Below are 91,351 nucleotides of genomic sequence, written 5' to 3' on the forward strand. Positions count from 1 at the left end.
CTGCTTTTGGATTGCGCTGATCTGCCGGGTTTTGCTCCCCGCCATCGCAACGAGCTGCTTGTATCTGAAATCCATAGCCAAGACGCCGAACCCGGCTTCGTTCAGTTTGGAAGGAAAACCGGCGAAATGGTTTTTATCGCAGCGGGTATCCGGCAGTAGAATAACGACCGGAGCATCAGGAGCAGGCGCCGGATAATAGACGGCAGCGAGTTCCTTCCGGTCATCGGTAAGCAGGGTTACGGATTTTTGGGACGTTTGCCCGGCAGCACATCCCAAACCCACCAGAAGCAGCGGCAGAAACACATACCAGGCATTTGCGGAGGCTTTTCTCATACTCATCTCCTCTACCACCTACGGTTTTCGGAAGGAGCAGTTCATACGGGTCCGCAGGAGAGACCCCATACCATAAAGGCCTTCATGCGGTTACTGGACCCCGATATTGGTTTCGTGGAAACCGGACCATTCCTCCGAGATGTCGAGGTCCTGTCCGGGCGCCACGGCCAGGCTGAGATACCGGTCGTTCTCCCGCAGCATCAGACGGCGCTCGACCAGATCGTCGAGGCTGTCGCGCAGGGAGGCGTCTCCGCCATATGATTCACCCGCCTGCTCCTGAATCTCCTTTGCCAGGGATTCGAATTCCCGTTCCGAGTCACAAGCCAGGTAAGCCAGGGCCGTGTCTCCCTCCAATCCGACCTCCGCCTTCATTCCACACGGCCGGGTATCGTGCATCACGATCTTGTTGTCCGGCCGCGTGTAATAGATCAGCGAGGGAGGCTCCGGTTGCTTCCAGGAATCCTTCCACTCGGCCACCACGTCCTTCAACGGATCTACATACGAGGGAATGTTCTCTTTGCCGTCGAAATCGCAATCGAAAAACGAGGCCAATTCGTCCAGGTCTTTTTGTTCGAAGGGATAGAGGGATCGGTATCCGGCATGCGCATGGACATTGGTCAGTCCCCAATCCTCTCTCTGCTCGAACAGGGGGCTGAAGCGGACCAGCAGCACCGGGCTCACGGCCATGGGCGGGGCGAGATGCACCAGCAGAGGGACCAGATCGACCATGCGGCGATAGGCTTCGGGGTTTTCTCCGGGAAACCCGTACAGGAGATTCCAAGTGGGATACATGCCGTATTGCCTGGTCCATTTGAGGAACTGGACGTTTTGCAGAAGCGAGCTTCCTTTTCGCATGTAATCGAGCATTTCCGAGTCCAGGCTTTCGATGCCCGGCTGGAACAGCTTCACTCCGACGTAACTCAAGGCTTGAACCTGATCGTTGCTCAGGTTGGCCCTGGCTTCGAGAAACAGCTCTTCCAGCCGGCCCCATTCCGCCAACGCCGGGAACAGATTCTTGAAAAAAGCCATGTTCAGAACCGAGTCGGTCAGTATGACCTTGTCCACGTTGTACTGTTCCACCAGGGCCTTGATCTCGGTTTCAGCCCGCCGGGCGGTCTTGGAACGATAATTCGGTTTCCTGCAGTTCAATCCGCAGAATATGCATTGCGATTTCTTGCCCCACCAGCATCCCCTTGAAAACTCGAGGGAAATGGGGGCAGAGGCAAGGAAGTCCGGGGCCCATTTCTTCAGCGCTCCGAAATAGTCGTCAAAATTGGGGTACGGCAGAAGATCCAGGTCCGGAGCCTCGCCCGATCCTTGATCCACGATGCGCCCGTTATGCCGAAAAAGGATACCCGGAATGCCCTCGGGAGGTTTTCCGGAAAACCATTGGGTGACGGCCCTGGGAAAGGCCAGATCGGCCTCGCCGTTCACCACCCAGTCGACGAACGGAAACAGGCGAAGCAGGCTCAGGCCCATTTCTTCTCTGCAATTGGCGCCGCCGAACGCGACGATCTTATCGGGCCACCGCTCTTTGATGCCCTTTGCCAGGGCCAGCGAGGCCACGTGCTGACTGTACACCGAGCTGAAGCCGATGATGTCGTATTCGTCCCAGTCGAGACCATCCAGGCACTTATCCACGAAACGGACCGCCAGGGAGCGCAAGGAGTTCAAAGCGCCCTGCGCATTGTTGACGTCGAATCCCCCCGGCAGCAAGGGAGCCGTAAGGTTCTCGATCCTCCCCCTGTCCGACTCCGCCCACTCCTTCCCGAACAGCTTTTCTCCAAATATCCATTCACCGACCATGATCAGATCGGCAATACCCTCATAAATCTCATGATGGCCCATATAGGTCTGGAAAGCGATATTCAGATAGGCGACATCACAGCCGACCCCTTCCTTTTCCAGAAGAGATTTCAGCAGGCTCAGCGCGCCGGAAGGGTAGCGCACACTGGCGAAGGGCATACTGATCAAGCGTACCTGTTTCATGTCGTCCTTTTTCGGTGTGGAGTATAGGGAATCCGCCGGCGGCGGATTCCCGAGGAACCTTTGGATGGACAGGAAAGGAAATCAGAACTTCCGGCCGACTTTGTCTCTGGATACGACGGCGTCGAAATCCTTGCGGGGACGGGCTTTGGGTTGTTCGTCCGGGATTCCGAGTGTAAGCAGCGCCAGCACATACATACGATCGGGGATCCCCAACAAAGCCTTCACCTCGTCGTAGAGTTCTTTCTGAGTGCCGGTGGCTTCATTGCTGAGCGCACCCACGATGCACATGCCCAAGCCCTGGTTCACGGCTTCGATGCCCATGAAGGCGTAGGCGATCCCCAGCTGTTCGAACGTGCGGGCCAGGATCATGGCGGGCCCATGTTCGGCCACACAGAAAACGGGGTCTTTCAGAATTACGTTGTCGACGATCTCCGCGGAGATTTTCATGACACCCGCTTCCACCAGGCCCATAAGGGCTTCACGGTTCTTGGGTTTGTCCCATGCGGTAAGATCGCCGCAGACGGCAATTACCACCGGAGCGCGCGCAACCTGCTTTTGCCCGGACGCCAGCTTTGCCAGCTTCTCTTTTGCGGCCGCTTCCTCGACCACGATGAAATGCCACGGCTGGACGTTTTCCCAGGAAGGCGCGCGCCTCCCCGCTTCCAACACACTCCGCAGAGCGGCTTCCGGGATCGGCTCGCTCTTGAATTTGCGTATGCTCCGCCACGCTTGAATCGCTGCCGTTGTTTCCATGAAGATGATCCTCCGTTCTTTCAAGGATGAAGGTTGTCGGAAAAAAGCGTTTCAACTCGCTGCATTTCGGGAAGCCGGCTGAAAAAGGTCCCTCCAAACCCCTCCCGAAATTTAAGAACGGTACGGGAGGAAAACGTTTTCAAACGCTTTTCCCCCGTGATGACAAAAAAACATCCGCGACCTTTGGCGCGATCGCGGGATGGGTTTCGGACTCACGCAGAAGCCGTCTCAGGGCCAAACACCGGCGCGGGATTCGCGCTTCCCGGCTTCTTTGTCCCTGTTGTCACTTCTCAGTTGCGGCTCCTTAGATGCGTTACCGCTTTTTCCAGGCCGTCCAGCGTCAACTCGAACATGGAAAAGATCCTGCGAATGGCGATAATGGTCTGGACGTAGTCCCACTCCTGCCTGCGAGTCGGGTTGAGCCATACGGAATGGGGGAACTGCTTGGCCAGAAACTTCAGCCGTTCTACGCTCGGACTGATAGATCGTTCCTCGAGATGTATGGACCCGTCCGTGGCCATGAGTTCGTACGGCGCCATGCTGGCGTCGCCCACGATGACCAGCCGGCACTCTCGGTCCATGTTTCCGAATTCCTCGAGCCGCTTCGGTTTGCGCATGCGGGGCGCATCTTCCCAGACAGCATCGTAAATCGTATTATGAAAGTAATAGGTCTTCAGATCTTTGAAACGGGACCTCGAGTAGCTGAACAGGGTCTGCACCACTTCCACGTAAGGGTCCATGGACCAGCCGCCGTTGTCGATCATCAGCAGCACCTTGAGCCGGTCCCGCAGGCTGCGTTCAAACTCGATCTCGATCTCCCCGGCGTTTTTCATGGTAGTCCGGATGGTCTCATCGATATTCACCCGGTCCTTGGGTCCAAAAGGGATCATGTTCCGCAGCCGTTTGAGGGCCTCCCCCATCTGGGATTGGGTCAGCGGTCCTTCCTGCGAATAGTCGCGGTAGCGTCTGTCCATGGCCACTTTGATCGCGGACTTGTTGCGGGAAACACCCCCCACGCGCATACCCTCCGGATGATTCCCCGAATGGCCGACCGGGGAATATCCTCGAGTGCCGATCCATTTGTAGCCGCCGTGGTGAGCGCCCTTCTGGCTCTTCAGCATTTCGAGGAAATACTCGATCAGTTCCTGGGCCGTAAGCTTCTGCCCCATCCATCGGCTGTTGCTGTTGGAGGCTCCATGGTCTTTGAGCCGTTCCAGGGCGTACTTGAGACGTTCCTGGGGTGACATTTCACGGAGCGTTTCCCTGTCGACGCCCAGCAGGTCGGCCAGATCGTCCGGGTTCGTCAGCCACTCCTCGAGAAGCGCCTTCACGGCCTCTTCCAGCTCGATGGCTGAAAGGTCGGGAAGCTCGACTCCTTTGAAATGATGAGCGAACACCCGATCGTAGGTGTCGAAATAGCGCTCGCTTTTTACCAGGATGGCGCGCGCGCCGATGTAGAAATCGTCCAGACTGCTCACGAGCCCGGTGGACAGTGCGTTATGCAGTCTCAAAAATGCGGTGGGGGTCACGGGAACCCCGGAATCCCGCAATAAATAAAAGAATTGAACGAACATGATCACCACTCCGGGAATCCGACGCGCCGGTGGATCCCCCGTGTTTGGACCCTTATGCAAAATGCCTGACAGGCTGTTGAAAAACGCGATCCGCGGTCACGCCAAGGCGTGACGCTTCATCCCTCGTCACTGCGACGTACTCTATGTACGCCTCATTCTTCGGGATTTGCGCGCCTTGCATCTCATCGTTTTTCAACGGCCTGTAACAACCCGGCCTTTTCAACGGGCTTCTAAGCCGTTTATAAGATAGCAGCTTTTTCTCTTGAAAGATAGCCCGGCTTTGTCCCGTGTCAACGCCGCCCGTGCAACGGATCGCGAGAGGCCTCCATGTCATTCCGCCTTCTTCCGGGCGCCGCCTCTTCCCGCTTCCGCGTCTTCATACGCTTCCGGAAGTTCGCGCAGAGGCGGTCCGGAATAGGTCATGTGCTCGCCGATCAGATCCGGGGGCATGGGCGCTTTGATGCGTTCCTTGCGCATCTGCGTTTCGAAGCCGTGCGCCATCAGTCCCAGACCGCGCGAGAGGCATACGAACCCCATGGCGGCTTCGGCGGGGACGCCGCATTCACACAGCACCACGGCTCCTCCGCCATCCACGTTTATGGGTATCCGCTCTTTGGAAAATACCCCTGGAAGTACTTCCTCGAAGATTCGGGCCCACCGCATGAATCGACCGGAAACCACGCCTTCGGCCCGCGCTTCCTCGACCATTTCAAACAGCTTGACGACCCGCGGATCCTTGTCGTGCACGGGATGGCCGTACCCAGGAACGTAGCGCTTGTCCGTAAGATAGGTTTCACAGGTGTCGCGGATAACGCTCTCCGGCGTGCGGCTGGTTTCGAGAATAATGCGCTCCGTTCGATAGAAGAGATTCGCAGCCTCTTCTATGGGACCACCGTGAATGCGCCCGAGCAGGTTCATCCCTGACGCCATGACACAATTCAGAGGAATGCCGCAGGTCGCAGCCATGATCGAAGTGGCCACGGCGGGCGAGTTGGCCCCGTGGTCGCACACAGCCACGAGCAAGGCGTCCAACAAACCGCTGATCTTGCGATCCTTCGGAAGATCTCCCGCGACCATGAGATAGGCCATTTCGCCAAAAGAGACGCGCCCCATCAACTCCTCGAGGGGATACCCCCGAATCATCAACTGATTGGGCCGCACCTGAATAATCGATGAATCCCACCAGCCTTTTCCGTCCCCGGCTTTGTCTTTCATATCAGTCTCCACCTCCGCCATCCGATTTTGCAGCCTTTCTGTTCAAAAAGGCCCGGGTCCGGTCCTTCATAGCGTGTCCCCCCAGGGACTCCAGCATGGGCCACGCCGGATCGTGAACGTTCTCGAGAAAGGGATCCCGGTCACACTCAGCGAGCACTCTTTTCGATAGAAACATGGCCGAAGGATCGTTGCTTGCCAGGATATCCACCAGGGACCGGCAGCCCGCCTCGAATTCCGCCTCGGGAAACACCCGCTCGACCAGGCCCAGATCGCGCGCCTCGCGAGCTCCGAGCCGCTCCGCGGTAAATACGAGAAACCGGGTCCGCGACAGGCCGACCGTCCGAACCAGTCGAGCGAGGTAAAGATAGCTTTCGGTCACCCCCAGCCGGGAAGAAGGAATCCCCAGGAAAGAGCTTTCCGAAGCGATGCGAAAATCAACGCTCAACGCCAGTTCCAGGCCCGTTCCCAACGCAAACCCCTCGACCGCCGCCATGGTGGGACACGGCAGACCTTCCAGTTTGGTATACACGCGCTCCCTTAAATCATGGAACTCCCGCATGCCCGACTCGTCGAACGCGTGGAGTTCGCTGATGTCCGCACCGGCGCAAAAACAGCGGCCTTCCCCCCTCAACACAACGGCCCGCGGCGGTCGATCCATGGGTATGTCATCGAGCACGGTTTCAAATTCATTCAGCGTCCGGGTGTTCAAGGCGTTTTTCTTCTCGACCCGGTTCAGCGAAATGGTAAGTACTTCTTTCTCGAACAGCGTCTTAACGAACTCCATAGGGTACTCCCGACTAAAAGTGCGGCATACCGGACGACGTGTTATCGTCTTCTCTCCCGGCGGCATTTTTATCCCAATTATGTTAGAATCATGTCAAAAAGCTACAAACCGGCGTCGTTTGTCAACCGGATTTGTTGGATTTCGTTCCTCGAGCCAGCTTTGTCCGCATTCGCTTGACCGTTCCACCAACGCTGTGGTTTCCTATACATAATTTCGATTAGGCCGGGCGCACCGTATTGGAAAAACCGATACCAGCGCTCCTCTTGTCCACGGCACAACGACGCAGCATCATGGAGGAACACTCATGGGAGAAATCGTTCACACGACCCGGAGCCACATTGTGCGTGAATCGGGTCCCACTCGCAAAGCGGTGATCGAAGGATTCGACGGAGTCATTCACTATGGCGTTCACGGGGGAATCAAGAAGTTCTACAAGGTGGAGCCCAAAGAGGAGTACCCCGCCACCCTCGACCACATGGTAAGCGCCATCGCGGCCTGAATGATGGGCACACTGGCCGCGGTGCTGGCCGGAAAAAAGATCAAGACCTTCGAAGAACTCTACTCGGCTGATGTGGAAGGAGACATCGAGAACGTCAATGGTGTCTTGAAAATCACCCAAATCCGAGTCAAATACAACTTGAAAGTACCCAAAGGCAAAACCGCGGACGCGCGCGACGCACTATCCTCCTATATTGAAGGCTGTCCCGGAGCCCAGAGCGTTATCGGCTGTATTGACATCAGCGACGAGGCGGACATCGTGGAACTCGACGAATAGGTTCCGCAAGAAAGACCCGCTTCGACTCGATTTCGCAAACCGTCAACGATCGGTTATTGTTCGTCATTCCTACGAAAGAGAACTTACCGTCTTAGTCATCCCGGCCCAGCCCCGTAACAATGGGGCGAGAGCCGTTCCTCCCATATTCTATTTGCCGTTTAACGAAAAATCCTCGCCGCTCCGGCTGATCGCTATTGTTTTTCTTGTTGCTGCTGGCTCTTGGCAATAGCCTTGAGTTTTTCAGCGCCCTCCGGCGCCTCCGTACTCCGGACTCTCTGCATGAAGGGAGTATCCTGCGTATAGCGCAGGCAACCGTTCTTGATATCCGGCCGGAACCAGAAAAATATCTTATATACCTGCTCCTCCGTTATGCCGGGAAAGAGCTGGGCCAGTTCGTATTTACCGTGAACGTCTTGAGACTGGGTCAGACAGTAGCAGGCCTCATGAAACAGGTCTTTCAGATGGGTGCAGCCCTGTTTGTTCCAGTCTCCGTTTAGCTCCTTTACGAGCCCTGAACCTACTTTTTTTCCGATCAGAGCATCGAGACAGTTCTGGGCGTCCCGGCAAACCGGGTCCGGAACTCCGGCCATTTCGCACTGGATTTCCACGATTTTAAGGGACGGGTGTTTGACCATCATCGTCAGACGCAGATGGTGAACATGATCCTGCATTTCCACCGTAACCCGAAACTGCCGTTTTTCCGGCACGAAAGAAACTTGTGCGTCCTTTTTTCGGTTATACAACAACCGCTCTCCATTTCCTGAAGACTCCGCATTCGTCATACGTATCTACCTTTTCCTGTAGTTGTTGGTTCAGCCGTCAGCCGCATCGTGGATCCATGTCGGCCCCAGGTACTTGAAATTCGCCGTCGGCAAGATCCGTTTCCTGTCGATCAGTTTAGTAAGCTCGCGGCTCGGCGAGGCGAAACCGGGTTCAATCCGTCCGAGTTTAGATAAAGCCTGGCCCGGAGAGTGTCAATAAAAAACGTACGTACATGGCTCTCCATATCCAACGGAACCCGTTTACGCATCGACTTGGATTGCGTATGACCCGGAGTTCGCTTCCCAGCCTCATCCCTCCTTGACTTTAGGCTCTGTTTCACATACTAAATGGGATCGGAATCCAAGCATTGGCGCACGGCTGTTTTTTTCGAAATCGGCCGGACATATAGCCGCGTCCACTCCTGCTTTTTCTTCATTCGCATAACATAAAGAGAGGGAGACCAATATGCAGAAAGCCGAGATGAGATCTCTGTGTGAAAAGTACGCCTCACAGGGTGCGACGATTGTTCCGGAACACGTATCCAAAAAGATCATCAAAGAGTACGGGGTCAGCGTGCCTGAAGGATCCTTGGCGAAAACCGCCGGCGAGGCCGTCCAATTCGCAAAACAAGTGGGATTTCCCGTTGTCGTAAAAGCGGTTTCCCCCGAGATCCTCCACAAAACGGAACTGAGCGGCGTGGCGCTGAATCTGGCCTCCCCCGAAGAAGTGAAGAACGCTTGCGACCGTATTGAGAGCAATTTGTCCAAGCGGGCGGAAACCTTGGAAGGCTTTCTGGTCGAAGAAATGATTCAGGGCGATATGGAACTGATTATCGGACTCCAAAACGACCCCTATTTCGGCCCTGTTCTCATGTTAGGCACCGGAGGCGTCTATATTCACCTGCTGAACGATGTGACGTTCCGGGTACTCCCCGCAACACGGGAAGATATCCAGGCCATGATCGAGGAGATCAAGGGCAAAATCCTGATGCGCGGGTTCCGGGGAAAGCCTCCTCTCGCCGAAGGCGCCCTGATCGAGGCCATGCTGAAAATCGGACAATTCGGCGTGGACGCCGCAGGCCTGTATGACACCGTGGACTTCAATCCCGTGTTGCTCAACGAGTTGGAAGCCGTGGCCCTGGATGCGAAAATCGTCCTTTCCAAGGTTCCAAAAGCAACCACGATCAGCGATGAACGCCCCAATGTCACCAACATGGACAAATTCTTCGCGCCGAAGAACGTGGCTCTCATCGGAGCGTCCACTACGCCGGGCAAAATCGGAAACGCGGTGGCGGACAGTTTGATCAATCACGAATTCAAGGGAAACGTCTTTCCGATTACAAAAGGCGGAAAGGAAGTGTTCGGACTCAAGAGCTACGAGAACCTCCAGGAGATACCCGAAAAGATCGATCTGGCCGTGGTCGTCGTGGGGTTGGCCCTGGTGCCCGGTATTCTGGATCAATGCAAGGACCTCGGCATTCCGGCCGTACTCATTGTATCCGGCGGCGGGAAGGAATTGGGAGCCGAAGCGGCGGCGCTCGAAAGAGAAATCCATCTGAAAGCGCGGGAATACGGCATCCGGGTCATCGGTCCCAACTGCATCGGTTGCTTCAACGCGGAAAACCGGTTTGACGCTTTTTTCCAGGTTCACGAACGCATGGTGAGGCCCAAGGTCGGAAATATTTCCTTTATCACTCAAAGCGGCACCTATGGGGCCAGTTTCCTCGAAGAATGCGCTCTCATGGGCGCCAGCAAAATGATTTCTTACGGCAACCGCGTGGACGTGGACGAGGCGGACATGATCCTCTATCTGGCCGAGGATCAGAACACGAAAGTCATCGGTTCCTATGTGGAAGGACTGGGGGACGGCCGCAAATTCCTCGAGGCGGCAAAACAAGTGATCTCCAGGCATCGGAAGCCCATCGTGCTGTATAAGTCCGGTCGAACTTCGCGGTCGGCCGTGGCCGCCCAATCCCATACCGGCGCTTATGGGGGCGCCTACGGAGTTTATTTGGGTGCGTTCAAACAAGCGGGCATTCTGCCCGTGGACTCGTACGAGGAACTGGTGGGAGTAACCAAGGCGCTTTCCATGCAGCCGGCGGCAAAAGGGCCTTGAATATCCATGATCAGTAACGGAGCGGGTCCCATGGTCAACGCCATAGACCTGTTCGATCGTTACGGTCTAGAGATTGCCAGACCGAACCCATCGTCCGTCCAGGAAATGGAAGCGCACTATCCGGCCTTCTATATCTGCAAGAATCCGGTGGACGTAACAGGCTCGGCAACGTCCGACGACTACGCGTTCGCCATGGAATGCCTGCTCAAAGACGACAATGTACATGTCATCATGAACTGGTTCGTGTTTCAGGACACACCCCTCGATGAAGGGATTGTGGAAGCATTGGACAGAATCAACCGGAAATCGGATAAACCGATCCTGTGCGGTGCCACGGGAGGACCCTACACCAAGAAAATGAACCGGGCCATCGAAGAAATCGGAGTGCCTGTATACGAATCCTCCCATGGTTGGATCGCAGCGGCCAATGCGCTGGTCAAATGGGGCGCTATCCTGAAGCGCGCGAGATAACCGGCATAGCGCTTCCGGACGCCGTTAGCAAGTGGTCCAACCCGCCGTCCGGTACGCATGTAACCATCGGGGCCGGGGACGCCTCATCAAGAATGCCCCCGGACCCCGTGCAGGGTCTCCCGTCCAAAGGTCTCCGGCCCCGGCCCGCCGGGCGGCGCGTGTAGGCCGTGCTAAAGGAAGTCTGAAAAGAGCATTCGCGTTGAATCAACAACTTTTAGAAAGAGAACTGGGCACCAATGACGCAGCACTCGAAACACCTACAGTCTAATGTCCAACTGAAAAACACTCCAAAAAGACATACCGTGGGACTCGAAAAGGCCATCCCGCCCTCGGAAACGGTCCGGAACCTGGAAAGCCTGCTTGAAAGTCTCGATCTCAAACTGGTCCAGGAGGTGATCCGCATCGATTCCGGCCGTCTGGACATCCCCGTATACGTGTGCCAGGTGGGAAAGGACTGCAACACGCCCACCCCAAAGACCATGGGTAAGGGTCCTACCCCCGAACAGAGCCGCGCCAGCGCTTTGATGGAAATGGTCGAGCGTTTCAGCCACGCGAATTTTCCCCGGCCCGAAAACTACCGGAAAGGCACACTAGGAGAAGCTGAGGGTGATCTCATTCCTTTCGACCATCTGTTTAAAGTGCCCAATCGGGACGCTACGGCGCCGGATGAATGCAAAGAGGAATTCTCGTCTCTTCCTTTCGCCTGGGTTCCGGCGTACAGCCTGGTCCGGCATAAAGACATCATGCTCCCTTACGAGTGGTTTGCCGATATTCAGGGGACCAATGGGCTGAGCGCCGGCAATACCATGGAAGAAACCATCCTCCAGGGGCTGTGCGAAGTGGTGGAACGGCACGTGAGCGCAGTGGTGAACATTGAGGCGAATCCTGTTCCCACCATCGATCTAAAGACGGTCCGAAACCCGGTGGCGCGCGATTTGATCGGAAAATTCGTGCGGAACCATATACAGCTCGTATGTAAGGACTTCAGTTTGGACACCGGCATTCCCACCGTAGCAGGTATTGCGTTCGACCCAACTACCTTCCCCAACAGCGAAATCGTCTATTGCGCGGGTACGGCCACCCATCCCGAACAAGCCCTGATTCGTGTACTGACCGAGATCCAGCAGATGGCGGTGGACTATTTTAAGCAGGACTACTACGCCGGTGGAATTCTTCCGAAGTTCCGGCATTGGAACGAATCCACTTACCTGTTCGATGATAGTGAAGCCGTTCCCATTCAGTCGCTCCCGGATGTGTCTTCAGGAGATTTGCTCGAGGAACTCGAGCGTTGCACCTCGGCCCTGCAGCGCATCGGATTCGAACCCCTGGTGGTCAACATTACCCATCCGGTTCTCAAAATTCCCGCCGTGTTCGTCATGATGGCGGGGTCGCAGCTGTACGAGAACTCCTTTCACGAGTTGGGCGTCACGTATTACCTTGGAAGGCGACTGGAGTTCCTGGGAAGACTGGAAGAAGCCATGGAGCATTTTCGTTTGAGCATGGCGCAGAATTCCAAGACGAAGCTCCACTGCATGTTGGAGATCGCCAACTGCCTCAAATTCCAAAAACGATGGGCTGAGGCCCTTCAGGCTTACAAGGAGGCGTACTGCCTGGGTCCGGATCGGGCCATGCAGATGCAGATGCTGCGAGCCCTGCAGGTCTGTTCCGACAAGCTCAAAGAATCCGGGGACATGCCCGGAGCTCTGCAAATGGGAAGATCGGCTTAGGGTCGAGAAGCATCGGGGGCCGGAAAACCCGGCGCGCCCGACGTCATGGGGTCGTTTCAGCAGGTAGAGAGAAACCGGTGATGTCCGGTCCGTCCCTGCCACGTTTTAGGAATGAAGATCGTTTCCGCCAATAACCCACACCAGGGGAGTATCCCACTTTGCGTCATCCAATGATTGCGGACCGCGACCGAAGTATGTTGCTTGTCGTGGACGTACAGGAGGCCATGCTGAAAGCCATATCCGTATGGGAAGAAACCGTACGCAGGGTGAGTCAGCTCGTGCGCGCGGCAACGGTCCTCAACATCCCGGTTCTGGTCACCGAACACTACAAAAAGGGACTCGGCGCAACGATTTCACAGCTTGACCCCATGTTGAAGCAAGCTTCCTTTTTTCAGAAGGAACACTTCAGCGCGTGCCTGGAAGGGGACTTTCCACAAACGGTACGCTCGTTCGATCGCTCACAGATTATCCTCACCGGGATGGAAAGCCATGTATGCGTTTTCCAGACCGGAATGGATCTGATCCAATCCGGGTATCAGGTTCACCTGGTCCGGAATGCGGTGGCATCCAGATTCAAAGAAGACTGGATCACCGCAGTGGATCTGTTTCGCGACGCCGGAGCGGTCATCACTTCCACGGAAATGGTCATCTTCCAGTGGGTTCGAAGGTCGAACACGGACCAATTCCGAGCCGTTCTGCCCATCGTGAAATAGGGCTGCCTGGTTGAGGCGCTGGACTTTTTTGATAATCACTCCGGGGGAAATCCTATGAAATCCGTCTCGGGCCGGTTTCCCGGATACCCTGTGATCGGAACATCATCCATGCCGGCCCGGCTTTCTCGCGGGCAATGCGCCTGTGGGGCATAAACAAAAGGAAAGTAATACTTCATGAGTTCGGCGTGGAGTTCGAGATTCTACAAAAACTGTTTACTCCTGAAGAAGCGGAAATCGCCTGCGCCTTGAGTCTCAAACCCGAACCCGCAGAGGCTGTGGCTGAACGGCTCGGCAAAGACGCCGAATGGATGCGGGAAAAGCTGATGGACATGTCCAAAAAGGGGCTCATTTTCCGATCCGAGAAAGACGGACAGACCGTCTTCTCCGGCGCAGCCTTTGTCGTGGGCATCTACGAATACCACGTAAAACGCATGGACCGGGAGTTTGCCGAAAAAAAGGCCAAGTACCTCAAAGAGGCCTTTTATAACGAACTGCACAGGGGGGAAGGCAAAAGCTCTTTCCTGCGGGTGGTGCCCGTGAGCAAAAGCGTGGACAGCGACCTCGGCGTGTATCAATACGAGGAAGTGCGATCCATGATAAGCCAACAGAAGCTGATTTCCGTGACGGATTGCATCTGTCGAGTCAAAGCCGGACTGTTGGGCAATCCCTGTAAACGGCCGATGGAGACCTGTTTTGCCTTCGGGGCCGGGGCCAAGTTCTATATCGAGAACGGCTGGGGACGCGAGGTTTCCGTTGACGAGGCGCTGTCGATCCTGGATATGTGCGACCGCGAGGGCCTGGTGCTGAGTCCTTCCAATTCCCAACGCCCCGTGGCCGTTTGCGCCTGCTGTTCGTGCTGTTGCGACTTTCTCCATAGCCTGAAGCGCTTCGATCGACCGGCGCTGGTGGCAAACGCGACGTTCTGCGCGGAGGTGGACTCCGATGCATGCGAAGGATGCGAGACGTGCGTGGACCGGTGTCAAATGGAAGCCATACAAATGGACGATGACCTGGCCGTCGTCAACAGTGACCGATGCATCGGGTGCGGGTTGTGTGTGAGTACTTGTCCCACGGGGGCTCTCAGTCTGTCTCGGCGAGAAACGGCCGGAACGCCTCCCGAACATATCGGGCACTTTTTCAAACAACTGGGGTCGGAGCGGGGCAAAATGTAGCCCGCGAAGAATCCGCTTAAAGCAGCACGGGAATTGTAATGAGAACCGACGGTGTCCGCCAGGAGCGCTTTGTCCTCACCAGTGACGGCGTAGGGCTCCAAGTCTTCGTGGCCTCACCCGAAAGCGAACACAAGCCGTGCGCCTCGGTTCAGATTCACCACGCGGGCGGTGGATATGAACCCGTTTATGAGCACATGGCCGTTCAAATGGCCCGGAGAGGTATGGTCGGCATAACCATGATCCATCGGGGATATCCTGGATCGGGCGGGCGCCAGGAGTACGGAAAAGGTGAAATCACCGATATCGGGAATCTAGCCGACGAGATGCTCGGCAGGCCCGACATCGATCCGGCCGGGATGGGCATCATGGGATATTCGAGGGGGGCGCACAACGCCATCCTGGCCATGGAGCGGTTCGACTATTTTCGGGCGGGCGCGCTCTGGAGCACGCCGACGGACATGGTGGACCACGTGAACGTGAACCCGTGGATTTCGGACATGTTCGGAGGCTTCCCGGACCAGGCGCCCGACGAGTATCGCATCCGTTCTTCCATCCTGTTTGTCGACCGGATACGCTGTCCGCTGCTCCTGATTCACGGGGAAGCGGACGACGTGGTGCCTGTGCGGCACACGTTACGTCTGGCCGAGGCCCTGGAACAACTCAACAAGCCTTTTGAATTGAGACTAGTCCCAAACGAAGGTCACATCTGGTCGTTGGAGGGCTTTGCCAACAATTGGCGCCTCACCCTCGAGTTTTTCGAACGAAACCTGCAATCGTAATCCTCCCTCTACTGCCCCGCAGTCGAAGGCGCTGAAGCAGTCATCGCACAGCGGAAACCCACTTCCTCGAAGGCCTCCCAGGGCTGGCGGGGAATAGGGCCCGGAACCACGGATGCCTCTTTCGAATCCTTTCCCTGACCTGCCAGGATCACATATTCACTCGCATCGCCCCCGCTTTCCGATGCAGAGGGACGTTTCCGGATGCCCCACTCGCCGACGTTTCGATTCAACCCACGAATTCCCAAGGCATTCGCAGGGTAAAGCATCGCCGGGGACGGAAACGCCGGATCTTCCGGAGATCGGACGGCGGACGGCTGCGCCTGAGGATGCATCTGCTCCATCATGCTCGTTGTCCCGCTCTTCGTCCCGGGCTCCTGAATCGCCTTCGCATCTTCCCGGTGTTCCGGTTTCCCCAGCCTCACGGCATGAAGCCATTCCAAATCCGTGGGCAGCCTTCTGCCGCAAAAAGCCGCGTAGGCGGAAGCTCCGTACGCTGTGACCCTCACCACGGGACAGGACGCATGACCCGCTTCCGTGACACGAAATCTTCCGTCTCTGAATGCGATGGGATCGTAACCGCCAACAACCTCTCCCAGGAGCAGCCATATGTTTCCGTCTCCTCGAACCACACCCTGCTCCACTTCGATTTTCGAGAGCATTTCGTTCAGGAACTCGACGTACTGGTGGTTCGTCACCAGCGTTTCGGACATGTAGAAAGGCGGCAGATCGACCGACTTCCCCGTTTGGGGACCGAAGTCCTGAGGGGCGGCCACCGTCCCGCCGGGAACGAGATAGAGTTCAGCTCCATCCTTTCCGCGTAACGTGGCTGACAGAACATCATCCGGTGGAGAAGCGGTTCGCGGACTTTTTTCAACTTCCCTGGGCGATTTCTCCTCATCAACGGTGGTCGGCGCCTTCGAAGTCACGACCGTCTGTTCCGTTTTGGGTCTTTCTTCCACTTCCGAGGGCCGCTTCTCTTCGTCAACGGTTGCCGGCGCCTTTGGAATCACGCTCGACCGTTCCGTATCTTTAGCACGGAATAACTGGGGGTTTCCTAAGAGGTGCCAAACGGTCATGGCGGAAACGGCCAACAGCGTGATGAAAATACCGATCCAGATCCATTTCTGATGGAGACCGGCCGCGACCGTAACGTTAGGACCGCCCGCCTGCCGATCGCGGCTTGCTTCCCACCCCGTCAAAGCCTCTTTGAGGGCGGCTTGCAAAGCGCCCATCGACTCGAATCTGTCCTCTTTCTTTTCAGCGGTGGCCGTCCGTATGATTTGATTCAACTCTTTGAAAAGAGGCTTTTCCGGGTGCTCCAGCTCCACGGTTCTGAAGGGAATGGTCGTGGGAGGCATTTTGCCGGCGATCGCCTCGTAGAGTATTTTGCCGAGCGCGTAGATGTCCGTTCTTGCATCCGTTCGTTTGAGGTCTACGAATTGTTCTGGAGACATATACGCCGCCGTTCCTTTGACGTCGATCGATCCGGTGATAGGCTCCAAACAGTGCGAGGCCGCTAGACCGAAATCCACTATCTTGGGATTGGTTCCATCCATCAGAACGTTTTCCGGTTTCAAATCCCGATGAACCATTCCTGAAGCGTGGATGGCTGCAACGCCCTCGAGCAGGGGAAAGAAGTATTCCTTTATCCAAGATGACATGAGCTCTTCGTCAGGTTCAAAGCCCTCTTCCGACATTGTGAACCGGAGTGTCGCGCCGGGAATGTACTCCATTGCGATATACTCCAAGGGAACTTCGTCTCCGCCCATCCGCACCTTTGTTGAACCGTAGTCAATAATCTGAATGACGTTCGGATGTCGGATGGAAGCCGTGGCCTTTACCTCCCGCCGAAACCTGGAAAGGGCGTTCTCGAGTTCCTCTTCATCCCCGTCGAGCGTCTCGAGCCAGTCTCGCGACACGATCTTGATCGCCACGTCCCGCTTCAAATTCAACTGGTGGGCCCGATATACCTCTCCCATTCCTCCTTTTCCGAGGGATTCGAGGATCACCCACTTGTTGTCCAGCACTGTCCCTGCTTCAAGCATGTTGTCAGACCTGTTCCTGCACTAGTCCGCCCGTGATCGTTGACTGTTTCCAGTTCAATCGGACCCTCGGGTCCCTACCCCCATTCAACGTCAGAACTGCGCTCCCGCGACGGTTATGTTATCATAACCGCCCGCGTCCAGTGCGGCGTTCACGAGTTCTCGAAACCTGTCCTCCAGGCTCTTGCCGGAATCCAGAATCGAACGGATCGTGTCTTCGGATACGTAATCGTGCAATCCATCCGTTGTCAGCACGAGCAGGTCACCCTCAGATATGTTGAATGCACCCGAGTCCTTATCCAGGCTGCCGCATCCGACACAATCCAGCAGGCCGCTTCTCATGGGGTGAACCCGGGCGTCTTCCCTTGAAATCTTGCCTTCCGCCAGAAGAAAACCGGGTATGGTATGATCTCCGGTTACGGCGGCAAGCCGGCGTCCCCGGAACAGGTAAAGCCGGCTGTCGCCCAAATGCGCCCAATAGGCGACTCCCGCTTTGACCAGGGCGATCGTCAACGTGGTCCCCATGCCCTCAAGCGCTGTGTTTTCCTCCGCCCTCCGCCGTATTCTGTAATCGGCTTCTCGGATCAGCGACTCAAGCTGTTCTTCTACGGGTTCGAGAGCGGGATCGAATTCGGCTATAACGTCGATAGCGATTTGTGCGGCCACCTCGCCGCCCGCCTGTCCACCCATGCCGTCGGCGACAGCCATGAGCAAGGAACCGTCATTCAGCTTCCGGCAAAGGTACCGATCCTCGTTCGAATCCCTTTTGAAGCCTCGATGACTGACGCCATGGATCATCATAGAACCCTTCCTGTAGTCTTCCAAAGCCGGCCGGAGGCCGAGGAGTATGGTCCGGCCGAGTCCCCTCTTTCCGGATCAGGGATAGATCGGGTCCCGAACTCGAATCGGGCCGTCACGTTTTGGATACAATGGCCATGTTACGAGTAAATCGGTTCAATAGCAACGCGTTGATCGTCGTTCAACATCGCCGAATACAAACGCCGCTGCCTTGGCGGTTCGGCCGAACCGGGATACGGATTCGAAGAGGGACGAACGGGAACCTTATAGAGCGGGCGCCACTCCATCGAGCCACCATTACGGATAGGAGCCGGGGAGCCGGCTGGGGACGGATCATCACGATTCCCAGGCGAAGAAACTGGAGCAGTTCGTAAGCACAGGCGGATCGGGAGACGTCGCTCATGTCGATCCGCCGAGGTACGACTCCCTCCGGGGATGAACAAGTTGAAACCGAACGGCGGGGTGATATAGGCTGTTTCCGAGTTGATAGTGAACGGCGCGCCGAACCGGAGGGGATGGAACCTGAGCTGGGAGCCACGGTATGGTATTGCCGGCATCCGCGAAGCGATCCCCGGGGATCCGGTCTCAAGTATCGAGCTTGATCCGCCGCTTCAGAATCTTGCCGGTGTGGGTCTTGGGCAACTCCTCCATCAGCCGGACGATCCTAGGATACTTGTAGGGAGCCACCCGCTCCCTTACAAAGCTTCGAATGTCGTTTTCGTCGGCGGCTACTCCGGGCCGAACCACAACGAAGGCGGCCACTTCTTCTCCCAGGTCCTCGCTGGGCACGCCCACCACAGCCGCCTCGAGTACAGCAGGATGTTTGTACAGGACTTCCTCGATCTCCCGGGGATAGACGTTGTATCCGCCCCGGATGATGAGTTCTTTTTTTCGATCTACAATATAGATGTACCCGTCCTCGTCCTGTCGCGCCATGTCCCCGGTGTGCAGCCAGCCGCCCTTGAGGGCCGCGGCCGTGGCCTCGGGTTGGTTCAGGTAACCCTTCATGACTCCGGGTCCCCGGACGATCAGTTCGCCCACCTCGCCTCGAGGGACATCTGTAAGGGTTCTCCACGCAGACCGGCGAGCATTCAGTCAGTCCGTAGCCCTCGTAGATGGCGGTGTTAAACAGTCCTTCAAAGCGTTTGAGCACTTCCACCGGCATGGAAGCCCCGCCGGATATGCAAAACCGCAATGAAGAGCGCCGGGGCGGCTTTTGCGCGGCCATTTCGGCCAACCGGTTGAAAATGGTGGGTACGGCGATGAGGAAACTGCTGTCCAGGTCCTCGATGGCTTTGAAGGTCTGTCCCGGGTCGAAGTGTTCCCAAAGATGCAGGGTGAGGCCCAGATAGACCGAAGCGTTGAGGCTGGAAGTCTGGCCGTAGATATGAAACAACGGCAAAACCCCGAGGCAAAGGTCGCGAGGCTCCGTATAGCGCATGTCGCTGATCGTGCGTGCATTGCCGGCGAGGTTGAGGTGGGTCAGCATGGCTCCTTTGGGCAACCCGGTGGTGCCGGATGTGTAGATGATCGCCCAGATATCTCCGTCGGCCGCCGGAAAGACCGGATAGGGCCCATTCTCATGAAACAGCCCTGAGAGGGGCATGAAGGCCCGCGGCGCGTGGCCGGCGGCGATACGGAGTTCGATCTGCGGCATGCCTTCGAGCACCGGCCCGGCATAGCCGAGATGGTCTGCGTGGCCGATGAACGCTCGCGCCCCCGAGTCGCTGAATATATGCCGCAACTCGTCCGTTCGGTACAGGAAGTTCACGGGCGCCACGACGGCTCCCACCTTGGCCAGCGCATAGTAGGCCGTGACCCACTCGATGGAGTTGGGCAGCATCAGAATGCACACCTGACCCGGCTCGAGCCCGTTCATCTTGAGGCCCCAGGCCAATGCATCGCTCCGCCGGTCCAAGTCTATATACGTGACGGTGTTTCCATCGAAAAACACGGCTGGGTGATGGGGAACGCGTTTGGCGCTATCGGCGAGCAGCGTGGCGATGTTCAAAATCACCTCCGGAAACCAACGTGTCCAAAGAACCTTTTCAAAGAGTCCTCCAGCCGGCGGGAGGCGTCCTCGGGTCCCCCGTGAAATGGGAGTGGTTTCCAGGCCACTCCCCGTGACCGAACTTTCGGCCCCACAGAGAGCGTGCAGCCCCGGGTCATCCCGTAGGCCGACATCGGCCTTCGGGATGACCCAATTCGGAAGTCTTGGGAGGGTATGGGGAACCCTCCTTCAGAAAGGCTCCCCATGCATCTCTAACCCTCGTTTCTTACGATCAGGGCCACGCCCTGGCCGCCGCCCAGACACATGGTGGCCAAACCCAATTCACAGCCCCTGCGCCGCATCTCGTACATCAGCTTGGTGAGAATAACTCCTCCCGTGCCGCTGATAGGGTGACCCAGCGCTATGGCGCCGCCGTTCACATTGACCCTGTCCGCATCCAGACCCAATTCGCGAATGCAGGCCAGGGATTGGCTGGAAAATGCCTCGTTGAGTTCCACCAGGTCGATATCGGCGATGGTCAGCCCGGTCCTCTTCAGCACCTCACGGGTAGCATCCACGGGTCCGATGCCCATCATGGAAGGTTCCACTCCCACGGATGCATAGCCGACGATAGAGGCAAGGGGCTGGAGCTGCAGATCCCGGGCCTTGTCCCGCGAAGCCAACACCATGGCTGCCGCTCCGTCGTTCATGCCACTGGAATTACCCGCTGTGACCGTACCGCCTTCCCGAAATACGGGCTTGAGTTTGCTCAGGCCCTGCAACGTGGTTTCCGGTCGAGGATGCTCGTCTACGGTGAAATAAGCGGGTTCACCTTTTTTCGCGGGTATGGGTACGGGCACGATCTGCTGTTCGAACAGCCCCAGATCGAGGGCGCTCTTGGCCCTTTGCTGGCTGAGCAATGCGAAGGCATCCTGGTCTTCCCGGCTGACCTTGTATTTCTCGGCCACGTTTTCAGCCGTTTCGCCCATGGTGTTACCGCTGATAGGGTCAAAGAGCACCAGCTGATCCATGAGTTGCGCGTGGCCCAGGCGAGCCCCCCACCGCCCTGTAGGCAGCAGGTACGCTGCATTGGTCATGTGTTCGAGACCACCCGCGACGATCACGTCGGCATCGCCCGCTTTTATGGACTGAGCAGCCAGAAACACGGTTTTTAGGGAACCGCCGCAGGCCTTGGCTACCGTATACTCGGGCACTCGAATGGGAATGCCCGCGTCCACGGCAATAGGCCGGGCCATATTGGGAGGGAGTACACCCGTTCGATACTGTTGCGCGAAGATGACTTCTTCGACCTGGTCGGGCCTAATGGCGGCCCGTTTCAAAGCCTCTTTTATGACCAGAGTCCCCAATTCCCGATCGGTGACCGCCTTCAGGGCGCCCCCGAATCTACCAACAGGGGTACGGCATGCTCCAACAATCACTGCCTCTTTCACGATTTCACTCCTTATAGCTCGGCCGGGCCGAGACGGTTGCCGTCTTTGTCGTAGCGGTACCAGCCGACCCCTGTCTTTCGGCCGAGTTGTCCGGCTTTCACTTTTCGTCTTAGCAACAGGGGTGGATACCAGCGCTCCTCGCCGGTCTCGCGATACATTGCCATGAGCGCGCCATAGGTGACGTCCAGTCCCACCATGTCGCCGGTCTCGAAGATGCCCATCCGGCGGCCGGAGGCCAGCCGGAGTCCCTTGTCTATGTCCTCCACCGTAGCCACCCCGGCTTCCACCAGACGCATGGCCTCGATGGTGGATGGGAAGTTGATCCGATTGATAACAAAACCGGCCACGTCGCGGTTGACCATAATGGGATCTTTTCCGATTTGAACAGCAAGTTCTCTGGCCGCCGAAAGGGTTTCGTCGCTGGTAAACATGCCCCGAATCACTTCCACGGCCTTCATCATGGGAACGGGACTGAAAAAGTGCAGGCCCAGGAACCGTTGGGGACGATCAACCGACGCCGCCAGCTCAGTGATGGGGATCGCGCTGGTGTTGGTGGCGATCAGTGCGTCTGGACGAACGACCCCTTTCAGCTTTTCGAGAACGTCCCGTTTTATATCGATGTTTTCGAAAACCGCCTCCAGAACCAGATCCGCCTCAGCGGCGGGAACATAGCCCGTTGTGGTGGAAACGCGATTCATGACCTGGTCCAGGGTTCCCTCTACCGCGCCCTTCTCAATGAACTTGCCGGCGGACCAGGAAATGGTTTGCAGGGCCTTGTCCAGCTGCCCTTGAGCGACATCGCACAGGATCACCCGGAGGCCGGCCTGGGCGCACACCTGTGCGATGCCCGAGCCCATAAGGCCGCTGCCCACAATGAACACCGTCTGAATCTTCATCACTCACCTCACTCTTTTAGACATTCCCTGGCAATGACCAGGCGCTGAATTTCACCGGCGCCCTCGTAAATGCGAGTCAATCTGAGCTCGCGATAGAATCGTTCGACCGGGAAACCCCGGATATAATGCGGGTCCTGGCGGAAGTCTCCCTTGTCGCGTCAAACGTTCAGGCCGCGCCGGAAATCAGACTACCGCCAGCGTGCGCTCCGATCGGGTGAGAATCTCGACCCCCTGTTCCTGTACGACCACGGTATCTTCGATGAATACGGCGCCGAAGTCCGGAATGATGAATTTGCATTCCACGGCAAGCGTCATTTGAGTTTGTACGGGGAGGGTGGTGTCGGAGTCGATTACCGGGGGTTCATCTACCTCGAGGCCCACACCGTGACCCACATATTTCCCCTGAGAGTCCCCGTAGCCTTGGAAGTACGCCTCGAAGCCGGACGCTTTCACTTTTTCCATCGCATGTTCGAAGACCTCATTCACCGGAACACCGGGACGTATCCGTTTGAGGGTGCTATCCTGCACCTCGAGAAGGGAGCGATAGGTATCCTCTTGTCTTTTATTCGGTTGGCCCAGAACATACGTGCGGGCGTTGTCGACGTGGTAGCCCCGATAATTCAAAGGGCAGTCCGCCACCACCAGATCGCCTTCGTGAATCTCCCGGGTCGACGGCCCCCACGGAAGCGCGGCTCCCAAGCCGGTTCCGGTCACCGTGTGCGCATGGCCGGATATGCGATAGAGGTTTTCCCCGCTGACAATGGTGCCGGCGGCTGGAAGCCAGTCGTCCCAGCGGCGTATGAACAGTATTTGCTCGGCCTCGTTTCGAGTTTCCACTTCCAAAATCTTGCTGAACAGATCCACCTCGCGGATTCCGGGACGAAGATGCTCTTTGATAGTGCGGTGGAGCAGATCGAACCGAAGACTCGCCTTCCGCATCCGTTCGATTTCCTCGGGGTCTTTGATCATACGTTGCTCGAGAAACAAAGGGGAGGCGTTCACCAGCGTATACGGCTCCAGCAACGAGTTCATCCGGTCGATCAAGGCGTAGGGAACCACGTCCATTTCCACACCCACGACCCCTCCGTCTATTCCCATTTGCTTCAGTTTTTTCAGTACGCTTTTCCCTCCTCCCCCTTTCTCGTAGTCCGCGATCCAGGTCTCTTCGCAAACAAATGACCATCCTCTCCGGACCAATAGGACGGGATCCCCTTTTTGTGGGACGATCAGATTGCACGGCTGGGCCGTTCCACTGTAATAGTACAGATCCCGAGGTTGCATGATGACGACCGCGTCAATAGTATTTCGCGCGAGGTTTTTCTGAAGTTCTTGTATCCGATGTTGTTTCAAAGGAACCTCCTTCCATCTGCAGCGGTTTGGATACGTTCCTCAGATGTACAGTCCTGGCTTTCGTTCGTCAATAGGTCTGCGCTTTCCCATCCGGAAGGCATGTTATTTTCAACCGACTCCCGGCCGTTTCGTCTGTATCCTTCCGGAGCGCATCGGAGACCCAACCGCCTGTTTCTTACCATGGCGCCATTGTATGAAAAAGCAGATTCTGTTATCCTTGCTTTAATGGCCGGGGATGAACATTCCTTACAGGGGAAGGTTTCCATGGAAAATGTCTACGCCCAAGTCGCCCGAATGATCCTTGAATCGGATAAGGTAGTCGTGTTCACGGGAGCAGGGGTAAGTACGGAATCGGGCATCTCTGACTTCCGTAGCCCGGACGGAATCTGGTCCAGATACGATCCCGAGGATTTCACCATCCAACGGTTTGTTTCAGACAGAGAAGCGAGGAAGCGGAACTGGCAACTCAGGAAGGAATTGATCTCCGCCAACTACCAGCCCAATCCGGCGCATCACGCGATTGCGGAACTCGAAAAAATGGGGAAGTTGTCCTGCGTGATTACACAAAACATAGACGGACTACACCATGTAGCCGGCAATTCCGAAGACCGTATTGTCGAGCTTCACGGAACGATCAAATACGCCAAATGTCTGAAATGCGATGACCGCCTCCCTCTCACGGACGTACTCGAGAGAATCGATGCCGGGGAAGAGGATCCTCACTGCAAAAAATGCGGCGGGCTGTTGAAAGCGGCCACGGTTTCCTTTGGTGAGGCCATGCCTCTGCGGGAAATGGAGCGCGCCGATCGATGCAGTCGCGAATGCGACCTGTTAATTGTGATTGGTTCCTCGCTGGTGGTATTCCCGGCGGCAAGTATGCCTCTCATCGCCAAAAGCGCCGGCGCCAAACTGGTCATCATCAACTACACTCCCACGGAGATGGATTCCCAGGCGGACGTCGTCATCCACGAAAAAGCGGGCGTTGTGATGCAAGCCGTACTGCAGGAAGTTAAGAGGCAACGATCCTAACGTATCGCGGATTTGTATCCTATCGCACCACGGCGTCGGATCGCCGTTTCTCCGGCCCCCCGCCCAACGACGAGGCAAACCTTGTTTGATCTCCGCTTGCTCAGTCTGCCGGCGCGTTCCGGGGACAACCTTCACCTGAATTCGTCTAAACATATTTCCCCCCTTCAGCTTGACAAAAGCCCCGCTGAATTGATATTCAATCTTAGGCGCTGATCAAGTATTCAACGCCGCCGTCATCCATTCTTTTGCTCGGTTTCGGCCGTCTGAGACCGGTTTCTGAGAATCGCTCGGGAATTTCCCGGACTCATGCGCAAACCCACGCCGGTGCTCATTGGGGAAAGAAATATAGCCTTGACATGGGCCTTTTCCCACTGCTAGAAAATGAAGTTCTTTTCAACGATTGCTGGAGAGGCTGTTGCCGGATCTTTACTACATCACGACTTAAAGTCAGGAAGGACGCGTCATGATAGAAAAGTTCGAGCGGGCGAATCAGCCCATGACACTCAAAAACCCCGTGGTGCAAGAGCTGAAAGAGGCCGGGAAACGCATCATCGGCTTTACTTGCACCAACTTTCCGGAAGAAATCGTCTATGCGGCGGGGATGATACCGGTCCGCGCCATCGGTGCTCCGGGCCTGACCGGCGAATCAGGGCCGCTTCAGCCGGCATCCCAATGTTTCATCGCCCGAGCCAATATGGAAATGGCCCTCGGAGAAGGTTTCTCCAACCTGGACGGATTTGTCATCACCAACACGTGTGATATGGTCCAGAACTTTTTCAGCGCACTCGAATATTACAAACCCTTTCCGTTCTATCATTTCATTTCCAGACCGAACATTGCTCACTCCGGACCGGCGCTGAAGTTCTTTCGCTATGAGCTGGATGAATTCAGAAAAGTCGTCGAAGCGTATGCCGGCAAATCCATTTCCGACGCAGACCTCTCACGAGCCATTTCCGTCTACAATGAAAATCGTCGTCTCTTGAAAGAATTATACGACTTGAGGGGCAAAGGGCAGAAACCCCTCCTGTCCGGTTCCGATTTTACCAAAGTGATCATCGCCTCTTTCTATATGGATAAAGAGACGCACAACAAGCTGCTCAAGGACTACATCCAGGAGCTGAAGGCAGGGTCCGGCGTCGACGGCGTCCAAGTGCGCGTGCATCTCTCGGGGTCGACCTATCCGGACACGGAGATGTTCGACATCATTGAGGAGTTGGGCGGCATGGTGGTCTCGGATGATCTCTGCATCGGAACTCGTTATTTTGTCAATCCCGTAAACGAGAAGATAAATCCGATGGACGCTCTGGCCGACCGATATCTGAATAAGCTGGCCTGTCCATGTATGCATCAGGACGGCAAACTCGACGAGCGATACAACTTTATCACTGCACAGATTAAACAGAACCGCGGGCAAGGCGTGATTTTCGGCCTCCAGCGCTTTTGCGACACACACCTGGTGGATTATCAGGCGCTACGATATCGCCTGGAAGCAGACAACATCCCCTTTCTGTACCATGAAGTCGAATCCACCGTGGGAGCGGGGCAGCTAAGGACCAAACTCGAAACTTTTTTTGAAATTGTCAAGGGAGCTTAAGCATGAGTAATCCTGAATCCAGCAAAACCACCTCCAAATCGATAAAATCGCTGAAAGTCTCCAACGAGGTGTTTACCAACGTTCTGCAGTACTACAAACGAGGACACGAAGCCAAAGCCACCGGAAGTGCGAAAATTGTGTATCACACGGGCTGGGACCCCGTAGAAATCGATTACGCCATGGGCGTCATTCCCATGTTTCCGGAGAACTTCTCCGCGGCATGCGGAGCGACTCAGCTATCCATACCTCTGATCGAAATGGCGGAAAGTCTGAATGCGCCCGAGGACCTGTGCTCCTATTTCAAGAATCACTATGGATTCATGAAAGGCGACTTTCCCGAAGAAGTGACCAAACCGCTGGCCCGTATACGCATCCCTGATCCGGACATGGTTGTGTCGGCCAAGAACCTTTGCCGACTTCACCCACTGTGGATGAAGGTGGCCGCCGAGCATTACGATGTTCCTTATTTCTCCATCGATGCTCCGGTCATGCCTCCGAGGTATGACAAGAACCCCATTGCCTATAAGGAACAATGGGGGGCTCATGTTAAACACCAGCTCGATCCGGAAGCCATACAATATGGCGTGGCTCAGTTGAAGGAATACATCGCGTTCCTGGAAAAGTACACGGGACAAAAAATGGATTACGACCGACTGAAGGAGTGCGTGGGCCATTCAGCGCGGATGGGAGAATATTACAACGAAATCTTCAACCTGCGGAAAGCCGTTCCTTGTCCCGCGGGAGGCGAGGACCTCAATACACTGGTGTTTTTTGCCGTTACCATGGCGGGAACCATCAGGGTAAAGGCGTGCTCGAGAATGAACGCTTCCGCATTATTTTTGACGGCATTCCCCCCTGGTTCAATATGGGCCTCTTCAACTATCTTCACAAGTTCGGCGCCTTGTCCGTGGAGGAGCTTTATCCTCGGATATGGTGCGGACAACTGGACCCCGACAAGCCTCTGGAATCCATAGCCATTAAGTACCTCCTAAGCATGGGGCACACGGCGACTTTTTCGCAGTTTCTCGAATACAACCGGGACCGGGTGCGAGATTACAAAGCGGACGGCGCCATCCTGTGGAATCTGACAACGTGTCGGTTGATGGCGGTCATTCTGAATCCGCGGGATAAGACCACCTTCGAAAAAGAACTTGGTATTCCGGCCCTCATGTTGGACGCAGACCAGGTGGATCCCCGGCGTTTCGCTCACGCGCAAATCATCAGCCGCATCGACGCTTTCATGGAAATGCTCGAACAGAGGAAGTACGGATGACCGTCCCTCGCGGAATAGGTACACGTAAGAACGGCCGCCTTTCAGCGGCCGTTCTTACGTGTACCGGAGGTTGCGAGGACAAGCAGTGAGACTTCACGGTGTTGACTAGCAAGACCCTCTCTTCACCCATCGGACGCCTGCTCCGGAGAATCGGGCGACTCCCCTGGACCCGAGAGAGAAGCGAGGAAAAGACGAACCTTCACTCAGTCCGGGACACGTCCAACAAACACTCGTCGGACGGCCCGGTCGTGACGTTTAACCTTCTTGCTCCCAACCTTCGGATTGCGCGGCTACTCCTCCTCTTGTGCGTAAGCTTTACCTCCCGAAACCTCACCGAGCGTTTCCAAGTTCAATATCTTGAACGACACTTTCATCCTGACACGATAGACAACCCGGTTGTTATCCTCCAGTTTCAGATCCATCCTGGTCACTTCCGCCACCCTCAAATCCTGCAGCGTCTTTGCAGCAGTCTGAATCGCCTCTTTAGCCGCATCTTCCCACGAAGCGTAACTCGAACCAACCAATTCAATCACCTTGTACGTCGCCATGGCTGATCTCCTTCCGGCAAAAGGTTATCGTTTCACTTCCTGAGAACTACAAGAGACCCGTTCCAGGGTTTCGAGAAAAGGAAAACACTTCGCGTTTTCCGGCCACATACAACCGTCTGGAGAAGAGTCACCACCGCGAAGAATCAAGCCCGGGTCTCGGTATCAGTTATGAATCGCTGCCGTTGCCACCTCAATTGGCGTCAAGAAACCGTCCAATCCAATGGTCCAATGGTCTCGCGAGTCCTGCGCCGGAAATGTGACACCCTGCTTGTTCCGTACTGCTGTTTCGTATCTGGATGGTCCAATTTGCGCAGAATGAAAGGGAGCGGCGATCGATTGATTCACAAAGGAGAAGGAGATGAGAACAGGAACGTACGAACTTCACAGGTACCCGATGCCGAGTCTGCATCACGGCGATGATGCTTCTAGCTTCCGAGTCGACTACTCTTATAATTACACAAGATGACCCTTTTAGGCAAGTACAGTTTGAAAGGAGTGCTTGAGGCGAGTAAGCTTTTGAACCCGTTCGAATGGGAATCCGCAGCCTGCCGGGTAACCCTGCATCCATGCAAAATAGTAGGGTCAGGAAGAAATATCGGACGATGTCCGTCAGTACGTTTCAGCCATTCGGAAAAGGGAATCATCATACGTTCGGATCCTGAGTGCAGGATCTCGATGAAAACACTACCGGCTTCTCAAGAGGAGGCGTCCGTCATGACAAAGAAAAGGGGGAGGGCTTGAAGCATCTTGTTAAATTCCGGGGGTCCGATTTGCTCCCTTCTTCGATATTTCAGCATCACTCCAATGTAGCGCCAGGTTTTTCCTTGTCCTGCCGACCGGATATCTGGGTTTACGACTGATTCCGGAGCGTGAAGCGGGGTAATGGGCTTTTCAAACGCGATTTTTTGTATTATAATGCTAAACATTGTATTCATACGGCCGATATATATTTCAGGCCTTCTTGACGCAACGAAGCATCCGGACTAAATTTTGGGTATACAAGAATGCATTTATGAGTGCGGCGTGTGCGTTCCGCGCTCGGGCGGTCGTTTCCGCGGGAGCGGGAATCGAGTAATTCACAGAGGAGTAGTTTCAGTGATCAGCAAATACGCCATCGTTGCCGTTTTGATCTTTCTAGCCTTATTGGTCGGTTATCCCATGTCGGCTGCCGCAAACCCCACCCTCGAGCTGTACGGTACGTTCCACTCCATGGGCGTCATCGTCCAACTGGACGTGGGAAGCGACCCGAACCGGAGTGCGGTAGCGTCCCTGCAATACCGCCCTTCCGGCGGCAGCTACAAGCAAGGCTTTCCTTTGTCCAGAGTGGCGGACGCCCGCTTTGTGGGAAGTATTTTCCGGCTGGACTCAGGTGTCGGGTACGATGTGCGCGTCACCCTCACCGACCCCGAAGGCGGCATACTGAACGGCGTTGTGCTGAATTCCTCCTCCGTCACCCGGGCCGAAATATCCCTGCCCGCTCCCACCCGATCGCTCTATGCGGCTCCGGACGGTACGGGAGTGGATTGCACATCGGCTTCTCCGTGCGATTTAGCTCAGGCCGTTTCGCAAGCGGGCCCGGGGGAAGAAGTGGTCCTTCGCGGGGGGGTGTACTACACCGGAAGCATTTGGTTTCCGCGGTCGGGCACTGCTCAGGCTCCCATCGTAGTGCGTAATTATCAGGGGGAAAGCCCTGTAATCGACGGGTCGGACCCACAAGTCTTCCAATGGACCCCTTTCGGCGGCGGAATATATAAAACCACGGTTAACGCGGTCAGTCCGAATACCGTGTCTGCAAATGGAATTCGTCTCTATCCCTACGAGTCCCTCGCCGATCTCCAGAATTTGATTTGGGGAATTCCCGGGTTGTACGCCAACGGCGCCGAGCTCTATGTACGTCTGGATAACGACGCGGATCCGAACAACGCCGATATGTCCGTCTCCCGATACGCGCTGGGCTTTGATGTGGAGAGGGATTACATTACGGTACAAGGCTTGACCTTTCGCTATTTCGGCGCCCTCGGAGTTCGAGGTACAGCCGTGTCCATCTACAATGCTAGCTATGTACTCGTAGAAAACTGTATATTCTTCATGAATCACGTTTCCCTGGCCATGAGGAACAACTGCGGGAACAACGTCATCCAGTACAACGAATTCTATGACACCGTGGCCGGCTGGCCCTGGGATTCGACCAAAGCCGGCGAAGCGGCGCGGATCGGTCTTCTTGCCTTTTCGAGTCCCCTGAACGGCCGCGGCAATGTTGTGCGGTACAACCTCTTTCACGACGCAGTTGACGGCCTTTCGGTGAGTCCGGCGGAATCCACCAGCATCAGCAACGAAACCGACATTTATGAAAACCTCATTTACTCGATGGTGGACGATGGAATAGAATCCGATGGGCAGGCGAGCAACATTCGTGTCTGGGAAAACGAAATCCACGATGTGCTTACGGGCATCTCACTGGCCCCGGCCAAAACAGGCCCGGCGTACGCCATCCGGAACCTGATTTACCGCACGGGCAGGGGAAACAATCCCGACTGGAACGGGAGTTCGTTCAAGTTCGGCACATACGATCATTCCGGGCATATCTACTTGTTTCACAACACCAGTGACACGGATCCGCTCCTTCAGCAAAAGTACGGCTTCCACATAGCCACTCCGGGAACCTGGGATCTCGTTTTCGCCCGTAACAACTCGTGGTCCGCCAGCAGCTATGCGCTTCGAAACACCAATCAAGATCAACCCATAGACCTGGATTACAACCACTATCGGACCTATTTTGGGGGCTATTTGGCGACCTGGGGGACAAACAGCTACTCTTCTCTGTCCGCTCTTTCAACAGCCACCGGCCACGAGGCCCACGGCGTCGAGGGGGATCCCCGTTTTGTCGGCTCGGCCAACGGCGACTACAGTCTGAAACCCGACAGCCCTCTGATCGATAAAGGTCTCCTGATTCCCGGCATAAACGACTCTTTTCTCAATCGAGGACCGGACATGGGCGCGTTTGAATTTTCCGGAAACCCGACCGACCCTGGAACGGATGATAATAGAATCAAAGCAATAGCGACACTGCTCATCGGTCTTCTGTTAAACGAATAAATAGGTGAAACCATGCAAGCATATGATCATCGATTCTGACTGGTCGGGCAAGTGATCAAGAACATAATTTCCGGCAAAACGTCGTTCCTGGTATCAAGCTCGAATTTTTCTCTCAGAAATTTAAATATTACGATTCCTTCTCGGTCGTATATCAAACGAAACCAAGTCGGTTTTTTTTGAAATTTTCCAACATCAAAGACCGGGGACACTGCGTTCTTATACCTTTTGAAGTATTGTTCTTCAGTATATGCATTGAAGGAGTTGTTGATAAAAACATACTCACAGTCGGCGTTTCGCAAGAGCGAAGCCGTCCCCCGGATACCCAACTCGGAACCCAGAGCCTCCATGCTCCGACTACCCTTGATCTGATTCCTGGGAAACTTCTCGTTTCTCCACACTTCGAGCACCGGATTCGCCAGTAAAACAGGAAACATCTCCGCAGTAATAGGATCGGTGACAAATGTGGCCTCGGGGCGGATCTGATTCTTGATGAATTCCATTGCACGGAGAAGCGCCGGATGGTTATAACGGAACGGGCCCGTCGGCAGGCCGGTGACTCGCTGCAGGAAAGGTTGAGCCTTGTATCCCCAATCGTACGGCATCAGAAGCAATATCCGATACAGAAACACAGGCAGCCCGGTCAGCAAGACAAGAGTCAGGATCCCCATGGCCTTCATCTTCGCTTTGGCGTCCTTGGGATTCGCTTGCCATCTCTCCATGAAGAACGTCACGGTCACTGCCACAACGGCTATATAGGGCAGGGTAAAAATCAAGCGCTCGACGCCGTCGGAAGTGAACACGGGCAACATAACGGATACCAAGATCGGATTGAACAACACGGCTAAGGGAAAAACGGTGTTGGAGATGAGAAATATAGCTGCACTTCCGCTCAACCGGCGCCTGTTCATGGCAATCATCGGCAGGAAGGCGACGGATAACAAACCCCAGAGACCTGAAAAGAGCACGGGGCCGGAGAAGGGATTGACTACATAGCCCCGTCCTAGGGCATCCACAAGTCCACGGAAACGGCTCTGCGTGTTGTAAAACCCCATATGATCCAAAATTGGAAGCCTCACCCATAACACATCAATTCCATACGCCATTAATGTTCCTATGAACAATATGATTACCGTAAGTATCGCGCCATACCTTAACCCTTTTGTTGATTTCTTGCTGAATATTATTACACATCCAATAAATGACAAGGCACTTAAGGCTGTCATCAGGGAAAAAGCTCCGTGGAATAATACTGTGATGGATGACATTGTAACTGGAATGATCAACCTTCTTCTGCTACCGTTATTGAAGAAGTCGAGCACCAATGCTATCGAGATAAAGTAGAGGCTCCACGCCATGAACCAGGAATAGTTCGAGTGTATAAAATTGAACCAAAACCCTCCAAAATGACATAGAAACAACAACATCCCTATCATTACGAACGTTCTATTGTCCCAGATACGTTTCAGAAAAAAATAAAAAGAACAGGCAAACACATATCCTAAGATGCTTGCCAGTATCTTATAGCTAACCACTGGAACAGTGCCTGTAACATCCAACAAGAACGGTTGTATCACCATTCGGTAGAGGCGAGTTCTTCCCAAAAGCGTTATGAAATCAGTATCCAGGTCGACGCCGAATGCCTCGCTTTGTTGCCACTCGACGATTTGAGGAAGATATACCAGGCTGTCGGAAGTAAGGAGTAAAGCGTTTTCATTGAACAATAGAATGACGCAAAGCAGCACGACGCAAGATAAAGGGCCTGATGGGATCTCGTCCATCTGGAACCAGCGACGAAGCGATCTCCGAGTCTTGCCTGGAGAAACAGTGAGGAGCAGCACCACAAGGATGATGGCTGATAGGAGGTAAGCGCTGGAAAAATAATGCACCGGAAACCGAACCAGGCCCCGAACAAAGAAAAAAAGGGCGTTAAACGTGATCCCGCAACCAAACGCCGTAGCCGTCTTCTCCAGCAGGTCGCCCTTGCCCTGAAATACCCAGGCGCTGAAGCAAATACCCGGCAATAGAATGAAAAACAGGAAAGCAGTCAGTACTCGCACGTAATCCAGCGAAAAGCGGTACAACCCCGCACTCAACAGAAACAAGCCCAGCGTAACCGCCCAAATTCGGATAGAATGGTGAAACCCAATAATCTGCGAGCATCTAATGTTCATATGAGATCAAAGAAAGCGGAAAGGGGTAAGCGCGCCGATGGGCTTTCGTCTTAACAGATTGGCGCCGAACACCGGTAAACGGAACTCCGCAAACACGGCCTGCAGATCATCAAGACATGTTGGAATGCGTACCGCATTCAACTTCACGTCATAACCTTAAAAAATGACGGTATACCAAGCGCTTGGAAACGTAACACCCACTCAGAGCCGATAGACGGACGCCGGCGTCATTCATATCCAACGCCCGCTTTCAGATAGGATCATCCCGTGTCGCCGGCGTCCCTTCTCCTCCCGGCGAGTAGCTCGGAACCAACTTCTTTAGCAGGGCCAGCACTTCCTCGTCTTCTCCCCGTTCCGCAACGGCAATGAGTTCCTCTATAACTTCCACAAAATCAGCGGGAGGCTCGGGACTGCATGCCACGAAAATTTTGGAATCGACCCGGTAGGTGCTCTCTTCTTCCTCGGTCATCAGTTGTTCGTACAGCTTTTCCCCGGGCCGTAGCCCGGTGAATGCAATGGGCACGTCTTTTTCGGGTACAAACCCTGCCATCGTAATCATATGGCGAGCCAGGTCCAGGATGCGAATCTGCTCGCCCATGTCCAAAATGCATAGTTCCCCGAAATCCCGGTACGCCGCTTGCAACACTAAGCCTACGGCTTCCCCGATGGTCATGAAATACCGCCTCACTTCCGGATCCGTGACGGTTACAGGGCCGCCGGCTGCGATCTGTTGGCGAAAGAGAGGAACCACGGAACCGGCTGAACCCAACACGTTGCCAAAGCGCACGACCGAGAATTTCGTGTCGGAATGCTTGCCTATGGTGCGAACCACCATTTCGCCGATCCGCTTGGTGGCGCCCATCACACTGGATGGTTTCACGGCCTTGTCCGTAGAGATAAAAACAAATCGTTGGGCTCCATACTCGTGCGCCATCCGGGCCACGTTATACGTTCCCAGTACATTGTTGGTCACCGCCTCGTCTGGGGCCGCTTCCATGAGTGGGACATGTTTATGAGCCGCGGCGTGAAACACATCTTGAGGTCGGAATTCCGAGAATAATCTTTCGACCCGACGAAGGCCCCGAACGTCTGCAACGGACGTCACGATGCGGGAGCTTGGAAACTCCCCCTGAAAGGAGCGTGATCTCAAATACAGCTCGTTTTCATTCGTATCCAGCATGAAAAGCGTTTTGACGCGGTTTTTGAGAAGCTGCCTGCAGATCTCGCCTCCGATGGATCCTCCCGCGCCCGTAACCATAACGCACCTGCCTTCAATCGCCTCACCGATACTGCTTTCTTTAAGATCTACCTCCTGACGCGGAAGCAAATCCTCCGGCGACAGATCCGTCAGTGCAGGCCGGGATGAATGATCTTGGAGGTAGACATATGACACCGGGAGAATCTTGAAACGAAGTTTCAGTTCCGAGCACGTAGCCAGGATCTCTCGGATCCGCTTGGCCGGAACTCGCGGCATGGCAATCAGGATCGTACCCACTTCGTGACGTTTTACGATGGCAGGCAGATCAGCTATCAGGCCGAGCACCGGCCTTCCGCTCAAATACGTGCCCTGCTTCCTTCGATCGTCGTCCACGAATCCGACGACTTTATAGTAATGGGCGTCAGAGCGCAGCAGGTCACGCAGAAGTTGCTCCCCCGTGGCGCCGGCGCCGACAATTAAAGTTCGCTCGAGACTGCTGTTCCGAGCCAAGGCCTGCTCGACTCGGTACATTTTCGCCAGCCGGGGCGAAAAACGTATGGCTCCCATGAGTGTGGTGGTGATGAAAAATTCCATCACGAGCACGGAACGGGGAGGACCGGAAGCGAAAGAAGTGAGTTCGATGCGAAGAAAATAGAGGCATATCATGAAAATGCCCGAACCCAACAGGCCGGCCACACCGATCCGTATGGCGTCGTAGAGGCCTGACAGCTTGAAGGACCATCGATGCAGATTGAACATGAAATTAGCCGACAATCTCGACGCCACCAACAACACTGCCAGCTGAGGGATTAATGACGCGAATCGCAAGGGGACCTGCGCCTCAAATCGAAGCTGATAGGCCATCCATAAACTGAACGCCGCGATCGCCGAGTCCAAAGTCAACATGGAAATGGTGCGCAATAACTGCGGACTGCTAACCCGCGCCCAGATCCGTTCTGTTTTTTTAGTGGTTTTCAAAGTGATGCAATCCTGACGAGCAAAGCATTCCCAATCGAGAATCGATGACCACAAACGCGGCCCACGTCTTAATGCGAATGCTGCATTACGGCTTTTTCAAGTGTGTCAACTACCGTTTCCACTTCAACTTCCGAAAGGTTGTTGTGAAAAGGCAAAGCAACTGTCCTGCGTGCCACGGACTCCGTGACGGGTAACTCGCCACCCGCGTATCCAAAACGTTGGCGGATATAGGGCTGCAAGTGCACGGGAGGAAAGTAATTTCTGACCGGAATCCCCGCTGACTCCATTGCCTCCATCACCCCATCCCTGTTAATGCCTTCGGCCAAGGTAGCCACGTAAACAAACCAACTCATCCGGACGTGGGGCCTGACCACGGGAGGGCGAACCCAGGCCTTTCCTGAAAGACGCTCCGTATAAAAGCCTGCGACCCGTTGCCGTTTTCTGATGAACTCTTCCACACGGCTCATCTGTGAAGCTCCCAGCGCGGCCGACATCTCGTCCATCCGGTAATTGTAGCCAAGGTGCACGTGTTCAAGCCACGCACCCATTTCTCCACGACCTTGATTGTGCAGACTCCGGGCCAAACGAGCGATGTCCGCATTGTCGGTTACGATCATACCCCCTTCGCCCGTGGTGATCTGTTTGTTGGGATAAAAAGCGAATGCCGCCGCGTCGCCGAAACAGCCGACCTTGCGGCCTTTATATTCGGATCCCAGAGCTTCGCAACTGTCGTCTATGACTTTCAACTCATGTTTTTCAGCCACACGAAGTATGTCATCCCATTCCGCCGGATGTCCGAAAACATCCACCACCATGACCGCCTTGGTTCGAGAACTGATGCGATCTACGAGACACTCGGGGTGCACGTTGTAGGTATCCGGATCGATGTCGACGAAGACAGGCATGGCTCCTTCGTACAGAATGGCGTTAACGCTGGCCGCAAACGTGAACGAAGGGACGAGCACTTCGTCGCCGGGACCGATTCCCAGACATCTGACGATCAGATGCAACGCCGAGGTGCCGGAGCTGACGGCCACCGCATGACCAACGCCCACGTACCGGGCCGTTAATGCTTCGAAGGTCTTCACCCTGTTGCCCAAGGCAAGACGCCCGCTCATCAGTACATCCCGAACGGCCTTCAAATCCTCTTCGTTCATGTCCGGGGAGGACATGGAGATTGAATTGGTCATAATGTTGATTTGGTCTCCTCGGCAGGAACACCCGCCACCTTGACATTCGAAGGGACATTCCGTATCACAACCCCACCACCCCCAACCACGCTCCATTGGCCGACCCGCATACCCGGAAGCACCGCGCTGGAAATACCCAGCAGCACACCTTCGCCTATTTCGACTCCGCCCGACAAGTGCGCCCCGGGGCCCAAATGCGCATACGAACCGATCCTGCAATCGTGATCAATCGTCGCTCCCGTGTTGACGATCACATGCTCGCCAATGTCTGCCTCGGGCTGTATTACCGCACCCGCAAATACGACGGTACCTGCCCCAAGATTTGCAGATTCATGAACATAGGCTTTGGGATGAATTACGGATACCCAATTAAGAAACAGTCGCTTCGAGATCGTCTTTCGCAAAAGGTTTTCGCCTACGGCGATCACTGCTCGCAGGTTATTGGTTGCAGTCTCGAGACAGCGAATAGGGCCCAAGATCGGGACTCCTAAAACATCCTTACCCCATTTGGCCTCGTCGTCGTCATAGGCCGCCGGCACTGTATATCCCGCCTCTCTAAGAGTGCTTATGACTACTTTGGCATGTCCGCCGGCTCCGACCACAATTACTGATTTATCCATTAGTGCTCGGACCCTTCCCTGCCTTGGGACCCCAGAAAAACAGGCATAGTAACGTGCCCTTCAGCGTTGATTCCTTCCTGACTGACAACGCCGACAAACGTCATCCAAAGTATCTTGAGATCAAGGGCCAAGCTAAAATGTTCTACGTACCAAACATCCAATTTGAATTTATCCTCCCAGGAAATGGCATTTCTGCCGTTTACCTGAGCCCATCCGGTAATCCCCGGTCTGACCTCATGTCGCCGAGCCTCTGTCGGCGAGTATCGCCCCAAATATTCAGTAAGGAGTGGACGCGGCCCCACCAGACTCATGTCCCCCTTAAGAACGTTAAACAACTCGGGAAGCTCGTCCAGACTGGTCCGTCGCAAAACACGCCCCAAAGAGGTCAGGCGCGCTCCATCCGGAAGCAACCGGCCTTGGGGATCCCGCAACTCCAGCATGGTTCGAAACTTATACATCATGAACGGCCTGCCATGCAATCCTGCTCGGATTTGCCGAAACAGCGCCGGAGACCCCATGCTTGTCCGAATGGACAGGTAGATGATGCACAAAAAAGGCGCAACGGCCACGAGACACGCCACTCCGGACAGGATGTCGAGGAGACGCTTAACGATCTGCGTCCTATCTGGCGGGGATCGATGCAAAGCCGTAATTCCTTGATCCGTGCCCCTTTTCCTGACTGCAGATGAAATTGAGCAGGTTAAGAGTACTTTAAAATACGCGTGTAGATATCGTATATTTCCTTTGAAGTCCGCTCTGCATCAAAAAGCTTCATGGCTCGTTCTCTCCCGACCAGGGCCATCTCCTTACCGGCTTCAAGGTGTTCCAATGCGTATCCAATAGTCGCTGCAAGTTTCGGCGGGTTTTTCGCGGGAACAAGCCAACCGGTTTCGCCATGAGAGACCAGGTCGGGAATTCCGCCCACATTAGCGGCTATGGTCGGAACTCCCATGAGCAGAGACTCCAGGGCGCCTCCCACGTTTTCCGAATGGGACGGATGTACGGCAAGGTCCATGCCCGAATAGAGATTTGCGATATCCGAACGAGTCCCAAGGAAACGGACATAATCCCCGCACTTCAGTTCCGCATATCGTCTTAATTTGCCTTCGTATTCGATGCAGTTGTTCCATGGGCCTCCGACAAATATCCCCGTGAGCCTGACGCCCCGATCGAGGCAGATACGGATGGCGTCGATCAAATCCTCGTGGCCCTTAAGCCCCCGGGTTTGTCCCAGGTACCTTTTCGGCGCATACATGAAGGCCACCATGCCTACCATTTTCGTATCGGATGCGAGCCCCAGTTCAGCGCGAAGAGTCCCGCGGTTCCCGGTTGTGAATTGATTCAGATCAACGCCATAGTATGAGAGGAAAACACGATCCCGCGGGATGCCTAGTTCGAGGTATCGATTCCGGGTCCACCGGCAGGAGGCAATCCAATAATCCCTCCGGTCCGCCAATGCCATTTCCGCGTGACTAAAAAAAGGATATTCGAGGTGCAGGGGACCTGGGACCTGGAACACCCGAGGAACGCCGGAGTACCCCCTCAGAGCCGTCCGCATCGTAAGGGTGGTTCCAACGAAGTGGCTGTGAATCAGGTCGGGCGCTATCTCCTTTACAAGACGGCGAAGGCTGCGGATTTTCGGCGCCAGCCTCCAGGGACGACCTACCGGGAAATCAAACTGATCCACATGCGTGTGTATTCCACTCTCTTGACACTTGTCAATCAGCGGCCCACCACCCGGTAAGGCAACGTGGACTTCAACCCCAAGGCGCACCAACTCCCTCATTTGACGCAAAGCCCAAGCTGCGCCCAGTGAAGTCTTCAACAAGTGGAGAATCTTCACTTATGCGATTCCCCGATTGAGGGTGAACCCTGAAGCGCGGGGCGACCTATGGAATACATAGCCTCTTCGGCTTTTCGCGCCCTGAACTTGACGTTCAAAAACACGGCGTCTATATTCCCGCCCGCCACAGATGAATACGTGGTCACGCAGATCGAACGTCCCTCCGTATGTCCCGCCTTGTTGTCCGGAGCCATTGCTCATTCTGCCGCATGACGTGGTCGTAGAATTCCACCCTTCTCGCGCGAAGCAATGTTTCCCGATATTGCCTTGCCTCTTCCAGATTTCGCCTGGACTCGTTACGCATTCGTTGAGGATCGGTTATCATTTCCCGGATCTTGGTCGCCAGAGCCCCGACTTCACCTGGAGGGACCAAGGCTTCTTTCGGAAGTAATTCAGGTATGCCGCCCACATTGGTCCCAATGCAGGGCAAGCCTCTGGCCATCGCTTCGATCATGGCCTGTGGCAATCCCTCCGTACGGGAAGCCATGACGAATAGGTCCGCTCGATCCAATTGTTCTCGAACGGCGCAACTACCGGGCAGCTCGCCCGTGAACTCAACGACGCTCTTCAAGCCTTTGGCAGACACTCTGTCCTCCAACATGTTCCGATATCTGCCGTCTCCCACGAGCTTCAGCTCCAAATCCAACCCCGATCGCGCACACACGACCACGGCATCGATCAGCACATCCATTCCTTTGTAAGGCTGTTCGAGGGACCCCACACTTATGAGTCGATACCGTTGTTTCGCTTCTTTCCGCGACCGGATCTCTGTGGCCAGGTCCCTGTCCTTCAAAACAATACTGGAAAAATGAGTGGTGAATACGTTTGGGCTCGAGGGGTACCTGCGCTGTAGTGCGTTCCTTGTAACATAGGCCGTCGAGCAGGCGCCTCGGATCAGTACGGCCATTTCCCTCCCGAACCACCTTCGGAGGAACGAGCGCAATGGATGATTAACAGCTCCGGGCGAAAAAACTCCATGTGGATCCCCCACGACCTCAGCGCCATAGGGGTGTCCGGACCGTTTAAGCCTAACTGCCAGCCTACCGGCCAAAGTGGACGGCACTCTCAGGATGAAGGCGTCCCGCGATTCGGCTACTTCTTTAATCCTTTTTCTCAGCTCCGGATAGCGTCGCACAAAGGCTTTCGACCCTTTGTAATAAGGCAATGGAGTGAAGGCAACGTGCTCGCCCGTAGACTCCTTACAGTTTTCCGAAACGGTCAAAACCTCTTCAATCCTCGCTACCACTCGAACCCGTTCAAACACTTCCAGGTAGCGAGACCAAAACCCGTGGTCAAAATTCGCCGCTGTCCACACTCGGCCGTCGGGTGTGCGTCGAAAACGATATTCCGTGGTGACCGCAAGATCCATAACGTCATCCCGTGGAAGCGGGGGGCCGTCCGTCGAGGCTTGGGGTGAGCCGATCTTGAGCATGGGGGTGTCGCAGCCCCGTGTCGGTCAGCACAGCCAATATCAGGCTGCCCAAGGCCGGCCATAAGAAAGATCGATAAGTGACGGAGGCGGCAGCACTTAGGACGCAGAAGAGCACCAGCGCTCTCCTGAACATGGTTCCCTGCCTTTTGTCCCACTTCCAGGCCCTCTTCACCACCGCAAACAAGAGACTCATACCCAGAGCGAATCCCACAAAACCGAATGATACGAGCCATTCAACGTAAGTGTTATGTGCATTCAAACGGACAATTCCATCATCGCCCAATTTACTACCTGCGAAATAGTATCCTTGAGCACCGAGCGCCTTATCGGCCGACCCTGTTCCCGCGCCGATGAGCAGGTTCTTAGGCCCGGTCTGCAGTACATCTGCTCCAAATCTCCAAATATCGGTTCGATCGCTCAGTGTTACCAGTTCCTCGACGTTCGCGAACCGCCTGCCAAGGTCAACGAAAGCATCCCCTAATGCCGTGAACGGAATAATCGCCCCTGTGAGTATCAACAAGAAGACCGCGGCAACCTTACGTCTACTGTGCCTTCGAGAATGGAAGACGATCAAATAAGACGGCAGAAGAACCAGCACAAAGGCCTCTCTCGATCGCGTCAGAATGGCTCCGAGAACGAGGAATAGAATCACCAGCGCCCAGACTAGACTCTTGGCCCTAGATCTCAACCAAGTCTTGTCTTTGTTCCTGAACTGCCCGAAACAGAAGCTAAGAGAAAGCAATACGGCAAGTCCCATTTGGCTCCCAACGGCGTTGGGGTTCGCCAAATCCCTCCCTCCCATCTCGTCTCTCAGGTAACCCACGTTGAATTTGACCAGATTGATTGTATCACCGTAGTGTAAGAAACAGAGAAAAGCGAGCGCCGCAGTACTTAGTACAACGAGCGCATACGCACATTGCCTCGAGTAGTCTAGTTCGACGATCAGGGAAGCGATTGGCAGCACGCAAGCCATATGGAAAAAGAGGATCATGGCCCTCCCCGTTTCCGTTGGATCTGTCCATAAGATAGCGAGAAGCGGCCATAAAACGCATCCAACCACCGGCCATGCCCTTGCAAAGGACTTAACCCGCAGGTAACTCCAGCAACCTAACAACACTGCGGGCGCGTATAACGCGTAACTGATGAAACGGAGCGGCGTGTCCCAATACGCTCGAAATAACCAAACGAGGAAAAACGAGCCGGCCGAAGCCGAAAATGCCAATATCAGGGCGATCTCTCCGGCTTTTCTATACATGGAAGCACTCATTACTTGGAATTTGCCTTCCAAACTTCTAGGTGCGCTCTCATGCAGTTCTCAAGGGAAAATACGCTCTTGGAGAATTCACGAACCGCCGCGTCGGTGCTTCTTCTGACCTGATGTTCGCCGAGCAACCTCTTGGCAAGCGACGCCCAGACCGAATCATCCTCCTCCAATCCGAGGTAGTGTATATCTTGAAGGTGATCCGCAATTTCGCGAACACCCGGAAGATCGCTCGCAAGAACGGGCGTTCCCGCCGCGCAGGCCTCGAGACACACGCCTGGAAGGCCTTCCCAAAGCGAGGGAAGAATCATGAGGTCTGCAGCTTTTAGCAAACGTGGAACGTCCATTCGCTCGCCCAAGAACACTACCCGAGACGCAAGTCCAAGCTGATTCACACGTTTTCTAAGCCGGACCTCAATGTCGTTGTCACTCCGGCCGATCAGAAGCAGGCGCGATTTGGGCTCTAGTGAATGAATCTTGCTAAAGATACTAATCACCCTCTCGTGGTTCTTAGGGCGACTCATTCTTCCGACGTGCGCAATCAAATGGCAGTCCAGGGGCAAAGCAAGCTCACTCAATACACCAGATTTATTTCGGGACCCGGTAAAGGACGCAGTATCCAAGCCGTTGTAGATGACCCTGCATCGGCGATCCGACCGCCAATCCTCCCCCCATGAGGCATCCATAGCACTTTTGCTTACCGCCAGGATATGAGTTGCATACCGGTCTATCCAATGCTTCATCAGGCGCCGGTACAATTTCCTGTGCAGTCTTTCTCCGTGATAGTCTCGCACGCTGCGGAAGTGGGCGATGCGGACCGGTATCTTGGCCTCCGCGGCCAACTTTGACACGTAGCCCGAGAAGTAATACACGTGCGAGTGGACCACGTCAAACTTGTGCCTCGACAAAATCCGCTTAAAGCGAACGGGAAACATGATGTTCAGCCGTTGATAGTGAACGAGGCCGCCCAATTGATATATCCTATCATCAAGTTCGCCTTGCTGCCCGGACAAAACGTAGAAGTGAAACTGTAGGCCCAAAGGTTGTACCATCTTCATGAGTTCCAGAGTCCGCATCTCCGCGCCCCCCCGGTTCATGCGGCCAAACACGTGAAGGATCTTGACCGAAGGTGATCGATCGTCCGGATCGCTATACAGATCTCCGCGAAACACCTTGGTTTTTTCGCCTATCATCCCATTGGCCCCTTTGGCGCGCAGATTCTCGGAGATGCGGCCCTCCCCGTCATCGCAAGTCCTTCCTCACAAACATTCTTTCATAGGGCCCACGTTGATCTTAATTGGAAAGAAACTGCCATTCGGGCGATTGTCATGCTGAAATACGTCGGCTCTGATAGAAACGGTGTCATCGTTTATATGTGCTTCAGTTCCAATTGGAAACTACAGTGATCCGCCATACGTTCGATGCCACTTCTCGAGCACAAGTAAAGGCCAGATACGGTTGCTCAGATTTCGGCTTCCGTGCTGATGCGCTTTCAGAAGGCTCGGTAGGAATCCATTTGGAAACAAGGTGGAGACAAAGGAAGATGAAGAACACAATATATCCGATAGTTCCTCCCGCAATTCTTTGCGGAACCAGTGTCCCAAGGGCACCGCAAAACCTTTCTTGGGCCTTTCTACGAACGATCTTCCGAGATCGCGGGCAAGTACTCGTCGAAGGGGAATTTTTCCGTTTCCTCCTCTGAATCGCATGGTTGTTGGCGACTTCGATACAAATTCGAACAGCTCATGGTCGAGAAAAGGGCAACGCGCCTCCAGCGAAACCGCCATCGAGGTCCGATCCACCTTTACCATGAGATCCTCGGGTACATACAACCGAATGTCCGCTTTGCACATCCGATCCAAGGTGGAGGGAGCGTTGAAATCCCATATGGACCTCATGTCGAATGGTCCATCGCTCGGTCTGAGTAAAGAATGTTTCACCAGCCAAGGCGAACCCATCAGTTCTTCATAGCGTAGTCTTGGGTCCGGGTGAAAGAGCGAAATCACCCCTTTTCCTTTCACGTGATCCGGCCAAAAGCGAGTCAGAGGCGATAGACACTTTGACAGTGAACCACCGATGACGTTATCGAAGATCCTACCCAGCGTCAGATTGACCGCATAACGCGTGTATCCCGCGAGTAACTCATCACCTCCGTCTCCCGTCAAGGCTACTGTAACGAGTTGCCGCGTCATCTCGCAAAGCACCAGAGTCGGCAGCGCACTCGAATCCGCAAAGGGTTCATCGAAGATCTCCGACAGCCTGGGTAAGTATTCCAGGAGACGCTGGGGAGTGATCGTCCGAGAGTGGTGCTCCGCTTTGTAGTGTTCGGAAACCCGTGTTGCATAGACACTCTCATCATACTCACGTTCATTGAAGCCGATCGTGAATGTTCGCACCGGCCTATCGGAAAGCCCGGACATCGCTTTGACAATAGACGAAGAATCGATCCCTCCGGATAAAAAGGCCCCTAACGGTACATCGGAAATCATTCTCAGGCGCACGCTTTCACGAAGCCGGGCCGAAAATTCGTCGCCGAACCTATCTTCATCCCCTTGGTATTCCGGACGATATTCGAGATTCCAGTAGGTGAACCTCCTCATATCGGAAGGCGAAGCCAGATTCAGCTCCGCGGCCTCGGCGGCTTTCAACTTGCTCACGCGGGAATGAATCGTTCTTGGCGCCGGGATATATCCCAGTCTCAGAAAGTCCAACAAGGCGTCGCTGGAGATTTGATTGTCCGTTCCTCGCGAGGCCGACAGAGCCTTCAGTTCGGATGCCCATGCGATCGTCTCCGTGTCGTTATACACATATAGCGGTTTCTTGCCGAAATGATCGCGGGCCAACAAAACAGAGCCTTTTCCATAGTCGAGTAGGGCAAAAGCAAACATGCCTCTGATTCTGTCCAGTATGCCGGATCCCCATTCCTCGTATCCATGCACCAGCACCTCGGTATCCGAATGATCCGTGGCGAAACGGTGGCCGTATTGGAGCAGTTCTCTACGTAAGTCACTATGATTGTATATCTCCCCGTTGAAGACCACCCATATGGTCTCGTCCTCGTTTCCCATTGGCTGGTAGGCATTATTGGACAGGTCTATAATGGACAGTCTGCGATGGCCCAAGAACACATCCCAGCAAGCCCCATGCTCCCCGGTGAGTTGACCCATTGTCGGGTTCAGGAAGAAGCGAAATCGGCCCTCCCTCAGGCTCCCCAACACGATACCGGAGCCGTCGGGACCTCTATGTGAGAGACGGCTGACGGACCTGAAACACGTCTCGACATCGACCGGCTTACCGGGTGTTATAACTGCAAATATCCCGCACACGTCTTTTCGTCCTTACCCGATATCCTAAAACCCCAAGGAAAAGGAATCCCGTACACCAAAGAGTCTCCTCGCAATCCGCCGAGTACTCGGACCGCCCTCCTCACCTCGTGACACTTCAGTATCCGTACTTCCGCATATGCCATCCGGCCAACGTTCTCACGAGCGCCTTTTCTCTGTCCGACAACTTTTGCACCCATTCCACGTCGGCTTGCAGCCGTATCGAACCCGCCATGCGAACCCGATTTCCGGCTATGGTGTGCCCCACCTTCATCGAACCGCCCGAGTCAATGGTGCGGATCACAGGTTCGTAGCCGAGTCCCATGAGTTTTCCGAGCTTCTCCAACGTACCCCGATGATCGGCCATCAAATCTTCGTACCGGATGGTCAGGCCTCTGCCGGGACCCACCCTTTTGACGAGCCAGGATGAACATACATTCACCCGGATCCAGGGAAGCGGCACACGCCAGACCGGAAAAGGGCGCATGTCTCTGGCTACCCCACTTCGCAGGTTTTTTCGAAATGCTTTTTGAAGAGAACGTGCAAGGCCTCTCGGGTCCCTGACAAGATGTATCAGTTTCAAGTCAACACCCGGCATCCGAGAGAGCGCGAAAGCTCGAGCCGGAATCTTGGACGAATCGACGATAATCCTCTTTCCGCTCACTTCGCTGATAGCTTGAAATAAAGAAACCGCGTAGTTCGAATAGACTTGGAACTCAGCTTTCCGTGCAAAAGACCCTCTCAAAAGACGAGAGAAAAAGCGTGAACGTTCGAAAACGTCTTCAAGCTTTTTGAATTCTTTCAAGTCACTGGCGCCCGTTCGCCGGATCCAATCCAGTCGGACTTCAGACCAGAAAGGACATTCAGACCCACGTGCTCCACAGGCGCAATAATCCGGTCCGAGCCAAGCGGAACGCACCAGATTGCACAACTCTCCAACACTTTCCACCTCGGAATGGTTTCCAAGAATAGTGTCCAAAACGGTGGATCCGCTTCGACCTGCCCCTACTATATAGGCCACTGTGACTTTGTTGTCGGACTTTCCCATGCCCTATCCGACCTTCCGCAATGACGTCAAGCTTAACTCCCGGATTCCGGCCAATATGGTGCGGCCGAAAGTCTTCTCTCTTTCTCAACGATTGTGAATCCGACATGGCCGGGCAAAAATCGTGGGATTGATACCTAGCTGTCTGTAGACCGTCAGAGTAAGTATCGCATTCCATATCATCATGGTCACGGAGGTGGCAATTGCCCCTCCCACCATGCCGTACGGCGGAATGAGTATGGCGTTCAGAACTATATTCAGTAAAGCGCTTGCTCCAACCGTAACCGTGACATATTGTTGTTTGCCTGTCATAACTAACAGCAGGCCAACAGATCCGCAGAAAGCATTAAAGAATTGGCCTAAGGAAAGCCATACCAGAGCTGAGTACCCTTTGCCGAACTCTGGTCCGAACAACGTCAGAACCCAATGTCCAAAGACCAGCAGGACGACCAATGCAGGCAAAGATACCAATAACGCACCCCAAGCAGTTCCCTGCAATTCCGACATACGATTCAGAGAATACAGTTCAGAAATCATCGGAGCAAGAATCACGTTCACAGCGGCCAAACCAAAAGCGATCAGGTGAGCCGCCCGGACAGCCGCCGAATAGATGCCCGCATCGGTCGTGCCCTTTATACTCCCAATCATGAGTGTATCACAATAATTTAGCACCGTATTGAAACAGGCAATCAACACGATCTGTAGGCCCACCTGTATCCACTCTTTTGTCCTGTAATTCGGATCGGCAGATCGGAAACTCTTCTTCATGCCGGCGAGACAGGCGGCCGCCATTACAAGCGCCGCCACCGCCGCGACAATATGCGCCATCATAGCCTTCGGCGCCGTGGGAGACCGGTGCAGAACGACTACCATGACCAACAGCGTCAAACCCAGAACTAGAGGCTTAAGAACCTGGTTCTGCAGCTGAGCCAGAACAGGTTTTTTCATTGCTTTCAATTGGGCGGACTGAATCTGCGGATAGATTAGAATAGGCAAGAAACCAAACATCAGTATGAACGTATCCGACAGCTCACTCCCAAGCCAATCTCGGAAGATCCATATTCCAGTTGCCGCCACTATTCCGACCGCGGCCGTAGCAGCGAGAACAATCTGCTCGGACCGCCGAAGAAAGCCTCGAAGCAACCCCCACTCCTTTTGTCCCAAGTACTGAGGCAGATAGCGAAGGGTCGTACTCTCTTGTCCCAGTGTCATAAAAAGAACCAGGAAGTTGAATACGGTCATTACGTAAACGTACCGACCGAAGCTTTCGGCGCCCAGCATCCGAGCAAGCACAATTTGGAGGGCTAAGGCAACGACGGCGGCAACAATATTAATTAGAAAAGTACCGGTAGCACCTCTTAATAGTACTGCATCGGAGCGATCGCTTCTAAGGAGTTGCTCTAATTTATCTTTCATATGGAGAGCGATCAACGCCAGCCGATTTACGTAAGCACCAATCAAAGTTACGGCAATCGGGACAAGGAGGAAAAGATGAGGGTGGGTTGCTCGGACATAATAAATGGATTAGATGACGGACATGAATATAATGAACGCCTTCTCCACATCATACTATTTTCTTCCGTCGTTCTTTCTGTGACTGTCTACAAAAAGCGAAGCACGCATTCTACTGTTTGTGCTGAAAGTAAACCGGCTCCCCATTTCAGTTAAGGAGTCCGAATGAGACCGACTTCCACTGCCTCTCATCATAACATTCTCAAAATGCAGTCGCCAGTGCTTGGAGGTAGAAGTGCGCTCTACCGTCTTTCTTAACTCTAGGGAGAATAGCTTGGTTAATGGTATCGAAATAGGCCGCATCCATGGCAGGCCTAAAAATATGAGTAGCCGGTTCTTCCACACCCCTCTTTCTCGTCTCGAGGTTTGGTCACGCTTTGGACGCCTCAAGGGGCCTCTGGTATTCTTTTCGGTTCCTCTATCGCACTTTGATCAGTATACCCCCCATTGCCATGATATACCCGATGCCTCGCAAGGGAGCCTCATGAACAGGCGTCGTCTTGCGCTCAATCCAAAACATATTAGGCCCTCGTCGCTCGCGTTTCAATCATTTTCTAAAAAACACTCCGAGAGCCAAGCATAAGCGATGGTTTGAAAACTGGTCTTAAGTTCGAAGTGAAGCTATTGATACCGTTGGAGTTCGGCACGAAGGGGTTTTGGCTTTCTGATCCGATCAAGAACGTTACGAGAACACGGTTCGGTCCTTGTACCTCCTTTTCTCATGCATCGAACGTGAAATCGTATCTTCCATCACGAATATTCGATTCTCCAAGAACTTTTCAACGCCGGTGCTTTCAATTTGGAACCCCGGATAAACGCGCTCGAGCACGGGAAAATATCGCTGCCCAAGATCCCTCTCCGACTGCAAGTGCGAGCAAAAGAAATGCCCGACCGGTTTGCTTCGGTAGGGCATCCAACATTCATATTCGGCTGACCAAATTGGCGCACGTGGGATTAGGTATTATTCACCGGCGCACGGGCGCATCCTTGCTCCCTTTGATCCTCTTTGGCCACTGAAAAATCTCGCATAACCGCTACGGTTCGGCCTCGAATCGAGACTCCTTCCTGCTGCGCCCGCCCGCGTGTTGGAATCGCACCCAGGTCCGCTCTGCCGCCAAAGCTCGCTTCCCTGGCATTTCTTCAAAACGACTATTTCGTCCGGCAGTTCCAGCGACAAGCGGAAAGCTTATTCGCCACGTTCCATGGTCTGTTCAGCTTCCTGCCGCTGACGCTACTGCTGCAGATAGACACAAGTTACCAATACAGTGGCGGACTGCCCTCCTACGGGGATCGCAGTGGAAGTACAGACCCCGACATTAGCGGTCGTTACCTGTGCGGTCAGCAGAATCGCCATATAGTGGTTGGCCTGTGTTGCGTCGGCTATGCCGCAGATTTGACTTGTAAACCTCCCACCAACTTCGGTAAGCCGAAATTTTAGTTCTCCTGACGCATTTTTCCCAACATAACCTACCGAACACACGTACCATGAATCCACGGCACTGGTCATGGAAGGGACCAGGAACGAAGCCAGCGCCATCAAACAGAGAGCGATTCCGATTTTTTTTCTGTACATTGTAAAACCTCCCCTATAAACTATAGTTTAATCTTAAATCCCTATATGTTCTGTAATACTTACAAGCACCTTGATTTCGCTTTACGCTTACCGACGAGAGCCGATGGTCGAAAGAAGATCGTGAAAGTCAGTAAGTACCCACCCCTGTACGCCCCTGCCTGAAGGGGCTACTTACAGCCTTTGATTGTAATCGTCTTCCTCCCCCCAAAACTTTAGCTACCGTGATCTTATAGTTCTCAATCCATCTCAGGGAAACAGAGAGGCGCCGACACTTAAATCCCGTCCCCCCCCTCATCACGAATTCCCTTTCGATGAACTCCTAGCCGGTCGGCATTCTCGGTCTTTCAGTACCGTCATAGCCGATCACTCAAGAAGCAAGGTCCATGCCAAGAACACTCTTCGCATCCGCTTTCTCCGGGGTCTTTTCCCCGTGCCCTATACGACCGGATGTGAGGAAATACATGGAGCGCGCTGACGAGAGTTGTACTTTGGATTACAACCCACTTACACGTTTGTAACATATCGGTCCGCCGGTACACCTTTCGCCAAAGACAATACGCATCGCATTTCCGGCGCATCTTTTCTTTCATGGACCGTACAAGGTCTTGGCGCAAATGCTCTCCAAATGGTTGATTCTTAGCTTTTTCCCAGGTACCGTATAGGGACGCAGGGAAACGGCCCGGCAAGGCATACGTTGAAAGCAGCGGCCGGGCTTGCAACGATGTCGGATCGTATCGGCGTGGTCGGTTTTCCTGCATGAAAATCTATTCCGGGAAGGTGGACTATGCTTGGTGCTTGCAGCCCGTATGACAGATCCTTTGAAGTGAAATGCCTCGAATTGAGCGTCGCGGGATGAGGCATACTCTTTTTTTTGTGGCCGTCATCTTCCCGGCTGTTCTCGTAAGTACGGCTCTGGCTGAAATTTGGTGTTACGACGCCAATAAGCAATTCCTGGGTGTACATCAGTCGGGACTTACGTTCTTCCTTCCTGAGCCCAAGAAGTCTTTTGAACTCTCCGCTACGACCGGTTATGTTGCCTTTTCTCCCTACTATTTCCAGGAAGACGGATGCGAAGAGCAACCCTACACGATGCTTCCCATGAATAGAATTGCCCTGGGACCGGACGGAAAGCTACACTCCGGTTCTTCTCCGCTTGTCCGATTCATTCCCGGATCTTACCTGAATGCTCGGAATGGTTGTGTAAGAATCGAGGCCGGACAATGGACGGAAGCTGATTCGTTCAGTAAGCCGGTGGAAATTTCCGATTCGGAGATTCCTATCGCTTTTCCGGTTGCATTTCCGCTGACATACAAGTACGTCCAGGCCGGTTCCGTGCAATACGGGAAGGTGCACACCGGCACTCCGGCAAGAACACCCCCCCAGCGCCGCCGTTATATGCGATAGATATCTGAACGAGACGGACCTGGGCCTTCCGTTCTGAATTCGATCTTCCGCCTTTGAACTCACGGTCCGAAGCTGAAGGACCGGACCTCGGACCAAGGTCCTTCCGTCCCTTTCCCTTCGGCGCGGACTCGCCAGAACAGCGGTCCGCCCGAGCCCTTCAGGTAGAGCACCGTTTTCTCCGTGGATAGGTCGATCGTTGGGGCCGCGAAACCCGCTTCGCCTGCCACCTGGACTTGGTATGCCACCGATCGGGAAACGGGATTCCAGGTCAGATCCAGCGGCTGCACGGCACCGGTCAGGCCATCAGGCGGCCACAGGAGTTGCACCTGAGAAGGAGTAAAATGTTCTGTTGCTTTCTTCCATGCGGGAATTAGAGGGATGATCAGCGTCGTGAGGTCTTCACTTCCCAAGGTCTTCTGTTCGGTCTTGGTTTCTTCCGGTTCTCTCTTCTTGTCACAGGAGACGATCCCCCATATGAGAACGATGGCTATACATATGGCAGCGGTCCGCAACCTCACCGTCCCCGGTCCAGTGAAAGACGATCGTCTCCAGGAGTTCGCATCATGTTTTCAAAACAGAACCACCGAGGCTAATACCGTTCGTATGTCAAATAAGTGGCTTTGTCTCAGCGGCGCAAACCTCGAACCCCGGTTCTAAGGCTCAAGGGTGCTCCTTGGGCTAGTTGAACTCCGAATAGTACCGCATGACGCGAGTGACAAAACCGCGCGTTTCCTTGAAGGGAGGTATTCCATTGTATTTACTTACATTTTCAGGGCCGGCGTTGTAGGCGGCCAAGGCCAGATGAACGGTCCTGAAGCGGTCCAGAAGGGTCCGGAGATATCTGCAGCCCCCTTCGATGTTCTCCGACGGCTCGAACGGATCGTTGACATCCATGTCGCTGGCCGTACCCGGCATCAGTTGCATCAATCCCGCGGCGCCTACACAAGAAACGGCCTTGGGGTCGAATTCGGATTCCGCCTTGATGACGGCTTTCACCAGAGCGGTATCCAAACCATATTTCTTCGCGTATCGGCGAATCAAACCGTCGTAATTCTTTAGGGCTTCTTTACCCATCCCCAGGAACGGGCGAAATCGGGGGGACGTGGGTACATTGGTGAAATAACGGCGGCCTTCAGGGTCCTTGTAATAATAGATCTCGGCAAACAAAGGCGCTATCGAGAAATGCCACAACAAAAAGCCGCATCCCCCGGCAAATAGGACCCTCAGTAACCCGTGTAGAAAGCTGCTCATAACTTCGCGAATGGATCGATCATCGAATCAGCGTTCCCTCCTCGCCCGCACAGGGATATTATCGTTCATCGACACGCACGCAGGCAAGCGAAAACGCCTGTTGAAAATCAAGTACCGTATAGTTTGACCGGGTTTCGCGTAACGAGAAGACCGCCACCGAGCGGTCACGTTCGAGTCTTCAGTGCAAGAGCCACGCCGAATATCACTCGGTTGAAGGAAACACTCCAACGATTCGCCACAGTTTCGTCCAAGAGTCCCATCCGGCTTAGCAAGCATGGCCGTGACGGCGTGAATAAACGCTGGAGATGAATCACGCCTTGACCTTTTTCCAGTCCTCCAGGAACTTCTCGAGGCCGATGTCCGTCAATGGATGTTTCGCCAACTGGTTGATGACCTTGAACGGCATGGTACAGATGTCGGCGCCCATAAGTGCGGATTCCAGCACGTGCAACGGGTGTCGGACGGAAGCCACCAGCAGTTCCGCCTCGAAGGCATAGTTATCCAAGATTGTCTTTATCTGGCCGACCACTTCCATTCCCTCGTGGGAGAGATCATCCAAACGACCCACAAAGGGACTGATGTACGCAGCTCCCGCCTTCGCGGCCAGAAGCGCCTGCAGCGGGGAAAACACGAGCGTCATATTGGTGGGAATGCCTGCCGCTTTCAACTGCTTGACCGCTTTCAGGCCTTCCGTCAGCATCGGTATTTTAACCACAATATTCTGATGTATTTTCGCCAGCTTTTCCGCCTCTTTAACCATTCCTTTTGCATCTACGCTGACTACTTCGGCGTTCACCGGTCCGTCCACAATGCCGCAGATCTCCCGGATCAAATCAAGGAAAGGAATGCCCTCCTTGGAAGCCAAAGATGGATTGGTGGTAACGCCGTCCAGGACACCCATGTCGTTGGCTTGACGGATTTCGTCCAGGTTGGCTGTATCGATAAAGAACTTCATCCGATCCTCCTCAGTTCGAAGTGCGTTGCGCATCGAGAAATGTTTCTTTACAGTCTTCAGAGCAGAAGTAGATTTTTTTTCCCCCCACCTTTGCGGTAACAGCTTCTCGTTTGGGGAGATATACTCCGCATTGAGGATCTTTGACCATTTCATCCTCTATGCGTTCTTTCCTCTTTTGCTTTCCTACCTCACGGCTACGTTCCAAGCGCGGTCCGCTCATCACTGCCTTGATCAAACGGTACAACACATACAGCGACACTATCAGCAGCACCAGTCTGATCATAATCGATTGATTCCTTTTTCCGCATCGGGAAGGGAAGCCAAAAGGCTCTTTACGGAACGTTCGAAAACCGGATGAACGGCATGGGGCGCGATTTCCGCCAGAGGCGCCAGTACGAATCCACGCTCGTGCATCCGGGGATGCGGCAAAGTAAGACGCGGATGAGACATCACCCGCTCTCCGAACAGGAGCAAATCCAGGTCGATGATCCTAGGTCCCCAACGGATGGTCCTCGTCCTCCCCATCGCTTTTTCAATGGAAAGCAACTCATCCAATAGTTGAAGCGGAGGCAACACACTCTTGAGCTCAAGCACGGCATTGACAAAACGGTCCTGATCTTCATAGCCGACGGGGTCGGTCTCATAGAAACTGGAAATCCGCCCCACCCGACATCCCTCGATGCCTCCGATCGCCTCGATCGCCGAACGGCAGCGCGCGACTCTGTCTCCCACATTGGAACCGAGCCCCACAAATGCGCTCTCCGCCTTTTTCAGCAAGCCTTCCCGCACGTCAGACGCCGGACGATCCACCACGATTCACGATCGCCCGGCAAGATTCAGGGACTTGAGGCGCTCGACGGCTTCCAGGCTTCGCTCCTTATTCACGCATAGCGCCATTCGAACAAAGCCTTCTCCGGACGGGCCGAACCCATTACCCGGCGTCGTTACAATGCCCGCCTGTTCGAGAAGCAACGTCGAGAATTCTGAAGAACCGAAGCCTTCCGGAGTTTTGATCCAAAGGTAGAACGTGGCCTTCGGCGGCTCGATGCCAAGGCCGGCCTCCCGAAGGCCCGCCACCAGAATGTCCCGGCGCTCCCGGTAGATGGCTCGCATCTCGTCCACGCAGCTCTGGCTCCCATCCAACGCTGCGATTCCCGCGTACTGAATGGCGTCAAAGGCCCCCGAATCAATGTTGGATTTAATGGTCCCCAGCGCACCGATGGCGTCCGCCATTCCAACGGCGAACCCCAACCTCCAGCCCGTCATGTTGTATGTCTTGGACAGGGAATGAAATTCGATTCCGACCTCTTTGGCGCCTTCAGCCTGGAGGAAGCTCGGTGCGATGTATCCGTCAAAACACATTTCCGAATAGGCGTTGTCATGGCATACAATGAGGTCGTAATCTTTGGCAAACGAGACCACTTCTTCAAAAAAGTCCAGGGTTGCCGTAGCGGCGGTCGGATTGTTTGGATAGTTCAGGAACATCAACTTGGCCCGCTTTGCCGCGTCGCTGGGGATGGCTCCCAAATCGGGCAGAAAATCGTTTCGATCCAGGAGGGGCATAAAGACGGGCTCTCCCCCTGCGAAAAGGGTAGCGATTTTGTATACGGGATACGCCGGATCCGGCACCAGCACGACGTCACCGGGATTGACGAATGCCAGCGGCGTATGCGCGATGCCCTCTTTCGAGCCAATCAGGGTCACCACCTCGCCTTTGGCGTTCAATTGGACTCCAAACCGTCTTTCGTACCACCTGGCCACGGTTTCGTTAAAAAGCTTCATCCCGGAATAGGCTGGATACCTATGCGTTGCGGGATCATGAGCGGCTTCGCACAGCCGCTTGACAATATGCTCGGGTGTGGGTAAATCCGGATCCCCTACGCCGAAGTCGATCACATCAACGCCTCGAGACCTGACCTCCTCCCGCTTGCGATCCAACTCCTTGAATAAGTATGGGGGCAATTTGATCAACCGTTCCGTTTTCTCCACTCGTGACATTAGTATGGAAGCTCCTCTGCTCTTAGGCCCCGAACGGGCGCTTTCCGGCCTATTGTTCCGGGGAAGCCCGTTACCGCGGCATTGTTCTTCCGGAACGTTCAGTCAAACATACGTTTAGCCGAAACTCCCCGAATGGTAAAGTATGGCCTCGTCGCGCCATGCACGACTCCTGCCGTCAACGGCGAGACGAGGCGCTTTTCTTCATCCCGCGGGCGATCCGGAGACACGGATCGGATCATTTCAAGCCCAATACATCCTGCATGTCATAAAACCCGGCGCCTTGATGCACCACCCAATGCGCCGCCTTGATTGCGCCTCTAGCAAAATTGGCCCTGTTGCCGACCCGGTGAGTCAGCTCGAGCCGTTCTCCCGGAGCAGCAAACAGCACCGTGTGCTCTCCCACAATGTCGCCCGCCCGGATCGTTTGAAGTCCGATTTCCCGGTCCTTACGTACGCCGATCATGCCATGACGTGAAAAAACTCCGACGTCTGCAAGAGTCGCGTTACCCGCTTCGGCCAGAATTTCTCCCAATCGCAAAGCCGTCCCGCTGGGCGCATCCTTTTTCATTCGATGATGGGCTTCGATAATCTCGATGTCGTAAGCGGGGCCGAGAACCGTCGCCATTTCCCGTACCAGCTTGAACATCAGATTGATGCCTACACTCATATTCGGCGCTACGACGAAAGGCGCTTTGTGGGCCAGGCTCTTAATTTCACTTAATTCCTCGGGCGTGAGCCCGGTCGTTCCCACTACCGCCCGTTTGTTGTGTTCCGCCACAACTCTGGCGTGTTCAATCGAAGCCGTATGGTGACTGAAATCAATGAGCACGTCTCCCGCATCGATCACTTCCGTTATCCGGGGCGCCAACCGCAGCCCGTTCGAGATTTCTTCTCCGATACGAGGATGGTCCGGTCGTTCAAAAACGCCGGCAACTTCTATCTCGGGATCGTCCAAGGCTGCAGTCAGTATCTCCTGTCCCATCTTGCCGCATGCAGCGGCGATAATCACTTTGACCATCTCTAACCCTTTCCCTGTCAGACGGGTGTCGCGCGAACCGTTCAGATCAAGCCGTACTGCCGCAGAACGGATTCGAGTTTGATTTTGCTTGCAGGCGCCATTTCGCACATGGGCAGTCGAAATTGCTCTTGAATCCTACCCATGAGAGCCAACGCCGTTTTGACTGGAAGAGGATTGGTTTCGATGAACATCGCCTGGCATAGAGGAAACAGGTTCAGGAACATTTCTCGAGCCTGCTCGTGCCGGCCCTCCAAATACGCACCCACGTATTCGGCTGACTGTTTGGGCGCTATGTTCGCCACAACACTGATCACTCCCTTGCCCCCCACGCTCAGCAACGGTAGTGTAATTCCGTCGTCCCCACTCAGCAGCACGATGCTGTCCCCGCATTTAACCACGATTTCCGTCATCTGGGTTATGGAGCCGGAAGCCTCTTTGATGGCCACGATTTCCTCCATTTGCGCCAGACGCGCTACCGTTTCGGGAAGCATATTTACCGATGTACGACCCGGAACATTGTACAGAACGATTGGAAACGACACTTCCTTGGCGATCGTTTTGAAATGCTGATAGAGCCCTTCCTGTGTGGGTTTGTTGTAGTACGGGGTTACGGAAAGAGAAGCATCGGCCCCCACCTCTTTGGCGTGTCGGGTCAGTTCCACTGCTTCCCAGGTACTGTTCCCTCCGGTGCCCGCGATGACGGGAACCCTTTTCCGAACGGCGTCCACACAAATCTCAATCACCCTGTTATGCTCTTCCATGGACAGGGTGGCGGATTCTCCTGTCGTACCACATGGAACGATGGCGCTCGTCCCATTTTCAATCTGAAATTCGATCAGCCCCCGGTATGCTTCCTCGTCAACCTGCCCGTTTCGAAACGGTGTTACAATCGCAACAATAGAACCTGAAAACATAACTAATCTCCTGTAGAAAAGAATAATTCAGCGGAAATACACCCCTGAAAAGCGATGGTCGTGGCTCCTTCCAGGAACACCTGTCCGAATTCGGAGTCACTACGGTAAGCGGCGTGAACAGTAAGACGCTCACCACTTTTTGTCACAACGGATATGGGTGGTTGCATGCCATTCCGCTTTATTCCGACGAGCGCTGCGGCGACCGCGCCGGTCCCGCACGCCAGTGTCTCGTCTTCTACTCCTCTTTCGTACGTTCTGATTGCCAGCTGATTGCCACCCAGGACACGAACGAAATCGGCGTTTGAACCGCCGGGTTGAAAACGTTCGTGGTTCCGCAACGCCCTGCCCGCGGTCAGTATCGGGAAATCGTCCAGGCGCCCGACAAAAACCACCGCGTGGGGAACACCCGTGTTGATGACGGATACGCTCAAACGCTCTCCGCCGAGAAACAGCTGCTCGTCCATCGAAAGATCCCTAGGCTGAGGCATTTCGATTTTGACACGGCGGTCATCCACCACAACCGCCCGGAGAATACCTGTTAGAGTCTCCAACGTCATCTCTCTGGGAGCAACATCCGTCATATATGCGTAACGGGCGGCGCATCGCGCTCCGTTGCCGCACAGCTCAGCTATGCTCCCGTCGGAATTGAAAAATCGCCAACCAAAATCGGCGTGTTTCGAGTTCCGAACCAGGATCAGGCCATCCGCGCCAATGCCCAAACGACGGTCGCATAGTTTCCTGACGACGGAGGGCGAAATCGATGCATCCAAACGATCATCCCGATCGTCCAACAGAATGAAATCGTTACCGCACCCGTGCATTTTCACAAAAGAATGACCGATCCATGCGTTCATACGTCGGTTTCCTGCGAGGACGGGTTACTTCAAAGGTAATCCGATGACGAAGTTTGTCCTATCCTTGATCGAAAGGCTTATATCTAAGCCATATCGATGCCTACCGTACCCCCGCTCCCACACTGCCCCCGAAGGAAGGGAGACGAGAAATCGCACATCTCCACCCCGTCGGGAGGAGATGGAAAATGGCGGTTGGGTCGAGGAAGGAAACCCACCAAATTCGGCGGCGCGGGTTGGATTACACTCGATGTTTTCTCGCGATCAGGAATGACAGGCGGCCCTTTCTTCCCGCACGAACCGATCAGAGCGAAGAACAAGAGAAGCATCATCAAGGCTGCGAGTCGTCGTCCCATAATTCCTTCTCGAATCGCTCCAGCTCCCGGCGTACGCGTACGGGAGACGTGCCTCCATGGACGTTGCGTGTTTCGAGTGAGCTGCTTACGTCCAGCACTCGGTACACGTCTTCCTCTATGCTTCTCGAAAACTCTCGCAGCTCGGAAAGTTCCAGTTCATACAGTTCTTTGCCCCGATTCACGGCATACTGCACCATCTCTCCCACAACATGATGCGCCCTCCGGAAGGGGAATCCCTTCCGAACCAGGTAATCCGCCAGGTCCGTGGCCGTCAGAAAACCGCTTTGAGTGGCCTGAAACATCCGATCGCCATTGAACTTCAGGCCTTTGATGACCTGAACAAGCACGGAAAGAGTAGCAGTCACCGTATCGGATGCGTCAAAAACCGGCTCTTTGTCTTCCTGCATGTCCCGATTGTAGGACAGGGGTAATCCTTTCATCACGGTGAGCACGGACACCAGGGCTCCATAGACCCGGCCGGTCTTTCCTCGGGCCAGTTCCGCCACATCGGGATTCTTCTTTTGTGGCATGATCGAACTTCCCGTGGTATGCGCGTCGGACATCTCCACAAAATCGAATTCCTTTGTGCTCCAGAGCACGAGTTCTTCCGCCAGGCGACTAGTATGCATCATGATCATGGACATGTCGAATAGAAACTCCGCCACAAAGTCCCGATCACTTACGGCGTCGATGCTGTTCCGCGAGACGCCGTCAAAGCCCAGTAATTTGGCCGTATATTCCCGGTCGATGGGAAATGGCGTTCCCGCCAGGGCCGCACTTCCAAGGGGAAGTACGTTCATTCTCCGCGCACACCCTCTCAGGCGGTCCAGATCGCGAGAAAACATCTCCACATAGGCCAGCAGATGGTGGGCCAGGAGCACCGGCTGCGCTCTCTGCAGATGCGTGTATCCGGGCAACACCAGCTCGAGATTGTTCCTCGCCTGTATCACCAATGCCTTACACAATTCCTTCAACATTTGAGAGCAGGTTTCAACAGCTTCTTTCAGATACAACCTGAGATCCAACGCTACCTGATCGTTGCGACTTCTGGCGGTATGAAGCTTCTGTCCTAGGGGCCCGAGCAGATCGATCAGTCGAGACTCGATATTCATGTGGATGTCTTCGAGACCCACGTCGAACTTGAACTCCCCTTTGTCCATTTCCCGGTGTATTCGCCCGAGGGCTTCGATAATCTGATCCGCCTCTTCGTTCGCAATAATGCCCTGTTTGGCCAGCATTCGGCAGTGCGCCACGCTCCCCTCGATATCGTAGGGGTACAGACGCTTATCGTAATCAATCGAAGCCGTGTACTTCTCGACGATGCCGTCGGTATTCAGGTTGAATCTGCCCCCCCAGGGCTTTCTGGTTGTCCCCACGTTTAATTCGTCCTATCCAGCAGTTTTTGAATCTTAAGGCGCAAACCGTTTAGCCGGATGAACCCCGTTGCATCTGCCTGGTTATACACGTTGTCTTCTTCGAATGTCGCAAGATCCACGGAATACAACGATCGAGCGGACCTGCGCCCCACAACAAGGGTGTTTCCTTTGTAGAGCTTCAGTCGGACCGTACCGTAGACGTTACTTTGGGCTTCGTCCACGATCGCCTGCATCAGCTTCCGTTCCGGGGCGAACCAGAAGCCGTAATAGATCAGCTCGGCATACTTCGGGACCAACGAGTCCCGGAGGTGCATGACCTCTCGATCCATGGTAATGGACTCGATGGCCCTATGGGCCACCTGCAATATGGTTCCGCCGGGAGTCTCGTATACGCCACGGCTTTTCATGCCCACAAACCGATTTTCAACCATGTCCACGCGGCCGATCCCGTTTTTTCCGCCCAAGGCGTTCAGCTTCGCAAGCAATTCCGCAGGACTGAGACGCTCACCGTCAAGGGCCACCGCATCTCCCCGTTCAAACTCGATTTCGACATACGTCGGCTTGTCCGGCGCCTTTTCAGGCGACACGGTCAAAACGAACATCTCTTCAGGAGGTTCCGCCCAGGGGTCCTCGAGTATGCCGCCCTCGAAACTAAGGTGTAGCAAGTTCCGGTCACAGCTGTAGGGTTTCTGACGTGTCACCGGAACTTCGATGTCGTGGCGACGGGCATACTGAATCAAGCTTTCCCGAGATCCGAAATCCCAAATCCTCCAGGGCGCGACGATGGTGAGTTGAGGATTCAACGCCATATAGGTCAACTCGAATCGTACCTGGTCGTTTCCTTTTCCAGTCGCTCCGTGGCTGACCGCGTTCGCATTCTCCAGAGCCGCAATCTCGACCTGCTTCTTTGCGATCAGGGGGCGCGCCAGCGAGGTGCCGAGCAGATACGTGCCCTCGTACAAGACGTTGGCTCGATAGGCCGGAAATACGAAATCCCGAACGAATTCCTCTTTGAGATCCTCGATATACACCTTAGACGCGCCGGTACGTTTGGCCTTTGCCTCCACGGGCTCGAGTTCCTCTCCCTGACCGAGGTCCGCGGCAAAGGCAATGACCTCCGCATCGTACGTTTCTTGAAGCCATTTCAGGATTACCGATGTATCCAGGCCACCGGAGTACGCCAATACGATTTTCCGGATATTCTCAGTCAATTTCGCCTCCTGACAGTTTTAGCAGGATTGCTTTGTGAACGTGCATTTTGTTCTCCGCCTGATCCCAGACCACGGCTTCCGGATCGTCCAAGAAATCGGCGGTGATCTCCTGACCCCGATGAGCGGGAAGACAGTGAAGCACCATAACGTCGGGCAGAGCGTGGGCCACCAACTCGGGATTAACCTGGTACGCCCGAAATGCTTTCAGCCGGGCCTCGGCTTCATCTTCTTGCCCCATACTCACCCAGACGTCCGTATTGATCACGTGGCATCCCTTTACGGCCTCTTTCGGATCCCGGACAATTCGAATCGACGGATTCTCGCGGCGGGCGGACCCCAGTATTTCCGGATCCGGATCGTATCCCTCGGGACACGCCAACGTGAGTTCAAAGCCGAGACGCGCGGCTGCATTGATCCACGAATGCGCGACATTGTTTCCGTCTCCGACCCAGGCGGCCCGAAGTCCATCCAACGAACCACGCCTCTCGAACACCGTGTATACGTCGCTCAACACCTGGCAGGGATGGAAACGGTCGGTCAAGGCATTGATCACGGGCCGTCTCGAAGAGCGGGCCATATTCTCCAACCATTCCTGGCGATAGGTACGGACGGCGAGGATATCCAAATATCTGGCCAGTACCCGCGCCGTATCTTCCGGAGTTTCGTCTCTCGATAACTGTGTATCACCGGCCGTAAGGTAGATGCAGGACCCTCCGAGTTGATACACAGCCACTTCGAATGAAACCCTGGTCCGCGTGGACGGCTTTTCGAAAAGCAGCCCCAACGTTTTCCCTTGAAGCACGGTTTCTACACGGCCGGCCTTCCAGCGTTCCTTCAATCGTCTCGTCAGATGGAACAGTTCCAGAATCTCCTCTCTGGAAAGGTCCAAAATGCTCAGCAGATCCCTTTTCATACGTCTTGTCACCTGAGAATTTCTTTCAATACTTCCATCAGCCGTCCCATCTCGGCTTCAGTTACCGTCAATGGAGGCGTCATGCGAAGTGTTCTCTCCTGCACGGAGTTCACGAGCACACCCTTGGACTGGGCCGCCCCCACAAACGGCTTGGCTTCCCGATCCAGATCGAGAGCCCAGATCATTCCCTTGCCCCTGACATCCCTTACAATCGGACTGCTGCGGGCGACCTCTAAAAGCCCTTTTTCAAAAATGACACTGCGCCTGTTCAGATCTTCGAAAAATCCCTTCGAAGTCAATGTTTGCAGTACGGCGATGGCCGCCGCGCATACCAGCGGCGTTCCTCCGAACGTCGTGGCATGGCTTCCCGGCCCGAAGGCCTGGGCCACCTCGTCCCGGGCCAGCATCGCGCCCATCGGCAACCCGTTGGCCAACGCCTTGGCCAGTGTCATTACGTCAGGTTCCACTCCGTATACCTGATGGGCGAAAAGCGCGCCGGTCCGCCCCATTCCGGTTTGAACTTCGTCGAACATGAGCAACACGCCCCGTTCCCGGCACAATTCCTTCAGGCCGCGAAGGTACCCTTCGGAGGGGAGAATGACCCCGCCTTCCCCCTGGATCGGCTCCACCAGAAATGCGCACACCGAGTCATCCATCTTCAGTCGGGCCGCTTCCAAGTCGCTGAACGGCACCGTCAGGAACCCTCCCAGCAGCGGATCGAACCCTTTCTTCACTTTGGCCTGACCGGTGGCCGTCAGTGTGGCCATGGTCCTTCCGTGAAACGACATCTCCGTAGTAATGATTCTGAAGCGATCCTTGCCGTATTTGTCGGCTGCGTATTTCCGCGCCAACTTGATCGCCGCCTCATTCGCTTCCGCTCCGCTGTTGCAGAAAAACACCTTGTCGGCAAAACAGTGCTCCGTGAGGAGCCGGGCAAGCCGGACCTGAGGCTCGGTGTAGTATAGGTTCGATGTGTGAACGAGCGTCCTCGCCTGTTTACACACGGCATCCGCAACCGCCTCGTTGGCGTGACCCAAATTGCAGACGGCTATCCCGGCGACGAAGTCGAGATACTCGTTATCTTCTTCGTCCCAGACCCTGGCGCCCTTACCTCGAATCAGAGCCAGGTTGTTCCGGGCATACGTTTGCATGATAACCTGTTTTTCAAGCTCCTTGAGATTCATTGGTGGCGCTCCAGATGATGGTTCAAGTTTCTTTCGGTGGTGAGTCCAGAACGATTTCAGTTCCAATTCCTGTATTGGTGAATATCTCCAGCAGAACGGCGTTCTTTCTTCGACCGTCAATGATATGCGTTTTCTCCACTCCGTTTCTTAAAGCTTCCAAGCAGCATCGCACCTTGGGGACCATTCCGCCGCGAATCTCTCCCCGTTGAATCATTTCTTCGACCTCGGAGGCTCGAAGCGTAGAGGCCAACGTGCCGTCCTCTTTCGTTACGCCGGGAACATCGGTAAGTAGGATCAACTTCTTTGCTTTCAACGCCTCGGAAATTTTCCCGGCTACGAGGTCCGCGTTAATATTGTAGGTTTCTCCTTCGGATCCCACTCCCACGGGCGCAATCACCGGTATGAATCCGTCCCGCTCGAGCGTTTGCAGTATGGCAGGATGAACCGTCTCCACCGTTCCGACCATGCCGAGATCGATGATTTCCGGCGGTCGCTCGGGTGTCCCGGAGTCGCGGTACATTTGCATTTTCCGGGCGTGAATAAGCCCGCCGTCTTTTCCGCTCAACCCCACGGCGGATCCGCCGTTTTGGTTGATCAAGGTTACGATCTCCTTGTTGACCCGGCCCACCAGAACCATTTCCACCACATCCATAACCGGTTCATCCGTGACGCGCATGCCTTCGACGAATTGCGTCGGAATCTGCATGCGCTCGAGCACCCTTCCGATCTGCGGACCTCCGCCGTGCACGATCAGTGGATTCAGCCCTACAAACTTGAGCAGTATTACGTTTAGTGCAAAAGCGGTCTTGAGCTCGGTGTCCACCATGGCGTGCCCGCCATACTTGATCACTACCGTCTCATTGTGAAAGCGGACAATGTACGGTAGGGCCTCTATCAGGGTCTGTGCTTTCAATGTGTCGCGTTCCTGTACATTGGGTTCCATCGGCAGGACCCCCCCGGTTCTCTTCTGTGTTGAACGGATACACTATAGGATGTAACGGCTCAGGTCTTCATCCTTCTTGATGTCGGACAGCTTGGATTGGACATATTCCCGTGTAATGGTCATTCGCTCTCCCGACATCTCCGGAGCGCGGAAGGATACGTCTTCGAGGAGTGCTTCCAAAACCGTATGCAGTCTGCGAGCACCTATATTCTCCGTGCGTTCGTTCACAAATTGAGCGATATCCGCTAGTTCTTCAATGGCTTCGTCGTCGAAAATCAGTTCTACGCCCTCCGTTTGGAGCAAGGCGACGTATTGTTTGATGAGCGCGTTCTGCGGTTCCGTCAGAATGCGAATGAAATCCTCTTTTCCAAGAGCTTCCAGCTCCACCCGAATCGGAAATCGACCCTGCAGCTCCGGGACCAGATCGGACGGTTTGCAGCTATGAAAGGCACCCGCAGCAATGAAAAGGACATGGTCGGTTCTCACCATCCCGTACTTTGTGGTAACCGTACTGCCCTCTACAATGGGGAGTAAATCTCTCTGAACCCCTTCCCGAGACACGTCCGGGCCTTGCGTATGGTCCCGTCCCGCGATTTTGTCGATCTCATCCAAGAAAATGATGCCGCCCTGTTCCACGCGATCAATGGCCTCCGAAGTGACATCATCCATGTCGATCAGTCGCTGGGCCTCCTCTTGCTGGAGGACCCTCAAAGCTTCCGGTACCCGCATCTTCCGTCTCTTGGTGCGCTTCGGAAACATATTTCCAAACATGTCCTTAAAATTGATGTCCACCTCTTCCATGCCCGGACCCGACAGGATTTCTACAAAAGGCACGTTCCGGTCCGGCACTTCCAGATCCACAAGGCGATGGTCGAGCTTCCCGGCGTGCAGCTGCCGGCGGATCTTCTCCCGCGTATTCCCTTCCCGTTCACTCGGAGATCGAACGACCTCCAACGTCTTGTCGCCCGAATCCGATTCGTCGGTTCTTTCCTCCCGTTTAGGCATGGGCAGCAGTACATCCAACAAACGCTCTTCAGCTATTTCTTCCGCTCGTATCCGTACACGCTCCTGAGCCTCGGCCTTTACCATGCCGATCGCCAGCTCGGTGAGATCCCGGATCATGGATTCCACGTCTCGACCCACATAACCCACTTCCGTGAACTTCGAGGCTTCGACTTTCAGGAAAGGGGACTGAGTCAATTTGGCCAGTCTGCGAGCGATTTCCGTCTTCCCCACTCCCGTAGGTCCGATCATGATAATGTTTTTCGGAGCTATTTCGTCCTGCAACTCCTCGTCGACTTGCTGGCGTCGCCACCGGTTCCGCAACGCAATCGCAACGGACCGTTTGGCTCTACGCTGTCCTATAATAAACTTGTCCAGTTCGGACACGATTTCCCGCGGCGTCAGGGTTTGAGGGCCGGACATGGCGTTAAAGCTCCTCGATAATGATCTCGGTATTGGTGTATACACAAATGGATGCGGCTATTCGCATGGCCTCTCGGGCAATTTCCACTGCCCCCAGATCCGAATTCCGTACCAATGCCAATGCGGCGGACAGGGCATATGGTCCTCCGGAACCAATGGCCATTACCCCCTGATCCGGTTCGATAACGTCCCCCGTACCGCTGATCAGAAAGGAACGCTCCCGGTCCGCCGCCAGAAGCAATGCCTCGAGGCGTCGCAGTATTCTATCGGTCCGCCAGTCCTTTGCAAGCTCCACCGCCGATCGGGTGAGATTCCCGTTATACTGATCGAGTTTGGCCTCGAGACGTTCGAACAAGGTAAAGGCATCTGCCGTGGCTCCGGCAAATCCGGCCAGTATCTTATCGTTGTAAAGCTTTCTCACCTTCCTCGCTCGGGCCTTTACCACGGTTTCACCGATGCTTACCTGGCCGTCCCCGGCCATCACGGTGATTCCCCGGTGCTGCAGCGCCAGGACCGTCGTCCCCCTGAATTCACGGATCATTCTCGACTGCGTGGATGGCATGCGTCGTACACCTCCATGAGCTTGTCCAGACTTACATGAGTATATTTTTGTGTAGTGGACAGGCTCGCGTGTCCAAGTAACTCCTGTATGGCCCTCAAATCGGCCCCCGAATCCAGAAGGTGCGTGGCAAAGGAATGCCGCAGGACATGGGGGCTCACCTTCATGTTCGAGCCGCACAGTCGGATGTATTTATCCACTATGCGCGCCACGCTTCTAGGAGTGAGGCGACCGCCATGATGGTTGAGAAACAGCGCTTCTGCACCCTTTGAAGCCGAACGTTTTTTTCGCAGGTTCTCAGACTTCTCAAGGTAGCGTCGAATGGCCGTCAACGCCTTCGAACCGATGGGCACAACCCGCTCTTTACTCCCTTTGCCCATTACCCGCGCACAGTTCTCCTCAAAAAAAACGGAACCCACATTCAACCCGGTCAGCTCGCTCACTCGAAGACCGGCGGAATAGAGGGTCTCTAAAATAGCTCGATCCCTCAGGCCCAGGACTGTTTCCTCTTGAGCGGCGTCCAGCAAAGCGAACATGTCGTCCACCGGTAGGAACCGCGAAACCGGCTTTTCCTGACGTGGCGAAAAAATGGCTGCAACAGGATTCCGCTGGATGACACCGTTCTTGAGGAGATATCTGAAAAAGCTCCTGAGCGAGGAAAGCTTACGATTAATACTCGTTTTTTTTGAAGTACCGTGTAACTCGGCCAGATACGATCGTATCAGATAATGATCGACTTCCCCCGGCGACGCCTCTTTTTTATCACAGTGCTCTGCCGCAAAGCGCAGAAACGCTTGAAGGTCACTCCGGTAGGCCCGAACCGTGTGCGGAGACAACCCCCTATCTTTTTGAAGGTGCCTGACGAATTGGAGCACGTATTGATTCACGGGGTCACATCCCGAAAAAAAAGAATTATATGCATAATCCAACAAAAAGAAAAGAAAAAATCAAAGCTAAACCTTGGAAAAGATGCTGGATCTTTGGGGGAGAAATTAACTGAGACTGATCCTGAACACGTCGTCTCGAGGATTCGAACGATCGATGCGTACCTGAATAAATTCGCCCGGTTGAAGCTGTACGGTCGGAAGAAAGGAAAGGTTGCACTCGAATAAGGCATCCGTGAGCACCACTCTGTAATTTCGAGCATGTTTCTCGAGCACCAACGCCTGAACGGTCTGTCCTTGCATCTTCTTGAAGTATTTCAGCATCCAGTATCGGTGACGCCGGTTTTTGATCATATTGGCGCGCTTGACCGCGGGTTCCAGCTCGACGAGCATCTCCGCCAGTTGCTCCTCCCCATACACCGGGGACCCGCCCGAAAGAGCGGACATGATTTGTCGCTGGGTCACAAGATCCATGTACCTTCGAAGCGGGGACGTCATATTCGTGTATGCAGGCACTCCCAGGCAACTGTGAGCGGCCACGCGCGTTTGAAGATTCAGTGGTTGAAGTTGCCTTCGCTGTTTGAAAATACAGAACAGGTCGTTATTCAAATCACCCTCGATACGCTCCTTCGGCGGGCCCTGGCTCCGGAAAAATGCGGGTACACCCATCGAACCCAGAAATTCCGCGGCAAGACGGTTGGCAAGTATCATGCTCTCCGAAACAATGATCCGGCTGATGCTGTCCCGCTCGATCTTCTTAATCGAAATATTACCATCCGGTTCTATGAATACGGCGATCTCGAAGGGAGGTTGCGGAATAGCGCCCGCATCCAACCGCTCCTGCATCAATTGCCGGGTAATCCGGGCGAGCAGGTGAATATCTTCGTCGCGGTCATGCAGCAAATTGACTTCCGAGTAGGTCATGCGCCGTTTCACGCGGATGACGCTCGGCACAAAGCGATATCCCACGACTTGCAGACTGGAATTCAGATCCACCAGCAGGCTTAATGCCAGTTTTTCTTCGCCTGCCCGAAGGCTGCACAGCTTGTCCGAGACCTCGGCGGGCAGCATCGCGATCCGTTCGTCGGGCATATAGATGGACGTCCCTCTTTCCCTTGCGCATTCGTCCAAGGGAGTGCCCGGACCTATGTAAGAAGACACATCCGTGATGTGAATGCCCAGTTGGAAGCCTGAATCCGTCTTTGCTATGCTTAACGCATCGTCAAAATCCGACGTCGCCATGCTATCAATGGTCAACGTCATAAGACCCATGGCGTCCACTCTGCCTTCAGCGGAGCCCGGACCTTCCGCCACCATCCGTCTTGTCTGTTCCTCCACCTCATCCGGAAACGCGATAGGCACCTGATACTGATCGAGGTCCAGGTTTTGATCCGGGGTCCACACACCCAGCTTCACCAGAACTTCGAACGCCTTGTCCGTGCTTCCGACTTCCGCCCGTTTGAGCAACGCCTCCCCTTTTCGAAACAAGGGGGCTGTGCAATCGCCCAAGGCAGCCGCTTTGAGCGCCTCGATCAAGTCGCCGTGCTCATCGATGTCCAACGGGATCTTTCCATGCGCCAGGGTGTTCTTCAGCCATACACTTTCTCTGATCAGTTCCTCTTCCCGTCGGGCTTCGATTTCCCTCTGTTCGAGCAACAACGCCACCTTTTCGGAAGTCTGGGGATAGGCCCGATTGTCTTTATACTTGAAGTGGATACGATCATTAATGACGGCTCGGACGAACGCGGCCTCGTGGTCCGGAGACGAAGCGTCGCCAAACACCAAGTCCGCCAGGAACCCGGGATCGAAGCTCGTGTCTTCCCCTTCAACGAGTTCCCACACCTCTTTCACGTCAATCCGTTCCTGAAGTTCTTTCCTTTTCGCCGCTACAGCCCGGATTTGTTCTTCGACACGATGCCGGGGTTCTTTCAGGTTCAGCGAACGACTGTCTATGTGGAGAATGCGAGCGACTCCCAGGTTCACTTCGCGGCCGGCTTCATTCAAGGCCTGGATCCTATTCCCCCGGTCCTGGAGGCATACCGCGACCCTGAACGTTCGATCCTCCATGTATTCGACCACCTTGCCGGGTTCCATTCAGATCTCACCTCTCGCCAGCATTTCTTCTAAGATGCCTTTATAGCTCAAGCCCGCCGCCTTAAACCCTTTTCTTCCGTAGCGGAAGTTGGCCTCAAGCACATAGTAACGTAAACCGCTACTGACAACATCCACCCCCACATCGTCGAATTGGCAAGACCGGGCGGTTTTATCGGCAATTTCGATAACGGCCTCCGGTATGTCGTTGAAGTCAATAGCCCCCCCCCGAGCCACGTTGGCTCTGAATTCGCCGGCAGCGGGGGTCCGACGATATGCCAACACCGGCTTGTATCCGATCAACACTACTCTATAGTCTATCGCGTTATTCAAGTATTCCTGGATGTAGGCAACGGGGGTGTTCTCCAAATACCGCTTCAATTCATCCCGGCTGTCAACCAGAAAGACGCCTCGACCTGAATCGGATCCGCGGGGCGCCTTTGCCACGAACGGAAAGTCGAAATCCCTCAGGATGTCCTCAAAATGTCTCCGGAAATAAAGCCGGGTCCTGGGATGGGGAATTCCCATCAGCTTAAACAGGGTCGTCTGTCTGATTTTGTCGCCTGCATAGTAGCAGGATGCATACCCCGGAAACAGTCTCTTCCCTAAAGCGAGAAGCGGTTGCGACAGCAGCGCCGTAGGATAGTACAGGACAGGCGCATTTCGAATGCATGACCATTCGGCCGGGCTGTAGTCCTCGAGGTTTGGACGCACACCCAACGTGATCACACCCCGGACCCCCTTCAGCCGGCTGCCGAACGCAACCTTCAACTTTCCGGATCGAATGTGTTCGAGACGATCCCTCTGCTCAGCAGGTTCCAAAACTTCCTCAAACAAAAAAACCCCGCCTGTTGAAAAGCGGGGAAATGTGTCCCTACATCGAGATCTTCCGGATGTCAGCGATTGATTCTTTCGAGAATCTCTTTTCCCGCTTTGAAATGAATCTGACGTCGTGCGGGTTGGTAGCTGGTTTCCCCCGTCTTCGGATTGCGGATGGCTCTTGGCTTCCTTTCAACCACCTTCAGACGACCCAACCCCCGGATCTCTACGGCATCACCCTTCCGGAGTGCGTCACTCATGGTTTCAAAAAACAGGTTCACCAAGAGTTCCAAGTCCCCCCGGAGTACATCCGCATGGTTGGAAAACGTACGTTCTATCAGTTCAGATTTCAGCATAGCCGTAACTTCAACGAGAACTGGACCTATACCCTTAAAGGGCTTCTAGTGGAGGGCCAAAAGTCTGGGGCTGTTTATGCCTAACCGCTCCGTGACACCGCTTAAAAACTCGTCCAAGAAATAGTCCATCCACGAATGTCTTTTTCGAGCGGGCTGAACGATGGCGACTTTCCCATGGATGCCCGCCAGGGATTTTGCAATTCGCATGGCGTCTTCGAAATTGCCCGTTTCGTCCACCAGGCCCAACTCCTTAGCCTGCGATCCCGTCATGATTCGTCCGTCTGCAATGTCTCGGACCTGCCCCTCGGAAAGATCACGTCCCTTCGCCACATCCGCGATGAATTGTTCGTGAACGTCGTCGATCACGTTCTGCAGCAACTTCCGTTCGTCCTCGGTCATATCCCGGTATGGGGATCCCATGTCCTTGTACTTCCCGGCCTTTATTGAGAACAAATCGAGCCCCAGTTTCTCGAACAATTGCTGCACATTGGAAAGCTGGATCACCACCCCGATGCTGCCCGTGATGGTTCCCGGGCTCGCAACGATCTTGTTTGCTCCCGCGGCGATATAATAGCCTCCTGACGCCGCCACGTTCCCGAGAAACGCTACCACCGGTTTCCTGTGATGGCGCAACCCCACCTCCGGGAGATTCGATCAGGATGATAATGGCCTTGATGTCCTTGTCTTCCTTGTACTGAGCCAGCAAATCCGTGAAGGGCTTACCGTCCGATATAACACCCCTTATTTCGAGGAGAGCCACTTGATCGCCGAATGGAGCACCGGAGGAACCGCTCGACAGGTAGAGCATGCCAATGACCGCAGCACACAACACCGCCATGATTAGAACAATCATCGCCATCGAAAACAATACGGGGTGTTTCTTCATTGGCAAAAGAGGAGGAAGGCATGATGCACCGCTGAAAGAACCGGAGCGTCCGCCTTACGGATGATCTTTCGGCACACCACTATACCCGCATCGGATGGACGGACCAAACCTCCGACCGTACGTCATCCTGTCGACCGTTCGGGCCGGCCTCCTATTCCTCCGTTGAATCGTCCGGATCGGACTGTTGCTGATTTGCCTCTCTGCTTTCTTTTAGCAGGTCTCCAAGGTTTGGAAATGACGTTGACGAACCGCTGAGGTAATCGCGAATGGTCGCCTTGTCGCTCTCCTCTTCGAGACGGCGAAGAGAAAGTCCGATTTTTCGCTCCTTGCGATTCACGTTCACAACCTTGGCAGTAACCACGTCTCCAACATTGAACTGCCCGACAGGGGTCTTAACTTTCTCGGCGCTGATTTCCGAGACATGGATGAGACCTTCGATGCCCGGCTCGACTTCGACAAAGATGCCGAAATCCGTCACATTGGTGATCGTACCGGATATTCGACTGCCGACCTTGTATTTCCTCGGAATCTCTTCCCAAGGATCGGGCGTCACATGCTTGATGCTCAGAGAGAACCGTTCGTTTTCACGATCGATTTTCAGCACCTTGGCCTGAACTTCCTGGCCTTTCTTAAACAATTCGGATGGGTGTTTGACCCGTTTGGTCCAGGAAAGATCGGAAATGTGAACCAGCCCGTCAATTCCTTCGTCAATGCCGATGAACACTCCGAAGTCCGTAATGTTCTTGATCTTTCCTTCGATGATGGTCCCCACCGGATATTTCTCTCCGATCACATCCCAAGGGTTGGGCTCGACCTGCTTCAAACCAAGAGAAATTCTTCTGTTGGTTGGGTCAATATCCAGGACCATGGCTTCCACTTCATCACCCACGTTCACTACCATGGACGGATGCCGAATCTTCTTTGTCCAAGACATCTCCGACAGATGGATCAAGCCCTCGATGCCTTCCTCCACTTCGACGAACGCACCGTAATCCGTCAAACTGACCACACGCCCTTGAATCCGGGCGCTGGGAGGATATTTTTCCGATGCGGTGGTCCACGGGTCGGGCTGCAGCTGTTTCATGCCTAAGGAAACACGCTCCGTTCCCTGATCAAAATTCAGGACCTTGACCTTGACTTCGTCGCCGATCTTGATCAACTCGGAAGGATGCTTGACGCGCCCCCAGGACATGTCCGTTATGTGAAGCAAACCGTCCAGTCCGCCCAAATCGATAAATGCTCCGTAGTCCGTTATATTCTTGACGATACCAATGAGTACGTCTTGCTCCTGTATCTTTTTCAGGGTCGTTTCGCGAGCTTTTTGCCGGTGTTGTTCCAGAATAGCCCTTCGCGAGATGACCACATTGCTGCGCTTCTTGTTGTACTTGAGGATCTGGAATTCAAACGTCTTGTTTACAAGGGAATCCATATCCTTTACGGGGCGCAGGTCCACCTGAGAACCCGGCAAAAAGGCCGGAACGCCGATGTCTACGGTGAATCCGCCTTTTACTCTCGCCGTTATGGCGCCTTTGATCACCTGGCCTTCATTATACGCCCGGCGAATGTCGTCCCATACCTTGATCTTTGCGGCCTTTTCCTTCGAGAGCAGGATCTCGCCATCTTCATCTTCCCGTCGTTCGAGAAGAACATCAATGGTGTCACCCACTGCCACTTGAGCTTCACCCTGTTCATCCAAGAATTCTGAAATCGAGATCTGCCCTTCAGACTTGTAACCCACATCCACAACAACAAAGTCTTTGGTGACCTGAATCACAGTCCCTGCGATGACTTCACCCTCTTGGAGAGACCGCAGGCTCTCCTCGTACAGCTCTTTCATGTCCATGGATTCCATTGACACGTCGTCTTCCCGAGTTTCGGAATCCCGACTTGCATTGCCATCGGCGCCTGACACGGAATCGTCCTTCCCTGATAACGCTTGTTGCGCAGCAGCGGAAGAGTTCGCGTCACCGGTTGCTTTCGGCGTTCCCGCGCGACCTTGCTCTTCCGGGTCCCTTTGATTGTCGGTTTGGTTGTTGGTGTTAACGATTGGCTCCTCCATGCACAGTAACCCCCTATAGTGTATTCACCACAATTGGCCCACACGACCGGTGAAAGATATACCTTACCAAAATGTCTATGTAAATGTCAAATTTCCACTCCGCTCATTTTGACTCTCACGACTCCTAACATCATAGCCAGTACTTCCTCCAACGATCGCCTGGAAGAATCTATGATCTCGGCTCCCGGCGCGGGCCGGAGCGGCGCTTCTTTTCGTTCGCTATCCTGCTTGTCTCGCCTCTCAATGTCCCGGAGGACCTCTTCTTCAAGGATTTCCCGACATGAAGCCTTCAGCTCGAGATATCTCCTGCGAGCCCTCACAACGGGGTCCGCCGTCAGATAAAACTTGACTTGTGCATCGGGAAAAACCACGGTGCCCATATCGCGACCTTCAGCCACCAGGTTTGCATCCCGGGCAAATTCCCGCTGTCGCTGCGACATGCTATGCCGCACTTCTCTTCGCTTGCTCAGCTCGGAGGCCAGCATGGTAACCTCGGGCAAACGTATCTCGTTTGACACGTCCCTGTCCCCGAGGAAGGCAAAAACATGCCCGTCTTCCTCCGAAACAAAACGGATACAAAAAGCGGCCAGCATCGCTTCCAGATCCCGGTTTCCACCCTGCTTGCGATCTTCATACACCATCAGGGCAAACGCCCGGTACATGGCTCCCGTGTCCAGATACATGAAATCCAACGTTCGGGCCAGGAGCTTGCTGACGGAACTCTTTCCTGAACCCGAGGGACCGTCAACGGTGATCACCCACGAGGTCAAACGGTCCGACATTTGATTTCGTATCCCATATCCCGACCGCCGGCTTCGATTATGTTGAGGCGCCGCTTTCCGTGCGGGTCCGGAGCACCCGTTCCAGCGATTCCACAAATCGACTGTTTTCTAGAGGGACACCGACATTGACACGAATATACTCGGGAAGTCCGTATCCGCCCATGGGTCGGACGATCACTCCCTCCCTCAACAGGTCTTCATACACGGCCTTCCCGTCACCGACATCAATGAGCAGGAAGTTGGTTTGCGAGGGCACGAAAGGCCGTCCCAGTCGCTTCATTTGGCCATAGAAATAGTCGAGTCCTTCCCATGTGAGCTCCAGGGTCCGCTTCAGGTGCCGATCGTCGTCCAGGGCCGCCTCCGCGGCCGTCTGCGCGAGGCTGTTGACACTGAACGGCGAACGGATCTGATTCAGTCGCGTTATCAGCTCCGGGTTGCCTATCCCATACCCGATCCTTATGCCCGCAAGTCCGTAGGCTTTCGAAAAGGTTCGAATCGTCAGCAGTTGGGGAGCATCATCTAGATACTCACGACCGGAAAATGTCCCGGGACCTCGTATGAAATCCGCGTAAGCTTCGTCCAACAGAACGGGAACATCGTCCGGTAGTTCACCTATAAACCACTCGAAATCCGCTCTCGAAATCGCAACACCCGTCGGATTGTTCGGCTGGCATACTACGATCAACTTGGTTTCGGGACGCACCGAGGCCAGCATGGAAGGCAGATCCAAACCGAAGGTTTTCAATGATGCTCGTGTTATTCTGCCTCCGACGGCTTGAGCGCTTTTCTCGTACATGAGAAAAGAAGGGTAAGGCACCAAGACTTCCTCGCCAAGGCCCACGAAAACACGCATGCAGAGGTCTATGATTTCATCCGATCCGTTACCCAGGACCAGGCATGCGGGATCGAGATTCCACCGTTCCGCCAACTTGCCGCGCAGAGCCGTCCCGTTGCCGTCCGGATATCTGTGGAGGCGCTTTAAAGCTCCTTCGATGGCTTCCAGGGCCAAAGGCGAAGGCCCCAGCGGGTTCTCGTTCGACGCCAGTTTGATGACATTTGTAATTCCCAGCTCACGTTCCAGATCTTCAATGGGTTTCCCGGGAATATAAGGCGGTACGGACTGGATGTGCTCCAGGACCTTTGTCATGCATGGAATTCGCTCACTCGACATACTAAATACCTACGGTAACAGGGACCGGATCGCAGCCGGATTTCCAGCGCGCCAGTGCCGTCAACTCAGATAATTGGAACGATAACGTGGAAGAAAGGACACGAAAAGGTTCACATGTGAGGAATCTCGGTAGTATATCTGCTTACCTAGCTTTCTGGTTGATGAGAACGGATTCTTACATCAGCATGAACCATTAATCAACGTTTTTTGTTGGCGGATAAGGCAAAAACCGCTTGACAGAGCGAGGTCCGACCATTAGAAACGGCTGCTACCGTTCGAGATACTCCGACTCAGTCGTCCAAGGAAACACACGAGGCGGAAAGCCCATCGAGGGTCTCACCACCCCGGCATGGCTCTTGACCGACAGAAATACCACGTGATCACTGAACAGGTTGAAATAAACGCTCAAGGTGTTATAGACTTAATATGAACGGTGTTTCGTTCGGCGATAAAACCGGGTTTCAGAAGAACCGGCTCTTTGGGCGAGCGAAGAGACACCGGAGCATAATCGCAATTCCATCCATTATCTTGGCCGTGCTAGATGGGGAGCTAGCGGTGCCCTGAACCCGAAATACGCTTTAGCGGGTTGTGAACCCCGTCAGGTCCGGAAGGAAGCAGCGGTAAACAATGCAGTCCGTGTCGCGGATTTGTCTAGTCTTTAAATCCCGGGTGAAAGTTTCTTCAGCGGTAACATTCGAAGGAAGGTGCACGGCCAAGATTTTCTTCCTCTTCTCCTATCGGAAAAACGGATTCGTACGTTTCTCGCGACCCACCGTTGTGGCGGGACCGTGCCCGCTGAGGACTTGGACGTTGTCCGCCAGCGAGAAGATTTTGGTTTCCACCGACCGTATCAACGTGTCGTAGTCGCCTCCGGGAAAATCCGTGCGCCCGATGGAACCCGCAAACAACAGGTCCCCCACGAATACGACCCCGTCGGATAGAATTGAGATCCCCCCCGGCGAATGCCCCGGCGTGTGCAGAAACTTCAGTTCGATCCGTCCCAACATGATCGTATCCCCATCCTCAACGTAGATGTCCGGCTTGGGTGAATTTTCAGCATGCATCCCCCACGCTGCCGCTGCTTGAGAAAGATGCTCCAGCATGGGCGTATCCAGTTGATGAGCCACCAGTTTGGCCCCTGTAGCATCCTTGACGGCGCGATTTGCCCCCACATGATCAAAGTGACCGTGTGTGTTGATGATGTACTCGAGCTGGAGATCTTCCTGATCTAAAATGCCAAGGATGCGCCCCGCCTCATCCCCCGGATCGATTACAGCGGACTTTCGAGTAACTTCGCAACCCAGCACGTAGCAATTGGCCTGTATAGGCCCCACGGGCATACCTTTGATAATCACGGCATTCTCCTTGAAGGCGTCCGTTCATGTCGGCACATATGTCTTACGACACATGGTATTGAATGAGGACACGGATTACCAGATTCGTCCGGATATGTAAAGCCGCAGGCGGGTAAGGCCTGAAGAGCGCATCCCCCCTGCATCCCTGAGAGACGACGGACATGGCGGGCATTTAACGGCATTCTGAAGACAAATCAACGAATCTCGAGAAAAAGAGTGAGAAAAAGAGTTGCGCCTCGTTGCTTTTTTTGTAATAATAGTAACAATACTGTACTTTCAAGTTCAAAGGAGCACGGCCATGGCGCAAGTTCTGATCGCCGAAAACGATCGTGTTTGGAAAGACTTGTTGTCGGACATACTGTCTGAAGAACACGAACTCGTATTCTGGCAGCAAGGCGGGAACGAACCGGGAATTCTGGAAGAAAAGCTGTTCGACGTAGCTATTATCGACAAAAGGCTTAACGGGTCCAATGGCAGCAAGTTGCTTGAATCCATAAAAAGGGCGTCTCCGGAAACGGTCGTGATCATGACCAGCGAGGGAGAAGACGCCAAAGAGGTGGTGGAGGCCATGCGAAAAGGGGCCTTCGACTACGTCATAAAGCCCTTTTCCCCTGAAAAGATTCGCAAGTCGATCGAGCAGGCCCTGGAAAACCGGGCATTCAGGTTCGAGATCGATTACCTGCGTCGCAACCAGGACGTGGTCTACGATTTGAACAACATCATCGCGGAAAGTTCCGCGATGAAACAGGTCATTCATATGATCGAACGAGTGGCCGAAACCGATTCGACGGTTCTGATGACCGGGGAGACCGGCACTGGAAAAAGCTTTTTGGGAGGCTCCGTACACTTCAACAGCAAACGCGCTAAATCACCCTTCATCAAGATCAACTGCGCCAACATGCCGGACACCCTTCTCGATAGCGAATTCTTAGGGCACGAAAAGGGAGCCTTTACCGGGGCCACCAAGAGACGAATCGGACGTTTCGAGCAAGGCAACGGAGGCACCGTTTTTCTGGACGAGATCGGCGAAATAAGCACTATGCTTCAGGCAAAGCTCCTGAGAGTTCTGGAAGAACGTGAGTTCGAGCGGGTGGGCGGAAACAAGACCATCAAGGTGGACGTTCGCATTATTGCCGCAACGAACAAGGCATTATCCGAAGAGATTCAAAAAGGGCTGTTTCGCGAGGATTTGTACTACCGCATCAACGTGCTTAACATCCATTTGCCGCCGCTGAGGGAGCGGCGGGAAGACATCCACCTGCTTGCGGAATACTTTCTGGATAAGCATTGCCGTAATCTGCGAAAGAAGTTGAGCGGATTCACGAAGGATGTTCTGGACATATTTCGAAATTACGATTGGCCCGGGAACATCCGTCAGCTTTCCAATACGGTGGAACGGGCCGTGCTTTTAGCCGACGACTCAGCGGTAGGAGTACAAAACGTGGCTTTGGGCACGTTTCCCAGGCCGATCAAGTCCGCGCCCGAAGTCCGTTCCCCTCAACCCGAAATAATACCCTCCGAAAAGGTGCGATCCTTGGTCGATAATGAGCGTCAGCTTATATTGGACGCCTTGGAGAAAAATCTCTGGATCCAAAAGGACGCGGCAGAGGATTTGGGGATCAGCCGGCGTGTTCTTAACTATAAAATAAGGAAGCTCGGCATCACTCATCCACGCTGGAGAAAGAACATATAGAACGGGGCTCGCTTCCGAGACCGGTCCGGTGCAGCTCTCGGCGGCCGTTTAGGGACCTGTGATATCTCCGAGCTTTCTCTCCATGTCCACGGAGACGTGGAGACCGGAAAGCCGATGATCGACACTCCCTTTCCTGTTGATCATAAAAGCCGCGGGAATCGCCTTTACGCCCCAAGCTCTGGCCAGTTTGGAATCGGCTCTCAAGATCGGGTAACTATCGTTCGGCGAATTCGATGATTTTCTCGGACGGTTTCTTGTCCAGGGCCAGACTCAGGAAGACGACGTCGCTTTTGTGCTTGTTGTAGAAACTGACCAGATCCGGGATCTCCTCTTTGCACGTGGGGCAGTAGGTGGCCCAAAAAACGATGATGATCGGTTTTCCCAGATAGTCCGAAAGTGTGACTTCTTTCCCATTCACATCGGAAAGAGTAAAATTCAGTGTTCCCGTGATGTCTGCGGCGTTGGCGAGGGAACCCGACATAACCGCCGCCACAATCAGAAAAAGGACCGCACAGTTTTTGGCCCATCCGAAATACTCGCCTTTTTCTTTTTTTCGAATTGATTCCTTTCTCATGCCTTACCTCCCTCGCAAGTATCGGAAGAATACTTCAAGCGCTTTAGGCGCCTGCGCATCACGTAGGTTTTAATAATAGTTATTGTTTCGTGCTTGTCCAGGACCTTTCTAATCTCTTTCCGTTCCCGGGTTTACCGTGGCAACCGGACAGGGGGAGTGCAGGATCAGATGTTGTACCGTGCTGCCGAAAACCGCTTTCCCGACGGCACTGGTCTTGCGAACGCCGACCACAACCATTTCGATGTGCTCGCGCATATCGAGGATAAATGACATCAAGTCCTCTCCCGCGCTTTGCCTGCGCCCCGTCGCCAACCTTTCCAGTCCTAGGCTTCGATTCCGGGTCGGGCCGTCGTCGAACCTTTCTGCAGTTGGATCAGAGTGATTTCCGGACGACAGTTGATGCGAACCGGCGCCAAGATCGTTCCCAGTCCACGGTTCACGTACATTCGGTTGTCCTGATGGTCGGCGGAGGCATACCATCCGTGAGAATACGTGAGGCCCATCCTGGCCAGGGAGATGCCTCGAGTTCCCGGAATCGGAAAGATGCACTGCCCGCCGTGGGTGTGCCCTGCCAAAGTCAAATGAACATCGAGACTCCGTGCCTGCCGAAACACTCCGGGCCGGTGTGCCAGAAGAAGACGGAAGCTTCCCGGTTCACAGTGCAGGAGCAAATCCTTTAGCTGGGGGAAATAGGCATCTCGGGTCCAGCGTGAAACCGGGTCATCGAGCCCGATGATTTGTAGTGAATCCGGGAGCTTTTTTCGATCGGCCACTTCGTCTTTCAGGAAAAACAGACGGCTGCGCCTGAGCTCACGTTCCATGGCCGCCATGCCCGTGTAATAGTCGTGGTTTCCCGGCACCACAAACACGCCCAGGTCCGATCGCAGCCCATCCAAAATTTCGACGCCTTCAGGTATGTATTTGGCGTCGTGGTTGATGATATCCCCGGTCACTACCACCAGGCCGGCATTTAAACCGTTGATCGTAGCCACGGTTTCTCGAAGCTGGTCCGGTGAGAAATACGGACCGAGGTGAATATCACTGATTTGGGCCACGGTCAGTCCGTCGAGATCTTCGGGAAGATCGTCGTATCGCGCCCGATACCTGTTTATACTCACTTGATTGCTTTCAGCATAGGCGGCATACGAAAACGAGGCGGCTCCGACGGCAAAGGCCCATTTACCGGAAGTACTCAAGAAGTCCCTGCGTTGCGCTTCAAATCCTGTAGAAACAAGACGGCGGGCGGCGAATGCCCGATAGACAATGGGAATAACGAGAACGCATCCAACGAAGAAGACGGTCATGACATAAATGACATAGGGATACAGAATCAGGTGGCGCAGCCATGAAGATTGGTCGATGGCGTCACGATATCTGAAGTAAGCCATGGGAACGCCGATAAACGCCGTTGATGATGCCAGGTAGAAGCTCATTTGAACGAATCGCGACTTCTCTCTGAACCATGCCCAATTTCTGAACAGGATTTCCAGCACACATACCTGGAGAATCATTATCAATATTAAAATACCCATCGCCACCAAAAGAAAATAAGTCATCGGTAACAAACATCTCCCCTGCTAGGAGCCTGACGCCGTTGCCGGTACGTGCGACTCCCGCGAATTCATTCAATCAAGCCCGGCGAACATCCTGCGAAAAAGATCTTCACCAGACCGTTTCCGATCCGCCTCGATCGAATTACACGCCGGACTGCCCCCCTGAATGGGGAAAAGCGGTCGCGCGGATCATAAAATTGATATTATACCTAAAAAATCTTTTTAATAACAACCTTCTCACCATTAAACCCCGGCAAAGACCGAGATCGGATTATTCATACGCAAACCGTGACACATCCTCAACCGCTCCTCCATGCTCTTCCGGACTCACGGGAGGCGAGATGCGTCCGCTTCCGATCTTGCGCTTCTTGTTCAAGAGGGGAGCGCCCATTGCCCGGAATCAAGCTAATCCGCCAACAAGATCCCGGTCAAAAAAAGATCCGTCAGGATTGTCCCCGGTCATGAAAACGGCGCCGATTTGCAAGCGACGGCTTGCTCTCTGCCTATTGTTGAACAACTTCACTGTCCGCTTCCGCAACGATGTTAACGAGGCAGATGAATACATCCTTATCGAACTTACCTGAGTCTGTCTCCTTTTTTATGATCTGAAGTGCTCCGAAGGCGCTTGTAGCCTCTCGGTACGGTCTTTTGGAAGTGGTCAGCGCTTCAAAGCAGTCAATCATACCTAAGATTCGTCCTGGGACACTAACCCCCTTTATCTTTTGGGGATACCCGCATCCGTCTAGTCTTTCGTGATGATCTTGTATACATTTTCTAACGATTATGTTGTCTTTGAGATTCGCGTACATCGTTCTCAAGATATTCATTCCGAAATCGACATGCATCTTCATTATCTCAAACTCGTCCGGAGTCAGTCGCCTGTTCGCTTTCAAAATATCGTCCGGTATGTGGATCTTTCCGAGATCATGAAGTAGCGCTCCCAATGCCCAACTTTTTAGTATTTCTTTTTTCTCTCTCACAGGGCTTGGATAATCCGTAACTCGAATATATTTTTCATTTTTCATAAGAAACATTAATGTCAACACCATCGTATTTACGCTATGGCTAGTCGTAGTAGTATCCTTCATCGTATATTTATGTAACATTGTTAGAATATTCTTATCCCTAAAACATAAATCTGCATATTGCTCGGCAATGCGCTGCATTTGCATCAAACCGTTCTTAGTATCTTCTTTAGCTCTGTTTTTATAAGCCATTTCGGCAAAAAACTCATCAAGTAATTGTATTGTATATCCTTTTACCAGTCCTGCTTTTTCAGTATTAAGCTTACCTTCTAATAATTGTTTAAGTTTAGCCTCAATAAGCTTACTACATTTTTTTTGGTCATCTAGTCTTACATAAATATTAATGTTGCGTGAAATGATCTCGCCTATAGTAGATTTCCTATATTGATCGTCTCTTGGCTTGAACCTTAAATATTGGCCAGAGGCAGGTTGAAATAGAAATATTGGATACTCAACATACAAATCAATTAACTGGGGTTGTATCTTTACATACATTTCCAGATTCATGATTCGAAGCCCTTTTGGGATAGCCAATAGATAGGAGTATGATGGCCGTCGCGTGTTAACGCGCTCCGCTGATAAGAGACGATGTTTATCAACGCGGGCGAAATCATAAATCAAATATCGATGGGCCGGCTTCGAATGAGCACTAAATACCGCTCGATGTGGGTTCCGAAGCCGATCACGAATAAGCGTTCGGCAACGACCGACAATGTTTCCTCATCTCCGGAAAAATCGTTCGCGTTCGAACGATCCGGGCAATGACACCCCCGTTCCGGTCCGCCTCCTGTGAATTCCTCAGAACCTCTCAAACGGGATCCGTTCAGAAAGAAGCCTGAACTACTGCAATTGGGATCGGCAATAACGGTCCGCAGCTAAAGAAAAAAGTAAGCACGCATGATACGTTCGTAAAGACCCGTTTTGACCCATCCTGAATCCCATAGAATCAATAGGTTAGGTATGCCGGAAATAACCTGGAATAGAAAACAACTTCCATGAGGGGTCTCCGCATGAACATCCGGCGGCGGTTTCCGTTCGACGTTCTACGGAAACACCCGTCACGGTACTCGCTCTTTCCCTTTTTTCACGATCTCCGTGAGTTCGAGGAGGCTCGCAGCGGTTAACTTGGCCGTTTCCAGTCCAAAGGAATCCTTCAGCACCTGATGTTTGTCTTTGGGATCGAATTCGCCCGTACCGCCCAAGCTGCTGACTCCCGCACCGCCGAACGTGGCAAGCGAGCCCGGCGTGGCTATCACCATTTGCCAGGTCATAAATGCCCAGTGCAGCGTCATAAGGGTGGTTTCGATACCCGAGTTTCTGTACCAGCTCACCGCAATCCCGGCCCCCGTCTTGTGTTTGAGGCACTTGGTCACTCGTTTGCCGTAATCGAGCGCGCGCATTCTATCCAGAACAGCCGCCATGTGTCCCGAAAGTCGGCCGATGTAAACCGGAGTGGCCAGCAGAAGTCCGTCAGCGTCCATAATGGCCCGGTAAATTTCCGCCATGTCGTCTTCGATGGAACAGAATTTCTCTTCCTCCTGCTTTAAAAGGCACCAGTTGCAGTGAATACAATCCTGGACGGTTTTCCCGTGCAAGGTCACGATTTCGGTTTCAACGCCCTCGCGCTGAATCGATTTCAGCGCTTCCTCAAGAATACGCTCCGTGTTCGAGTCTTTAACCGGACTGCCGCAGATTCCTAAGATCTTGATCATGGTCGAGTTTCTCCTTCCCGATGAAAAGGTATGTACGTAGGGGATGATTAAGGAACACGTTTTGAAATTTCCCGCTCTCGCATGATTCCCTTATTTTTCAGTCTCCGCCTTCGGACCGGCCCGCGTGGCCCATCGCACGACCTCGATGCACGGGGTGCGACTACGATCGTGTACGGCAGACACTTCGCGTCGGCGCCGATCAGAGCATACTCACCGGATCCACATCCAGGATGGCTGTTGCTTTATACGGCTTTAACGCCGTTTCGCATTGGGGCCAAACCTGGTTGAGAAAGCGGTGCATCGCGACGGACTCGGCGGCCTTCACCAGAATATGCCAGCGATAGCGCCCTTTGAGCTTGCCAAGAGGCGCCGGGGCCGGCCCCAGCACGCGAATGCCTTGGACTTGGTCGGCTCGTTCCCTTGCAAGGCGGCCAAGCGCCCAAGCAGCGTCACGACTCTTAAGCGCATCCGGACTGGAGATCCGAATGACGGCCAGCCGGCAAAAGGGAGGATACGTCAGTTCATGACGATGCACAATTTCGTCCAGGTAAAAGGCGTGGAACCGGTGTGTGCGCGCATTCTCGATGCAGTAGTGTTCCGGATGGAAGGTCTGGATAACCACGTCTCCCTGCTCTTCACGCCTGCCGGAGCGGCCCGACACCTGGCTCAGCAACTGGAACGTTCGCTCCGTTGCAGCGTAGTCCGGAAAATGGAGCGAATGGTCGGCAGCCAGCACCCCTACCAATGTCACACCTGGAAAATCCAGGCCCTTCGCGATCATTTGGGTTCCTACAAGGATATCGATTTCACGACTGTGAAAGGACTTCATAAGCCGGAAAAGGTCCGTTCGGGACGAAACGGCGTCCTTGTCCATACGGGCGATTCTGGCCGAAGGAAACTGATCGGCCAGCGTTTTTTCGATCTTTTCCGTACCCGCCCCCAGCGGAATCAGGCGGGGAAATTGGCACACGGGGCATGCATCCATGTCCGTGCTAGTGAATCCGCAGTAGTGACATAGCAATGTTCCCGACGTTTCATTCTCATGCCCATGGAGGGTCAAGGAAACATGACAGTGGGGGCATTGAACCGTGTTCCGGCATCGGGGACAAAACAGGAGCGGAGAGTAGCCCCGCCGGTTCAGAAATAGAAGCGTCTGATCCCCTTTCGAAAGGTTCTGCTCGATTCGCTCGAGGAGTTGCCGGGAAAATCGGGTTCCGATCTTTTCTTGACTCATGTCCACCACATGGACCCTGGGCAAAACGCTTTTTCCGATTCGTTTCGGAAGCGTGATCGTCCGATACTTGTTTCGAACCGCATTGCGGTAGCTTTGAAAAGAAGGCGTAGCACTGCCCAACAGGACGACGGCTTTCGCCATTTTCGCTCGTACCAGCGCCAGATCACGAGCATGATATCTCAGTCGATCTTCCTGCTTGTAGGCCTGCTCGTGTTCCTCATCCACAACAATGAGCCCCAGATTCCGAAGCGGTGCAAAAACAGCGGAGCGAACTCCCAGAACTACGGTCGCTTCCCCACGGACAACGCGCATCCACTGATCATACCGTTCACCCTGCGTAAGTCCGCTGTGAAGGAGGGCCAGGCGATGCCCGAATCTGGACCGGAAGTGTCCCTCCATCTGGGACGCCAGCGTGATTTCCGGCGTCAGGACCAGGGCCGTCTTGCCGAGCGCCATGGCCCGATGAACGGCCCGCAAATATACCTCTGTCTTCCCACTGCCGGTAACACCGTGCAGCATGTAAGGCTGGAACGAGTCCCTGTTTAAGCTTTCGTAAAGGGCATCCAGCACCAGCTTCTGATCTTCGGACGGCTCGGGTTCCTTTCCGGTAAGGTAAAGCTCATGGTCAAAAGGATCCCGGTACCCCTGCTCCGAACGCACCCGGATCCAGCCCTTTTTCTCCATGCTTCTCAGCGTGGGCGTGCAACCCGGAAACCGCGCCGTTACCTCGCTCTGAAGCACCTCACCCATGCCTGCCACCAATTCCCAGATCGCACCCTGTTTCGGGGTGGGTTTCCGCGGAACGTCGCCTTTTTGGATTACCTTTACCTCCAGCGGTCGAACCGTGTCGCCCCTAAGCCGCATGCCCGTTTCTACCCATCCCTTTCGTTCCAGCGAACGAACGGCGCGGCCGAGGTCCTTGGCTTCTATTTGCGAAGCCAGGGCGGCCAGTCGAATGGTTCCCTTCTGCGCCAACGAAGACAGAATTTGCCGCTCGATTTCGCTGGAATCCGCCGGGGGGACTTCCCGACTTCCAGTCTCCATAAGCCGGATCTCCTTGAGGGTTCGCACGGAAAGCCCGCCGGGCAATCCCGTTTGGATGACCAGGCCGACGGGGTAGAGATAGTACTCCGAAATCCATTTGTAGAAAGGAATCATTTCCGGCGGAAAAAGCGGCAGCGGATCCAGAATCTCGGCGATTGTTTTGAGTTCCTTTTCGGGTGGGACGCGGCGAAGTTCGAGAACATACCCTCCCAAGAAACGCGACCCAAAAGTCACGAGTACACGATGCCCCACCTGGAGATCGATCTCCATCGGCTTCGGAACCAAATACGTATACGGGATACGCACCGAGACCGGTACCGCGATCTCGGCCAACATGGGAGTTTCAGAACGCTTAACCGTCACGGCATCCTACTCCGTCCCCCGATCCAACAATGTGCTTTCCCCCTTCAAGAGCGCACCTTCCAATAAACGATCCCTGCATCGAGCCGGCAGGCGCCCGGTCTGACCGAGGCCGCCTCGATGACCCCATAGCTTGTCTCATCTCATATTTTCATCCCGATTTCACCACTCCGATCCGCAAGGAATGGATAAAGATGTTATTTGCCGGCAGGATGCCCTGAGGAGTTCTTTTGAAACAACATCCCCTCCACCGGCGCCGGATTCCAACCGTGTAGACGAATGAGAAACACCCGTTTCGACGCATGCCGAGCTTAATTGCCGTTCGGTTCAGGGAAATCGGTTCCGGAGACAAGCAGGAAGAAGCATTGAAGGTTCATACCTCCTTGACAAAATGATCTGTATTTTCGATGCTTGGGCACGGAATTCTTTAAAGTCCACGACACGGTCCCTGCGAGGAGATGTATGATCATCAACAAGTTACAACTACAAGGTCTCGCCGCCGGCGTTACGCTCTTCGTTCTGTTCTGCGGAAATGTCGACGCAGCAACGCTTCGAGTTCGAGTGGCCCACACGGAAAGTTTGACACATGCGGTCAACGTAGCGCTTCTCGTGTTTAAGTATAAGGTTGAAACCCTGACCAATCAAATCATCGAGGTGGAAGTCTTACCGGAGGGCCGCATGGGCGATGACGCCTCCCTCCTTGAACAGGTCTTGCTGGGAGAAATACAATTATCGGTTATTCCGATTAGATTGACTCTGAGCATGGTTCCTCAAGCAGCTTTGGCCGAAATGCCTTTCTTTTTCGACAACCCGAAGTCCGGACTCGGCGCTTTGAACGGCGACTATTCGGATGCGTTGTTTCCTCTGTTCGAGGAAAAAGGACTGGTTCCTCTGGCCTGGGTCCATTACGGCAGCCTGGCCGTCATAGACGCCGACAAGCCGCTGCACGATCCCGAGGATTTCAACGGATTGCGGATCAATGGTCCGGAAGACCCTCTGTTTTATGATTCCATGCGGGCACTGGGAGCCGTGCCCAGCAGTTTGAGCGGTGAACCCCTGACCGGCGCCGTTGAAAACGGAGACGTCCAGGCGCTTCAAATACCGCTTGCTCTGGTCTTGGAAGCGAACCAGGAAAAGATAAACCGGTTTGTGACCGCATCCTTCCAATCGATGGACATGGGTCTCCTGGTGGCCAACGCGGCCTTCTGGCAGAGCCTTGTTCCCAAATTTCGCGCCATATTAAGGGAGGCTTCAGATGACTTCGAAGCGGTCAATCGAGGTTATCAAGTCCAGCAGGAAGTGGATCTGCTCCGCAAGGCCGCCGCTCGAGGACTTTCCGTGGAAGTGATGGACGAAAACCAAAGGGCGCTTTTTCGGCAGAAGATGACTCCTCTGTACGAAAACTGGCGTCACCTATTGGGGCCCAAGTGGTTTGATACTTTTTCAAATGCGCTTGCCGAAAAGGACATCTACTAGCCCGAACGGTTCAGGAAATCATCCCCCATTCATCGTCCATGAAAACAGGGCCTGTGCCCCGACGAGGCGTCAGGGTTGGAGCTATGTTTGAGTCTCTTGTTCCTGACTATTCGGCGGCCGCCAACTGATTCCCGCCCTCGAGCATGGGTCCGTATTTGGCCACCCGCTCTTCGAACGCCTTCCGATGATAGGACGACAGCGACTTCAGGGGAGGCGACTGTCTGAGCGCTTGCAATGGATTCAAGTGCTTACCTCCGTCTACCATTGCAAAATGGAGGTGAGGGCCGGTGGCCAGGCCCGATTGCCCGACCCATCCGATCAACTGACCCTGCGTGACCCTTCTCCCCGTTTTGACACTTTTTTCGAAGCCACGCAGGTGACCATAGGACGATGTGATTCCGTGATTGTGCCGAATTTCGACGAGCCGGCCAAAACCGTTCTTCCAGCCGCAAAAAACAACTTTTCCGTCACCGATCGTCTGAACCGGAGTCCCCGAAGGGGCTGCGTAATCGACTCCCAGATGGGGCCGATATATTTTTAGAATGGGGTGAAATCGCTTGTAAGAAAAGGTCGAGCTGATTCTTCTGTACTGCAACGGAGATTTCAGAAAAGCTCTTCTGAGATTTCGGCCTTCCGAATCGAAATAATCATCCCGGTCACCTTCCTCCTGAAACCAGAAGGCATCCAGCACCCGGCCGTTATTGGTAAAACGCGCCGCGAGGATAACACCGTCCTTCACGAGCTTGCCGTCGCGATACCACGACTCATAAACGACTTTGAATGAATCCCCCCGCCGCAAATCCGTCAGAAAATCTACATCCCAACCAAAAATATCCACCAACTGATGAAACAGCCCATAGCTCAGGCCTGCCTTCCGGGCGCCCGTGTAGAGGGAATTCTCGATAGTGCCTTCGACCACACGGAGCTTCGGCATTAAAATCACGGGCTGCTTTACCACGAGGTACCCGTCGGACCCGGATGTAATGACCAACCTGTACTCGTCTTCCTTTTCGAATACCAGATCGAACCAGTCCGATGCCCCTTCCCTTCTCCTCAGGGTCAGGCTATCCCCCACGGCGATACTTTTAAGGTCCATGGCCTTGCGAACCGATGCGATGATCCCGATGACCGCGTCCCTCGGTAGGCCAAGCATCGTGGTTTTTCGGAAAAAAGTATCGCCCTTTTTAAACTTGAGGGCTTTCTCGATGATTCGGGGGGCGTCCGGAGAGACGGCGTCGGCAGAGGTCAGGCCGCCGGATCCGTTCGTGCTCTTCCCGTCCCGCAATTCTTCCCAGTACAGGAACCCCATCGGTTCCGACGTTCTTCTCACTGTCGCTTTCCGGAAGCGGGGCGCATCCGGTCCGGGAAATGTGGATCGGTTTTCAAAAAAAAGGGAAATGTCGTCGCCGGTACGGCTCAAAGAAGCGGAAAACTCCGTTGTGGTTGACGGAGAGGTAGATGTCCATTTGAAAGGGCGTTGGAGCCTTGCATTCATTGCCAAGGCTTGATCGGTTTCGTCTTGGATTATTTCCGGAATCGGTTTGATACGGGATGTGCCCAACACCCAGGAGTCGTAACAAATGAGCAGGTTTAGACTTATGTAGACGATGAAACCTATGAGGAGTTTGGCACCTCTACCCAATTGGAAATCTGCGCTCGATCCGCCCATGGCCCCCCTTTGTCGCCTCGTGATGCACCGAATTCGGTGCAATCTCAGATACAGAAGTGTAAAGAACTGGAATACGGCACTAGATGAAAACCGAACCTACCTGCGCCCAAGAGCAATCAAGAACAACTATCCCCGACGTTTTTGGCCTTTCTTTCTATTTCTGAAAAATATCAATATGTGTCGATAAAAGCTCCATGTCTCCTTGCAACCCTATTCGATCTTGTATGACATTCGCGCAACGCCTCTGCTGCATGTCTCTCCACTGAATCCCCTATTAACAGTGTTTCTTTAAGAACTCAAGGAATAAATTCACGTCAATGGAAGATCTATCACGATAGGCGGCTTCAGCTTTAAAATCTCACGATCGGGCCGTGTCCGTTAACCGAGAATAGATAGTAATTTCTCTAATTTTTCGATTCGTACTTTTGACATATTGCGTCTGGAGGTTAAATTCGCGAAAAATCGGCGAATTGGGCATGCATTTCACGTAGGATGTCCTGTTTCCCTGTTCCTGACATCCGCTTGCACTAGACCAAAACAGACAATGGATTGGTCGGAGACAGCCGGTTGGGGCGATTTCTTCTATACGTTCCTGCGCCTGCTCGGATACAGCCTATGTTTTCGAGGAATTCCGTCCAAAAAGTCAAAGGCGCCAAATCCCAATACCTATGATTGGAGCATGGGTGTAATTGTCCGGTCCGCTTTTCGCACACCATGATTGGTTCTTGCACAGGCTCATGATATATTGATAAACGAAAGTGGGCCGCTGAAAAGCTTGCCTTCTGTTCGAAACGGGTGATGAACTGAACGCCGGAAGAGCATCCATGAAAAGGGGCCCGTTCAGAATCCCCTCCAAATGTTCAAGTCTGTTTCGGGTGCACAGGCTCCGGAACGAATAGTGAACCTCTCTCACAGAGGCGGTACTCCTTGGAAAAGAAGACACGGCAAAGGATCGTCAGTCTTCAAAAACGCATCCAGTATATGCTGGCAATTGCTCCGGATGAATTCGGGCTCGTGCCCGAACCGGACGGATACGTTCCGATCAAAGAGCTGCGACAAGCCGCCTCCGAAGAAGAAGGCTGGGGATTTATCCGCGTTTCCCATATCCACGAAGTGCTTCTCCACGATCGTGAAGAACACTTCCAAGTGAGCAGCGACCGGATTCGATCCATCGATCGGTCCGACCGCGTGGGCGCCATCGAGCCCATCGCCTCTCCAAAAATGCTGTATATTGCCGTACGTTCGCGGGCCTGGCCCCACATAGCGGAAAAAGGCCTTAGACCTTACGCGGGCTCGTGGATCGTTCTGGCCCGTGAAAAAGACCTGGCGATGCGACTCGGGAGGCGCAAAGATCCGCACCCCACTTTGCTGGAAATACGCGCCGAACTTGCTCAATCGCACGGCATCGTCTTCTTCTCTTCAGGGACACGATTGGTCCTCACCCATTCCGTCCCGCCCGATTACATCATGGGCCCTCCCATCAAGAAAGCCGAAGAGGTCCTAAGAACGAAACCTCCGGACAAAACGCCGGATCTTCCCCTGCCCGGATCGTTCGCCCTTGACCTCGAGAGAGTATACTCCCCAAAAACCGGTCGTCCAAAGCACGAATGGAAGCAGGACATAGGTCCCGAGAAGAAAGATCGGCGCGCCAAGGGGCGAGACAAGCGGGCCCAACGGCAGGCCAGGGGAATGAAGAAAGGAAGAGACTAAACAGCCGGAGCCGACGATTCAATTGCAGCCGATCCCATTAGGTGAGGGCATCATGCCGATCCGGTAAACCGAAACCTTCAGGCGAGGAACCGTTCGAAATAGGGACCCTTCTTCAAGACGCTTTGCGCCGCCTTCGGCCGACGAGAGGCGTCCGCTCGGGTGTGACTTGCGAAGGATTCCCGGAGCACCCTGACAGAAGGATATGAAAAGCCCGTTCGTCGGTCGACATGATGCAAGGTTCAATACCAGAAGAATCGCCGGGATAGCAGACGAATGGAACTGACCGCCTTCAATGAAGACCAACTCGCAATCGTGCATCATGCGGTAGAGATCGCCGAAGAGGTTACGGCGAACCATTTCAGAATATCTACAAGTGAGTGGAAGCGCATGCGGTACGACATAAAAACGCTCCAGAATCTGACGCAGGGAGAAATCACCAACAAGGCCTTCGCCCAGCTTTTCAAGTACTCCAGAGAACCGCAAGTTCCCCCCAGACCGCACCGGGTGCTGGATTTCTACCTGATCTGTTTGCAGGATCATAAAATACTGGAAGCACTGCTGCGCGAAGCCGGGGTCACGCTGCTCTGTCTGTGTCTCTACATCCTGACCCACGAACTGGTTCATGTGGTGCGCTTCACCAAGTTCTTCAAAAGGTTTGATTGCACGGAAGCCGAACGCGAAAGGGAAGAAAGCTCGGTTCACAGCATTACCTACGAGATCCTCAAAGGGCTGTCCTGGCCCGACATGAGAACTATCCTGGAATCCTACACGTTGTTCCGGGAGGTAGACCGGGTGGTCCTGTAGCGGATGGCTCCAACTTCGGAGCCGACGGGGGAAACGCACGTTGGTTCCTCACCGGCTCTTTCTAACTCATCTTTGACAGTTGGAGGCTGAAAAGGGTCGTTTACTTCTCGTAACATATTGAAAACATTAAAGTGGGGTTTTCCGGAAGCCCAAAACGTAGTGCCAATATTGCTACTTTTTCCCTTGACAGCGCCCTTAGTGTTCGCCTATTGTTAGGGGCATGTTCGCCCGTGTAAAAAAAGTCAAAACGGCAAAGACCACGCACGAATACCTGCAGATTGTCTCCAACTATAGAGAGAACAACAAGGTAAAACAGAAAGTTATTGCAACATTGGGGCGGCTGGACCAGCTTCAGGAGACC

The 91,351-nt window shown here is 54.2% G+C and carries 77 protein-coding genes, 1 other RNA gene and 1 pseudogene; 19 read left to right on the forward strand and 60 right to left on the reverse strand.

All coding sequences use genetic code 11. The features are described from left to right. The 6 genes from HY788_02655 to HY788_02680 form a co-directional block, all read right to left on the reverse strand. Positions 1-333 (reverse strand): hypothetical protein (locus tag HY788_02655; protein ID MBI4773076.1); only part of this gene is annotated, 333 nt, incomplete at its 3' end. Positions 334-423: 90 nt separating this feature from the next. Beyond that, entirely contained in the window at positions 424-2,322 is a 1,899-nt protein-coding gene (locus tag HY788_02660) for a RiPP maturation radical SAM protein 1 (protein MBI4773077.1), read from the reverse strand. An 81-nt stretch (positions 2,323-2,403) separates the two neighbouring features. Then, positions 2,404-3,075, reverse strand: coding sequence for a nitroreductase family protein (locus tag HY788_02665; GenBank protein MBI4773078.1), 672 nt, complete (start codon positions 3,073-3,075; stop codon positions 2,404-2,406). A gap of 290 nt (positions 3,076-3,365) precedes the next feature. Continuing rightward, the gene (locus tag HY788_02670) at positions 3,366-4,649 is read right to left on the reverse strand and encodes a hypothetical protein (GenBank protein MBI4773079.1); all 1,284 of its coding nucleotides are present in this window, start codon (positions 4,647-4,649) and stop codon (positions 3,366-3,368) included. Positions 4,650-4,979: 330 nt separating this feature from the next. Then, positions 4,980-5,864, reverse strand: a complete 885-nt coding sequence (locus tag HY788_02675) for a citryl-CoA lyase (protein ID MBI4773080.1) — start codon at positions 5,862-5,864, stop codon at positions 4,980-4,982. A 1-nt stretch (position 5,865) separates the two neighbouring features. Next, positions 5,866-6,648, reverse strand: a complete 783-nt coding sequence (locus tag HY788_02680) for an enoyl-CoA hydratase/isomerase family protein (GenBank protein MBI4773081.1) — start codon at positions 6,646-6,648, stop codon at positions 5,866-5,868. A gap of 304 nt (positions 6,649-6,952) precedes the next feature. Here HY788_02680 and HY788_02685 point away from each other — a divergent pair, with 304 nt between their 5' ends. Both HY788_02685 and HY788_02690 read left to right on the forward strand, forming a co-directional pair. Continuing rightward, positions 6,953-7,147 carry a hypothetical protein gene (locus tag HY788_02685; protein ID MBI4773082.1) on the forward strand — a complete coding sequence of 65 codons (195 nt, stop codon included), beginning with the start codon at positions 6,953-6,955 and terminating at the stop codon, positions 7,145-7,147. Next, positions 7,148-7,423: an OsmC family protein gene (locus HY788_02690; GenBank protein ID MBI4773083.1), complete on the forward strand. Its 276-nt coding sequence runs from the start codon at positions 7,148-7,150 to the stop codon at positions 7,421-7,423. A gap of 191 nt (positions 7,424-7,614) precedes the next feature. On the opposite strand, the gene HY788_02695 is transcribed toward HY788_02690, so the two are convergent. Further along, entirely contained in the window at positions 7,615-8,205 is a 591-nt protein-coding gene (locus HY788_02695; GenBank protein ID MBI4773084.1) for a DUF2889 domain-containing protein, read from the reverse strand. Positions 8,206-8,650: 445 nt separating this feature from the next. Between HY788_02695 and HY788_02700 the strand changes: the two genes are divergently transcribed. The 6 genes from HY788_02700 (at position 8,651) to HY788_02725 (ending at position 15,162) form a co-directional block, all read left to right on the forward strand. Beyond that, a complete protein-coding gene (locus tag HY788_02700; GenBank protein MBI4773085.1) occupies positions 8,651-10,300 on the forward strand; it encodes an acetate--CoA ligase family protein in 1,650 nt (549 codons plus the stop codon). A gap of 6 nt (positions 10,301-10,306) precedes the next feature. Further along, positions 10,307-10,771, forward strand: a complete 465-nt coding sequence (locus HY788_02705; protein MBI4773086.1) for a hypothetical protein — start codon at positions 10,307-10,309, stop codon at positions 10,769-10,771. 236 nt (positions 10,772-11,007) lie between these two features. After that, positions 11,008-12,498 carry a YcaO-like family protein gene (locus HY788_02710; protein MBI4773087.1) on the forward strand — a complete coding sequence of 497 codons (1,491 nt, stop codon included), beginning with the start codon at positions 11,008-11,010 and terminating at the stop codon, positions 12,496-12,498. Positions 12,499-12,668: 170 nt separating this feature from the next. Beyond that, positions 12,669-13,211, forward strand: a complete 543-nt coding sequence (locus HY788_02715; protein MBI4773088.1) for an isochorismatase family protein — start codon at positions 12,669-12,671, stop codon at positions 13,209-13,211. Positions 13,212-13,396: 185 nt separating this feature from the next. Then, positions 13,397-14,383 carry a 4Fe-4S binding protein gene (locus tag HY788_02720; protein ID MBI4773089.1) on the forward strand — a complete coding sequence of 329 codons (987 nt, stop codon included), beginning with the start codon at positions 13,397-13,399 and terminating at the stop codon, positions 14,381-14,383. A gap of 38 nt (positions 14,384-14,421) precedes the next feature. After that, positions 14,422-15,162 (forward strand): prolyl oligopeptidase family serine peptidase, encoded by a 741-nt coding sequence (locus HY788_02725; protein MBI4773090.1) that lies wholly within the window; start codon positions 14,422-14,424, stop codon positions 15,160-15,162. A gap of 8 nt (positions 15,163-15,170) precedes the next feature. On the opposite strand, the gene HY788_02730 is transcribed toward HY788_02725, so the two are convergent. The 8 genes and pseudogenes from HY788_02730 to HY788_02765 form a co-directional block, all read right to left on the reverse strand. Further along, complete coding sequence (locus tag HY788_02730) at positions 15,171-17,207, reverse strand: protein kinase (GenBank protein ID MBI4773091.1); 2,037 nt, start codon at positions 17,205-17,207, stop codon at positions 15,171-15,173. 90 nt (positions 17,208-17,297) lie between these two features. Continuing rightward, complete coding sequence (locus HY788_02735) at positions 17,298-18,005, reverse strand: serine/threonine-protein phosphatase (GenBank protein MBI4773092.1); 708 nt, start codon at positions 18,003-18,005, stop codon at positions 17,298-17,300. Between the two features lie 582 nt (positions 18,006-18,587). Further along, on the reverse strand, positions 18,588-19,010 hold the full coding sequence (locus HY788_02740; GenBank protein MBI4773093.1) for an AMP-binding protein: 423 nt from the start codon (positions 19,008-19,010) through the stop codon (positions 18,588-18,590). A gap of 49 nt (positions 19,011-19,059) precedes the next feature. Beyond that, a pseudogene (locus tag HY788_02745) lies at positions 19,060-20,199 on the reverse strand (AMP-binding protein). A gap of 65 nt (positions 20,200-20,264) precedes the next feature. Next, positions 20,265-21,443, reverse strand: a complete 1,179-nt coding sequence (locus tag HY788_02750) for an acetyl-CoA C-acetyltransferase (GenBank protein ID MBI4773094.1) — start codon at positions 21,441-21,443, stop codon at positions 20,265-20,267. 11 nt (positions 21,444-21,454) lie between these two features. Further along, positions 21,455-22,339 carry a 3-hydroxyacyl-CoA dehydrogenase family protein gene (locus HY788_02755; protein ID MBI4773095.1) on the reverse strand — a complete coding sequence of 295 codons (885 nt, stop codon included), beginning with the start codon at positions 22,337-22,339 and terminating at the stop codon, positions 21,455-21,457. Positions 22,340-22,347: 8 nt separating this feature from the next. Beyond that, positions 22,348-22,461, reverse strand: a complete 114-nt coding sequence (locus HY788_02760; protein ID MBI4773096.1) for a hypothetical protein — start codon at positions 22,459-22,461, stop codon at positions 22,348-22,350. Positions 22,462-22,522: 61 nt separating this feature from the next. Next, on the reverse strand, positions 22,523-23,689 hold the full coding sequence (locus HY788_02765) for an aminopeptidase P family protein (GenBank protein ID MBI4773097.1): 1,167 nt from the start codon (positions 23,687-23,689) through the stop codon (positions 22,523-22,525). Between the two features lie 264 nt (positions 23,690-23,953). On the opposite strand from HY788_02765, the gene HY788_02770 reads away from it, so the two are divergent. The 4 genes from HY788_02770 to HY788_02785 all read left to right on the forward strand — a co-directional run bounded on the left by HY788_02770 (position 23,954) and on the right by HY788_02785 (position 27,585). After that, entirely contained in the window at positions 23,954-24,718 is a 765-nt protein-coding gene (locus tag HY788_02770) for an NAD-dependent deacylase (GenBank protein ID MBI4773098.1), read from the forward strand. A 463-nt stretch (positions 24,719-25,181) separates the two neighbouring features. Next, positions 25,182-26,312: a 2-hydroxyacyl-CoA dehydratase gene (locus HY788_02775; GenBank protein ID MBI4773099.1), complete on the forward strand. Its 1,131-nt coding sequence runs from the start codon at positions 25,182-25,184 to the stop codon at positions 26,310-26,312. Positions 26,313-26,314: 2 nt separating this feature from the next. Beyond that, positions 26,315-27,286, forward strand: coding sequence for a 2-hydroxyacyl-CoA dehydratase (locus HY788_02780; GenBank protein ID MBI4773100.1), 972 nt, complete (start codon positions 26,315-26,317; stop codon positions 27,284-27,286). A gap of 20 nt (positions 27,287-27,306) precedes the next feature. After that, positions 27,307-27,585 carry a 2-hydroxyacyl-CoA dehydratase gene (locus HY788_02785; GenBank protein ID MBI4773101.1) on the forward strand — a complete coding sequence of 93 codons (279 nt, stop codon included), beginning with the start codon at positions 27,307-27,309 and terminating at the stop codon, positions 27,583-27,585. 290 nt (positions 27,586-27,875) lie between these two features. On the opposite strand, the gene HY788_02790 is transcribed toward HY788_02785, so the two are convergent. After that, the gene (locus HY788_02790; GenBank protein MBI4773102.1) at positions 27,876-28,133 is read right to left on the reverse strand and encodes a dodecin domain-containing protein; all 258 of its coding nucleotides are present in this window, start codon (positions 28,131-28,133) and stop codon (positions 27,876-27,878) included. 1,095 nt (positions 28,134-29,228) lie between these two features. Between HY788_02790 and HY788_02795 the strand changes: the two genes are divergently transcribed. Continuing rightward, entirely contained in the window at positions 29,229-31,229 is a 2,001-nt protein-coding gene (locus HY788_02795) for a hypothetical protein (protein ID MBI4773103.1), read from the forward strand. Positions 31,230-31,255: 26 nt separating this feature from the next. On the opposite strand, the gene HY788_02800 is transcribed toward HY788_02795, so the two are convergent. From HY788_02800 to HY788_02860, 13 genes are all read right to left on the reverse strand, one after another. After that, positions 31,256-33,400: a hypothetical protein gene (locus HY788_02800; protein MBI4773104.1), complete on the reverse strand. Its 2,145-nt coding sequence runs from the start codon at positions 33,398-33,400 to the stop codon at positions 31,256-31,258. A 250-nt stretch (positions 33,401-33,650) separates the two neighbouring features. Beyond that, on the reverse strand, positions 33,651-35,576 hold the full coding sequence (locus tag HY788_02805) for a polysaccharide biosynthesis protein (GenBank protein ID MBI4773105.1): 1,926 nt from the start codon (positions 35,574-35,576) through the stop codon (positions 33,651-33,653). Positions 35,577-35,644: 68 nt separating this feature from the next. Next, complete coding sequence (locus tag HY788_02810) at positions 35,645-36,748, reverse strand: DegT/DnrJ/EryC1/StrS family aminotransferase (GenBank protein MBI4773106.1); 1,104 nt, start codon at positions 36,746-36,748, stop codon at positions 35,645-35,647. Between the two features lie 14 nt (positions 36,749-36,762). Continuing rightward, positions 36,763-37,386 carry an acetyltransferase gene (locus HY788_02815; protein ID MBI4773107.1) on the reverse strand — a complete coding sequence of 208 codons (624 nt, stop codon included), beginning with the start codon at positions 37,384-37,386 and terminating at the stop codon, positions 36,763-36,765. After that, positions 37,386-38,000 (reverse strand): sugar transferase, encoded by a 615-nt coding sequence (locus HY788_02820; GenBank protein MBI4773108.1) that lies wholly within the window; start codon positions 37,998-38,000, stop codon positions 37,386-37,388. Before HY788_02820 ends, HY788_02815 begins: the two co-directional genes overlap by 1 nt. Positions 38,001-38,086: 86 nt before the next feature. After that, positions 38,087-39,229, reverse strand: a complete 1,143-nt coding sequence (locus HY788_02825; protein MBI4773109.1) for a glycosyltransferase family 4 protein — start codon at positions 39,227-39,229, stop codon at positions 38,087-38,089. 142 nt (positions 39,230-39,371) lie between these two features. Further along, positions 39,372-40,598 carry a glycosyltransferase family 4 protein gene (locus HY788_02830; GenBank protein MBI4773110.1) on the reverse strand — a complete coding sequence of 409 codons (1,227 nt, stop codon included), beginning with the start codon at positions 40,596-40,598 and terminating at the stop codon, positions 39,372-39,374. 4 nt (positions 40,599-40,602) lie between these two features. Continuing rightward, on the reverse strand, positions 40,603-41,652 hold the full coding sequence (locus HY788_02835) for an O-antigen ligase family protein (GenBank protein MBI4773111.1): 1,050 nt from the start codon (positions 41,650-41,652) through the stop codon (positions 40,603-40,605). 275 nt (positions 41,653-41,927) lie between these two features. Continuing rightward, on the reverse strand, positions 41,928-43,115 hold the full coding sequence (locus tag HY788_02840) for a glycosyltransferase (protein MBI4773112.1): 1,188 nt from the start codon (positions 43,113-43,115) through the stop codon (positions 41,928-41,930). A gap of 204 nt (positions 43,116-43,319) precedes the next feature. Continuing rightward, complete coding sequence (gene asnB / locus HY788_02845) at positions 43,320-45,248, reverse strand: asparagine synthase (glutamine-hydrolyzing) (GenBank protein MBI4773113.1); 1,929 nt, start codon at positions 45,246-45,248, stop codon at positions 43,320-43,322. A 115-nt stretch (positions 45,249-45,363) separates the two neighbouring features. Beyond that, the gene (locus HY788_02850; GenBank protein ID MBI4773114.1) at positions 45,364-46,293 is read right to left on the reverse strand and encodes a sulfotransferase; all 930 of its coding nucleotides are present in this window, start codon (positions 46,291-46,293) and stop codon (positions 45,364-45,366) included. Between the two features lie 84 nt (positions 46,294-46,377). After that, on the reverse strand, positions 46,378-47,706 hold the full coding sequence (locus HY788_02855) for a flippase (GenBank protein ID MBI4773115.1): 1,329 nt from the start codon (positions 47,704-47,706) through the stop codon (positions 46,378-46,380). Positions 47,707-49,033: 1,327 nt separating this feature from the next. Then, complete coding sequence (locus HY788_02860; GenBank protein MBI4773116.1) at positions 49,034-49,375, reverse strand: hypothetical protein; 342 nt, start codon at positions 49,373-49,375, stop codon at positions 49,034-49,036. An 852-nt stretch (positions 49,376-50,227) separates the two neighbouring features. Here HY788_02860 and HY788_02865 point away from each other — a divergent pair. Continuing rightward, positions 50,228-50,779, forward strand: coding sequence for a hypothetical protein (locus tag HY788_02865; GenBank protein ID MBI4773117.1), 552 nt, complete (start codon positions 50,228-50,230; stop codon positions 50,777-50,779). A gap of 59 nt (positions 50,780-50,838) precedes the next feature. On the opposite strand, the gene HY788_02870 is transcribed toward HY788_02865, so the two are convergent. The 24 genes from HY788_02870 to HY788_02985 form a co-directional block, all read right to left on the reverse strand. Continuing rightward, positions 50,839-51,291, reverse strand: a complete 453-nt coding sequence (locus HY788_02870; protein ID MBI4773118.1) for a hypothetical protein — start codon at positions 51,289-51,291, stop codon at positions 50,839-50,841. Positions 51,292-51,457: 166 nt separating this feature from the next. Next, positions 51,458-52,030, reverse strand: a complete 573-nt coding sequence (locus HY788_02875; protein MBI4773119.1) for a lytic transglycosylase domain-containing protein — start codon at positions 52,028-52,030, stop codon at positions 51,458-51,460. A 310-nt stretch (positions 52,031-52,340) separates the two neighbouring features. Then, positions 52,341-52,985, reverse strand: a complete 645-nt coding sequence (fsa, locus tag HY788_02880; GenBank protein MBI4773120.1) for a fructose-6-phosphate aldolase — start codon at positions 52,983-52,985, stop codon at positions 52,341-52,343. A gap of 10 nt (positions 52,986-52,995) precedes the next feature. Further along, positions 52,996-53,268: a YHS domain-containing protein gene (locus tag HY788_02885; GenBank protein ID MBI4773121.1), complete on the reverse strand. Its 273-nt coding sequence runs from the start codon at positions 53,266-53,268 to the stop codon at positions 52,996-52,998. Next, positions 53,265-53,762, reverse strand: coding sequence for a 2-amino-4-hydroxy-6-hydroxymethyldihydropteridine diphosphokinase (folK, locus tag HY788_02890; protein MBI4773122.1), 498 nt, complete (start codon positions 53,760-53,762; stop codon positions 53,265-53,267). Before folK ends, HY788_02885 begins: the two co-directional genes overlap by 4 nt. A gap of 39 nt (positions 53,763-53,801) precedes the next feature. Then, positions 53,802-54,983: an LL-diaminopimelate aminotransferase gene (locus HY788_02895; GenBank protein ID MBI4773123.1), complete on the reverse strand. Its 1,182-nt coding sequence runs from the start codon at positions 54,981-54,983 to the stop codon at positions 53,802-53,804. Positions 54,984-55,218: 235 nt separating this feature from the next. After that, the gene (locus HY788_02900; protein ID MBI4773124.1) at positions 55,219-56,001 is read right to left on the reverse strand and encodes a 4-hydroxy-tetrahydrodipicolinate reductase; all 783 of its coding nucleotides are present in this window, start codon (positions 55,999-56,001) and stop codon (positions 55,219-55,221) included. Between the two features lie 41 nt (positions 56,002-56,042). Next, entirely contained in the window at positions 56,043-56,915 is an 873-nt protein-coding gene (locus HY788_02905; protein ID MBI4773125.1) for a 4-hydroxy-tetrahydrodipicolinate synthase, read from the reverse strand. Positions 56,916-56,917: 2 nt separating this feature from the next. Next, entirely contained in the window at positions 56,918-57,757 is an 840-nt protein-coding gene (locus HY788_02910) for a diaminopimelate epimerase (protein ID MBI4773126.1), read from the reverse strand. Between the two features lie 340 nt (positions 57,758-58,097). Beyond that, positions 58,098-59,498 (reverse strand): argininosuccinate lyase, encoded by a 1,401-nt coding sequence (argH, locus tag HY788_02915; GenBank protein MBI4773127.1) that lies wholly within the window; start codon positions 59,496-59,498, stop codon positions 58,098-58,100. A 2-nt stretch (positions 59,499-59,500) separates the two neighbouring features. After that, positions 59,501-60,709 carry an argininosuccinate synthase gene (locus HY788_02920; GenBank protein ID MBI4773128.1) on the reverse strand — a complete coding sequence of 403 codons (1,209 nt, stop codon included), beginning with the start codon at positions 60,707-60,709 and terminating at the stop codon, positions 59,501-59,503. Continuing rightward, positions 60,702-61,622: an ornithine carbamoyltransferase gene (gene argF / locus HY788_02925; protein ID MBI4773129.1), complete on the reverse strand. Its 921-nt coding sequence runs from the start codon at positions 61,620-61,622 to the stop codon at positions 60,702-60,704. The genes HY788_02920 and argF overlap by 8 nt, the downstream gene beginning before the upstream one ends. Before the next feature lie 8 nt (positions 61,623-61,630). After that, complete coding sequence (locus HY788_02930) at positions 61,631-62,806, reverse strand: aspartate aminotransferase family protein (GenBank protein MBI4773130.1); 1,176 nt, start codon at positions 62,804-62,806, stop codon at positions 61,631-61,633. A gap of 22 nt (positions 62,807-62,828) precedes the next feature. Then, positions 62,829-63,749, reverse strand: coding sequence for an acetylglutamate kinase (gene argB / locus HY788_02935; GenBank protein ID MBI4773131.1), 921 nt, complete (start codon positions 63,747-63,749; stop codon positions 62,829-62,831). 42 nt (positions 63,750-63,791) lie between these two features. Continuing rightward, a complete protein-coding gene (gene hslU, locus HY788_02940) occupies positions 63,792-65,174 on the reverse strand; it encodes an ATP-dependent protease ATPase subunit HslU (GenBank protein ID MBI4773132.1) in 1,383 nt (460 codons plus the stop codon). Between the two features lie 4 nt (positions 65,175-65,178). Continuing rightward, positions 65,179-65,715, reverse strand: a complete 537-nt coding sequence (hslV, locus tag HY788_02945) for an ATP-dependent protease subunit HslV (protein MBI4773133.1) — start codon at positions 65,713-65,715, stop codon at positions 65,179-65,181. Then, positions 65,712-66,620, reverse strand: a complete 909-nt coding sequence (xerC, locus tag HY788_02950) for a tyrosine recombinase XerC (protein ID MBI4773134.1) — start codon at positions 66,618-66,620, stop codon at positions 65,712-65,714. The genes hslV and xerC overlap by 4 nt, the downstream gene beginning before the upstream one ends. 105 nt (positions 66,621-66,725) lie before the next feature. Continuing rightward, positions 66,726-68,711: an RNB domain-containing ribonuclease gene (locus HY788_02955; GenBank protein MBI4773135.1), complete on the reverse strand. Its 1,986-nt coding sequence runs from the start codon at positions 68,709-68,711 to the stop codon at positions 66,726-66,728. Continuing rightward, positions 68,712-69,530, reverse strand: a complete 819-nt coding sequence (locus tag HY788_02960) for a RimK family alpha-L-glutamate ligase (protein MBI4773136.1) — start codon at positions 69,528-69,530, stop codon at positions 68,712-68,714. A 74-nt stretch (positions 69,531-69,604) separates the two neighbouring features. Beyond that, positions 69,605-69,883, reverse strand: a complete 279-nt coding sequence (locus tag HY788_02965) for an integration host factor subunit beta (GenBank protein MBI4773137.1) — start codon at positions 69,881-69,883, stop codon at positions 69,605-69,607. 45 nt (positions 69,884-69,928) lie between these two features. After that, on the reverse strand, positions 69,929-70,516 hold the full coding sequence (gene sppA, locus HY788_02970) for a signal peptide peptidase SppA (GenBank protein MBI4773138.1): 588 nt from the start codon (positions 70,514-70,516) through the stop codon (positions 69,929-69,931). A 404-nt stretch (positions 70,517-70,920) separates the two neighbouring features. Next, on the reverse strand, positions 70,921-72,828 hold the full coding sequence (locus HY788_02975; GenBank protein ID MBI4773139.1) for a 30S ribosomal protein S1: 1,908 nt from the start codon (positions 72,826-72,828) through the stop codon (positions 70,921-70,923). Positions 72,829-72,914: 86 nt separating this feature from the next. Next, positions 72,915-73,610 carry a (d)CMP kinase gene (locus tag HY788_02980; GenBank protein MBI4773140.1) on the reverse strand — a complete coding sequence of 232 codons (696 nt, stop codon included), beginning with the start codon at positions 73,608-73,610 and terminating at the stop codon, positions 72,915-72,917. Between the two features lie 37 nt (positions 73,611-73,647). Beyond that, positions 73,648-74,757 (reverse strand): histidinol-phosphate transaminase, encoded by a 1,110-nt coding sequence (locus HY788_02985; GenBank protein MBI4773141.1) that lies wholly within the window; start codon positions 74,755-74,757, stop codon positions 73,648-73,650. Between the two features lie 593 nt (positions 74,758-75,350). Here HY788_02985 and ffs point away from each other — a divergent pair. Further along, an RNA gene (gene ffs / locus HY788_02990) (signal recognition particle sRNA small type) lies at positions 75,351-75,433 on the forward strand. An 82-nt stretch (positions 75,434-75,515) separates the two neighbouring features. Here ffs and HY788_02995 read toward each other — a convergent pair. Beyond that, the gene (locus HY788_02995) at positions 75,516-76,136 is read right to left on the reverse strand and encodes an MBL fold metallo-hydrolase (GenBank protein MBI4773142.1); all 621 of its coding nucleotides are present in this window, start codon (positions 76,134-76,136) and stop codon (positions 75,516-75,518) included. Between the two features lie 298 nt (positions 76,137-76,434). On the opposite strand from HY788_02995, the gene HY788_03000 reads away from it, so the two are divergent. Beyond that, complete coding sequence (locus HY788_03000) at positions 76,435-77,829, forward strand: sigma-54-dependent Fis family transcriptional regulator (GenBank protein ID MBI4773143.1); 1,395 nt, start codon at positions 76,435-76,437, stop codon at positions 77,827-77,829. Between the two features lie 214 nt (positions 77,830-78,043). On the opposite strand, the gene HY788_03005 is transcribed toward HY788_03000, so the two are convergent. The 5 genes from HY788_03005 to priA all read right to left on the reverse strand — a co-directional run bounded on the left by HY788_03005 (position 78,044) and on the right by priA (position 85,334). Then, positions 78,044-78,403, reverse strand: a complete 360-nt coding sequence (locus tag HY788_03005; GenBank protein MBI4773144.1) for a TlpA family protein disulfide reductase — start codon at positions 78,401-78,403, stop codon at positions 78,044-78,046. 108 nt (positions 78,404-78,511) lie between these two features. Continuing rightward, positions 78,512-78,883 (reverse strand): universal stress protein, encoded by a 372-nt coding sequence (locus HY788_03010; protein MBI4773145.1) that lies wholly within the window; start codon positions 78,881-78,883, stop codon positions 78,512-78,514. A 1,576-nt stretch (positions 78,884-80,459) separates the two neighbouring features. Then, the gene (locus tag HY788_03015) at positions 80,460-81,488 is read right to left on the reverse strand and encodes an HD domain-containing protein (protein MBI4773146.1); all 1,029 of its coding nucleotides are present in this window, start codon (positions 81,486-81,488) and stop codon (positions 80,460-80,462) included. A 551-nt stretch (positions 81,489-82,039) separates the two neighbouring features. Further along, entirely contained in the window at positions 82,040-82,693 is a 654-nt protein-coding gene (locus tag HY788_03020; protein MBI4773147.1) for a flavodoxin family protein, read from the reverse strand. A 199-nt stretch (positions 82,694-82,892) separates the two neighbouring features. Next, positions 82,893-85,334, reverse strand: coding sequence for a primosomal protein N' (gene priA / locus HY788_03025; protein MBI4773148.1), 2,442 nt, complete (start codon positions 85,332-85,334; stop codon positions 82,893-82,895). A gap of 459 nt (positions 85,335-85,793) precedes the next feature. Here priA and HY788_03030 point away from each other — a divergent pair, with 459 nt between their 5' ends. After that, entirely contained in the window at positions 85,794-86,807 is a 1,014-nt protein-coding gene (locus tag HY788_03030) for a TRAP transporter substrate-binding protein (protein MBI4773149.1), read from the forward strand. 106 nt (positions 86,808-86,913) lie between these two features. Here HY788_03030 and HY788_03035 read toward each other — a convergent pair whose 3' ends face one another. Beyond that, the gene (locus tag HY788_03035; protein ID MBI4773150.1) at positions 86,914-88,137 is read right to left on the reverse strand and encodes a peptidoglycan DD-metalloendopeptidase family protein; all 1,224 of its coding nucleotides are present in this window, start codon (positions 88,135-88,137) and stop codon (positions 86,914-86,916) included. 1,266 nt (positions 88,138-89,403) lie between these two features. Between HY788_03035 and HY788_03040 the strand changes: the two genes are divergently transcribed. Further along, positions 89,404-90,186, forward strand: coding sequence for an RNA 2'-phosphotransferase (locus HY788_03040; protein ID MBI4773151.1), 783 nt, complete (start codon positions 89,404-89,406; stop codon positions 90,184-90,186). A 273-nt stretch (positions 90,187-90,459) separates the two neighbouring features. After that, positions 90,460-90,990, forward strand: a complete 531-nt coding sequence (locus HY788_03045; GenBank protein ID MBI4773152.1) for a hypothetical protein — start codon at positions 90,460-90,462, stop codon at positions 90,988-90,990. Positions 90,991-91,351 lie beyond the last annotated feature (361 nt).

It is taken from the genome of Deltaproteobacteria bacterium, from assembly GCA_016208165.1.
In the GTDB taxonomy this organism is placed as follows: Bacteria; Desulfobacterota; Desulfarculia; order JACQYL01; family JACQYL01; genus JACQYL01.

What these genes read in the sequence shown, in the direction of transcription:
- HY788_02790 (MBI4773102.1), bottom strand. Translation starts at nt 28,133, where the DNA reads ATGGCGACGTACAAGGTGATTGAATTGGTTGGTTCGAGTTACGCTTCG.
- HY788_02930 (MBI4773130.1), bottom strand. Translation starts at nt 62,806, where the DNA reads ATGAATCTCAAGGAGCTTGAAAAACAGGTTATCATGCAAACGTATGCC.
- HY788_02985 (MBI4773141.1), bottom strand. Translation starts at nt 74,757, where the DNA reads ATGACAAAGGTCCTGGAGCACATCCAGTCCGTACCGCCTTATATTCCC.
- HY788_02695 (MBI4773084.1), bottom strand. Translation starts at nt 8,205, where the DNA reads ATGACGAATGCGGAGTCTTCAGGAAATGGAGAGCGGTTGTTGTATAAC.
- HY788_02830 (MBI4773110.1), bottom strand. Translation starts at nt 40,598, where the DNA reads ATGGATCTTGCGGTCACCACGGAATATCGTTTTCGACGCACACCCGAC.
- HY788_02735 (MBI4773092.1), bottom strand. Translation starts at nt 18,005, where the DNA reads ATGATGATCCATGGCGTCAGTCATCGAGGCTTCAAAAGGGATTCGAAC.
- HY788_02815 (MBI4773107.1), bottom strand. Translation starts at nt 37,386, where the DNA reads ATGGATAAATCAGTAATTGTGGTCGGAGCCGGCGGACATGCCAAAGTA.
- HY788_02755 (MBI4773095.1), bottom strand. Translation starts at nt 22,339, where the DNA reads ATGAAGATTCAGACGGTGTTCATTGTGGGCAGCGGCCTTATGGGCTCG.
- HY788_02785 (MBI4773101.1), top strand. Translation starts at nt 27,307, where the DNA reads ATGGGGCACACGGCGACTTTTTCGCAGTTTCTCGAATACAACCGGGAC.
- HY788_02780 (MBI4773100.1), top strand. Translation starts at nt 26,315, where the DNA reads ATGAGTAATCCTGAATCCAGCAAAACCACCTCCAAATCGATAAAATCG.
- HY788_02730 (MBI4773091.1), bottom strand. Translation starts at nt 17,207, where the DNA reads ATGCTTGAAGCAGGGACAGTGCTGGACAACAAGTGGGTGATCCTCGAA.
- HY788_02895 (MBI4773123.1), bottom strand. Translation starts at nt 54,983, where the DNA reads ATGTCACGAGTGGAGAAAACGGAACGGTTGATCAAATTGCCCCCATAC.
- hslV (MBI4773133.1), bottom strand. Translation starts at nt 65,715, where the DNA reads ATGATCCGTGAATTCAGGGGGACGACGGTCCTGGCGCTGCAGCACCGG.
- HY788_02705 (MBI4773086.1), top strand. Translation starts at nt 10,307, where the DNA reads ATGATCAGTAACGGAGCGGGTCCCATGGTCAACGCCATAGACCTGTTC.
- HY788_02905 (MBI4773125.1), bottom strand. Translation starts at nt 56,915, where the DNA reads ATGTTTTCAGGTTCTATTGTTGCGATTGTAACACCGTTTCGAAACGGG.
- HY788_02840 (MBI4773112.1), bottom strand. Translation starts at nt 43,115, where the DNA reads ATGATAGGCGAAAAAACCAAGGTGTTTCGCGGAGATCTGTATAGCGAT.
- HY788_02710 (MBI4773087.1), top strand. Translation starts at nt 11,008, where the DNA reads ATGACGCAGCACTCGAAACACCTACAGTCTAATGTCCAACTGAAAAAC.
- HY788_02740 (MBI4773093.1), bottom strand. Translation starts at nt 19,010, where the DNA reads ATGAAGGGTTACCTGAACCAACCCGAGGCCACGGCCGCGGCCCTCAAG.
- HY788_02665 (MBI4773078.1), bottom strand. Translation starts at nt 3,075, where the DNA reads ATGGAAACAACGGCAGCGATTCAAGCGTGGCGGAGCATACGCAAATTC.
- HY788_02860 (MBI4773116.1), bottom strand. Translation starts at nt 49,375, where the DNA reads ATGTACAGAAAAAAAATCGGAATCGCTCTCTGTTTGATGGCGCTGGCT.
- HY788_02875 (MBI4773119.1), bottom strand. Translation starts at nt 52,030, where the DNA reads ATGAGCAGCTTTCTACACGGGTTACTGAGGGTCCTATTTGCCGGGGGA.
- HY788_03000 (MBI4773143.1), top strand. Translation starts at nt 76,435, where the DNA reads ATGGCGCAAGTTCTGATCGCCGAAAACGATCGTGTTTGGAAAGACTTG.
- HY788_02900 (MBI4773124.1), bottom strand. Translation starts at nt 56,001, where the DNA reads ATGGTCAAAGTGATTATCGCCGCTGCATGCGGCAAGATGGGACAGGAG.
- HY788_03020 (MBI4773147.1), bottom strand. Translation starts at nt 82,693, where the DNA reads ATGATCAAGATCTTAGGAATCTGCGGCAGTCCGGTTAAAGACTCGAAC.
- HY788_02685 (MBI4773082.1), top strand. Translation starts at nt 6,953, where the DNA reads ATGGGAGAAATCGTTCACACGACCCGGAGCCACATTGTGCGTGAATCG.
- HY788_02850 (MBI4773114.1), bottom strand. Translation starts at nt 46,293, where the DNA reads ATGGGAAAGTCCGACAACAAAGTCACAGTGGCCTATATAGTAGGGGCA.
- HY788_02800 (MBI4773104.1), bottom strand. Translation starts at nt 33,400, where the DNA reads ATGAACATTAGATGCTCGCAGATTATTGGGTTTCACCATTCTATCCGA.
- HY788_03015 (MBI4773146.1), bottom strand. Translation starts at nt 81,488, where the DNA reads ATGAATCTGGAAATGTATGTAAAGATACAACCCCAGTTAATTGATTTG.
- HY788_02955 (MBI4773135.1), bottom strand. Translation starts at nt 68,711, where the DNA reads ATGGAACCCGGCAAGGTGGTCGAATACATGGAGGATCGAACGTTCAGG.
- HY788_02975 (MBI4773139.1), bottom strand. Translation starts at nt 72,828, where the DNA reads ATGGAGGAGCCAATCGTTAACACCAACAACCAAACCGACAATCAAAGG.
- HY788_02700 (MBI4773085.1), top strand. Translation starts at nt 8,651, where the DNA reads ATGCAGAAAGCCGAGATGAGATCTCTGTGTGAAAAGTACGCCTCACAG.
- HY788_02715 (MBI4773088.1), top strand. Translation starts at nt 12,669, where the DNA reads ATGATTGCGGACCGCGACCGAAGTATGTTGCTTGTCGTGGACGTACAG.
- hslU (MBI4773132.1), bottom strand. Translation starts at nt 65,174, where the DNA reads ATGTCCGGCCCTCAAACCCTGACGCCGCGGGAAATCGTGTCCGAACTG.
- HY788_03045 (MBI4773152.1), top strand. Translation starts at nt 90,460, where the DNA reads ATGGAACTGACCGCCTTCAATGAAGACCAACTCGCAATCGTGCATCAT.
- HY788_02680 (MBI4773081.1), bottom strand. Translation starts at nt 6,648, where the DNA reads ATGGAGTTCGTTAAGACGCTGTTCGAGAAAGAAGTACTTACCATTTCG.
- HY788_02775 (MBI4773099.1), top strand. Translation starts at nt 25,182, where the DNA reads ATGATAGAAAAGTTCGAGCGGGCGAATCAGCCCATGACACTCAAAAAC.
- HY788_02675 (MBI4773080.1), bottom strand. Translation starts at nt 5,864, where the DNA reads ATGAAAGACAAAGCCGGGGACGGAAAAGGCTGGTGGGATTCATCGATT.
- HY788_02965 (MBI4773137.1), bottom strand. Translation starts at nt 69,883, where the DNA reads ATGCTGAAATCTGAACTGATAGAACGTACGTTTTCCAACCATGCGGAT.
- HY788_02865 (MBI4773117.1), top strand. Translation starts at nt 50,228, where the DNA reads ATGAGGCATACTCTTTTTTTTGTGGCCGTCATCTTCCCGGCTGTTCTC.
- HY788_03005 (MBI4773144.1), bottom strand. Translation starts at nt 78,403, where the DNA reads ATGAGAAAGGAATCAATTCGAAAAAAAGAAAAAGGCGAGTATTTCGGA.
- HY788_02690 (MBI4773083.1), top strand. Translation starts at nt 7,148, where the DNA reads ATGATGGGCACACTGGCCGCGGTGCTGGCCGGAAAAAAGATCAAGACC.
- argB (MBI4773131.1), bottom strand. Translation starts at nt 63,749, where the DNA reads ATGGAACCCAATGTACAGGAACGCGACACATTGAAAGCACAGACCCTG.
- HY788_03010 (MBI4773145.1), bottom strand. Translation starts at nt 78,883, where the DNA reads ATGGTATGCCTCCGCCGACCATCAGGACAACCGAATGTACGTGAACCG.
- fsa (MBI4773120.1), bottom strand. Translation starts at nt 52,985, where the DNA reads ATGAAGTTCTTTATCGATACAGCCAACCTGGACGAAATCCGTCAAGCC.
- HY788_02810 (MBI4773106.1), bottom strand. Translation starts at nt 36,748, where the DNA reads ATGTCCTCCCCGGACATGAACGAAGAGGATTTGAAGGCCGTTCGGGAT.
- HY788_02885 (MBI4773121.1), bottom strand. Translation starts at nt 53,268, where the DNA reads ATGATCAGACTGGTGCTGCTGATAGTGTCGCTGTATGTGTTGTACCGT.
- HY788_02770 (MBI4773098.1), top strand. Translation starts at nt 23,954, where the DNA reads ATGGAAAATGTCTACGCCCAAGTCGCCCGAATGATCCTTGAATCGGAT.
- HY788_02835 (MBI4773111.1), bottom strand. Translation starts at nt 41,652, where the DNA reads ATGATCCTCTTTTTCCATATGGCTTGCGTGCTGCCAATCGCTTCCCTG.
- argF (MBI4773129.1), bottom strand. Translation starts at nt 61,622, where the DNA reads ATGAAAAGGGATCTGCTGAGCATTTTGGACCTTTCCAGAGAGGAGATT.
- HY788_02855 (MBI4773115.1), bottom strand. Translation starts at nt 47,706, where the DNA reads ATGAAAGATAAATTAGAGCAACTCCTTAGAAGCGATCGCTCCGATGCA.
- HY788_03030 (MBI4773149.1), top strand. Translation starts at nt 85,794, where the DNA reads ATGATCATCAACAAGTTACAACTACAAGGTCTCGCCGCCGGCGTTACG.
- HY788_02980 (MBI4773140.1), bottom strand. Translation starts at nt 73,610, where the DNA reads ATGTCGGACCGTTTGACCTCGTGGGTGATCACCGTTGACGGTCCCTCG.
- HY788_02670 (MBI4773079.1), bottom strand. Translation starts at nt 4,649, where the DNA reads ATGTTCGTTCAATTCTTTTATTTATTGCGGGATTCCGGGGTTCCCGTG.
- HY788_02660 (MBI4773077.1), bottom strand. Translation starts at nt 2,322, where the DNA reads ATGAAACAGGTACGCTTGATCAGTATGCCCTTCGCCAGTGTGCGCTAC.
- HY788_02725 (MBI4773090.1), top strand. Translation starts at nt 14,422, where the DNA reads ATGAGAACCGACGGTGTCCGCCAGGAGCGCTTTGTCCTCACCAGTGAC.